This is a genomic window from Flagellimonas profundi (assembly GCF_017313275.1).
Taxonomy (GTDB): domain Bacteria; phylum Bacteroidota; class Bacteroidia; order Flavobacteriales; family Flavobacteriaceae; genus Flagellimonas; species Flagellimonas profundi.
Map to the genome: position 1 here is coordinate 881,826 of NZ_JAFLNM010000002.1, position 97,430 is coordinate 979,255.

At 42.0% G+C, this 97,430-nt stretch carries 82 protein-coding genes and 1 tRNA gene (1 of these 83 only partly in view); 65 read left to right on the plus strand and 18 right to left on the minus strand.

The window, feature by feature from the left end; translation table 11 throughout:
• From J0654_RS12905 to J0654_RS12920, 4 genes are all read right to left on the minus strand, one after another.
• Nucleotides 1-489 carry the 5' portion of an NIPSNAP family protein gene (locus tag J0654_RS12905; protein WP_207029498.1) on the minus strand. The gene continues 330 nt to the left of window position 1, outside the view, so only the first 489 of its 819 coding nucleotides appear in the window; it begins with the start codon at nucleotides 487-489; its stop codon lies beyond the left edge, outside the window.
• Nucleotides 490-578: 89 nt separating this feature from the next.
• Nucleotides 579-1,763 carry an MFS transporter gene (locus J0654_RS12910; protein ID WP_207029499.1) on the minus strand — a complete coding sequence of 395 codons (1,185 nt, stop codon included), beginning with the start codon at nucleotides 1,761-1,763 and terminating at the stop codon, nucleotides 579-581.
• 10 nt (nucleotides 1,764-1,773) lie between these two features.
• Nucleotides 1,774-4,608, minus strand: coding sequence for a DNA polymerase I (polA, locus tag J0654_RS12915; protein ID WP_207029500.1), 2,835 nt, complete (start codon nucleotides 4,606-4,608; stop codon nucleotides 1,774-1,776).
• Nucleotides 4,609-4,767: 159 nt separating this feature from the next.
• On the minus strand, nucleotides 4,768-5,769 hold the full coding sequence (locus J0654_RS12920) for an isoaspartyl peptidase/L-asparaginase family protein (RefSeq protein ID WP_207029501.1): 1,002 nt from the start codon (nucleotides 5,767-5,769) through the stop codon (nucleotides 4,768-4,770).
• A 40-nt stretch (nucleotides 5,770-5,809) separates the two neighbouring features.
• On the opposite strand from J0654_RS12920, the gene J0654_RS12925 reads away from it, so the two are divergent.
• On the plus strand, nucleotides 5,810-6,529 hold the full coding sequence (locus tag J0654_RS12925) for a copper homeostasis protein CutC (RefSeq protein WP_207029502.1): 720 nt from the start codon (nucleotides 5,810-5,812) through the stop codon (nucleotides 6,527-6,529).
• 54 nt (nucleotides 6,530-6,583) lie between these two features.
• On the plus strand, nucleotides 6,584-7,816 hold the full coding sequence (locus tag J0654_RS12930; protein WP_207029503.1) for a metallophosphoesterase: 1,233 nt from the start codon (nucleotides 6,584-6,586) through the stop codon (nucleotides 7,814-7,816).
• Nucleotides 7,817-7,898: 82 nt separating this feature from the next.
• On the opposite strand, the gene J0654_RS12935 is transcribed toward J0654_RS12930, so the two are convergent.
• Nucleotides 7,899-9,203: an OmpP1/FadL family transporter gene (locus J0654_RS12935; protein WP_207029504.1), complete on the minus strand. Its 1,305-nt coding sequence runs from the start codon at nucleotides 9,201-9,203 to the stop codon at nucleotides 7,899-7,901.
• Nucleotides 9,204-9,570: 367 nt separating this feature from the next.
• Between J0654_RS12935 and J0654_RS12940 the strand changes: the two genes are divergently transcribed.
• The gene (locus tag J0654_RS12940) at nucleotides 9,571-9,870 is read left to right on the plus strand and encodes a thioredoxin family protein (RefSeq protein ID WP_100817192.1); all 300 of its coding nucleotides are present in this window, start codon (nucleotides 9,571-9,573) and stop codon (nucleotides 9,868-9,870) included.
• Nucleotides 9,871-9,904: 34 nt separating this feature from the next.
• Here J0654_RS12940 and J0654_RS12945 read toward each other — a convergent pair whose 3' ends face one another.
• Nucleotides 9,905-13,246: a glycosyltransferase family 117 protein gene (locus J0654_RS12945; RefSeq protein ID WP_207029505.1), complete on the minus strand. Its 3,342-nt coding sequence runs from the start codon at nucleotides 13,244-13,246 to the stop codon at nucleotides 9,905-9,907.
• 170 nt (nucleotides 13,247-13,416) lie between these two features.
• Between J0654_RS12945 and J0654_RS12950 the strand changes: the two genes are divergently transcribed.
• The 6 genes from J0654_RS12950 (at nucleotide 13,417) to J0654_RS12975 (ending at nucleotide 20,042) form a co-directional block, all read left to right on the plus strand.
• Nucleotides 13,417-13,488, plus strand: a tRNA-Gln gene (locus tag J0654_RS12950).
• Between the two features lie 137 nt (nucleotides 13,489-13,625).
• Nucleotides 13,626-14,195: a TetR/AcrR family transcriptional regulator gene (locus J0654_RS12955; RefSeq protein WP_207029506.1), complete on the plus strand. Its 570-nt coding sequence runs from the start codon at nucleotides 13,626-13,628 to the stop codon at nucleotides 14,193-14,195.
• 57 nt (nucleotides 14,196-14,252) lie between these two features.
• Entirely contained in the window at nucleotides 14,253-15,587 is a 1,335-nt protein-coding gene (locus tag J0654_RS12960) for an NAD(P)-binding domain-containing protein (RefSeq protein WP_207029507.1), read from the plus strand.
• 55 nt (nucleotides 15,588-15,642) lie between these two features.
• Nucleotides 15,643-16,470, plus strand: coding sequence for an N-acyl homoserine lactonase family protein (locus J0654_RS12965; RefSeq protein ID WP_207029508.1), 828 nt, complete (start codon nucleotides 15,643-15,645; stop codon nucleotides 16,468-16,470).
• 72 nt (nucleotides 16,471-16,542) lie between these two features.
• On the plus strand, nucleotides 16,543-17,001 hold the full coding sequence (locus J0654_RS12970; protein WP_207029509.1) for a carboxymuconolactone decarboxylase family protein: 459 nt from the start codon (nucleotides 16,543-16,545) through the stop codon (nucleotides 16,999-17,001).
• A gap of 161 nt (nucleotides 17,002-17,162) precedes the next feature.
• On the plus strand, nucleotides 17,163-20,042 hold the full coding sequence (locus J0654_RS12975; protein WP_207029510.1) for a M61 family metallopeptidase: 2,880 nt from the start codon (nucleotides 17,163-17,165) through the stop codon (nucleotides 20,040-20,042).
• Between the two features lie 200 nt (nucleotides 20,043-20,242).
• Here J0654_RS12975 and J0654_RS12980 read toward each other — a convergent pair whose 3' ends face one another.
• The 3 genes from J0654_RS12980 to J0654_RS12990 all read right to left on the minus strand — a co-directional run bounded on the left by J0654_RS12980 (nucleotide 20,243) and on the right by J0654_RS12990 (nucleotide 23,184).
• Complete coding sequence (locus tag J0654_RS12980; RefSeq protein WP_207029511.1) at nucleotides 20,243-21,340, minus strand: heavy metal-binding domain-containing protein; 1,098 nt, start codon at nucleotides 21,338-21,340, stop codon at nucleotides 20,243-20,245.
• Nucleotides 21,341-21,393: 53 nt separating this feature from the next.
• Nucleotides 21,394-22,152 (minus strand): DJ-1/PfpI family protein, encoded by a 759-nt coding sequence (locus J0654_RS12985; RefSeq protein ID WP_207029512.1) that lies wholly within the window; start codon nucleotides 22,150-22,152, stop codon nucleotides 21,394-21,396.
• A gap of 78 nt (nucleotides 22,153-22,230) precedes the next feature.
• Entirely contained in the window at nucleotides 22,231-23,184 is a 954-nt protein-coding gene (locus J0654_RS12990; protein WP_207029513.1) for a GlxA family transcriptional regulator, read from the minus strand.
• A 211-nt stretch (nucleotides 23,185-23,395) separates the two neighbouring features.
• Between J0654_RS12990 and J0654_RS12995 the strand changes: the two genes are divergently transcribed.
• The 9 genes from J0654_RS12995 (at nucleotide 23,396) to J0654_RS13035 (ending at nucleotide 30,436) form a co-directional block, all read left to right on the plus strand.
• Nucleotides 23,396-24,289, plus strand: a complete 894-nt coding sequence (locus J0654_RS12995; protein WP_237685985.1) for a helix-turn-helix domain-containing protein — start codon at nucleotides 23,396-23,398, stop codon at nucleotides 24,287-24,289.
• Between the two features lie 91 nt (nucleotides 24,290-24,380).
• Nucleotides 24,381-24,788 (plus strand): DUF5367 family protein, encoded by a 408-nt coding sequence (locus J0654_RS13000; protein WP_207029514.1) that lies wholly within the window; start codon nucleotides 24,381-24,383, stop codon nucleotides 24,786-24,788.
• Between the two features lie 7 nt (nucleotides 24,789-24,795).
• A complete protein-coding gene (locus J0654_RS13005; protein ID WP_207029515.1) occupies nucleotides 24,796-25,311 on the plus strand; it encodes an anthrone oxygenase family protein in 516 nt (171 codons plus the stop codon).
• 2 nt (nucleotides 25,312-25,313) lie between these two features.
• Complete coding sequence (locus J0654_RS13010; RefSeq protein WP_207029516.1) at nucleotides 25,314-26,156, plus strand: Rossmann-fold NAD(P)-binding domain-containing protein; 843 nt, start codon at nucleotides 25,314-25,316, stop codon at nucleotides 26,154-26,156.
• Between the two features lie 179 nt (nucleotides 26,157-26,335).
• Nucleotides 26,336-26,728, plus strand: a complete 393-nt coding sequence (locus J0654_RS13015; protein WP_207029517.1) for a hypothetical protein — start codon at nucleotides 26,336-26,338, stop codon at nucleotides 26,726-26,728.
• Nucleotides 26,729-26,762: 34 nt separating this feature from the next.
• Nucleotides 26,763-27,701, plus strand: a complete 939-nt coding sequence (locus tag J0654_RS13020; RefSeq protein ID WP_207029518.1) for a TolB family protein — start codon at nucleotides 26,763-26,765, stop codon at nucleotides 27,699-27,701.
• 14 nt (nucleotides 27,702-27,715) lie between these two features.
• Nucleotides 27,716-28,168 carry a GNAT family N-acetyltransferase gene (locus J0654_RS13025; protein WP_207029519.1) on the plus strand — a complete coding sequence of 151 codons (453 nt, stop codon included), beginning with the start codon at nucleotides 27,716-27,718 and terminating at the stop codon, nucleotides 28,166-28,168.
• A 139-nt stretch (nucleotides 28,169-28,307) separates the two neighbouring features.
• Nucleotides 28,308-28,778 (plus strand): VOC family protein, encoded by a 471-nt coding sequence (locus J0654_RS13030; RefSeq protein ID WP_237685986.1) that lies wholly within the window; start codon nucleotides 28,308-28,310, stop codon nucleotides 28,776-28,778.
• A gap of 125 nt (nucleotides 28,779-28,903) precedes the next feature.
• Nucleotides 28,904-30,436: a carboxylesterase/lipase family protein gene (locus J0654_RS13035; RefSeq protein WP_207029520.1), complete on the plus strand. Its 1,533-nt coding sequence runs from the start codon at nucleotides 28,904-28,906 to the stop codon at nucleotides 30,434-30,436.
• A gap of 9 nt (nucleotides 30,437-30,445) precedes the next feature.
• Here J0654_RS13035 and J0654_RS13040 read toward each other — a convergent pair whose 3' ends face one another.
• Nucleotides 30,446-31,543 carry an adenylate/guanylate cyclase domain-containing protein gene (locus J0654_RS13040; protein WP_237685987.1) on the minus strand — a complete coding sequence of 366 codons (1,098 nt, stop codon included), beginning with the start codon at nucleotides 31,541-31,543 and terminating at the stop codon, nucleotides 30,446-30,448.
• A 217-nt stretch (nucleotides 31,544-31,760) separates the two neighbouring features.
• Entirely contained in the window at nucleotides 31,761-32,936 is a 1,176-nt protein-coding gene (locus J0654_RS13045) for a PKD domain-containing protein (RefSeq protein WP_207029521.1), read from the minus strand.
• 329 nt (nucleotides 32,937-33,265) lie between these two features.
• Here J0654_RS13045 and rimP point away from each other — a divergent pair, with 329 nt between their 5' ends.
• Genes rimP through infB form a run of 3 tightly spaced genes read left to right on the plus strand, consistent with a single transcriptional unit; the run spans nucleotide 33,266 to nucleotide 37,723 of the window.
• Nucleotides 33,266-33,727: a ribosome assembly cofactor RimP gene (rimP, locus tag J0654_RS13050; RefSeq protein ID WP_207029522.1), complete on the plus strand. Its 462-nt coding sequence runs from the start codon at nucleotides 33,266-33,268 to the stop codon at nucleotides 33,725-33,727.
• 12 nt (nucleotides 33,728-33,739) lie between these two features.
• Nucleotides 33,740-34,972, plus strand: a complete 1,233-nt coding sequence (gene nusA / locus J0654_RS13055) for a transcription termination factor NusA (RefSeq protein WP_207029523.1) — start codon at nucleotides 33,740-33,742, stop codon at nucleotides 34,970-34,972.
• 42 nt (nucleotides 34,973-35,014) lie between these two features.
• Nucleotides 35,015-37,723 carry a translation initiation factor IF-2 gene (infB, locus tag J0654_RS13060; RefSeq protein WP_207029524.1) on the plus strand — a complete coding sequence of 903 codons (2,709 nt, stop codon included), beginning with the start codon at nucleotides 35,015-35,017 and terminating at the stop codon, nucleotides 37,721-37,723.
• A 54-nt stretch (nucleotides 37,724-37,777) separates the two neighbouring features.
• On the opposite strand, the gene J0654_RS13065 is transcribed toward infB, so the two are convergent.
• Nucleotides 37,778-38,155, minus strand: a complete 378-nt coding sequence (locus J0654_RS13065) for an SPOR domain-containing protein (RefSeq protein ID WP_207029525.1) — start codon at nucleotides 38,153-38,155, stop codon at nucleotides 37,778-37,780.
• 235 nt (nucleotides 38,156-38,390) lie between these two features.
• Between J0654_RS13065 and J0654_RS13070 the strand changes: the two genes are divergently transcribed.
• The 21 genes from J0654_RS13070 to J0654_RS13170 all read left to right on the plus strand — a co-directional run bounded on the left by J0654_RS13070 (nucleotide 38,391) and on the right by J0654_RS13170 (nucleotide 68,797).
• Nucleotides 38,391-39,755, plus strand: coding sequence for a c-type cytochrome (locus J0654_RS13070; protein ID WP_207029526.1), 1,365 nt, complete (start codon nucleotides 38,391-38,393; stop codon nucleotides 39,753-39,755).
• A 32-nt stretch (nucleotides 39,756-39,787) separates the two neighbouring features.
• A complete protein-coding gene (locus J0654_RS13075; RefSeq protein ID WP_207029527.1) occupies nucleotides 39,788-42,910 on the plus strand; it encodes a TAT-variant-translocated molybdopterin oxidoreductase in 3,123 nt (1,040 codons plus the stop codon).
• A 33-nt stretch (nucleotides 42,911-42,943) separates the two neighbouring features.
• The gene (nrfD, locus tag J0654_RS13080) at nucleotides 42,944-44,662 is read left to right on the plus strand and encodes an NrfD/PsrC family molybdoenzyme membrane anchor subunit (protein WP_207029528.1); all 1,719 of its coding nucleotides are present in this window, start codon (nucleotides 42,944-42,946) and stop codon (nucleotides 44,660-44,662) included.
• Nucleotides 44,663-44,664: 2 nt separating this feature from the next.
• Nucleotides 44,665-45,192 (plus strand): DUF3341 domain-containing protein, encoded by a 528-nt coding sequence (locus J0654_RS13085; RefSeq protein WP_207029529.1) that lies wholly within the window; start codon nucleotides 44,665-44,667, stop codon nucleotides 45,190-45,192.
• 4 nt (nucleotides 45,193-45,196) lie between these two features.
• Nucleotides 45,197-45,766, plus strand: coding sequence for a c-type cytochrome (locus tag J0654_RS13090; protein WP_207029530.1), 570 nt, complete (start codon nucleotides 45,197-45,199; stop codon nucleotides 45,764-45,766).
• A gap of 17 nt (nucleotides 45,767-45,783) precedes the next feature.
• The gene (locus tag J0654_RS13095; protein ID WP_207029531.1) at nucleotides 45,784-47,118 is read left to right on the plus strand and encodes a quinol:cytochrome C oxidoreductase; all 1,335 of its coding nucleotides are present in this window, start codon (nucleotides 45,784-45,786) and stop codon (nucleotides 47,116-47,118) included.
• Between the two features lie 28 nt (nucleotides 47,119-47,146).
• Complete coding sequence (locus tag J0654_RS13100) at nucleotides 47,147-48,280, plus strand: cytochrome c oxidase subunit II (protein WP_207029532.1); 1,134 nt, start codon at nucleotides 47,147-47,149, stop codon at nucleotides 48,278-48,280.
• Nucleotides 48,281-48,317: 37 nt separating this feature from the next.
• On the plus strand, nucleotides 48,318-50,141 hold the full coding sequence (locus tag J0654_RS13105) for a cytochrome c oxidase subunit I (RefSeq protein ID WP_207029533.1): 1,824 nt from the start codon (nucleotides 48,318-48,320) through the stop codon (nucleotides 50,139-50,141).
• 118 nt (nucleotides 50,142-50,259) lie between these two features.
• A complete protein-coding gene (locus J0654_RS13110; RefSeq protein WP_207029534.1) occupies nucleotides 50,260-51,081 on the plus strand; it encodes a GIN domain-containing protein in 822 nt (273 codons plus the stop codon).
• Between the two features lie 63 nt (nucleotides 51,082-51,144).
• Complete coding sequence (gene ruvB / locus J0654_RS13115) at nucleotides 51,145-52,167, plus strand: Holliday junction branch migration DNA helicase RuvB (RefSeq protein ID WP_207029535.1); 1,023 nt, start codon at nucleotides 51,145-51,147, stop codon at nucleotides 52,165-52,167.
• A gap of 232 nt (nucleotides 52,168-52,399) precedes the next feature.
• Nucleotides 52,400-53,482, plus strand: a complete 1,083-nt coding sequence (locus tag J0654_RS13120; protein ID WP_237685988.1) for a c-type cytochrome — start codon at nucleotides 52,400-52,402, stop codon at nucleotides 53,480-53,482.
• Nucleotides 53,483-53,494: 12 nt separating this feature from the next.
• On the plus strand, nucleotides 53,495-54,178 hold the full coding sequence (locus tag J0654_RS13125) for a Tat (twin-arginine translocation) pathway signal sequence containing protein (RefSeq protein ID WP_207029536.1): 684 nt from the start codon (nucleotides 53,495-53,497) through the stop codon (nucleotides 54,176-54,178).
• A gap of 2 nt (nucleotides 54,179-54,180) precedes the next feature.
• Nucleotides 54,181-54,591 (plus strand): DsrE family protein, encoded by a 411-nt coding sequence (locus tag J0654_RS13130; protein WP_207029537.1) that lies wholly within the window; start codon nucleotides 54,181-54,183, stop codon nucleotides 54,589-54,591.
• 44 nt (nucleotides 54,592-54,635) lie between these two features.
• On the plus strand, nucleotides 54,636-55,556 hold the full coding sequence (queG, locus tag J0654_RS13135) for a tRNA epoxyqueuosine(34) reductase QueG (protein ID WP_207029538.1): 921 nt from the start codon (nucleotides 54,636-54,638) through the stop codon (nucleotides 55,554-55,556).
• A 178-nt stretch (nucleotides 55,557-55,734) separates the two neighbouring features.
• Complete coding sequence (locus J0654_RS13140; RefSeq protein WP_237685989.1) at nucleotides 55,735-57,012, plus strand: MFS transporter; 1,278 nt, start codon at nucleotides 55,735-55,737, stop codon at nucleotides 57,010-57,012.
• Nucleotides 57,013-57,136: 124 nt separating this feature from the next.
• The gene (locus J0654_RS13145) at nucleotides 57,137-59,434 is read left to right on the plus strand and encodes an NADP-dependent malic enzyme (protein WP_207029539.1); all 2,298 of its coding nucleotides are present in this window, start codon (nucleotides 57,137-57,139) and stop codon (nucleotides 59,432-59,434) included.
• A gap of 21 nt (nucleotides 59,435-59,455) precedes the next feature.
• Nucleotides 59,456-60,037: a Holliday junction branch migration protein RuvA gene (gene ruvA / locus J0654_RS13150; protein WP_207029540.1), complete on the plus strand. Its 582-nt coding sequence runs from the start codon at nucleotides 59,456-59,458 to the stop codon at nucleotides 60,035-60,037.
• Between the two features lie 5 nt (nucleotides 60,038-60,042).
• Complete coding sequence (gene sov, locus J0654_RS13155) at nucleotides 60,043-67,146, plus strand: T9SS outer membrane translocon Sov/SprA (RefSeq protein ID WP_207029541.1); 7,104 nt, start codon at nucleotides 60,043-60,045, stop codon at nucleotides 67,144-67,146.
• A gap of 103 nt (nucleotides 67,147-67,249) precedes the next feature.
• The gene (gene gcvH / locus J0654_RS13160) at nucleotides 67,250-67,630 is read left to right on the plus strand and encodes a glycine cleavage system protein GcvH (RefSeq protein WP_207029542.1); all 381 of its coding nucleotides are present in this window, start codon (nucleotides 67,250-67,252) and stop codon (nucleotides 67,628-67,630) included.
• A gap of 49 nt (nucleotides 67,631-67,679) precedes the next feature.
• Nucleotides 67,680-68,030, plus strand: coding sequence for a VanZ family protein (locus J0654_RS13165; RefSeq protein ID WP_207029543.1), 351 nt, complete (start codon nucleotides 67,680-67,682; stop codon nucleotides 68,028-68,030).
• Between the two features lie 62 nt (nucleotides 68,031-68,092).
• Nucleotides 68,093-68,797 carry an energy transducer TonB gene (locus tag J0654_RS13170; protein WP_207029544.1) on the plus strand — a complete coding sequence of 235 codons (705 nt, stop codon included), beginning with the start codon at nucleotides 68,093-68,095 and terminating at the stop codon, nucleotides 68,795-68,797.
• Between the two features lie 69 nt (nucleotides 68,798-68,866).
• On the opposite strand, the gene J0654_RS13175 is transcribed toward J0654_RS13170, so the two are convergent.
• On the minus strand, nucleotides 68,867-69,766 hold the full coding sequence (locus J0654_RS13175) for an MBL fold metallo-hydrolase (RefSeq protein ID WP_207029545.1): 900 nt from the start codon (nucleotides 69,764-69,766) through the stop codon (nucleotides 68,867-68,869).
• 117 nt (nucleotides 69,767-69,883) lie between these two features.
• On the opposite strand from J0654_RS13175, the gene cyoE reads away from it, so the two are divergent.
• From cyoE to tsaB, 17 genes are all read left to right on the plus strand, one after another.
• Entirely contained in the window at nucleotides 69,884-70,786 is a 903-nt protein-coding gene (gene cyoE / locus J0654_RS13180; protein ID WP_207029546.1) for a heme o synthase, read from the plus strand.
• A 2-nt stretch (nucleotides 70,787-70,788) separates the two neighbouring features.
• Nucleotides 70,789-71,370 carry a cytochrome c oxidase subunit 3 gene (locus J0654_RS13185; RefSeq protein ID WP_207029547.1) on the plus strand — a complete coding sequence of 194 codons (582 nt, stop codon included), beginning with the start codon at nucleotides 70,789-70,791 and terminating at the stop codon, nucleotides 71,368-71,370.
• 92 nt (nucleotides 71,371-71,462) lie between these two features.
• Entirely contained in the window at nucleotides 71,463-72,440 is a 978-nt protein-coding gene (locus J0654_RS13190; protein WP_207029548.1) for a cytochrome c oxidase subunit 3, read from the plus strand.
• A 16-nt stretch (nucleotides 72,441-72,456) separates the two neighbouring features.
• Nucleotides 72,457-72,840, plus strand: a complete 384-nt coding sequence (locus J0654_RS13195; protein WP_207029549.1) for a cytochrome C oxidase subunit IV family protein — start codon at nucleotides 72,457-72,459, stop codon at nucleotides 72,838-72,840.
• 73 nt (nucleotides 72,841-72,913) lie between these two features.
• Nucleotides 72,914-73,549, plus strand: coding sequence for a hypothetical protein (locus J0654_RS13200; RefSeq protein WP_207029550.1), 636 nt, complete (start codon nucleotides 72,914-72,916; stop codon nucleotides 73,547-73,549).
• The gene (locus J0654_RS13205; RefSeq protein WP_207029551.1) at nucleotides 73,527-74,270 is read left to right on the plus strand and encodes an SCO family protein; all 744 of its coding nucleotides are present in this window, start codon (nucleotides 73,527-73,529) and stop codon (nucleotides 74,268-74,270) included. Before J0654_RS13200 ends, J0654_RS13205 begins: the two co-directional genes overlap by 23 nt.
• Nucleotides 74,267-74,803 carry a DUF420 domain-containing protein gene (locus J0654_RS13210; RefSeq protein WP_207029552.1) on the plus strand — a complete coding sequence of 179 codons (537 nt, stop codon included), beginning with the start codon at nucleotides 74,267-74,269 and terminating at the stop codon, nucleotides 74,801-74,803. The genes J0654_RS13205 and J0654_RS13210 overlap by 4 nt, the downstream gene beginning before the upstream one ends.
• Before the next feature lie 6 nt (nucleotides 74,804-74,809).
• Nucleotides 74,810-75,022, plus strand: coding sequence for a hypothetical protein (locus J0654_RS13215; RefSeq protein ID WP_207029553.1), 213 nt, complete (start codon nucleotides 74,810-74,812; stop codon nucleotides 75,020-75,022).
• A 95-nt stretch (nucleotides 75,023-75,117) separates the two neighbouring features.
• Nucleotides 75,118-76,362: an ABC transporter permease gene (locus J0654_RS13220; RefSeq protein WP_207029554.1), complete on the plus strand. Its 1,245-nt coding sequence runs from the start codon at nucleotides 75,118-75,120 to the stop codon at nucleotides 76,360-76,362.
• Between the two features lie 11 nt (nucleotides 76,363-76,373).
• A complete protein-coding gene (locus J0654_RS13225; protein ID WP_207029555.1) occupies nucleotides 76,374-77,630 on the plus strand; it encodes an ABC transporter permease in 1,257 nt (418 codons plus the stop codon).
• A gap of 33 nt (nucleotides 77,631-77,663) precedes the next feature.
• On the plus strand, nucleotides 77,664-78,764 hold the full coding sequence (locus J0654_RS13230) for an efflux RND transporter periplasmic adaptor subunit (RefSeq protein WP_207029556.1): 1,101 nt from the start codon (nucleotides 77,664-77,666) through the stop codon (nucleotides 78,762-78,764).
• A 108-nt stretch (nucleotides 78,765-78,872) separates the two neighbouring features.
• Complete coding sequence (locus J0654_RS13235) at nucleotides 78,873-79,574, plus strand: ABC transporter ATP-binding protein (RefSeq protein ID WP_100817242.1); 702 nt, start codon at nucleotides 78,873-78,875, stop codon at nucleotides 79,572-79,574.
• The gene (locus J0654_RS13240; protein ID WP_207029557.1) at nucleotides 79,567-80,796 is read left to right on the plus strand and encodes an ABC transporter permease; all 1,230 of its coding nucleotides are present in this window, start codon (nucleotides 79,567-79,569) and stop codon (nucleotides 80,794-80,796) included. Before J0654_RS13235 ends, J0654_RS13240 begins: the two co-directional genes overlap by 8 nt.
• A gap of 59 nt (nucleotides 80,797-80,855) precedes the next feature.
• Nucleotides 80,856-82,055, plus strand: a complete 1,200-nt coding sequence (locus tag J0654_RS13245) for an ABC transporter permease (RefSeq protein WP_237685991.1) — start codon at nucleotides 80,856-80,858, stop codon at nucleotides 82,053-82,055.
• A 39-nt stretch (nucleotides 82,056-82,094) separates the two neighbouring features.
• Nucleotides 82,095-83,213: an efflux RND transporter periplasmic adaptor subunit gene (locus J0654_RS13250; RefSeq protein ID WP_207029559.1), complete on the plus strand. Its 1,119-nt coding sequence runs from the start codon at nucleotides 82,095-82,097 to the stop codon at nucleotides 83,211-83,213.
• Between the two features lie 42 nt (nucleotides 83,214-83,255).
• Complete coding sequence (locus J0654_RS13255) at nucleotides 83,256-84,605, plus strand: TolC family protein (protein ID WP_207029560.1); 1,350 nt, start codon at nucleotides 83,256-83,258, stop codon at nucleotides 84,603-84,605.
• A gap of 16 nt (nucleotides 84,606-84,621) precedes the next feature.
• Nucleotides 84,622-85,302 carry a tRNA (adenosine(37)-N6)-threonylcarbamoyltransferase complex dimerization subunit type 1 TsaB gene (gene tsaB, locus J0654_RS13260; protein WP_207029561.1) on the plus strand — a complete coding sequence of 227 codons (681 nt, stop codon included), beginning with the start codon at nucleotides 84,622-84,624 and terminating at the stop codon, nucleotides 85,300-85,302.
• Here tsaB and J0654_RS13265 read toward each other — a convergent pair.
• From J0654_RS13265 to J0654_RS13280, 4 genes are all read right to left on the minus strand, one after another.
• The gene (locus J0654_RS13265; RefSeq protein ID WP_207029562.1) at nucleotides 85,299-86,126 is read right to left on the minus strand and encodes a mechanosensitive ion channel family protein; all 828 of its coding nucleotides are present in this window, start codon (nucleotides 86,124-86,126) and stop codon (nucleotides 85,299-85,301) included. The two genes, tsaB and J0654_RS13265, sit on opposite strands and share 4 nt — an antisense overlap.
• Nucleotides 86,127-86,215: 89 nt before the next feature.
• Nucleotides 86,216-88,315, minus strand: a complete 2,100-nt coding sequence (locus tag J0654_RS13270) for a thioredoxin domain-containing protein (protein ID WP_207029563.1) — start codon at nucleotides 88,313-88,315, stop codon at nucleotides 86,216-86,218.
• A gap of 67 nt (nucleotides 88,316-88,382) precedes the next feature.
• Nucleotides 88,383-88,583, minus strand: a complete 201-nt coding sequence (locus J0654_RS13275; RefSeq protein WP_207029564.1) for a dodecin family protein — start codon at nucleotides 88,581-88,583, stop codon at nucleotides 88,383-88,385.
• 72 nt (nucleotides 88,584-88,655) lie between these two features.
• Nucleotides 88,656-89,552: a NifU family protein gene (locus J0654_RS13280; protein ID WP_207029565.1), complete on the minus strand. Its 897-nt coding sequence runs from the start codon at nucleotides 89,550-89,552 to the stop codon at nucleotides 88,656-88,658.
• A 124-nt stretch (nucleotides 89,553-89,676) separates the two neighbouring features.
• Between J0654_RS13280 and J0654_RS13285 the strand changes: the two genes are divergently transcribed.
• Nucleotides 89,677-90,672 carry a PorP/SprF family type IX secretion system membrane protein gene (locus J0654_RS13285; RefSeq protein ID WP_207029566.1) on the plus strand — a complete coding sequence of 332 codons (996 nt, stop codon included), beginning with the start codon at nucleotides 89,677-89,679 and terminating at the stop codon, nucleotides 90,670-90,672.
• A gap of 53 nt (nucleotides 90,673-90,725) precedes the next feature.
• On the opposite strand, the gene J0654_RS13290 is transcribed toward J0654_RS13285, so the two are convergent.
• On the minus strand, nucleotides 90,726-91,895 hold the full coding sequence (locus tag J0654_RS13290; protein WP_207029567.1) for a vWA domain-containing protein: 1,170 nt from the start codon (nucleotides 91,893-91,895) through the stop codon (nucleotides 90,726-90,728).
• A gap of 188 nt (nucleotides 91,896-92,083) precedes the next feature.
• Between J0654_RS13290 and J0654_RS13295 the strand changes: the two genes are divergently transcribed.
• The 5 genes from J0654_RS13295 to J0654_RS13315 all read left to right on the plus strand — a co-directional run.
• The gene (locus tag J0654_RS13295; RefSeq protein WP_207029568.1) at nucleotides 92,084-94,303 is read left to right on the plus strand and encodes a tetratricopeptide repeat-containing sensor histidine kinase; all 2,220 of its coding nucleotides are present in this window, start codon (nucleotides 92,084-92,086) and stop codon (nucleotides 94,301-94,303) included.
• Nucleotides 94,303-95,034 (plus strand): LytR/AlgR family response regulator transcription factor, encoded by a 732-nt coding sequence (locus J0654_RS13300; RefSeq protein WP_207029569.1) that lies wholly within the window; start codon nucleotides 94,303-94,305, stop codon nucleotides 95,032-95,034. Before J0654_RS13295 ends, J0654_RS13300 begins: the two co-directional genes overlap by 1 nt.
• A gap of 56 nt (nucleotides 95,035-95,090) precedes the next feature.
• Nucleotides 95,091-95,606 carry a gamma carbonic anhydrase family protein gene (locus J0654_RS13305; protein ID WP_207029570.1) on the plus strand — a complete coding sequence of 172 codons (516 nt, stop codon included), beginning with the start codon at nucleotides 95,091-95,093 and terminating at the stop codon, nucleotides 95,604-95,606.
• A 205-nt stretch (nucleotides 95,607-95,811) separates the two neighbouring features.
• Nucleotides 95,812-96,696 carry an ACP S-malonyltransferase gene (fabD, locus tag J0654_RS13310; protein WP_207029571.1) on the plus strand — a complete coding sequence of 295 codons (885 nt, stop codon included), beginning with the start codon at nucleotides 95,812-95,814 and terminating at the stop codon, nucleotides 96,694-96,696.
• 142 nt (nucleotides 96,697-96,838) lie between these two features.
• A partial coding sequence (locus J0654_RS13315; protein WP_207029572.1) for a hypothetical protein occupies nucleotides 96,839-97,430 on the plus strand: 592 nt, incomplete at its 3' end.

Consider the following 97,430-nt stretch of genomic DNA (forward strand, 5'->3'; position numbering starts at 1 on the left):
AGATCTTGGACCGTCCAAATTTGGAACCTTCATCATCGGCATATCGGTAAAGGCCTGCAATAGAATGGACTCAATATGATCGTAGGGCGGATTGTCATAATTCGCATCGATATATGCACTCCCTGCGGCAGTATAGGTCTCGTCTTCCAGGAGTTTACTGTCCAAATCCTGGAACTGTTCCAAACTTTCAAAAGGCAGTAAAACAAAGGTTTTTTGGATGGTATCGTTTTCATTGGTACGAAATTTAAATACTCCTACTTGGTCGATGCCCTGTTTTTTTACGGCGGGCATAAATGCATTTTTTAGGTAGTTGTCCACCGTAGCCACTTGTTCATCGGAACTAAAGGAGTAGATTTTAAGTTGGTAAAATTCCCGTCCTTCTTCTGCAGTTTCTGGAGTTTCAGGTGTTTCTTTGGTCTCGGGGTTTGGATTGCCGCAGCTTGCCATGGCAATTGCAATCAACAGCGATAGTAGTTTGATGGTTTTCATTTTGTGTGGTTGAATTTGATGTGGGTTATTAACGTTGATTCAAAAGTAATGATTCAAGATAGGGATTTATTTGGTGATAGTTAGGTCGACTATTTGGCCTTCGATGCGCTGTCTTTTGAAATCAGGGCAATCAAACCCAAAATAGGCCCCAGTGCCAAAATCATATAAACCATATTGGAATCTGTCCAAGTCCTCATTTCATTGAGCAATTGAATACTGACAATGGTGATGGCAAACCCAATACAGTTCACAATAGTGAGTGCAGTTCCCTTTATTTCGGCCGATGCATTCTGTGCCACCAAGGTTGAAAATAGGGGAGAATCCGCAATAACCACCATACCCCAAAATATGAGGAAAGCAACAAATAGCACTTCGGATTCCTGAGCAAATAGTAAAGGGGAAATCATACAGCAAATACCGGAAAGCAATAAGACGATAAATGCGACCCGCTTGGTTCCCATGAGCTGTGCCAAATACCCTCCCAATACGCAAGCTAAACCGCCAATGCCTATGATCAAGAACGATAACAAAGGGATATTGAAGGTAATGGTTGGATGTAGTAACGTATATGTGGTTAACATGATGGGAACAAAGGCCCAAAAGGTGTAGAGTTCCCACATATGGCCAAAATAGCCAAAGGCTGCAGAACGAAAACTGCCATTCCGGAACACTTTAAAAAAAGCTGATAATTCTATTTTTTGACTTGGTTTTCGGTAGGGGCCATCGGGTACCAAACTTACCATAAGTGTACCGCCCAAAACAGCCAAGCATGAGGTGGCCACCAATACCATTTTCCAAGGAAAGGCATGGGTCATGTTTTTTAATAAATGGGGAAACGCTGTGCCGACTACTAAAGCGCCGACCAAAAAGCCCAGGGATTTGCCCAATCCTTTTTCGAAATAATCTGCAGCAATCTTCATGCCTACGGGGTAGATGCCAGCAAGGAAAAATCCTGTAAAAAAACGAAAGCTGAGTATGCTGCCCAAGCCGTTGCCTTCCCAGATGACTCCTAAATTGAACAGTCCTCCCAGTAAGGCACAAACCAAAAATACCTTGGATGGAGAAAAACGGTCTGCAATGGATAAAATGGCAAAGACCAAGGTACCGATAATAAAACCAAACTGAACCGCCGAAGTCAAATGCCCTACGGCACTTTCACTTAGTCCGAAAGTGGCCACCAAGTCGGGCATTACGCCATTGCCCGCAAACCAAAGTGATGTACAGCAAAACTGGGACAACACGATGATAGGGAGTATGATTTTTGAGGGCTTCATTAAGGATTCTCTAATGCGCCTCCAACCAGTTCTCGCCAATGCCTACTTCCACATCCAAGGGTACGGATAGTTTGTAGGCGTGTTCCATTTCGGATTTAATGAGTTTCTTCATCTCTTCCAGTTCAGGTTTGTAGCAATCAAACACTAATTCATCATGCACCTGTAACAACATTTTGGTCTTGTACTTGCCTTCGGAAAGTTTTTTATGGATGTTGATCATCGCAATTTTGATGATATCCGCAGCGCTACCTTGAATGGGAGCATTTACCGCGTTTCGTTCTGCTGCACCGCGCACCACTTGGTTGCCCGCATTAATATCTTTTAGATATCTCCTACGGCCCAACACTGTTTGCACATATCCATGTTCACGTGCAAAATCCACCTGATCACTGATGTAATTGCGCAATTTTGGATAGGTTTTGTAATAGGTGTCTATAAGTTCCTTGGCCTCGGTACGGCTCAAATCCGTTTGGTTGCTCAAACCAAAGGCCGACACCCCATAAATAATCCCAAAGTTTACTGTTTTTGCATTGCTACGCTGTTCACGGGTCACTTCGTCAATGGGTACGTTAAATACTTTGGATGCCGTGGAAGCGTGAATATCTTCTCCATTTTTAAAAGCAGAGATCATGGTGTCCTCTTCGCTCAAGGCAGCGATAATCCGTAATTCTATTTGGGAGTAATCCGCAGCCATCAACACATAGTTTTCATCCCGTGGAATAAAAGCCTTTCGCACTTGTCGTCCCCGCTCCGTGCGGATGGGAATATTTTGTAAGTTCGGGTTATTGCTGCTCAAACGCCCCGTAGCGGCAACGGTTTGCATATAATCGGTATGTACCCGCCCTGTTTTTTCCTGTACCTCGTTGGGCAATGCATCCACATACGTACTTTTTAGTTTGGCCAAGCCGCGGTAGTCCAGCACATTTTGAATGATTTCGTGGTCCTTTGCTAAGTACGAGAGCACATCTTCCGAGGTGGAAAATTGACCTGTTTTGGTCTTTTTTGGTTTGTCCACCAGCTTCAGTTTGCCAAAAAGAATTTCGCCCAACTGTTTTGGGGATGCAATGTTGAACTCTTCTCCCGCTTCTTCATAAATTTTCTGTTCCAGTTCTTTGATATCCTTGTCCAATTGCTCCGAAAGGCTATTCAAAAACTCCTTATCCAGATTGATACCTTCCAGTTCCATATCCGCCAAAACCCGTAGCAATGGAATTTCAATCTCATCAAACAACTTATCGGTATGGGCCTCTTTGAGCTCTGGTGTGAATTTTAGACCCAACTGAAAAGTGATATCGGCATCCTCCACGGCATATTCCGTTTGTTTTTCCAAAGGAACCTCGCGCATACTGAGCTGGTTCTTACCTTTTTTGCCAATAAGCTCGGTAATGGAAATAGGGGTATAGTTGAGGTAGGTCTCGGACAGGACGTCCATATTGTGGCGCATGTCAGGGTTAATGAGGTAGTGGGCCAGCATGGTATCGAACAATTTGCCCTTGACCTCTACGCCGTAGTTTTGCATTACCTTGATGTCGTACTTAAGGTTTTGCCCCACCTTTTCAATGTCCTCGGATTCAAAAAATGGACGCAATTTTTCGATCAACGGTTTGGCATCGTTCTCATTATCGGGGAAGGGCACGTAAAACCCTTTGCCGGGTGACCAGCTAAAAGCAATTCCCACCAATTCAGCTTCCAATGGATTGAGGGAAGTAGTCTCGGTATCAAAACAGACAGAAGGTTGTTTCATCAGCATTTCCAAAAAGAGTTCCATCCCCATGCCATCTTGCACATTCTGATAAAAATGGGGCACATCACCAATGGTCATTCGGCTGTTTACATCCTTGATAGTGGCACCGGCTTCCGAAGGATCTCCACCAAACAAGGTAAACTGACCGCTGCCGGCAACCTTTGCTTCTTCTTTGGCCGTTTTGGTATTCGTAACTTGGGTGCTTGCTTCCGCTTCGCCCGTGAATATTTTAATGAATTGGTCCTTTAGTCTGCGGAATTCGAGTTCCTCAAAGATTTCTTGGACTTTTTCGGCATCGGGCGGACACATTTCGTAATCCTCTGCATGGAATTGTACATCGCAATCGGTCTTGATCTCTGCCAATTTTCTGGATAATCTTCCCAGTTCTGCATTATCCTCGACTTTCTCCTTCATTTTGCCTTTGAGCTGGTCGGTATTCGCCAATAGTCCTTCCATGGAATCGAACTGATCGATGAATTTTTTGGCCGTTTTGTCGCCGACGCCGGGAAGTCCTGGAATATTGTCGCTGGCATCCCCCATCATTCCCAAATAATCGATTACCTGCTCGGGTCGCTTTACGCCAAAGCGTTTTTGTACTTCGGGGATGCCCCAAATCTCGATGCCATTCCCCATTCGCGCAGGACGGTACATAAAAATGTTCTCGCTCACCAATTGGCCAAAATCTTTGTCGGGCGTTACCATAAACACCTTGTAATTTTCCTTCTCGGCCTGTTTGGCCAAGGTGCCGATAAGGTCATCGGCCTCATAGCCCTCCAATTCCACTACGGGAATTTTCATGGCTTCCAAAATTTGTTGAATGTAGGGAACGGCAATACGAATGGCATCCGGTGTTTCGTCTCGATTGGCTTTGTAGTCCTCGAACATTTCTGTACGCTCTACACTACCTCCCTTATCAAAGGCAACGGCCAAATGGTCGGGCTGCTCACGTTTGATCACATCAAAAAGGGAATTCACAAATCCCATAATGGCGGAGGTGTCCATTCCCTTGGAGTTGATTCTTGGGTTTTTGATGAGGGCGTAGTAGCCACGAAAAATAAGCGCGTAGGCGTCTAAAAGAAAGAGTCTTTTTTGTTCGGACATTTTATTTGGTTAAGAATGTTCAATAAACAATTAGCAGTACCCAAAAAGGGTAGGGGATTAAAAGTACGAATTGCGGTTTAAAAGATGTCAGATATCAGATATAAGATTTCAGTAGTCTTCATTTTTGAATCTAACAGCGAAGCATTCTAAATCCCATCTCTATTCATAAAAACTGACCACTTCTCGATTTTCGTGCCCATTGTCGGAATATTCCCGATAGGTGAATCCCGGGTGCACACAGTAACCGCCAGTTTCCCCATTTTTATTAATGGCCAAGAACCCAATTTGGAAATCTTTTCGACCTTCGTTTTTTTTCATGATACGTTTTACGCCCTCCTCACAGGCTTCCTGTGGACTTTTTCCCTGTCGCATCAATTCCACGATCAAAAAACTGCCTACCGTACGGATCACTTCCTCGCCGACCCCCGTGGCGGTGGCACCGCCCACTTCGTTGTCGATAAACAGTCCAGCGCCAATAATGGGGGAGTCACCAACGCGCCCTGCTACTTTGTAGGCCATGCCGCTAGTGGTGCAAGCTCCTGCAATGTCGCCATTATCATCAATGGCAAGCATACCAATGGTGTCATGGTTTTCTATGTTGATGGTCGTCTCATATTTGGAGGTTTTTAACCATTCTTCGTATTGTTTTCGTGTGCTTTCGGTCAACAGGTCTTCCTTTTTAAAGCCTTGTTCGTAGGCGAATTTTTCGGCACCCTTGCCCGCCAAGATAATGTGCGGAGTTTCTTTCATCACCTTTCGGGCCACGGAAACAGGATGCACAATATTCTGCATGCAGACCACGGAACCACAATTACCATCCTTATCCATAATGCAGGCGTCCAAGGTTACGTTTCCATCACGATCGGGGCGGCCGCCCTTGCCCACGGTCTCGTTGGTTTCATCGGCTTCCTCGACCATAACGCCTTGTTCCACGGCATCCAGGGCATTACCTCCAGATTTTAGGACCTCCCATGCTTTTTCAGAAGCATTGAAAAAGTTCCAAGTGCAGACCACGATCGGTTTTATGGGGTCAGGGGTTGGAATTGTTGCTGCTGGGACAGTTTCGGACTTTGGTTCTGTTTTACAGGCGACCAATGTGGAAGCGGAAACCAGTCCTGCGGCGGACAGACTGGAATTTTTCAGGAATTTGCGTCGTTCCATGGGTTGGTATGTTTACTTTTAAGGGTTATAAATATACGATATGCTGGTAGAAGTTTGTGCCAATTCTTTGGAATCGGCAAGGAATGCGGAGAGGGCAGGAGCGGATAGGATTGAACTTTGTTCGGAGCTTGGCGTGGGGGGCATTACCCCATCTGCTGGATTGATTCAATTGGTTAAAAAGGAACTTACAATTCCTATTCATGTTTTGGTTCGTCCAAGGGGCGGGCATTTCACCTATTCGGATGCTGAATTTGAAGTAATGAAAGCCGATATTTTGGCGTGCAAGGCATTAGGGGTGCATGGCATTGTTTCTGGAATTTTGATGGAAGATTTTTCCGTGGATGTTGAAAGAACAAAGGCCTTGGTGGAATTGGCAATACCAATGCATTTTACATTTCATCGGGCGTTTGATTGGGTTTCGGAACCTTTGGAAGCCATCAAGCAGCTTGAAGCAGTTGGGGTTCAGACCATTCTAACCTCTGGTGGAGAACCATCGGCAGAAAAAGGAATCAAAAATTTAGGTGCTTGGCAACAAGAAACATCGATCGCCATTATGGCCGGGGGAGGAGTATCGCTCAAGAATGCATTGAAATTCAAGGATATCGGTTTGCGCGCTATTCACGGTTCGGGCACCTCATTTGGGAATGAACTGAATCTGGAAGGGAAAATCAGTATGAATTCCAGTAAACATTTGGTTGAGAACAAGGTTGCTATTTCGAATTTAGATACGCTTGCTTCTATGGTCAAAGCCGTTAAATAAAATTTAAATACGCTGTTTAATAGCAGATTAGCACTAATTTTGTAAAAAAATTGTATGTCCCGATTTATCATTTTGGCAATCCTCTATGTGGTGCTCGCCGTTTATGGCTTTCAAGCGTTCCGTACACTGTTCAAGAGTCCGTTAATGCAATGGGCCTACATTGTACTGTTTTTGGCCGCCTTGATTTTTTTGACCATAAAAGTAATGACCTACGACCCCGGTGATGGGTTTAAGGGTACCGCAGCGATTGCAGGAACCATTTTTGCGGCTTTCTTTTTGTTGGCAATGGTGTTGGGCTTTTTTCTTTTGTTGGAAGATGTTATCCGCGTAGTAGGTTATGGATACAACAAGATTGTTGGGGTTTCCGATGTAGATACAGGTTATTTTCCTTCGCGAAGAAAGTTCATTAGTGGTATTGCCCTTGGTTTGGCGGCTTTGCCTTTTGGTGCCCTGCTGTACGGAATGTACCGCGGAAAATATAATTATCAAGTATTGAAGTACGAGTTGGAATTTGATGACCTACCCGACGCTTTCCATAATTATCAGATAACGCAGATTTCCGATGTGCACAGTGGTAGTTTTGATGATTACCAAAAAGTGGAGTACGGGGTTAATCTGGTCAATGAACAAAAAAGCGATGTGATCTTCTTTACGGGTGACATTGTAAACAATCGCTCTACTGAACTGGAACCCTGGAAAGAGGTTTTTTCCCGCTTGGACGCCAAGGACGGGGTATTCTCCATTTTGGGCAACCACGATTATGGGGATTATGCTGTTTGGGATACCGAGGAAGAAAAAGCACAGAACTTGGAGGACTTAAAGACCATGCAAAAGGACATGGGCTTTGATCTATTATTGAATTCCAATCGATATTTGGAAAAAGATGGCGAAAAGATCGCTTTGGTCGGGGTCGAAAACTGGGGCCGCGGTGGATTTAAGAAAGCAGGTGACCTAGAAAAAGCCAAAGAAGGCGTTTCCAAAGAAGATTTTAAAATATTGTTGAGCCACGATCCTTCACACTGGGAAGATGTGGTGATCCATGATGATTACCATTTTCATTTGACCTTGAGCGGACATACCCACGGTATGCAATTTGGTGTCGAAATCCCTGGTTGGGTAAAGTGGAGCCCCGTAAAATGGCGCTACAAATATTGGGCAGGCATTTATAAAGAAATGGAGCAATTTATTAATGTAAACAGAGGGTTTGGATTTATAGGTTACCCAGGCCGTTTTGGTATTTGGCCAGAGATTTCGGTGATTACCTTGAAGAAAAGGGGACTGGCTTAGACCGAACTTTAACAAAACAAAAAGGCACTGATCAATTTCAGTGCCTTTTTTAGTTTAAGTTGGTTATGTTGCTAATTATCTTTTAAAGTTTTAATGATGCCCCTATGCCTATCATAGAGGTGGTCATGTCATAAGATACTTCACTACCCGGAATTGCTCCATAAGGTGGGGAGTTCTGAATAAACTGTGGGTTCAATACTGGGCCCGAAGTGGCATCGCCACTTGAACCATAATGGTAAAGTACGTCTAATTGGAACCTATCGCTCACCTCATAACTTAGCCCAACTTGAAACGCATTTTTAATAATTGCCGTTGCAGGTATATTAAAGAACGCCACGTCGCTATTGATAGGATTGGAGCTGTAGGTGTATCCAAAGCGTAAAGGAAGTTTGTTGATTCCCTTATATTGAATCCCTGCAGAGATAATAGTGATATTTTCCCATCCGAACCCGGCCACAGAGCCTGTTTGTGTCCAACCCACTGAAGAGAAACCATCTGTGTTTTCATAATCCACAGTTCTGTAATCAAGAGCAAGGTCTATGGTTCCTAATGAGTACCCTAAACCAACGGAGAAAATGGAGGGATAGTCCATAGTGAAGTTATTGGTGCTAGTAGAACCGTCCAAATAGGTGTTTTCCAATTCAAACTCCCCGAAATTTTGTTCTGTTTTATAGGAAACCCCGGCTTTAAACCCAGATTTTGAGTTATAAAACAATCCAAGTTGTCCACCAAAACCAAATGCGGAAGCCTTATCGGTTGAAGGGTAACCAGCTTGGTTTGGGTTTGCGGTAGGGTTGGGCATCAATTCTAAACCGGAATAATTAAATGTGGGTTGTATCCCTAATGAAAGTTCATCAGTAATTTCATAGGCCCAAGCAAATCCAATTTGCAAAAGCATATAGTCGGATTCAATCCTGCCAAATCCACCATTGGCCTGGGGCATGTTTATAGGATTGGACATATTTTCAGGGAAAGTGACGCCAAATCCACTAATACCAAAGACAGATGCACCAAAGGTGTGTTTGCTGTCGGGCTTGCTCCATACAGCTGCAAGTGCTGGTAGTGGGGAAATTCCACGGTCATCCTCGGTAGTTCCACTATAAAAGTTGCCCGTGGGCTGTCCTTCATTATCGAATTCAGGAACGGTAGAACTTAGTTCTGGAGAGGAAAAGAAGAGTCCAACATCCAATTTGATAATGTCCTCATCGAATGCGGAAATGGTTGCAGGGTTCCAATGCAATGCCCCGGAGATATCCACAGGCTGTGCAGTTGCCGCACCTCCCATTGACATATTTACCGAGCCAACACCTTGCATAATGTGTCCGGCCTGCGAAAATGTGACTGTGGTCATGAAAAGAGCACCAAGTGTAAAAAGAATATTTTTCATTTGTTGAGGTTTTACACAGTAAGTGGCTGAATAATAAGTTAATGGTCAGTCAATTGCTGTAAAGTTATTTCTGGTATAAACCTATAAACTACGTAGACTAAAAGTAATGATAAATGTCATAAATCCGATGAACTACATAATACTCTGGCAATTAACCGTTAAGCAAGGATTAAATTCAATTTTTAAAACAGAATATGATCTTTGGTATTTAGAAGGAAGCCTAATAATATTTTGGGTTTTTTGATAGGGTGAGGTTGATTGGTTTTGAAGAACCGAGTATATAATTCATTATAGGTAAGTGTAAGTAACATACTGGGTGTAAAACATTCACATTTTTTCTTACTTTTGACTGTAAACCTTAGAATACATGTCCAAATTTGGTGAACTCATAGATTTACAAGTTCCAGTATTGTTAGATTTTTATGCAGAATGGAACGAGCAATCCACTTCCATGCATCCTGTATTGAGTGATGTGGCCGCAGCCCTTGGTGATAAGGGAAAGGTGATAAAAATTGATGTGGACAAGAACAAGGAACTTTCACAGGCACTTCGTATCAAGGGATTGCCAACTTTAATGATCTACAAAAAAGGAGAGATGGTATGGCGCCAAAGTGGTGAGCAAGATGCCAATACGCTCATAGGGATCCTAAATGAATATATCCAATAATAAAAAAAGCGAGGTTTTAGCCTCGCTTTTTTTATTACTGTTCTTCATCCGGAATTATAGACTCCGGTATGCTATCCGTTGTTTCCAGTGGTATTGTTGAATCTCCCATGTCCGGATCCATTGGCATTGGTTCGTCCAGTACCTCTTCTCCATCGTCCACAAACTGCGAGAACATATCTATATATTCATTAAAAATAATGGTCTCGGATTCTGCTAGCTGTTTGTCCTCGTTATCGATAAGGATATCAATGTTTCTTCGGTACGCCTGCATATCGGATAGGATGTCGTCAATTTTATCGTATTGCTCGTCCAGAGGGATGTTGGCGTAATATTCCAGATGTTCTTGATATACTTTTTTGAGTTTTTCGAACAGTTCTCGGGCCTTTTCAGTTTCACCTACTTTGTAATACCCATCTACAAAAGGTTCAACAAAAGCATAGTAGCCATAATGGTCTACCGGCATATTGTCCATGGCGATGTTGATTACATCCTTGGCCTTGTCAATTTTATTTTCCTCAATAAGCGTTTCCATTAAACGGGCCAAATTGCTTCGGAACGATAGGCCTTGTGAACGTGTTTGTGGGTCATGATAAATTTTATCACTACCGGAGTTGCCCCAATCCCAGTCTTTCACGATATCGTACATCAAATCTGAATCAATACGACCCATTTCAAAGGAGTTTCGGTTCGGGGTTTTTATGGGCACCAATTTGTACACCAGACCATCCAGCTGAAGGTAATCCTTCATCCAAATATATTCGGCACTATCAAAGCTTCCTCCAGAAAAATAGATGGGACGTTTCCAATCGTTGTTGGCAATAAGGTCCAGCATCAATATCCTGTTTTTGGGAAGTGCGCTTTGTGGCAGGTCAATATCGATATAATCCACAATCAAGGCAGAATCCTTTTCTTTTACCAGACCACTTTCCAGTACATTCTTTTTGTTAACGGGAATCCTGATTTTATTGGTGGGATAGTACACAATATCCAAGGTGCTTTCCGAATATTGATTCAGATCGGCTCCTTGGCTACTTAAAATGTGTCTGAATTTTGTTTGGGGTTTATCGCTCCCGATCCAGTTCATGAAATCCTTGATGTTCCAACGATTGTCCGTAATCCCCCTGTAGTACACAGCATCCCTTGTTCCATAACTATACTTGTCGTGGGTAAGTTGGGAGGGGATCGCATCGCTCTCGTAGGCTTTGCGCTTCATTTGGTCTATATACCAATCGGTGGCAAAAAGACTCGTATTGACTACGCGAACATCGGTTCTATATTTTTCGATTTCTTGAGCATACCAAATAGGGAATGTATCGTTATCTCCAATGGTAAAGAGTATGGCTCCTGCATCTTCTTGGCACGAGTCGAGATAAGCTTTTGCGGTGGATGGTGCAGTATACCTATTGGAACGGTCGTGATCGTCCCAATTCTGATATCCCATCAAAAGAGGAACGGCCAACAAACATAATGTTGTGATGGCAGGCGCAGCAATTTTGGCCGAAATCAATTTTTTAAATTCTTCAAATAGCCCATAAACACCGATTCCTATCCAAATACAGAAAACGTAGAAGGATCCCACCAAGGAATAATCCCTTTCCCGGGGTTGGAAGATGTATGGGTTCGTATAAAATTGAATGGCAAGTCCCGTGAACATGAAAAACACGAACAGCACCCAAAACTGTTTTGGGTTTTTGGATATCTGAAAGACAATCCCTAGAATCCCCAAAAGCAGTGGTAAGAAGAAATAGGTGTTGCGGCCTTTGTTGTTTTTCCAATCACTGGGGAGGTTTTCCTGACTGCCCAGTCGAATGCTATCAATAAAATTGATACCACTTAGCCAATTGCCATTTTCATCATAACGACCTTGGACATCATTCTGTTTTCCGACAAAATTCCACATGAAGTAACGCATGTACATGTAACTGAACTGGAAATCGAACAAATATTCCAGGTTTTGTCCCAATGTTGGAGGCTCCACTTCAATGTATTCCCCGAACTCGCGCAAAAAGCGAATGTACTGCTCACTATCCAATTCACCTTGGGAGTAAGCTGTCTTAAATTGATTTACAGCTTCGCGAAGTTCGTTGTTGGAGATATATTCTGATTTAATCCGGAAATCCAACGCTCCGAAATAGCGCATATAGTTTTCGGCATGCTGATCGCTCCACATTCTGGGTAAAATGCCCACGTGTTTTTCGTTGGGACCTGGAATAGCCCCTTTGTAATGGTTTACGATGACATATTTCCCCAATTCCAAATCCTTCTCATATTTGGGGCTGTCGTCCCTGTCTTCTCCGGCAGGAGCAAAGGTATCCGAATAATACGCTCCGTATACGGGACTGTCCACACCCGGATATTGTTCCCTGTTGTAGTATGCCAGTAGGGCCCTTGCGTCGGCAGGATTATTTTCGTTAACTACGGTTTTTGCATTAGCTCTTATCGGAAGCATCAACCAAGAGGAGAAGCCAAGAATAAGGAACATGAGGCAGAGAACAATAATGTTCAAATTGTAGTAATTGTTTTTTCGGGTATATCTCAGTCCAAAATAAAAAGCAGCTATAAAAAGGAGCCCCATAATAATGGAACCCGAGTTGAAAGGAAGTCCAATTTCGTTGATAAAGAATACCTCGCTCCAACCAAACAACTCCAACACATAGGTCAAAGAAAATTTATAAACCAATATAAGAACTGCCACTACCGCTATATTGGCGAGCAGAAAATTCTTTACCGTAGTGGTTTTATATTTTTTAAAGTAATAGAGCAGCCCGATGGATGGAATGGCCAAAAATCCCATAAACTGGATTCCGAAGGTTAGTCCGATTACAAAACAGATGAGCATAAGCCAACGATGCCCTCTGGGGTCGCCCAAATTGTCTGTCCATTTTAAACCCAACCATAGCAATAGAGCCATAATTAAACTGGCCATGGCATATACTTCGGTTTCCACGGCATTGAACCAAAAACTATCGGAAAAAGTAAAGGCCAACGCTCCAACAAGACCACTTCCCAATATGGCAATAGCCTTACTATTTGATAAATCACCTTTTTTGGAAACCATTTTTCCTACCAGATTGGTAATGGTCCAAAAGGTGAACAAAACGGCAAATGCACTTGAAACTATGGATACCGCATTGACCATGAGCGCTATTTTGGTTTCGTCACCAAAGGCGAACATGGCGAAAAAAGCACCTATCATTTGAAGCAATGGAGCTCCTGGAGGGTGTCCTACTTGCAATTTTGCCGAGGTGGAAATATACTCCCCTGCATCCCAAAAACTTCCTGTGGGTTCAACGGTCAGGGCATAAACTATAAACGCGATGGCGAAGGAAACCCACCCGAGGATGGTGTCCCATTTTTTGAAGTCTTTTGCAAACATAGAGTTGGTTGTTAACCGAATTGTGGCGAATTTAGTAAATATAGAACAGAAGCCTAACGCTTTTTGGAAAACCTTTAACACCCGTTATAAAGAAAAATAGCATGTATTCTTGCCAAAAATATTTGTTGAAACCAAACTTTGTTTTAAATTTGCACGCTCAAATAAGGCACTGACCCATGGTGTAATTGGCAACACAGCTGGTTTTGGTCCAGTCGTTCTAGGTTCGAGTCCTAGTGGGTCAACTTAAAGCCCTTCTAAGTCGTTTGATTTGGAAGGGTTTTTTATTGGGCTTAATTCCTATCCAAATGGGATGATTTAAATGAAATTAAAAAAATTTGCATATATTTGTACTAAATGAACTGAAATAGTACATATAATTATGAATGTTCGAACTAGGGTATTGCGTGTCGCCAAAGAAAGGTTTCTAAAGTATGGTTTCTATAAGGTTTCCATGGATAGTTTGGTTAAGGAACTTAGGACTAGCAAGAGTAGCCTCTACAATCATTTTGACTCCAAAGAAGAATTGGTCAAGGCGGTCATGGAGAGTTTGAACAATGAAATAAATGCTAAACTAGAAGAAATTTTAGATGACGATCAAAATAGCTTTAAAGGAAAGCTAGACGCTATTTCTGATTTCACTAGAAATTTATTGTTGAATGTCAGTGAGGAATTTTTAAAAGATTTAGAAATAAACACACCTGATATCTGGGATGAATATCAAAAGAACAGAATAGAACGAATCAACAAATATTATCGAAGGCTTTTTCAAATTGGAATTGACGAAGGTATTGTCAAGAGTGATGTGAATCTGGATGTAATTATCGCAATCTATTTCAATCTTATGGAGTTGCCCTTAAAGAATAGATATATCGATCTTTTGAACATGAACAGTCAAGACATTTATACTGAGGTAACGAATGTTTTTCTTAATGGTATCATGGTAGACTAAATTTTTTTTAAACCAATAGTACTCAAAAAACCATTTTAGTACACAAAATAAAAAAACATGAACGCTTTTAATACTGAAACAATAAATCCCACGACTCAAGATTTACCCGTAGCTATAATTGGAGGAGGTCCAGTTGGTCTAGCGGCAGCGGCTCATTTAAAAAATTGCGGCCAAAATTTTGTTCTCTTCGAATCTGCAGAGGAAGTCGGGGCCAATATTCTATCGTGGGGGCATGTGCCTTTGTTTTCACCATGGGAATACAATATCGATAAAGTGGCCGAAAAACTTTTAAGAGCAGAGCATGTGGAAATACCAAACAAAGAACTTGTCCCCAGCGGAAATGAAATTGTCCATCAATATTTAAAACCACTTGCAAAATTAAAAGGAATAAAAGAGAACATCCATTTAAACTCCAAAGTTTTGGCCATTGGCAGAACAGGACTGGATAAAACAAAAACCCTTGGTAGGGAAAAATTGCCTTTTTCCATTCAGGTAAAAGAAAATGGTCAATTTAAAACATATTCGGCAAGAGGGGTAATAGATGCTTCAGGTACATGGCACAACCCCAACCCCATAGGTTCTGGGGGAATATTTGCTGTTGGTGAACTTGAGAACCGCAAACTCATCCATTATGGAATGCCAGACGTTAAAGGCAAGGCACGAGAAACATTCGCTAACAAATCCATCTTGGTTGTTGGGGGAGGACATTCGGCCATTGGGTCCATATTGGCTCTGAACTCAATCTCCAAAGAATTTCCAAATACCAAGATTCATTGGATCCTGAGAAAGGAAAGAGTCGAAGATGTTTATGGTGGTCAAGAGGCCGATGAATTTAAATCCAGGGGAGCTTTGGGCATTGCCATAGAGAGGCTCGTCAATACTGGTGCCGTGGAAGTCCACACACCGGTTTACATCAACGAAATAAGGAAAACAATAAATGGATTGCTCATCAGGGGCACTAAACAAGAAGAATTATTCCTATTGGGTGGAATTGATGAAATAATCAGTTGTACTGGCACACGACCTGATTTTGACTTTTTAAGGGAAGTCAGATTTGAGTCCGATGCATTTTTGGAATGTGTTCCGGCATTAACCGATTTGATCGATCCCAATATTCATAGTTGTGGAACGGTTCGCCCCCATGGTGAGTCAGAACTAAGGCAAAAGGAAAAAGATTTTTACATCGTGGGCATGAAAAGTTACGGTAGGGCCCCCACCTTTTTAATGGCAACAGGATACGAACAGGTAAGGTCGATTGTCGCCCATATAAACGGGGATTATGAAAGCGCAAAAAAGGTAGAGTTACATCTACCCGAAACTGGAGTCTGTAGCTCTGGGTTGATGGAAAAGACAAATAAAGAGGCCAAGTGCGACACCAGTTGCGGAGGCTAGAAATGGTGTCCGAAGAAAGAGCCCAAATAGTATTGAAAATATAAAGATGTAGGTGATGAAAATAGCAAGAATACAAACAGGGAAAGTTAGAATCAAAGAAAGTCAAATAAGCAGGACCAACGGAATCACCCCTCCAATGGCCAAAGTCTTGTTCAGTAAAAAATGGGCCGATTGGGTTCCGATCTATGCATGGGTGATTGAACATGAAGAAGGTTTTATAGTCGTTGACACGGGCGAAACCTATAAAACAAGTGTAAAAGGATATCTTCCGAAATGGCACCCTTATTACGCATTGGCCGTAGATTTTGATGTAAAGCCAGAAGATGAAATTGGTCCACAATTGTTAAAAATGGGAATTGACCCCAAAAAAGATGTAAATAAGGTAGTATTAACGCATTTACATACAGACCATGCCGGAGGCTTACATCATTTTCCCAATGCTGATATCCTTATTGAAAGGAAAGAGTTTAAAAATGCATCCGGATTAAAAGGTATCCTGGCAGGATATTTACCCCATAGATGGCCCAAATGGCTTGATCCAATACTCATAGACCTACCGGATAAACCTTATTTTTCATTTGATAAGAGTATGCCCGTTACCAAGGACGGCAAGGTAATGATCGTTGCTACTCCTGGACATGTGGCCAATCATATTTCCGTGATAGTAGAAATAGATGGGATATATTATTTCTTGGCGGGGGACACTTCCTACACCCAAGAAAATCTGCTCAATAAGGTGCCTGATGGAATAGGTACTGTTGAGAGTATTGGAACCCTTGAAAACATACTGGCATTTTCAAGAGAAAATCCAACTATCTATTTGCCTTCACATGACCCATTGATCCCGGAAAGAATAGAACATGAACAAGTGGTTCAATGGTAAAAAATGGTGCCGGGCCACAGATTAAAACAATTAAAGGAATAGCAATAATTATAAACTTCAAAAACAAATATTATGGAACGAATTACCTATTATGATATTCCAAAAGGAATGTTCGAAAATTTAATGACGACGGAAGATTTTATCAATCAATCCCCTTTAGGGATTAAGCTGTTGGAACTGATAAGATTGCGGGTTGCCCAAAAAAACGGTTGTGCTTATTGTGTGGATATGCACCACAAGGAACTAAAACACCTAGGAGAGACTGATCTGAGACTTTCTTCCTTATGCGTATGGAAAGAGACCCCATATTTCACCGAAAAAGAAGAGGCAGCGCTCAACCTGACCGATGCACTTACCAAGATGAGCAGAGATCCTTTGCCCGAAGCAACATTTGATGCATTGACCCCGCATTTTAGCAAGGAAGAGATTTGCTATTTAACGTTGGCGATTTCCCAAATAAATACATGGACCCGCTTGATGAAAACCTTCAGGTTTGTTCCTGGAAATTATCAAGTAAAAGAAACGGTCTAAAAGCATTCCAATTATCCAATTAATTGGAAACACAGTTTACACTGGTCGAAATCTAATGTTTTGTGGTTTTTAGGGAAGGAGGATACCTCAAGGTTTTGTATTCCCTTCCCTTTAATGCATGAATTGGATGAACCATGTTGGACTAATAATAATTGAACAAAATGAAAAATGTAATTCCCCCTTTCTTTGTCCTATTTGTCATTTGGACATTGAGTGCTTTTCGTGTAAGTGGACAAGAAAATGTGGAACCCAAAATAGTGGCCTCCATAGATTTGACCATGGTGGCAAAGGATAAAGTTCCCGTCACTATTGACCCCGATAGCCTTGATGTTGATTTGGTTATTTATAGGTTGCCCAAGGTTATTCAAGGAACCTATGCTATTGGAGACTATGGTAGATTTGTTGAACAGTTTAAGGCTTTTGATTATAAGGGCAACGAACTATTGGCCTTACCCATAGATGCCAATTCCTGGAAAATCCACAACGCACAAAACCTGGATAAGATTCAGTATTGGGTAAACGATACTTTTGATATGGAAAGGTCGGGCATTCCAAATATTCCGCTTTCACCATCCGGCACAAACATTGAACCAGGTAATTATGTATTGAATCTTCATGCTTTTGTGGGTTATTTCGATTCGCTCAAAAACAGTCCCTATGAACTGGACATAACAACCCCGGTTGATTTTAAATATACGTCAGCCCTAAAATGTTCGACCAAGGAACTCTCAGTTGATGGAGAAAAAAGAACCTTAAAATATATCGCCCCGCGCTATTTTGACCTTACGGACAATCCCATGATGTTTGGCGATTTGGATATCGAAAAGTTTAAAGTAGGTAATATAAAATTTGAATTGGGTGTTTATTCTCCCAATAAGAGGTATTCAGCCAAGAGCGTCAAAAAGAGCTTGTTGCAAATGCTGAGGGCCCAAGTAACCTATCTCGGAAATTTCAAAGGTGCCAAAAACTACAGCATCATAGTGTACTTGTCAGATGGTAAGGAGGATTCCCCAAAAGGATTTGGTGGATTGGAACACAATACATCCACAGTGATCGTAATGCCTGAATACTGGGAAGAAACAAAGCTTTATAACATCATGTTCGATATGATGGCGCACGAGTTTTTTCATATCGTGACACCCATGACAATTCATTCTGAGGACATTCATTATTTTGATTATAGTAATCCCACATTTTCAAAACATCTATGGTTATATGAAGGTGTTACCGAATATTTTTCCAAACTGTTCAAAGTTGATCAGCACCTAGTCTCGGAGGAGGGTTTTTATGATGAAATGGCCTATAAGATCAATGATTCAAAAAAATTTAATGATTCTTTGAGTTTCACCACCATGAGTGAGAACATTTTAACTGAAAAATTTAAAGTCAACTACCCCAATGTATATAGAAAGGGAGCACTGATTGCAATGTGTTTGGATATCCTGATGCGGGAAGAAAGCAATGGGAAAAGAAGTTTATTGTCGTTGATAAAAGAGCTGTCTGAAAAATATGGCAAAAATAACCCGTTCATGGACGATGAATTGATTGGGGATATCACAGAGATGACCTATCCTTCTATCGGTTCATTTATGCAAAAACATGTGGTGGGTTCCCAACCGATAAACTATCAAGAATATTTGGTTAAGGTTGGATTGATCATTCAAGACGGACACATTATATCAGTCGATAATCCAGAACCCTTCAAGTTACGTTTAAGAAATGTATGGTTGAACAAGAACACGGTAAAAACCACTTTAATTGAAAATGTCAACGTCATACCAATGAACGAGGAGATTGTTCTTGAACATCAGGATGTTTTGATTGAGAACGGTAAGATAGTGGACATCCGAGTAACCGACACAATCAACCCTAGAACCCCTGTTGATTTGCTGATTGATGGAACAGATAAATATTTGATACCCGGACTTTCAGAGATGCACTATCATTGGAGAAACAATGATCGGGATATAGAAACCGAGTTCAAACTATTATTGGTCAATGGAGTTACCACGGCAAGAAACATGGGCGAATATGATGGGCAGGACCATATTGCAATTCGGGAAAAAATAAAAATGGGGCAATTGTTAGGTCCAAACTACTATACCACTGGACCCTACTTGCAAGCCGATAAGCTACAGACTATTGAAGATGCCATAAAGGAGGTTCATCAGCATAAGGACAGCGGTTACGATTTTATTAAAATTGGTGATGGAAGGGAAATTGCCAAAGAAGTTTATCTAAACTTGTTGGAAGAGGCACAAAGGTTCAACATTCCTGTTATCGGGCATGCACAACATAATTTACCATTGGAGTTCTCATTAAGGATGAAATCCATTGAACACGTAGAGGAGTTCATTTATATTTTTAATACCTCAGAAGATTTCACTTATTTAAACCATGATTTGGATTTTCTAAATGCTGCTGCAAGACAGATCAAGGATAGCGGAGTTTATGTGGCTCCCACTTTAGTGATTTTCGAAATGATCACCCAGTATCTTGATGAAGAAAAGTTCACAGAATTAAAAGCAAATGACTTGGCCAAGTATCTTCCAGAAAAGGATGCTATGTATTGGTTGTCTGATGAAAATCATTACCGCGCAGATTTTGCCAATGGCAAGGATAGAATTGATTTGGGAATGGACCCATTGGAATTTTTCGAAAGTTATTATGAATGGATGAAGGTATTCACCAAAATATTGTCTAATCATGATGTACCCATGCTATCAGGGAGTGATACCTTTGGGATGGTGATTCCGGGATTTTCATTGCATAATGAATTCGAATTTCTACAAGAAGTTGGATTGACACCCTACGGAATATTAAAATCAAGCACAATTGTTCCGGCTAGATATTTAGATGTTTTAGCTTCTGAAGGAACAATTTCTGAGGGAAAAAATGCAAATCTGGTTTTGTTGAATAAAAATCCACTCGAAGATATCGGAAATACAAAATCAATTGAAGGGGTTATGCTCAAAGGTACCTGGTTTAGCAGAGATAAGCTGGATACCATGTTGTTGGAAGTTGAGATGTCCAATGATTGATTTCAATTAAGGTTGAATTGACAATCCCTGCAAATACAAATTTGCAGGGATTGTTTTTTGGCTTATACTTTGCTTAATACATATGCAGGTAAAGCAGGAAAAGTATTCGTCCCTACCTATCCGGCAAAACATTGATCTGCGAACCTTTTATTTTGGACGGTTGATAAACCTTTCTTCTGGATGGCATTGTTTAAAAATGATTAATCGCCCAAAGAATAGAGGTATTCCGCCGCCGCAGCACTCATTTTCTTGTACTCATGCCCAACGCCGGGGACCACATGAAGCTTCCATTGGAAATCAGTCTGAAGGGAATCGGCAAGTTTTTTGGAAAAATTGTAAAAATAGTGTCCTCGTTCCAATCGGTGATGTCCTTGCAAGTTCGCCGTAGGCGATAGTAATAAAGTGCCTCCTGTTTCTGAAGCATTGTCCTTTTCCCCAAGAAAAACCACCAGTTTGTTATTGAAGGATTTTCTTAGGCTCTTTGTGTTCATAGGGCTTTCGCCTAACCCAAAAAATAGTGGATGCTCCAAATCCGGTAGGGTATAGAACCCTGAATTTCCTGCAAGAATTCTATTTGCCTTTGATTCTGGATGGAAAATGGCAAATCGATGAAGGATTTGCCCTCCGGCCGAATGTCCAAATACATCATAAGTTTTGGCAAGGGACCCTGTCGCTTTAACTGCAGCGTTAAAAATATGGTCCATGTCGTCGAAAATCCAAAACTCACTATTTGGGACCGTTTTATATTGAAGCAATGACTCGTCGAGGCGAACTTGGTTAGTGCCTTTTACGGGTGTAGCGATTTCCATAATATTTATGTCGGTCAATACTCCTCCAAGATGGTATTGGTCAAATCCGAAGGTAGGCTCTGGATATATTGGAGCTAAAACCAATACATTGTGTTTTTCAGAAGCTCTTATCCAAGCATCACGGTAATCGTCACCATTGCGACCCGACCCTGGAATTACAATCAAAATCTTGGATTCTGGATCAAAATTTTTGGGCATGTGATAGAATACGTAAATGTCTTTTGGACCGCTTTCTGTTTTCACTTGCATGGGAAATGATCCTGACCCTTGGTGCAATGTCAATTTGTCTATGGAAAAGTCTTCATCTGCAATTGGGACCAAGGCCATGTTGCAATGAGGACATTTTCCCTCGTGGTCGAAAACTTCCTTATCGCAGCTAAGATCGCAGGGTACGCATTGATATTGCGTAACATCCATTGTTTTCTTTGATTCTTTACAGGACCAAAATGATACAATCAAAAGACCGAGGTATAGCAAATATGTTTTCATAATGTATGTTTTTGTTTAAATTTTAAAAAAGAAGAATGTTCTTGGGATAGTCTTCAATGCTTCAGGATAAGCCCTGAGTCCCGATCCCAACATTGATACTCTGTATATTCCAAAACCTGTTGTACTACATCTTTCCCCATCCATTTTTCCACCAAGTACAAGGCTCCGTCAATACCGGCCGAAACACCAGCTGTAGAGAAAATGGTACCGTCGTCCACAAATCTTGTATTATCCAGAACCGTTGCATTACTGACTTTTTTCCTGAGTTGTGGCACTGCATCATGAAAGGTGGTTACGGTTTTACCATCCAACAGACCCGATTCGGCCAAGAAGAAGGCTCCAGTGCAAATTGAAACAAATTGTTCTGTTTCCGGGGATATTTTCTTTATCCAATCTGTAATTTTTGCGTTTTCAGATGCTCTTCTCCCATTTCCACCAAGGAATACTACAATGTCGGCTTTCGGAGCATTTTCTATGGTGTAGGTGGGGGTTAGGGTAAGTACTCCTTGACTGGTTACCGGCTGGTCGGTGATTCCTACTGTAAATACGTTCATTCCGGCAATGGTAAATATTTCCAACGGTGCAGCAAGATCTAGAATCTCGATTCCTTCATGTAGAAATACCGCGACTCGTAGTTGCTTTTTTGGGGTGGGGTTCATTTTTAAATTACTTGTTTGACAGATTGATGGTGATTGTATTGGGGAATACATCGTATCTGATTCACCTCCCTTGGCTTCCAATGGAGGAATCATGGCAACCATTAATAAAACAACGATACTTTTTAACCTGTTTGACATTACTTTGGACTTCATACTTAAATCATGTAGTTTGATTACAGGTACAAATAACTTGAAAAGCTAATGTCAAGAAAAGGACACAATCCCTTGGTATTAGGACAGAATGTCCGAAGGGAGTTGATTTCGATGTTTTTTGAGTAAATTTCTTAGATGCTCTTCGCTTTTTAGACCGCATTGCCGTGTAACGGAGGAGAAAACCAAGCCTTTTTTTAGTAGTTGATAGGCATATTCAACTCTAAGACGGTCAATGTAGGCACCTATGGTAATACCTGTGACCTTTTTGAACCTACGTGTAAGGTTTCGGGGACTGGTAATTGCAATTTCGGCCAATTCTGGAATTCGCAACGAAGTATCCAAATTTTCAGAAATATATTGTTGCACTTTGTGAACCCTATCATCAATATGATTTCGGTAATCCATAAATACAGATAACTGGGGATCAGATGGTCCACGACGAAGATAGAGGACGCACTCTCTGGCCACCTCGGCCGCCAAGGCACTATCATATCGTTTTTCCACAAGATGTAGGGATAGATCTATCCCAGAGCTAATGCCTGCACTGGTAATCAGGTTGCCGTTTGAAACAAAAAAATGGTCCGTTTCCAGTTTACCATAGGGAAAGGCTTTGCGAAAATAATCGTGATAACGCCAATGTGTGGTATATGATGAATCGTTCAACAATCCTGCAACACCTAAAAAATAGGCCCCGGTACAAATAGAACATAAGCACACCTTATTGCGATATTGAAGCACCAACCAATCATAAAAAGCGCCATACGTGTCTCGGTTGTATTTCTCCATCTGTTCCATTTGTGCACCAGGTAAGATAATGATGTCATTTTCCTTAGGAGAGGTATCTTGCCAGGAACGTAATCCCCCGAATTTTATCCCTGCACTGGAATGTACCGATTCCACGTTCTCAATTCCTGCATATGTCAATTCAAACTCGGCTCCAAGGGTCTTTGCTTCATAAAACACCTGGGCAGGACCGGTTAGGTCCAAAGGGTGGACCCCACTAGGTACAATAATAAAAATGGTTGTTTCCAATAATTTAGATGTAATCAAATTTCTCTCAGGAAAAAGTAAAGCAGGATTTTTACATGGATTTCCGTTTTTCCATATCAAAGCTAGCCTTTCGAGACTGAACTTACGTTTATTGTGAAAATAAGAAAAGTAATATCATTTTGAAAAAGTATACAATCTGTGAGACAAGGAGTAAAGGAGTAAAGATGCGCAAATTATTTTAACGATGATGTTTATGGCAGGTTGTTTATCTTTAAAGGATTTTATCTTTGTTATGACCCGCGACTTTATTGATATCAACGATTTCACCATATTGGTAGAGGAAGCTACGAGCACAAATGTAGTTGTGGATGCCTGTTACTTTGATGAACCCGTAGTTGCCGTTGCTTTTTATGGATCTGGCAATGTAGACCTAAACGTAAAATACGGTAGTAAAACCAAAGCTTTCAATTATACCAAAGGATTGGCACTTTCATTTTATGCCGATTCCAATGTTGAGTTCGAGCATACCGTTTCGCCGAAAAAGCCCCTTCGGTGTGTCCTTATTGCAACCGCTTTGAGAAACTTGGAAAATCTCCCCAATGAAGAAGGTGAAATTTTTTCATCCTTATTGAATGAATTGGTAAATCCTTCGGATCACTATGTTGAAGGACCAAAATTTTTTATGACCCCCGATATGGATCGGATTGTGGATTCGGTTTTTAACATGCAATACCACGGTAAAACCAAAATGATGTTCTTCCGTAGCCAAATGACGGCCTTGCTGTCCCATTTTTTCGGACAATTGGCCACTTTGCAAACTGAGAAAATCAATACCGCGGAACGGGATAAGTTGTACAGGGCCAAGGAAATTTTGATCGATAATCTGGATAATCCTCCTTCACTGTCCGAGCTGTCGCGCAAAATAGGCCTGAATAGCTATAGCCTTAAAAAGAATTTCAAAGAACTTTTTGGGGTGCCGGTATTCAAGTACCTACAGAACGAACGTTTGAAAACTGCCCATGAACTTATCAGTAGCCAAGAAGCAACCGTACAGGAAGCGGCATGGCATGTAGGTTATGATAGTTTGAGTTCCTTTTCCAATGCCTTCGAGAAAAAATTTGGTTACCGTCCCAGCCAAATCAAGTAAACTCCCTTTCCAACAAATCATACTCCTTTTGGAATAAATAAAGGCCTGACTGTCAGTGTAGTTTTGTCCTGTAATCTAAAAAACAGGAAAAATGAAGACAGTAAAAGCTTTGGCAATTGGAACCTTGGTTTGGACTCTTGGAGTTTCTGCCTTTTCGGCCATATACATGTTGCCGATTATGGAAGACCGCTATTTGCAGGCCAATATAGGATTGGCATTGGTTGTCCCTCCTTTGGTATGGTTGGGAGCATGGATGTATTATAAAAAAGAGAAGTCCCCTCAGGGATTTGTTCTGGGATTGTTGATGTTATTGTCCAGTGCCACATTGGATGCCTTGATCACTGTTCCCATGTTGATTATCCCCTATGGTGGGAGCTATGCGAGCTTTTTTGGTTCCACCGATTTCTGGTTGATAGCATTGGAATTTGTCGCTTTTGCTACCCTCTATTGGTATGTAAGGGTCCGTCCGAAACAAGTAAAATCCATAAACCGATTATAAGACTGCTATGGAATTCTCTATAAACACAATCACAACGATCAGCACCATCTTGCTCACAGGTTTAACCGCAGGACTCTGCTTTACTTGGGCCAATGCCATAACACCGGGAATAGGTCGTTTGGATGATCTTGGATACTTACAATCCTTTCAAGAAATGAACAGGGCCATTATCAACCCGCTTTTTTTGGTGGTGTTTTTTGGGCCGTTTTTAGCCCACATTGCCAACATATATCTCAACAGACAACAGCCCAACCCGGTTTTTTGGATGCTTTTTGCAGCAGGGATACTATTTGTGGCTGGAGTTGTGGTGATTACCATATTTGGTAACGTGCCCCTAAATGAAATGCTGGAAAGTACCGATTTAGAGAACTCTTCCCCAGATCAGTTGAAGGCTCTGCGAAACAGTTTTGAGAACAAATGGAACAGACTACATCTGATAAGGACCATTACCTCGGCACTATCATTTTTGCTGCTGATCCTTACCCTTTTACAAAATCAAATCAATTCAAATATAAATTTATAATCATGAGAAAAGACAATTTTTTAATCATCGGAGGAACCGGTAAAACAGGACGTAAGGTTGTTGAAAGTTTGGAATTCCTCAACCAAAACGTAAGAATAGGTTCAAGGTCCTCAGAACCAGCATTTGACTGGAGCAATGAGGATACATGGGAGAACGCTCTTGAGGGAGTTGACAAAATGTACATCACCTATCAGCCCGATCTAGCAGTGCCCAGAGCATTACAATCCATTGAACAACTTATCCGTTTGGCAAAGAAAAGGAACTTGAAAAAGGTGGTGCTACTTTCCGGGAAGGGTGAACGGGAAGCAGAACTTTGTGAGCAGGTGGTCATTCACTCAGGATTGGATTATACCATTGTACGTGCCAGTTGGTTCAGTCAAAACTTTAGTGAAAGTTTCTTTTTGGAACCCATCCAACAAGGATTTGTTGCATTGCCACAAGCTGAGGTGCAAGTGCCTTATGTGGACACTGGTGACATTGCCGATGTGGTAGTGGAAGCGCTGCTTCATGATGAGCATAATGGGAATATTTATCAGCTTACCGGGCCAACGACTTTGTCCTTTAAAGAAGCCATTGCGGAAATTGCCAACGCCACAAACAGGGATATAGCTTTTGCTCCGATTTCCATTGAAGAATATGTGGTGGCCATGAAAGAACATGATGTGCCAGCGGACTTTGTCTGGTTGATCGAATATTTGTTCACCGAAGTGTTAGGGAATCCTATGGTTTCAGAAACCACCAACGATATAGAAAAAGTACTCAAACGCAAGCCGAAGAGTTTCTTGGAGTACGTGAAGGAAACTGCAAAAACAAGTGTTTGGGATAGAGCGGTGCAAACCGTTTAGCGAATGTTATTGACCAAACTCCACTTTGCATAATAACCAAGGTCAATTTTAATTAGGAGGCATAAGTATAATTTTGTCACATTTTCAAGAAACGCACAAAAAACAGTAAAGCATGAATACCTTTAAAATTGACCTTTCCCTGTTTTACAGATAAAATTGAAATAATAATCAATCATAAAATGAACAAATATATCATCACCTTCTGCATTGTGCTGTATGCCGTTGCGGTCCCGTTTTTGGAAATAAACAACACCCACGTGTTCAATCCGGATTGGACGCCCCATGTGCGAATCCATGAAGTCTGGCAATTGATCACGAACTCTGGAATTGGGTTATTTTGTCTATGGCTGGTCTGGGTTAAAAAGGAAATAAAAATCAGTGCGATGGCAAGTATGTTTATTACCGGGGGATTTCTAGTGGCCTATATTTTGAAGGACTTATATGGCGGATCCATGAAATATTTGGACGGGAGTGAGAAAACACTTTTCGGAACCAATATTGGAGTTTTGGGATTTGGACTTGCATTTGTGCTACTATTGCTCACTACATTAAAGAAGGAAAAGCGGCAATAATTTTTAATTTTATCAATCATCAATCAAAAAAACAATGAAACAAACACAATATTTTATCATTTTACCTTTATTGGCCTTCTTGATTTCATCCTGTCAGGAAAGTGAAAAATCAAGTCTTACATTGCTGAGCGATCATATCCCAAAGGATAAGCCATTGGTTTTTGGTCCTGGAGTTGTTTCCATAAAAGAAGCGAAGGATTTTGCCATTACGTTCTCCCCAGAAATGGACGAAATGTATTTTACGCGAAGAAAACCCGAAGAGGACAATGAAATTTATGCCATGAAATTAACTGATGGCGAGTGGTCTAAACCGAAATCAGCATTTTTTACTGCAACCGAAGGATGGGACTTTGAGCCCCATATCAACCCTAAAGGTGATAAACTATATTTTGGAAGTTTAAGGCCCCTTAACGATACAATTGGATCAACAGGGTTACATCAATGGTACAGTAAAAAAACCGTCAACGGTTGGAGTAAGCCAAAACCATTGGAAAAGCCATTTGTAGATAGGTCTGTAATAATGTACTTAACATCTTCAGAGAACGGCAATTTATATTTTACCACTGGAGAAAAAGGCGACAAACCAGAAGATTGGGTTATTTATAATTCAATTAGGGAAGATGGTCAATATAAAAGCATCAAAAGAATGGAGGGGGAAATAAACGCTTCGGGCAAATTAATAGCTCATTCATTTATTGCACCGGACGAAAGTTATTTGATCTATGATTTTGAACATGAATCAGGGTACGGGGAAAGTGATTTATACATCAGTTTCAATAAAGATGGTGCGTGGTCAAAACCTTTTAATCTGGGACCTGAAATAAACACTGATCAAACTGAAATGACGGCCAGTGTTTCTCCGGATGGCAAGTATTTGTTCTTTCATAGGGGAATAGATGATGATGGGGATATTTATTGGGTGGATTTCAGGCCCATAAAAGAAAAAATAGAGAAGAACATTGGCGCAAACTAACAACTGTTAAGGTCATGGAATTTAGAAAAGCAACCTCTGAAGATGTGCCGACCATTGTTAAAATGATTGCAGACGACGCTTTGGGGAGTAAGCGGGAAAACTATACCATCCCATTGCCCAAAAAATATTATGATGCCTTTGAGCGCATAGATTCGGACCACAACCAAGAACTGATAGTTATTGAAAACGAAAACGGTCAGGTCATTGCTGTTTTTCAAATGACATTCATTCCTTATTTGACCTACCAAGGTGGTATTCGGGCCCAGATTGAAGGGGTTCGCGTCCATAAAGATCATCGTGGTCTTGGCATCGGTAAAAAAGTCTTTGAGTGGGCCATCCGAAGAGCAAAGGAACGAAACGCCCATTTACTCCAATTGACCACCGATAAAAAACGCCCCGATGCTATCCGTTTTTATGAGTCCCTAGGGTTTAAGGCTACCCATGAGGGCATGAAGATGCATTTCTAAGTCCAAATCAGCTTTTCTTAAAGAAGATTAAGATTTTGATTCTTCATCTTGCATATGTTTGCCAAGGGAAGGGGCGGTGCAATTTATTGCTTCCCAAACTAAAACATAACTGGATAAGGAATCCAAAAGAATAATTCAAATGAGACTGAACACCATAGTATTGGCCACGTTACTTTTTTTAAGCCTTTCATGTCGGGAGAGAGAAGGTAAACCCCTTCAAGAAGGCATGACTTTGCGCTTGGAGCTATTCACCTCCGATATGAAAAAATCAGTTGGTTTTTATACAGAAATCCTTGGTTTTGAAATGGAAGGGGAACAAATAAACAATGCTTATCAACCAGTAAAAAGAGGACACGTTGTTTTGGGAATTGGCCCCTTGAACAAACTTTCCAAAGACCATCATTTTAATCCCGGTGTTCAACCTGTTCAAAATGGATATGGAGTGGAAATCGTGTTGGAAGTGGATAGTGTTGCAGCAGTTTATGAAAAGGTAAATTCAAGTGGATATCCCATTCATGATCCTTTAAAAATACAACCTTGGGGTCTTACCGATTTTCGTTTGGTCGACCCCAACGGTTATTATTTGAGAATTACTTCCAGACCGGAATAAAGGTCCCAAACATAGTTGTTGATGTGCATTACTGAATAAAGATGTATTCTTCTTGTAGTCCGAGATTTTTTAAAAAACATTATCTTTTCGGAAATAAGCATTTTTAAAAACAATACTGCAACTTCATGAAAAAAACCATCCTTCTTCTTTACGTAATAAGTATTTGTTTGGGTTGTGCCCAAAATAATGTGGAAAACCAAAATGTTGTAGCAACCCAAAACGGAAAAGTGGAAGGATACACCGATGGTGAAATTCAAATTTTTAAAGGAATACCATTTGCGCAGCCACCTGTTGGTGAACTTCGGTGGAAATCGCCGCAACCCGTTAAAGATTGGGAGGGTGTAAAGGAATGTATGGAGTTTGGTCCGAGCCCTATCCAAAATACCCCAGAACCTTTTTTGTGCTGGACCGAGGAATTTATAGCCAAACCCGAACCATTGAGCGAAGATTGCTTGTATTTAAATGTTTGGACCCCCGCGCAAAAAAAGGATGAAAAGCTGCCTGTGTTCGTTTGGATCTATGGAGGCGGCTTAAGTTCGGGCAGCGCCAATTGCGATATTTATGATGGAAAACAAATGGCGGAACAAGGAGTGGTTTTTGTAAGCTTGAATTATAGGGTTGGAGTGCTTGGTTTTATGGCACATCCAGAATTAAGCGAGGAATCCGGTCATAATGCATCGGGCAATTATGGTTTTATGGATCAATTGCAAGGCTTAAAGTGGATACAGGAAAACATTGCTGCATTTGGAGGGGACCCGAACAATGTGACCATCGCGGGGCAGTCGGCAGGTTCTTTTAGCGTTAATGCCCAAATCACATCGCCTTTGGCGAGTGGATATTTTGATAAGGCCATTTGTCAGAGTGGAGGCATTTTAGGAGGGCGTTTAATGCAGGATTTAAATACGGCTGAAGGACAAGGTGTCAAGTTTATGGAATCTGCCAACGTGTCTTCCATTGATGAATTAAGGGAGGTGCCAGCAACAAAATTGCAAGAGCTGAGCAATAATCCTGACGTGGGAAGATTCGGGGTGGTGCTCGATGATTATTTTTTACCGAAGGATTTATCCGGACACTTTAAAGAAGGAAACCACAATCAGGTCAGTGTAATGACAGGTTGGGTAACAGGAGATTCCAACCTTTTGCCAACGGGAGAAGTGACCAAGGAAAGCTTTAGCTCAATGGTCCAAGAACGTTTTGGTCCGGATGCGGATGAGTTTTTAAAAATGTTCCCCGCCAAAACCGATCAAGAGGCACTTCAATCCCAACAAAAAATGAACCTCTTAAGTTTTGCAGGAGTATCTTCTTATCTGCTCGCCGAATATATGGATAAAGAAGTATGGCTCTATGAATTCACCCATGTGCCAACCGATAAACCTGGTTTTCCAAACTATGGGGCATTCCATACGTCGGAGGTGCCGTTTGCGCTGCATACTCTTGACCAATGGAAACGACCATGGCAGACCGAAGAGCGCAAACTTGAGGACCAAATGTCCGCCTATTGGGTGAATTTTGCCAAGAATGGTAACCCGAATGGTCAAGGATTACCGGAATGGCCAAGTTATAATAATGGTGGAGGGGAACTTTTGACGATTGATACGGACGCCATGGAAATGAACACCAAATATTCGGAGGAATTCCAATTTTTATCACAAGATTAAAGCATTCACTTAAACTAATTGAGCTGCAAAGAGCTCCACAGGTTTTTTTCTGCCTTCGAGCTCCATGTTCCCCAAAGATTTTAGTCGTAGACCATCTGGTTTCAATTGTTCTGCCAATTCTTCAGAAATGATGATTTCCTGTTGTAATGGCTTGCAGAGTTGCTGGATACGTGCAGTAACGTTCAAAACGTCTCCAGTAAAAAAGATTTCTTTCTTCAGGGCTCCTATTTCTCCGGTGGTTACCTGCCCCAAATGTAATCCTGCCCTAAATGAGGGTACTACTCCATATGTTTCTTCAAAATAGTTGCGTTTCTTTTGTAGACTTTGCTTCATTGCATAAAAACAACGGATACAGTTATGGTATTGTAGGCCATCATCTTTTTTCCAGGTAACCACAATTTCATCGCCAACATACTGGTATACTTCACCTTTATACTGAATAATGGCACTTGACAATTGGTTGTAGTAGTCGCTCAAAAAGCGAAAATATTTTTTGTGGCCCATTTGTTCCGCGAACGAGGTTGAGGATTTCATGTCCAAAAACATAAAAACACGGGACTCCTCTTTAGGTTGATGGTATTTGCCCGAAAAAAAGTTGAGCAATACGTTTTGGCCCAAATGCTCGCTGATACCTGAATAGATCAGCGAAACAAAAATGCTAAAGGTTAACGAAACCATGGTGCTCAAAAATGTGGGACTCACGATATAGTTCGAAAATTTATACCAGACTTTGGCATCCATAATAGGGGAACTAAGCTCAATACTTGCAGCGATCGGAAAAGTCACAAGATTGATGACCAGCATAAATAATAGATAAAACGCCATTTTATACAGGATTTTTTTCCAAAAAGCCTTGCGCTTAAATCGTTTGCCCAACCAAAGTACTTCCACGGCGCCCATTGCAATGCCCACTAAAAAAACAGCTAGGGAGGCGAACAGAAAGATGTTCCAGGTTACGGTGATGTCCGTTTCCGGTCGCTGATTCTGATACTCCGTAGCCATGGACTCAATGAGAAGGATGAACCAGCTTAGCACCAACCAAATAATACCGAAAGGTAAAATGCGCTTTACATGATAAAGAAACTTTGGACTTGATAAAAAGGTCATGCAGTAAAGGTAGCGTGAATTTGGTTTTTAAAGGTGTGTTTGATTATCAATATATTACGATGGCGAAAATCAACTGTACGCAGGAATTTACCGTTCCATCGACCATAGATGACCTTACAATAATGTCGGATAGCCAGGGTTTGTTCTAAAAGCAGATGGTCGGTAATTTTAAAAAACAAGCAAACCAAAATCAACTAGGTACCATCGTTGGTCCGTTTTAGTTTTGATTTACGCGAAAAGTGATTTTTCGGTTTGTAATAACGGTTCCGGTTTGTATGGTTAAGGTTACTTCGTCGGAAGTCGTAGGACTGCAGGAATTAGTGGAGTTGGACAGGAGTACACGGTAGATATTCCCACTTTTACTTGGGTCGGGTGAAATTACCGTTAGATTGGAAGTTTGGGACCCCGAGTATTCACTGCCGTCGGCGATAGAAGAAAAAATGCTGCCCCCATCGGTACTTACTTGCCATTGATAGGTATCCGCACCTGTGGCTGTAACTGAAAAATTGCCATTGTTGCCCGATGCCACGGCTTGGTCGGTTGGTTGTAAAACTATGGTTGGCGAAGAATTTACGGTAACATCCACGCTGTCTGTGTTGGAGACGCTGCCATCCGAAATGGTCACCGAAAAGGTATAAGAGCCAGCGGATAAATTGGTCACCACAGGATTTTCATCAGTGGAACTAAAAGTGTAGCCAACTGGTCCTGCCGTTGCTGTCCAATTGTATGTTGCTCCAGATGACCCAGCACCAGAGGGATTGCTGTACAGGTTCAATGTTTCATTATCACAAATAGGACTATTGGATGAAGCAGAAACAGAAATGGATCCCCCGGAGTCATTTAAATCATCGAAACTGTAGTCTGTGCCGGCACCACCATTACATGTTGAATAGACAGTAGAACCAATAATCAAACGTTTCGCGGAATTACAGGGATTATCGGTGGCCAATGTCCCTCCGGAATCGATAACAAATGCTGCTCCGGAAGGGAGAGAAAAGCTAACGTTCGAAGTCCATTCGGCCAATCCACCATCTGCTATTGTGATCAATTGTGTTTGTAGACTGGAGGTGCTGCCTATGTAAAAATTATCGGTACTTCCAGAACCATCCCCAACGGTAAGCGAATTTACTGCATTTGGGATATTGGAAGAAATGGTAACGCTGTACCCACCTTGAATGTAAACATCGTTGGTCCCAACCAATTGCCCAGGATAACTCGTAGCTGCTATCCAGCTTGAGCCATTATATACTTGCCAAATTGATACATTGGTCCAATTGCCCGAGGAAACAGAGCGATAATCGCCTAAAGATTGGGCGCTTAGCCTTTCTGAGGCGATTACAGCCACTCCAAAGACAAACAGCATTTTAAAAGTATTTCCCAAAGAGAATTTCATAAGCAATTGATTGGATTTGATTCATCCTAACAGAATCGTCAAATTTTAAAATATCGTGGAAAAATAGAATAAACACGGAGCGATTGGAAAAGATTGTTGTGTAATTGATTATTTTGTCTGTCAAATCCGTTGAGAACAAGAATCAATTCAAAAAGTGACCCACATAAACACCCAATTCGGTGTAAATAATTGAAAAATAGTTTTTAACACGTTTTTTGTGTTCGGTTGGGTTGCAAAAACACTATTATTTATCGTATATTTGCAAAACTGAACGGATATAAAAGTATTCATGAGGGGACTTTGAGTCCCCTCTTTTATTACTGGTTTTTATGTTGAAGGATAAAGTGGAATCATTGTTGAACAAGGCATTGGAGGAATACTCTTCCTTGTTCCTGGTTGATTTTACCGTTGGTGGAGACAACAGTATTAAAGTGGTGTTGGATGGAGATCAGGGTGTTAGCTTGCAGGACTGTATGAATGTCAGTAGGGCAATAGAACACAATTTAGACCGGGAAGAGGAGGATTTTTCCTTGGAGGTGACATCTGCGGGTGCCACTTCGCCATTACGGTTGCCGCGTCAGTACAATAAAAATATTGGAAGAAAATTACAGGTCAAGACCAGTTCAGAGCAATTTGAAGGAACACTGGTGGAAACCTCGACAAATAGCATTACCTTGGAGTGGAAGGCCCGGGAGCCTAAACCAGTGGGTAAAGGAAAAGTCACAGTGCAGAAAAAGCAGGAAATTGCCTTTTCTGATATTCAAGAGGCAAAAGTTAAATTAAAATTTTAATTGTAGTAGAAAATGGAAAACCTAGCGCTCATCGAATCCTTTTCGGAGTTTAAGGACGATAAGTTTATTGACAGGGTGACCCTTATGGCGATTTTGGAAGAAGTATTCCGGAGTGCGCTCAAGAAAAAATTTGGTTCTGACGACAATTTTGATATTATTATCAACCCGGACAAAGGGGATTTGGAAATTTGGAGAAACCGTGTCGTTGTCGAAGATGGTGAGGTAGAAGAACCTAATGAAGAGATATCCTTGTCCGAGGCTAGAAAAATCGAGCCCGATTTTGAAGTTGGGGAAGATGTTTCGGAAGAGGTGAAATTGGTCGACCTTGGTAGGAGGGCAATTTTGGCTTTGCGCCAGAATTTGATTTCCAAGATCCATGAGCACGACAATACTACCATCTACAAGCAATTCAAAGACTTGGAAGGGGAGATTTATACCGCTGAGGTACATCACATCAGACATCGTGCGGTTATTTTGTTGGATGATGAAGGAAATGAGATCATTCTTCCAAAAGAAAAACAAATACCGTCCGACTTTTTCCGTAAAGGCGACAATGTTCGTGGAATTATAGAAAGTGTTGAACTTAAAGGGAACAAGCCTGCCATTATCATGTCCAGGACCTCCCCCAAATTCTTGGAGCAATTGTTCTTCCAGGAAATTCCAGAAGTGTTCGATGGTCTGATCACCATAAAAAAAGCAGTTCGTATTCCAGGAGAAAAAGCAAAGGTTGCCGTGGATTCCTATGATGATAGAATTGATCCCGTTGGTGCCTGTGTGGGTATGAAAGGATCTCGTATCCATGGAATCGTACGTGAATTGGGCAATGAAAACATTGATGTGATCAACTGGACGAACAATCCACAATTGATGGTGACCCGTGCATTGAGTCCTGCAAGAGTGTCATCTGTCAAATTGAACGATGAGAAAAAAACAGCTCAAGTATACCTAAAGCCAGAGGAGGTTTCCAAGGCTATCGGTAGAGGTGGGCACAACATTCGTTTGGCCGGTCAATTGACTGGTTACGAAATAGATGTGTTCCGTGAAGGCGTCGAAGAAGATGTGGAGTTGACCGAGTTTTCCGATGAAATCGAAAGCTGGGTTATTGAAGAATTCAAGAAGATTGGATTGGATACCGCACGTAGCGTTTTGGAACAAGATGTAAAGGATTTGGTAAAACGAACCGATCTAGAAGAAGAAACTATCCAAGAGGTCGTTCGCATCCTCAAGGAAGAATTTGAAGATTAGGCTTATATTAGCAGCGAAAATTTAGGGCAAGTAAAATTATTTATGGCAGAAAATCCAACAATACGACTTAACAAAGTTCTCAGAGAATTGAACATTTCACTGGATAGGGCAGTCGATTACCTGGCCTCGGAAGGGCATGAGGTAGAGGCACGTCCTACCACCAAAATATCCAATGAAGTGTATCAAGTTCTGTTGGATGAATTCCAAACGGATAAGAGTAAAAAGGTCGCTTCCAAGGAAGTTGGTGAAGAAAAGCGCAAGGAGAAGGAAGCTATACGCATCCGAATGGAAAAAGAACAGGAGGAGCGCAGGTTGGCCAAAGAGAAGAAGGAGGCAGAGCAGCAAGTGGTAAAAGCCAAAGCTGAGCTTTCCGGACCCAAAACCGTGGGTAAGATAGATTTGGATAAAAAATCCGAACAACCGAAAGAGGAAGAGCCAAAGAAAGAGGAAGCTCCAAAAGCCGAGCCAGCAAAAGCCAAGGAAGAAAAGCCGAAAGCTCCCGAAAAGGAAAAGGCCGAAAAGAAAGAAGCAGCAGAGTCCAAAGAAGAGGTCTCTGAAAGCAAAGAAGGCTCCGAGGATACTGAGACAGGTACCATAAAGACGAAGTACCAAAAACTTTCAGGTCCTAAAATTACGGGAGATAAAATCGATCTTTCGCAGTTCAAAAAACCAGCCAAGAAGAAAAAAGAGGATAGTCAAAAATCCAAAGGAGGTTCATCTGATGGAGGGGAGCGTAAAAAACGTAGAAGAAGAATAGTAAAGAACGGTCCTCAATCAGGAGGTGGCCGTAACAATAGAGGGGGTTCTGGCAGAAAGGGACAGCGTTCATCCGCACCAAAAGTTGAGCCTACCGAAGAAGAAGTACAAAAACAGGTAAGGGAAACCCTTGAAAAACTTCAAGGTAAATCCAGTAAAGGTAGAGGAGCCAAATATCGAAGGGAGAAAAGAGATCAACATCGTCAGCAAACGGAGAAAGATCTTGAACAACAGGAGTTGGAAAGCAAAATCCTTAAGGTGACCGAGTTCGTTACAGTAAACGAACTGGCAACCATGATGAATGTTTCCTCCACACAGATTATTTCTGCTTGTATGTCCCTAGGTATCATGGTAACCATGAACCAGCGCCTGGACGCTGAAACGCTTTCCATTGTAGCCGATGAATTTGGTTACGAAGTTGAATTCGTTACCGCAGAAATCGAGGAGACCATAGAGGAGGTTGAGGATGCCCCGGAAGATTTAAAGCCTCGTGCACCGATTGTAACTGTTATGGGGCACGTTGACCACGGTAAAACGTCCTTACTGGATTATGTTCGTCAAGAGAATGTGATCGCAGGCGAGAGTGGTGGAATCACCCAGCACATTGGAGCTTATGGTGTTTCCCTCGAAGATGGACAGAGAATCACATTCTTGGATACTCCCGGTCACGAAGCGTTTACCGCAATGAGAGCCCGTGGTGCCCAAGTAACGGATATCGCTATAATCGTAATTGCCGCGGACGATGACATTATGCCTCAAACAAAAGAGGCCATTAGTCATGCGCAAGCAGCAGGAGTTCCCATTGTGTTTGCTATCAACAAAGTTGATAAGCCAACAGCGAACCCAGATAAGATCAAAGAAGGCTTGGCCAGCATGAATTTGTTGGTGGAAGATTGGGGAGGAAAGGTTCAATCCCAAGATATTTCTGCAAAAACAGGGCAAGGAGTTCAAGAACTTCTTGAAAAAGTGTTGCTGGAAGCAGAATTGTTGGAGCTTAAGGCAAATCCTAACAGACTGGCTTCAGGAACGGTTGTAGAGGCATTTTTGGATAAAGGTAGAGGATATGTTGCGACAATTTTGGTCCAAGCTGGTACCTTGAAAATCGGAGATTATGTATTGGCCGGAACTTGCAGTGGTAAGGTCAAGGCGATGCAAGATGAGAGAGGGAACAATATAGAAAATGCCGGACCGTCGACACCAATCTCTATTTTGGGATTGGACGGAGCGCCACAAGCTGGTGATAGGTTCAATGTATTGGAAGATGAACGAGAGGCAAAACAGATTGCCGCCAAGCGTTCACAGTTACAACGTGAGCAATCCGTTAGAACGCAACGTCATATTACACTTGATGAAATTGGACGAAGAATCGCGTTGGGCGACTTCCAGGAGCTTAACATCATACTTAAAGGTGATGTGGATGGTTCTGTGGAGGCACTGACGGATTCGTTCCAGAAACTTTCTACGGATGAGATTCAGGTGAACATCATCCATAAAGGTGTTGGCGCCATTACAGAATCCGATGTATTGTTGGCAAGTGCCTCCGATGCGATTATCATAGGGTTTAACGTAAGGCCAATGGGCAACGCTAGGTCAATTGCGGATAAAGAAGAAATCGATATCAGAACCTACTCCATTATATACGATGCCATCAACGACCTGAAAGATGCAATGGAAGGAATGTTGTCTCCGGAGATGAAAGAAGAAGTTACCGGTAATGCGGAAATCAGGGAGACCTTTAAGATTTCCAAAATTGGAACCATTGCAGGTTGTATGGTGACCAGTGGAAAAATATTTAGAAACTCACGCATCAGATTGATTAGGGATGGTGTAGTTATCTATACTGGGGAATTGGCCTCCTTGAAACGTTTCAAAGACGATGTTAAGGAAGTTTCCAAAGGATACGACTGTGGTCTTCAAATTAAAAATTACAACGATATTAAAGAGGGCGATATAGTTGAAGCCTTCCAAGAAGTTGCGGTTAAGAAAAAGCTGTAACAGGAAATAAAAGTTGATCAATAAGAAAAAATCCCGCTGGCTGGCGGGATTTTTTTATGACTTAGATTTTTTCTCTTCTGGTTTCAATAACATGGCGTCCGGATATTTTTTGCGAACCTCCAAATATTTTCTTTCAGCTTCCAATTTGGTTCTGAACCTTCCGAGCCTAACGCGGTAAGTAGGGGATTCAAACTCTATTTTGGAGTACCAGTCTGGAAAATCGATTTCAACTTGGTCCAAAAGCTCTTGGGCCCTATTGTAGTTGCCAAAACCAACCTGAATTTGATAATATCCTGTATTTTCATGAGCCTTGGTGTAAAGCTTCACCAACTCGTTGATTTTTGGGTCTTGTTGAATCGTCACCTGTCCTTCCTGGGCCAAAACTTGAGTTGTTAAACCGAGTAAAATTATGCTAAATACAGCCGTTTTCATGATATTTACGTGTTGTATGATTTATGCTTACTGCAAATGTAGATTATTAAAGATTAACCAAGTCGAGCATAAGTTATTTAGAATCTTTATAAATTATGTGTTATGAATACCTTAAGATTTTAAAAAATGACTGTATGTCTTACTTTTGTTGCCATTCTTGGTAGGGTGAAAGGCTATTGCTCTCATACTCAATAGAAAGAACCATGCCAAAGATTTCGATAGAAATTTCACGAATATGAAAAAGGTTTTATACCGCCATCTATTTTCTAAAGTATTAGGTTTAACTCTCCTATTATTCTCCACATCTTTTTATGCGCAGGAAGAAGCCGAGGCTACAACCGACGCTGCTGCTGAGCAAACAGCTGAGGCTGTTGGGGGAGACCCGGTTAAAGGAAAACAACTGTTTAATCAGAACTGTGCCGCATGTCATGCCTTGGACAGGAAAATGACGGGGCCTGCATTGGCCAATGTGGAAACTAGATTGGCCGAGGATGAAGGGTTGGATAAAGAATGGATTTATGCATGGGTGAAAAACAGTCCTGGTGTAATTTCCTCAGGTGATGCTTATGCAAACAAAATTTACGATGAGTACAATCAGGCGGCGATGACGCCTTTTCCAACATTGTCCAATCAGGATATTGATGATATTTTGGCCTACACGGCTGCTCCGCCTCCGGCACCGGCTGCCACGACAGCTGCTACTCCTGCTGGTGAGTCCACCGGTTCAAGTTCTGGGATTTCCAATGAGATGATCCTTGGGGCCTTAGCCTTGGTGTTCGGCCTTTTGGTCATTATGTTGATCTTGGTGAACAAGACTTTGCGCAGAATTGCCGAAGCCAATGGGGTGGTATTGGAAAAAGAAAAAGAAAAGCGTTTGCCTATTTGGAAGGCTTTTGCTCAAAATCAGTTCTTGGTTTTGGTGAGTGTGGTTTTCTTGTTGTTGGCCAGTGCATATTTTGCTTACGGATATTTAATGCAGGTTGGTGTTGATCAAGGTTACGCTCCTGTTCAGCCGATTCATTTTTCACATAAGATTCACGCTGGAGACAATAATGTTGACTGTAAATACTGTCACTCTTCTGCAAGGGTTTCCAAAACTTCAGGGATTCCTTCTTTGAATGTTTGTATGAACTGTCATAAGTCCATTTATGAGTACGCAGGTAATCCGGAGGGGCCATCTGCCGAAGACTTGGCCAACGGATACACCAATGACTTCTATACAGGAGAAATCAAAAAATTGTACAAGGCCGTTGGATGGGACGAGGAAAATCAAAGCTATACTGGTGAGACACAACCAGTAGAGTGGGTTAGGATTCATAACCTTCCTGATTTTGCTTATTTCAACCACTCACAGCACGTATCTGTTGCTGGTGTTGAGTGTCAAACATGTCACGGTCCGGTGGAAGAAATGGAAATCATGTATCAGCATGCTCCTTTGACCATGGGATGGTGTATCAATTGCCACCGTGAAACCAATGTTAAGGTTCAAGGCAATGAATACTATGAGGCAATTCATGAGGAGTTGTCCAAAAAGTATGGTGTTGAGGAATTGACTGCCGCAATGATGGGTGGTCTGGAATGTGGAAAGTGTCACTATTAAGAATTAAAAGAAGATAATCTCAGATATATCGTATGGCATCAAACAAAAAATATTGGAAAAGTGAAGCGGAGTTGAATCCGAACGATTCCATTGTTGAGGCGCTAAGAAACAACGAGTTTACAGAAGAGATTCCCGTTGATGAATTTTTGGGCGACAAGGAAAACTTGTCATCCTCGAACACATCCCGTAGGGATTTCTTGAAATATGTAGGTTTCAGTACTGCGGCAGCTACGGTTGCGGCGTGCGAAGGCCCGGTTCACAAATCTATTCCATATGTAGTTCAGCCGGACAATATTGTTCCCGGCGTTGCCAACTATTATGCAACTACCATTGCCGATGGTTTTGATTTTGCCAGCATTTTGGTGAAGACCAGGGAAGGAAGGCCTATCAAAATTGAGAACAATACCGATGCAAAAGTAAATGGCGGAGCCAATGCGAGAGTTCAGGCTTCCGTATTGACTTTGTATGATAGCAAAAGGGTTCAAGGGCCTATGGCCAACGGAGAGCCTGTGGAGTGGAAGGTATTGGATGCCACTGTTAAAGCAAAGTTGAATGCTTTGAAAGGTTCCAACAAACAAGTGGTGTTGTTGACCCAGACTTATGCTAGTCCGTCTACCACGAAATTGATATCTGAGTTTAAGGCGGCTTATGGAGACAATGTGAACCATGTGGTTTACGATGCCATTTCCGAGGATGCCGCATTAAATGCATACAGTAAGGCTTACGGAGAACGTGCCTTGGCCGATTACGATTTTGAGAAAGCGGAGCTGATTGTTTCTTTCGGTGCCGACTTTCTTGGTGACTGGCAAGGTGGTGGATATGATTCAGGTTATGCCAAGGGACGTGTTCCCAAGAATGGAAAAATGTCCAGACACGTACAGCTGGAGTCCAATATGTCCTTGACCGGTGCCAATGCCGATAAGAGATACCCGATGACCCCTACCCAACAAAAGATTGCCCTTGCCAAATTGTACGGCAAATTAAACGGCAGTAGTGTTGGTGGAGGTACATCCGATGTCGATGAAGCCGTTGATAGGGTAGCTGCTGAAATCAAAAAGGCAGGTAGCAAAGCAGTCGTTGTAAGTGGTCTTAACGATGAAAACGCACAAACAGTGGTTTTGGCCATCAATAAATTGTTGGCCAGTGAGGCATTTGATCCAGAAAAGCCAAAATATGTACGCCAAGGAGATGCTGCAAAAGTAAGTAAGTTGATAGCAGACATGAACGCAGGTCGAGTTGGAGCCTTGATCATGGATGGTGTTAACCCAGCTTATACATTGCCAAATGCCGAGGAATTCCTTTCTGGACTCGAGCAAGTGGATGTGTCGGTGGACTTTGCCTATACCAATGATGAAACTGCCCAAGCCTCTAACTATGTTGCGGCTGCTTCTCATTACTTGGAGTCTTGGGGTGATGCCCAATTTAAAAAAGGAGAATACAGCTTGATGCAGCCCGCTATTCGAGAGTTGTTTGATACAAAACAGTTTCAAACAGCGCTTTTAACGTGGATGGGCGTCGAGAAAACATATTACGAATACATCAAAGAAACCTGGAGTGCGGATATACTTCAAGGTGGTTCTTGGAACAAAGCATTGCAAGATGGTGTGTATGTGGCACCTGCAATGATGGTTGAAGATGGCGAAGCAACTACCACTCAGGTAGATTCGGAGGAAGAGCAGCCAGAAATTGTTCCGATCGCATCCGCAGTACGTTCTTTGGTGAATGCGACTAGCTCGGGTACTGAATTGGTACTGTACTCTAAAGTTGGTATGGGAGATGGTCGTCAGGCCAACAACCCATGGTTGCAAGAGTTTCCTGATCCAATTTCCAGAGTATCTTGGGATAACTACGTAACGGTTTCCAAAGCGGATGCAGAGTCTTGGGGACTTGAAAATACAATCGAAGCCGATGGTGGGGTTAATGGTAGCTACGTAAAATTGACCGTTGATGGTAAGGTATTGGAAAATGTGCCGGTTATCATTCAACCAGGTCAGGCAGTAGGTACTGTAGGTCTGTCTTTCGGTTATGGAAAAAAAGCTGGAATGCAGGAGGAGATGGCCACTGGGGTCAATGCCTATACTTTGTATAGCAACTTCTCCGATGTGCAATCCGTAACCGTTGAGAAATTGGGCGGAGAACACGAGTTTGCTTGTATCCAGTCACATAAAACATTAATGGGTAGGGGGGATATCATCAAGGAAACTACCTTGGAAATCTTCAATACCAAAGACCATGAAGAGTGGAATCCAATGCCTCATGTGTCTTTGAATCACAATGAAATACCAGTGACTTCACCAGATGCCGACCTTTGGGAGGAATTTGACAGAAGCATTGGGCATCATTTTAACCTGTCCATCGATTTGAATGCTTGTACCGGTTGCGGTGCTTGTGTTATCGCATGTCATGCAGAGAACAACGTTCCTGTTGTAGGAAAACGTGAAATGCGTCGTTCAAGGGATATGCACTGGTTGCGTATTGATAGATACTATTCTTCCGAAGAGACTTTTGAAGAGGATAACGAGAAGAAAGAAGAAATGGAAGGTCTTTGGGGGGATAAAGGTTCCCTTGGAGGTTTCAGGGAGATGGAAGACCCATCTGCGAACCCACAAGTAGCCTTTCAGCCTGTAATGTGTCAACACTGTAACCATGCGCCTTGTGAGACCGTTTGTCCTGTAGCTGCTACATCTCACAGTAGACAGGGTCAAAACCACATGGCTTACAACAGATGTGTGGGTACTAGATATTGTGCCAATAACTGTCCGTATAAAGTTCGTAGGTTCAACTGGTTCTTGTACAGTAACAACGACGAGTTTGACTTTAATATGAACAACGACTTGGGTAAAATGGTGATTAACCCAGATGTTAATGTGCGTTCAAGAGGTGTTATGGAGAAATGCTCTATGTGTATCCAAATGACTCAAAAAACTATTTTGGATGCCAAGAGAGATGGAAGGGTCATCAAGGATGGTGAGTTCCAAACCGCTTGTTCTGCAGCTTGTAGCAGTGGGGCTATGGTGTTTGGTGACATCAATGATCATGACAGTAAAGTGGCGGAGTTGAAAGAGGATGATAGAATGTACCATTTGTTGGAGCATGTAGGCACTAAACCAAACGTGTTCTATCATGTAAAAGTTAGAAACACCAACGAGGCTTAATCAATAAAAAAAGAAGTAACTAGAAGATAAATTATGGCGTCGCATTACGAAGCACCTATTCGAAAGCCCTTAGTGGTCGGAGACAAAGGATACCACGATGTAACAGTGGACATTGCCCGTCCGGTTGAGGGAAAGGCCAATAAACAATGGTGGATTGTATTTTCCATTGCATTAGTGGCATTCCTCTGGGGTCTAGGATGTATCATTTATACCGTTTCCACAGGTATCGGGGTTTGGGGTCTTAACCGAACCGTTAACTGGGCCTGGGATATCACCAACTTTGTATGGTGGGTAGGTATTGGTCACGCAGGTACACTGATTTCAGCTGTACTCTTGCTTTTCCGTCAAAAATGGAGAATGGCGATCAACCGTTCTGCTGAGGCGATGACCATTTTCTCGGTAGTACAGGCAGGTTTGTTCCCAATTATTCACATGGGTCGTCCATGGTTGGGTTACTGGGTACTTCCAATCCCTAACCAATTTGGTTCTCTTTGGGTGAACTTCAACTCACCTTTGCTTTGGGACGTATTTGCGATTTCAACCTATCTATCCGTGTCATTGGTTTTCTGGTGGACAGGTCTTTTGCCTGACTTCGCCATGATCCGTGATAGGGCCGTAAAACCTTTCCAAAAGAAAATATACAGCATTCTAAGTTTTGGATGGACAGGAAGGGCAAAGGATTGGCAACGATTTGAGGAAGTTTCTTTGGTACTGGCCGGTTTGGCTACACCTTTGGTGCTTTCTGTACACACCATCGTATCTTTTGACTTTGCTACCTCGGTAATTCCTGGATGGCACACTACCATTTTCCCACCATACTTTGTTGCTGGTGCGATTTTCTCTGGATTTGCCATGGTGAACACACTTTTGATCATTATGCGTAAGGTGTGTAGCTTGGAAGCTTATATTACTGTACAGCATATCGAATTGATGAACATTGTAATCATGATTACTGGTTCTATCGTTGGATGTGCCTATATCACCGAGTTGTTTATTGCATGGTACTCTGGAGTTGAGTATGAACAATATGCTTTCTTGAACAGGGCTACTGGTCCTTACTGGTGGGCATACTGGTCCATGATGACCTGTAACGTGTTCTCACCACAATTTATGTGGTTCAAGAAATTGCGTACCAGTATCATGTTCTCCTTCTTTATTTCTATCGTGGTGAACATAGGAATGTGGTTCGAGCGTTTCGTTATTATCGTTACCTCATTGCATAGGGATTACTTGCCATCTTCTTGGACAATGTTCTCCCCAACTTTTGTTGATATCGGAATATTTGTGGGAACCATAGGATTCTTCTTCGTATTGTTCCTGTTGTATTCCAGAACATTCCCGGTAATTGCACAGGCAGAAGTGAAATCCATTTTGAAAGCTTCTGGTGAGAAATACAAAAAATTGAGGGAAGCTGGTAAACCATTGTACGAAATGCCTGAGGCAAAAGGTGAAACCAAGGTGGAAGAGGCTCCAAAAGTCGATGCAAGTCATGAGCATGTGTCCACGTTGCTGGAAGCAATTGGAACTTTTGATGCCGAAACGGAAACTGCTGACGATTTGAAAAAAGTCAAGGGTATTGGTCCTCAAATGGAACAGGCCCTGAACCAGATAGGTATTTATACGTTTGCTCAGGTGAGCAGAATGACCGAAAAAGAATACGACTTGTTGGATTCTATCACAGGTTCTTTCCCAGGAAGGGCACAACGTGATGATTGGGCAGGTCAGGCTAAAAAATTAAACGAAGAAAAATAATTATGGCATCAAAAGTTATACAAGCACTTTACAACGATGACGATGTGTTGATGCATGCTGTAAAAAAGGTTAGGGCAGAGCACCACCATATTGAAGAGGTGTACACTCCGTTCCCCGTTCACGGTCTCGATAAGGCAATGGGCTTAGCGGATACCCGAATAGCTATCACCTCCTTCCTTTATGGATGTTTGGGGTTAACGGTTGCCATAGTTATGATGAATTATATCATGATTGAGGATTGGCCACAGGATATTGGTGGTAAACCAAGTTTTAGTTATTTGGAAAATATGCCGGCCTTTGTTCCTATTATGTTCGAGCTAACGGTTTTCTTCGCAGCTCACTTGATGGTTATTACCTTCTACCTAAGAAGTAGAATGTGGCCTTTCAAGAAAGCCGAAAACCCGGATAAACGTACTACCGACGACCATTTTTTGATGGAGTTAGGTGTGCATGATAACGAAAATGAACTTGCCGATTTGTTGTGGGAAACAGGTGCGGTAGAAGTAAAAGTTACAGAAAAGGAGTCTTAATAATATGAAACAATTAGGTAAAATAAGTGTTGTTTTGGTCTTAATGATATTCGCTGCCTCTTGCGCGGATAAGAACAGTCCAAACTACCAATTCATGCCAAACATGTACGAACCTGTAGGATATGAGGCCTATCAAGGTGTGGACAATGGGTTGTTCCCAGATGGAACGGAAGCCTTGTTGCCCCCGGAAGGGACCATAAACAGAGGATACATGCCCTATGAGTTCGAAAACACTCCGGAAGGTAAAGAATTAGCAAGAATGAACACCAGCCCTTTGGATTCGTTGAACCAAGAGGAAAACCTGGCAAAAGGAGCCGAACTTTACGGAATTTACTGTGCCATATGCCATGGTTCTAAAGGAGATGGTCAAGGGAATCTTGTGAAGAGAGAAAAAATATTGGGTGTTCCCAGCTATGACGATGCAGCTAGAAACATTACTGTAGGAACTACCTACCACACGATTTATTATGGTTTGAACTCTATGGGGTCTTATGCCTCCCAGTTTGCCAATGAAAAAGAAATGTGGCAAGTATCCGAATATGTGATGAAATTAAAGGAAGACCTAACAAAATAATAGGATAAGAATAAACTATGTATACCTTTTCAAACAAACTTAGAATAGGATCTTTCATAGCCATGGGGCTTGGAGTTATTTTCTTGGCAATTGGTTTTTTGTCAGCTCCATCGACAGTGGAAGAAGCCAAGGCCATGGTGGCAGCACATGACGATGGTCATGGTGGAGGGCATGCAGAAGCGGCCGAAACTCATGGCGAAGAACAGGGTCACGGTACAGAAGCTGCGCATGGTGAAGAGCACGATGCATCCCATGACACACATTTGTTGCACCAATTACAGAATAGACCTTGGTCCGCACTTTACGTAGCCGCATTCTTTTTCTTTATGATTGCTTTGGGCGTGTTGGCATTTTATGCCGTACAACGTGCTGCCCAAGCTGGTTGGTCCCCCTTATTGTTTAGAGTAATGGAAGGGATTACCGCTTACTTGGTCCCAGGAGGGATTATTGTATTTGTGATTTTATTGCTGTCCACGTTGCATATGAACCATATGTTTGTTTGGATGGATGCTGAAACTGTAGCACATGACGAATTATTGCAAGGAAAAGCAGGTTATTTAAATCCAACTTTCTTTTTGATCAGGGCAGCCATATTCTTGGGCGGATGGATTTTCTATCGTCAATACTCTAGAAAATTGTCTTTGGCACAAGACGAGTCCGACGACAACAGTAATTTTGTCAAAAACTTTAGATGGTCAGCAGCCTTCTTGGTGTTTTATTTGATTTCTGAATCCATGATGTCTTGGGATTGGATAATGAGCTTGGACCCACACTGGTTCAGTACACTATTTGGATGGTATGTATTCGCTAGCATGTTTGTTTCTGGTATTACCGTGATTGCCATGGTTACCGTATACTTGAAGTCAAAAGGATATTTGGAGCAAGTCAATGACAGCCACGTTCACGATTTGGCCAAGTTCATGTTCGGTATTAGTATATTCTGGACTTATCTGTGGTTCTCACAGTTTATGTTGATATGGTATGCCGATATTCCAGAAGAGGTAACGTATTATATAGCGCGTTTTCAAGATTATAAATTACCATTCTTTGGTATGTTGGTCATGAACTTTGTTTTCCCATTGTTGGTACTTATGAACAGTGATTATAAAAGGGTGAACTGGTTTGTTATTATGACCGGAATTGTGGTTCTTTTAGGCCACTATTTGGATATATTTAATATGGTGATGCCTGCAACGGTTGGTGATCAATGGTACATTGGCTTACCAGAGATTGGTGGTATTTTATTCTTTGGAGGTTTATTTGTGTTCTGGGTGTTTACTGCTTTGACAAAAGCCCCATTACAACCCAAAAGAAACCCATTTATTGAGGAAAGTAGACATTTTCATTATTAATACGATTTAAGTCTTAGATAGATAAACGATGACTGCATTTTTAACATTAGCTGTTTTAGTATTAGTTGCGATTGCGATTTGGCAGATGACCAAGATTTTTGAATTGTCGCAAACTAAAACAGAAAAGGCTGAGATAGCGAACGATTCCGACAACAAGAACAATGGTTACCTTTTATTTATGTTCTTGATCTTCATTTATGGAATCACGATTTTCAGTTTTGCGAAATATGGTAAGACCTTATTGCCGGAAGCCGCATCCGAACATGGTGGTGAATACGACCAGTTGATGTTGGTTTCCATGGGAATTATATTCTTTGTGCAAACCGTGACCCAGGCACTCTTACATTACTTCGGTTACAAGTACAGAGGCCAAAAAGGAAGAAAAGCATTGTTTTTTGCAGATAATGACAGGTTGGAATTTATCTGGACGATTATCCCTGTAATAGTATTGGCAGGTTTGATCCTTTGGGGATTGTATACTTGGACCAATATCATGGATGTCAACGAAGACGATGACCCATTGGTGGTCGAACTTTACGCACAACAATTTAACTGGACGGCAAGATATGGTGGAGAGGATAATGTATTAGGTGATGCCAATGTTAGGTTAATCGATATCGGCAACGCCAATGTACTTGGTTTGGATGAGTCAGACCCCAATTCTGAAGATGATATCATTGTTAAGGAATTGCATTTGCCTGTCGGTAGAAAAATAAACTTTAAAATGAGGTCCCAAGATGTATTGCACTCCGCATACATGCCCCACTTTAGAGCCCAGATGAACTGTGTTCCTGGAATGATTACTCAGTTTTCCTTTACTCCAACAGTTACAACCGAGGAAATGCGCCTGAATCCGGATGTTGTAGATAAAGTAAAGCGGACCAATGCCCTTAGGGCCGAGTGGGCAGCAGAAGGAAGACCTAATTCGGAACCATGGGAGTTTGATTACATTTTGTTGTGCAATAAAATATGCGGAAAATCACACTATAATATGCAGATGAAGATTATAGTGGAAACCGAAGAAGAGTTCAATAAATGGCTTGCTGAACAAAAATCCTTCAAAGAAACCGTTATGATTGATGAAACGGCAGAGGAAGAGCAAGCATTCAACACGGAAGATGGTGTTGATATTGAAGCAGAAGAAATAGCTTCGGAAGAATAACAAACAATAAGAATAACGAAAAAAAATTAATTGGAATATGTCTGAAGTAGCCCATGTAAGTCACGATGATCACCACGATGATCATGGACATCACCATAAGGAAACTTTCATCACAAAATATATTTTCAGTCAGGACCATAAGATGATAGCCAAGCAATATCTGATCACTGGTCTGATTATGGGATTCATAGGTATAGCCATGTCATTGCTATTTAGAATGCAATTGGCTTGGCCGGGCGAATCCTTTGCGATTTTTGAAACCGTATTGGGCAAGTGGGCACCAGATGGGGTAATGGATGCCGACATCTATCTGGCTTTGGTTACCATTCATGGTACCCTCATGGTTTTCTTTGTTTTAACTGCAGGACTGAGTGGTACTTTTAGTAACCTATTGATTCCATTGCAAATTGGGGCCAGGGATATGGCCTCTGGATTCTTGAACATGGTTTCTTATTGGTTGTTTTTCATTTCATCGGCCATAATGGTGAGCAGTTTGTTTGTTGAAGCAGGACCAGCGGCCGCCGGATGGACTATTTATCCACCATTGAGTGCATTGCCGATGGCGCAGCCAGGTTCTGGTTTGGGTATGACCCTTTGGTTGGTATCCATGGCCATATTTATCGCTTCTTCTTTGTTAGGGTCTTTGAACTACATTGTTACAGTAATCAACCTTAGAACAAAAGGAATGTCCATGACACGTTTGCCATTGACCATCTGGGCGTTCTTTGTTACGGCAATTATTGGGGTAATTTCTTTCCCGGTATTGCTTTCAGCGGCTTTGTTGTTGATCATGGATAGAAGTTTTGGAACATCATTCTTCTTATCGGATATCTTTATTCAAGGTGAAGTGCTACATTATCAAGGAGGTTCCCCAGTATTGTACGAGCACCTATTCTGGTTCTTGGGCCACCCCGAGGTATATATCGTATTGTTGCCGGCTTTGGGTATTACATCCGAGGTAATGTCAACAAACGCAAGGAAACCGATTTTTGGATATAGGGCGATGGTGGCATCTATTCTAGCCATTGCGTTTCTATCTACAATTGTATGGGGTCACCACATGTTCGTATCCGGTATGAACCCGTTCTTGGGATCTGTATTTACCTTTACAACACTATTGATCGCCATCCCGTCAGCGGTAAAGGCATTTAACTATATCACTACACTCTGGAAAGGTAACCTGCAGCTAAACCCGGCTATGTTGTTCTCCATTGGTTTGGTATCAACATTCATTACAGGAGGTCTTACAGGAATCATTTTGGGGGATAGTACCCTGGATATCAACGTTCACGATACATACTTCGTTGTTGCGCACTTCCACTTGGTAATGGGAATTTCAGCACTTTACGGACTTTTTGCCGGGGTTTACCACTGGTTCCCGAAAATGTTCCAAGGACGTATGATGAACAAGAACTTGGGTTATGTACACTTCTGGATAACCGCAGTCTGTGCTTACGGAGTATTCTTCCCAATGCACTTTGTGGGAATGGCAGGGGTGCCACGTCGTTACTATGAGAACACGGCGTTCCCAATGTTCGATGAGTTGACGAACGTTCAGGTATTGATGACCGTATTTGCAATTATTGCAGGTTTGGCGCAGCTGATATTCGTTTACAACTTCATTTCAAGTATCTTCTACGGTAAAAGAGGACCTGTAAACCCATGGGGTTCCAATACATTGGAATGGACAACTCCACAAAAGCACATGCACGGAAACTGGCCTGGAGCAATTCCACATGTTTACCGTTGGGCCTACGATTACAGTAAAACTTACGAGAATGGTGAGTATATTATTGCAGGACAGGATTTTGTTCCGCAAAACGTTCCGCTTCAAGAAAACGAAGAAGAACTCAACCATTAAAAATATTTTTATATTAGTGAAAGAGCCCGTCCAATTGGATGGGCTTTTTTAGTTGGAATAGATTTTGAAATCAATTGTATATCTTTAAAAAGCATTTCCCCCCGCAAAAGAGAACATCATGAAAAAGTTGCTTATCCTATTATTTATACTATCCCCGATAGTATCCAATGCCCAACGTAAGCCAAAAATCAAGGGAAGCCGTATAGTAACACAGGTGAGCGAAGAACTCCCGCCTTTCAATGCAATTGTACTCAACGACGATCTCGAAATTAACCTTGATAGGTCCTTCGGCCCCGGGTATCACATTACTGCTGATGATAATTTGATAGATATCTTAAAATTTGAGGTCGAAGACGGTACTTTGGTCATTAGTTCCTACTATGATATTACCGCCAAAAAGGAATTGGAAATTACCGTCAATTATACCGAACTTAGAGCCATTACCTTAAAAAGCGGTAGCATTACCTCTAAAAGTGTTATTGAAACCGATGAATTGTTCGTGGATGGATTTAACAATACCAAGATGGATTTAAAGGCAAATGCTGCTGTGATGGATATCAATTTGGAAGATAACAGCAGTGGTGATTTTCATGTAGAGGTTGATTCTTTGAACATAAATTTGAATAAAAGGACCCAGGCCTATGTATACGCCCAAATAAATACAGGTTTGTTGGATTTGGATGGAAATTCCTCTTTGACCATGGAGGGGACATCGGATAGACTACAAGTCAATATGTTGGATCATGCCAAATATAAGGGTGAGGGTATGCAGGTGAGTTCATGTCAACTTCATATTACTGGAAATGCCAATGCGAGGGTATATGCATTCAACGATATCGAAATCGCTGCAACTGGAGGTGCCGGGATTTATTTATACGGTACACCCCATATTACCATCAAGGAATTTCTGGATACTGCACAACTTATTAAAAAGGAGTAATATTTGTTTGGCACCAATACTTGGTTTCCAGTAGCGGGGCTTTTCGATTATATTTGTTGAACCATGAACGAAAACTTAGATCCATCAGCCGAGAATTTCTCTCCTGAAGAGCTCGATGTAGAAAGAGCCTTGCGCCCCATCAGTTTTGACGACTTTACCGGGCAGGAACAAGTGCTGGAAAACCTGAAGGTCTTTGTGCAAGCAGCTAACTTAAGGGGGGAAGCCTTAGATCATACCCTTTTTCACGGACCTCCAGGTTTGGGTAAAACTACCTTGGCCCATATTTTGGCCAATGAACTTGGAGTAAATATAAAAGTTACATCCGGCCCTGTACTGGATAAACCCGGGGATTTAGCTGGATTGTTGACCAATCTGGAAGAGCGTGATGTACTTTTTATTGATGAGATACATAGGCTGAGTCCCATAGTCGAAGAGTATCTGTACTCTGCTATGGAGGACTATAAAATTGATATTATGATAGAGACGGGCCCCAATGCCCGTACCGTACAAATAAACCTAAGTCCGTTTACACTGGTAGGTGCAACCACTAGGTCCGGTCTGCTCACGGCACCCATGCGTGCCAGATTTGGTATTCAGAGTCGATTGGAATATTACCATACCGAACTATTGTCTACAATTGTGGAGCGCAGTGCAGATATTCTTCAAGTGCCCATCACCAACGATGCAGCTATAGAAATTGCTGGACGCAGTAGGGGTACGCCTAGGATATGTAATGCCCTTTTGCGCAGGGTACGGGATTTTGCACAGATCAAGGGAACTGGAAATATTGACCTTGAAATTTCTCAATTTGGACTTAAAGCCTTGAATGTGGATGCCCATGGCCTGGACGAAATGGATAACAAAATCTTAAGCACCATTATAGATAAATTCAAAGGAGGCCCTGTGGGTATAACCACCTTGGCGACTGCCGTATCTGAAAGTGCCGAGACCATTGAAGAGGTTTATGAACCATTCTTGATTCAGCAAGGTTTTATAATGCGCACCCCAAGGGGAAGGGAAGTAACCGAACTTGCTTACAAACATTTGGGCAGGGTAAAAGGAGGAACACAAGGAGGACTTTTCTAATTCTTATAGTTCAATTTTTCTGCTTTTACCACCAAACATATATTCCAATAATTAAATACTTTTTTGTATATTGATATATTATTTTGGTTTACAGAGGGTTGTAAGTTTACGATTTTTGTGGGAAACTCATCCGCAATCATAGACTCCATAAATTCAAGATTTTACTCCCAAATTTTACCCAAAAGGAATTTATTTCCTTTCGGAAACTTTTCTATTAATACTTATTGAAATCATGGGGGATAACCTTAAAAACTCAGGAACATCCGAAATGGATGATGTCCAGCTTGTGACTGGTCAAATACGTAAATTGGTTATGTATATTGGAATTTTTTCAGCATTGATGATCGTAATTGCCTTTGGTATTATGATGACGCGCTTCGGATTTAATTTTGGCAATGTCGACAAAGGGTTTGCCTCAATTCCGGATGGAGTGTACTACATGGATTACAATGTGGGCAACTTACCTTTGACCGAAAAAAACATACTTGTAAAAAAAGGATTTGACATTTTCAGAAATACACCATTGCACATTGGTCCTAAACAAAAGGATTCAACACAGATATATGCGGGCAACAACCTTGCCTGTGCAAGTTGTCATTTAGATGGAGGGACCAAGCCCTATGCGGCACCGCTGATTGGAGTGGTCAAAAGATTTCCACAGTTTAGAGGACGTGAGAATAAAATCGGAACGATCCAGGAAAGAATCAATGGATGTATGGAGCGCAGTATGAACGGAAAAAAATTACCGGAAAACAGCGATGCCATGGAAGCCATGGTGGCTTATATGGATTGGTTGGGCCGTGCTGCGCCATCAAATGGAAAAATAGAAGGACAAGGGTTTTTAAAAGTAGATCTCCCGGAAAGAGCGGTTGATTTGGCCCATGGGGAAAATGTATATGAAAAACATTGCGTAATCTGTCATGGCGCCGATGGGCAAGGCCAGCGTTTACCACAAAACGACTTATATCTTTACCCACCACTCTGGGGAAACGATTCTTATAACAACGGAGCTGGTATGACACGTGTGATCACAGCTGCCCAATTTATCAAAGGAAACATGCCTTTTGGTGTCACCTTTGATAACCCTACACTTACCGATGAAGAGGCTTACGACGTAGCAGGCTACATCAACCAAAAATTAAGACCAACAAAGTCTAACAGAGAAAAAGACTTCCCCGACCTGGTTAAAAAACCAGTTTCTACCCCCTACGGTCCATATGCGGACCCATTCTCTCCCGAACAGCACCAATTAGGTCCGTTCCAACCTATTATGGATTACTACCAAAAGGAACATCAACTGCGTAAAACCAAATAAACAAACGTGACAATGAGAACAACAGAGACAACATCAAGACGAAATTTTATGGGAGCTATGATGCTGGGTGCCACTGCATCCACATTATCGGCTTTCACAAATCCTGTATTCGCGGGAATGACCGATTTTACCGATTCAGAAATGAACGATGCTGAATCTTGGATGAAAACAATCAAGGGAAAACACAGGGTGGTATACGATGGATCTTACCCACATCATGGGTTCCCAATAATTTGGAACTGGGCCTACTATTTGTCCAACAACGAGATGGGCTCACCGGATGATGAAGTTACGGCAATGACCGTTTTAAGGCACGATGCCATACCATTTGCCCTTCATTCCGACCTTTGGAAAAAATATCCTTTGGGCGAAATGTTCCATGTAAAAACAGCCGATGGCGCTATATATGACAGAAATCCATATTACGAACCACAAGAAGGAGATTTTCCTATGCCGGTAATTCAAGGTATTAAGGATATGATGGGACGTGGAGCCATGTTCTGTGTTTGTAACCTTGCTTTGCAAGTATATAGCGGTGCAGCCGCCCAACAAATGGGAAAAGATGCAGGTGAAGTCTATGAAGAATGGAAAGAAGCCGTATTGCCCGGAATCCAAATCGTGCCTTCTGGTGTATGGGCCTTGGGAAGAGCCCAAGAAGAAGGTTGCGGATACATTTTCGCGGGAAATACCATTTAAACATGAAAAACCTCATCTTAAGTTTACTGTTATTGGTGTCAGGATTGACATTGGCACAGAGCGAACCCATCAAAGTAGTATTTGATGTAACCAGCAGTAATCCCGATGTGCATAGGACCGCTGCCAAACATTTAAGATTAATGGCGGAGGCTTATCCAGAATCGGAATTTGAACTGGTGGTCTACAGCGGAGCAATAAAAATGGTGGACAGAAAATCATCTGCTGCCGGGGAAACTTTGGAAGAAGTGGTTAAAAGGGATAATGTTTCCGTAGTAGTTTGTGCACAGACCATGAAAAGGCACAACATGGAAATGGGAGATCTTATTCCCGGAATAGGATCTGTCCCCGACGGTATTTTTGAAATTGTGAAGCTCCAAAAACAAGGATGGGGCTATATCAAGGAAGTGAATTGAGAAGCATTTTTCAAATACTGATTTATATAGATTAACTTTAAGGCGTGAATGCCGAAGAACATACACAGTTGATAAAAACCGAGGCCAAGCGTCTCGGTTTTTTGTCATGTGGTATCTCCAAAGCCGAATTTTTGGAAGAGGAAGCTCCCCGTTTGGAAAAGTGGCTTAACCAAAACATGCATGGGGAAATGCAGTACATGGAAAACCATTTTGATAAGCGCCTGGATCCCACAAAATTGGTGGAAGGCTCAAAGTCGGTAATATCACTCTTGTTGAATTACTTCCCCTCTGAAGAACAAAACCAAGATTCCTATAAGATTTCCAAATACGCCTATGGAATGGATTATCACTTTGTGATAAAGGACAAGCTCAAAAGCTTGCTCCATTTTATTCAAGAGGAAATCGGCGAGGTTCACGGAAGGGCTTTTGTGGACTCTGCCCCTGTGTTGGATAAGGCCTGGGCTGCGAAAAGTGGTCTGGGATGGATTGGGAAGCACAGTAATTTGCTTACCCAACAAGTGGGGTCCTATTACTTTATTGCGGAGCTGATCGTGGATCTGGAGCTGAAATATGATACTCCCGTTACAGACCACTGCGGTACATGTACGGCTTGTATCGATGCCTGTCCCACCGATGCCATTGTGCAACCTTATGTGGTGGACGGCAGTAAATGTATTTCCTACCTTACCATAGAATTAAAAAATGAGATTCCATCTGAATTTGAAGGAAAATTGGACGATTGGATGTTTGGCTGCGATGTTTGCCAGGATGTTTGTCCATGGAATCGATTTTCAAAACCTCACAAGGAACCCTTGTTCAATCCAAATCCAGAACTATTGTCATTTAGCAAAAAAGACTGGGAGGAAATCACAGAAGATGTCTTTAAGAAAATTTTCAAAAAGTCAGCGGTAAAACGAACAAAACTATCCGGTCTAAAACGGAATATTGATTTTTTGAAAAAATAGAGTGTGTCTTGTTTGCTCAAAACTGGTTTTATGGGTTTAGCTCAAAAAGAAAAAACACTATATTGAGCAATATTCTTGAGATATTCCTATTTTTCCAAGGATTATATTGATGACTAGCTAAACAGATAAGATGATTAAAATCAAAAAACCCAAATTAAGCTTTTGGCAAATTTTTAATATGAATGTTGGATTCCTTGGGATTCAATATAGTTTTGGCCTACAACAAAGTGCCATAAACCCAATTTTTCTTTTTTTGGGTGCCAAGGAGGAGATATTGCCCATCTTAAATATAGCAGGCCCCATAACCGGGTTGATAGTGCAGCCCATAATCGGTGCCATATCGGATAAAACTTGGTCTCCTCGTTGGGGAAGGCGAAAACCCTTCTTTTTGATTGGGGCGCTATTGGGAAGTTTATGTTTGTTTGCATTTCCCTTAAGTCCTGCTTTATGGTTTGCAGTAGGTTTGCTTTGGATTTTGGATGTTGGGAACAACATGGCCATGGAACCCTACAGGGCATTTGTGGGCGATAAATTACCCGAGTCACAGTTCAGTATCGGATATCAGATGCAAAGTCTTTTTGTAGGCGCAGGTATCCTGTTGGCCAATGCCTCCATATTTTTGTTTCAGGACTGGTTCGGAGGTGGAAAGGAAATTGAAGGGACAGTTCCCAAATGGTTATACTATTCCTTTTTTATAGGGTCTTTTCTTTCCATCGTCACCATTTTATGGTCGGTTCTAAAAACCCCTGAAATACCACCAACAGATGAAGAGTTGGCCGAGATCAACAAGCACAAGGCATTACCGTTTATGGAACGGTTTAAGGTACCTTTTGTGGAAATCATCCATGCGGTAAAGGAAATGCCAAAGTTCATGTGGAAGTTATCAGGAGTTTACCTGTTTCAGTGGTATGCCCTTTTTGTATACTGGCAATACATAACCCCCTTGTTCAGGGTGTCTTTGGGTTATGATACTTCCGAGGCAGCTGCCCAAGCTGCAAAAATGAGTACGACCTATAATATTGTCACTGCAGTAGTGGCATTGGTTTTGGTTCCATTGACCATGCGATTTGGAGGAAAAAAAATATATGCACTAAGTCTTTTCGGTACTGCAATAGCGCTATTTTCAATCCCATATATTCAAGATCCTGTTTATGTGTTGTTCCCCATGGTGCTTTTCGGAATCGGATGGGCAGCCATGATGGGAATACCGTACAGCATGGTCTCGAAAATCGTACCTCAAGAGAGAAGAGGCGTGTATATGGGAATATTGAATATGATGATCGTAATTCCAATGGGAATCGAAACATTGACTTTTGGTCCCATCTTTAAAAACCTTCTTGGTGCCAACTCAGTGAATGCCATGTTGTTTGCAGCCGTATTTTTCGTTATTGCTGCTGTTTTGGCCATGCGTCTCAATGTATCAAAAGCGAAGGAAGAATATCCATTGGACGCTTGATCAGTTTAACTGAGGTTACATTGGGCGTAAACATTTTTGGTTTTTATTTTAGTAGAAATTGATTCTTCGGATTTTCCGATAAAAGCTTGGAATACCCTAACTTTACCAATTCATTTTCGACGATATGAGCAAGGAAAAGCAGAGGCGCGAAGCGTTACTATACCACGCAAAGCCACAACCAGGAAAAATAAAGATTGTACCAACAAAACCTTATTCTACACAGAGGGATTTGGCATTGGCGTATTCTCCCGGGGTTGCGGAGCCCTGTCTGGAAATCGAAAAGAACAAGGACGATGTATATAAATACACTGCAAAAGGGAATATTGTCGCGGTAATTTCCAATGGAACAGCGGTTTTGGGCCTAGGTAACATTGGTCCGGAAGCTTCAAAGCCTGTGATGGAAGGAAAAAGCCTTTTGTTTAAGATTTTTGCTGATATCGATGGAATAGATGTGGAACTGGACACCACAGATGTTGATCGTTTTATTGAAACCGTTAAGACAATCGCTCCGACCTTTGGGGGAATCAATTTAGAGGACATTAAAGCTCCTGAAGCCTTTGAGATTGAACGTAGGTTAAAAGAAGAACTCGATATTCCCGTAATGCACGATGATCAGCACGGGACCGCAATCATCTCTGCGGCTGCTTTGTTGAATGCACTGGAAATTGCAGATAAAAAAATCGAGGAGGTCAAAATTGTTGTGAGTGGCGCTGGGGCCGCTGCAGTTTCATGTACACGGCTCTATAAATCTTTTGGGGCCAAGGCCGAAAATATCGTTATGTTGGATAGCAAAGGTGTTATCCGTAGCGATCGGGACAACCTTACTTCACAAAAGGAGGAATTTGCGACCGACAGAAAAATAGATACCTTGGAGGAAGCCATGAAAGATGCGGACGTGTTTATTGGGCTTTCCATTGCCAATATCGTATCTCCTGAAATGCTTAATTCCATGGCAGCGAAACCCATTGTGTTCGCCATGGCCAACCCTGATCCTGAAATTGAATATGATTTGGCCTGTAAAACAAGGAAGGACATTATTATGGCCACCGGTCGTTCCGATCACCCGAATCAGGTAAACAATGTGTTGGGCTTTCCATTTATTTTCAGGGGAGCATTGGATGTAAGGGCAACAAAAATCAACGAGGAGATGAAAAAAGCTGCTGTAAGAGCTTTGGCCGATCTAACCCGTGAGCCCGTACCTGAACAAGTGAATATTGCTTACGATGCCACAAGGCTAACATTTGGCAGGAATTATATCATCCCAAAACCGTTTGACCCCCGCTTGATCACCAAGATACCGCCTGCTGTTGCTAAAGCGGCTATGGAAAGCGGTGTCGCTCGTTTGCCAATTCAAGACTGGGAGAAATATGAAGAAGAGCTTTACCAAAGGTCTGGAAACGATAACAAGGTTGTTAGACTACTGCATAACAGGGCCAAAGTCAACCCAAAGCGAATTGTTTTTGCTGAAGCCGAGTTGCTGGACGTGATGAAAGCAGCACAAATCGTACACGATGAAGGTATTGCCATACCTATATTGTTGGGGAACAAAGCAATTATTGAGAGTTTAAAAAAGGAACTCGAATTTGATGCCGAAGTCCCCATCATTGACCCCCGTTCCGACGAATTTAAGGAGATGAGGACGGCCTATGCTTTAAAGTTATGGGAGCTTAGAAAAAGAAAAGGGGAAACAAAATACAGTGCAAGGGTGAACATGGGCAAGCGCAACTATTTTGGTGCAATGATGCTCAAAGAAGGGGATGCCGATGGAATGATATCCGGTTATTCCAGGGCTTACCCAAAAGTGCTAAGACCTGTATTTGAAGTGCTGGGAAGGGCCAAAAATGTTCAGAATGCCAGCACGGTAAATATTATGATCACGGATAGGGGGCCATTGTTTTTGGCAGATACTTCCATTAACATCGACCCCGATGCGGAGGAGCTTGCCGAGATTGCCCAAATGACGGCCAACGTTGCCAAAACCTTTGGTTTTAACCCGGTAATGGCCCTATTGTCCTATGCGAACTTTGGGTCGTCGGGCCATCCACATGCTAAAAAAGTACGGGAAGCGGTGAAGATTTTACATGAAAGAAACCCTGATTTGGTCGTTGATGGAGAAATTCAGACAGACTTCGCTCTTGATCCAGAGATGAGCAATAAAAACTTCCCTTTTTCCAAAATTTCGGGTAAAAAGGTCAACACCTTGGTTTTTCCGAATCTGGAATCCGCCAATATCACTTATAAATTGTTGAAAGGCCTGAACAATGCTGATTCCATTGGGCCTATAATGGTCGGTCTTACCCGTGCGGCCCACATTTTACAGTTGGGAGCCAGTGTGGACGAAATGGTGAATATGGCCGCAGTCGCCGTGATCGATGCCCAAGAACGAGAGAAAAGGAGAAAAGCAAAAATACAAGGGGAATAATCCCGACCAAACCAACTACATATGATTACCCATTTAAGAGGAAAATTGGTAGAAAAAAATCCAACTTATGCCATTGTGGAATGTAATGGGGTGGGTTATTTTCTAAATATATCACTGCACACGTTTTCCTTACTTCCAGATGAGGAAAGCATATTTATTTATACCGATTTATTGGTCAAAGAAGACTCCCATACCCTATTCGGATTTGCCGATCGGGCGGAGCGCGAAGTATTCCGTTTACTGATATCGGTTTCAGGGGTAGGAGCGAGCACGGCACGTACGATGTTGTCCTCTTTGTCCCCAACCGATGTTAGGGATGCCATAGCCAATGGCGATGTGCCTATAATCCAGTCTGTAAAAGGGATTGGGGCCAAAACGGCCCAGCGTGTAATCTTGGATCTTAAGGACAAGATTTTAAAAGTCTATGACATGGGCGAAGTTTCACAACAATCAAACAATACAAATAAAGAAGAAGCGTTATCTGCATTAGAGGTTCTTGGTTTTACCAGAAAGCAATCCGAAAAGGTGGTGGACAAGGTACTTTCCCAAGACACTTCGTTAAGCGTAGAGAACATTATTAAACAGGCGCTGAAAAATTTGTAACAAGTTTGAAAAGAGGGGCAAAACCAATACTTAAACCAACTCGTTTTAAGTACATTTTCTTTGTTGTTTGTTTGCTGTCCATATCCAACCTAATGGCTCAGGAAACCAACGAACAGGCTCAAGATTCCGTAAAAACAGGGATTGAGCTGGGTCGTCTCATCATGGAAAACCCCGATAGTATTGTTGCAAAATATACCTACGACCCCAAGACCAATACATACGTTTATACAGAAAGCATAGGGGACTTCAATGTAAACTATCCTGTAATCCTCACCCCAGAACAATACTATGATCTGGTAGAAAAGGAGCAGATGAAATCCTACTTTAAGCAAAAGGCAGATGCCTACGCTGGGAAAAAGGAAGGAAGTGAGGAAGCACGACGAAATCTTTTGCCCAATTTTTATGTGAACAGCAACTTTTTTGAGACCATTTTTGGCGGAAATACCATTGAGGTAATCCCGCAAGGGTCCGTGGCCATGGATTTGGGCGTGTTGTGGCAAAAAAATGACAACCCCGCGTTGTCGCCCAGGAACAGAACCAATCTTTCTTTTGATTTTGACCAGCGAATCAGTTTGAGTTTGCTGGGGAAAGTTGGCGAGCGTCTTCAGGTTACCGCGAATTATGATACCGAAGCTACTTTTGATTTCCAGAACTTGGTGAAGTTGGATTATACACCGACAGAAGACGATATCCTTCAAAAAATAGAAGTGGGTAATGTGAGCATGCCGCTCAATAGCTCCTTGATTACGGGTGCCCAGAGTTTATTTGGTGTAAAAACACAGCTTCAGTTTGGGAAAACCACGGTGACCGCGGTCTTTTCCGAGCAACGTTCGCAAAACAATACCGTAGTTGCCCAAGGGGGTGGTACCGTAAACGAGTTTTCCTTAACGGCTTTGGATTACGATGAGGACAGGCACTTTTTCTTGGCACATTATTTCCGTGATAATTATGATCGTGCACTTGAGTTCTATCCATTCATACAGACCAAGGTACAGATTACCCGTTTGGAAGTTTGGGTAACCAACCGAAACCAACAAACACAAAACGTTAGGAACGTAGTGGCCATCCAGGATTTGGGTGAAGGTATTTCGGATAATACCCGTATTGGTGTCAACAATGGCGACCCAGCTAATTTTTTTAATGCCCAAGCTGCTGCAACGGGACTGCCTCAGAACGGTGCCAATGCCTACGACCCCAATCAAATTGGAAGCGGGGCGCTAACACAGTCCATTCGCGACATTGCAACGGTGGAATCCGGGTTCAATATTCCAGGATATAACGTAAATCAAGGTTTTGATTATGCTATTTTGGAGAACGCAAGAAAATTGGAGCCGGGGCGTGATTATGAGTTCGATTCCCAATTGGGATACATTTCTTTGAGCCAAAGTCTGAGCAATGACGAGGTATTGGGTGTTGCTTTCCAATACACCTATGACGGACAGGTGTTCCAAGTGGGAGAATTTGCCAATGGAGGGGTGGATGCCACAACTATTCCACCAAACTCCAACTTGATAGAGAACAATGCATTGGTTTTAAAGTTACTGAAGAGTAATATCACCAATGTCCAAGATCCTATTTGGGATCTGATGATGAAAAATATCTATTCCACGGGAGCTTATCAACTGAATCAAGAAGACTTTAAATTAAACATTTTATATTCCGATCCTACCCCAAGAAACTACATCACACCAGTGGATCCCAATGCAGGTTGGCCTACAGGATTACAGGATCAGATTTTATTGAGCGTATTTAATCTGGACAGGCTTAACACTTACAACGATGTACAGCCAGGAGGGGATGGATTTTTTGATTATGTAGAAGGGATTACCGTAGATTCCCAATCAGGGCGTATTATTTTCACCAAGGTGGAACCATTCGGGGAATATCTTTTCGAACGATTGGGTGGTGGCGTTTATGATGTGGACAACGACCAAGGGTACAATCCAAACCAGAGAAAGTATGTATTCCGTAACATGTACGCCAAAACCAAAGCTGCTTCGTTACAGGACGCCGAAAAAAACAGATTCCAGATAAAAGGACAGTATACCTCACAATCCAATAACGGTATCCCGATCGGTGCCTTTAATGTACCACAGGGTTCGGTGACCGTGACCGCTGGTGGAAGACAGTTGCAAGAAGGTATTGACTATACGGTGAACTATCAGGCAGGTACGGTTCAGCTTCTCGACCCAAGTTTGGAAGCATCCAATACACCCATCAATATTTCTGTGGAGAACAATGCGGTCTTTGGCCAGCAGACCAGACGCTTTGCAGGGGTGAACGTAGAGCACAAGTTCAACGATAAGTTTGTTCTGGGGGGAACCTTGCTGAATTTGAACGAGCGACCGCTGACACAAAAATCAAATTACGGGATTGAGCCCGTCAACAATACCATTTTTGGACTGAACGGAAATTTCAGTACCGAAATACCCTTCTTGACAAGATTGGCCAATAAGTTGCCAAATATCGATACTGACGTACCTTCCAACCTGTCCTTGCGTGGTGAAGTGGCCTTCTTGAGGCCTAATTCGCCCAAAAATGCAGACTTTAGGGGAGAAACCACCACCTATCTGGATGATTTTGAAGGCGCACAGGCATTGATTGATATACGATCATCATTGGGATGGACCTTGGCTAGTCCCCCTGTTGAATTTTTGAACGATAGAACTGGAATCGATGTCGGTTACGAACGTGCAAAAATGGCGTGGTACACCATCGACCCCATTTTTTACACTAATCAAAGACCTTCTGGAATGTCGGACAACGATATTTCTTTGAACTCCACCCGTAGGGTTTTTATTGATGAGGTATTTACCGAAACCGATATTGCCCAGGGACAAACGCAGGTTCAAAGTACCTTGGATATTGTTTATTATCCAAATGAGAAAGGACCGTACAATGCCAACCCAAGTTTTGAATCGGAAACGTCGGATAACAAGTGGGGTGGAATTATGAGGCCTTTGAGCAGTACCAACTTTGAGCAGTCCAACGTGGAATTTGTCCAATTTTGGGTCTTGGACCCCTACATTGATGGCGAAACAACGGACGCCAACGCTGGGGAGCTAGTGCTGAATTTGGGAAATATTTCCGAGGACATCCTAAAGGATGGTCGTAAGCAATACGAAAATGGATTGCCGGCTAGCACCAACAATGAAGTGCCAAGGGAAACCATTTGGGGTCAAGTACCTTCGACCCAGTCTTTAGTGTATGCTTTTGATGCGGATGAGACCAATCGATCGGCCCAAGATGTTGGATTGGACGGGTACGGTGATGCTGAGGAAGCCACAATTTACAATGGTCCTGCAGAAGACCCTGCTTTGGACAATTATCAATATTACCTGAACCGAGAAGGTGGAATCTTGGAGCGTTATTTTGATTTCAACAATACACAGGGAAACTCACCGGTAGAAGTGACCAATACCAATAGAGGTTCCACTACTTTACCGGATGTTGAGGATATTGACAGGGATTTGACCATGAATACGGTGAACAGTTATTACGAATACCGCATCCAGATAAAGCCAAACACTACTATTGATGATCAATATGTCACCGATATCCGCGAAGGGCAAACACCAACATTGCCCAATGGCACACAATTGAACCGCAGATGGATCCAGTATAAAATTCCATTGAGTGATTTTACCGATGCCGTAGGTGGAATCTCGGATTTTAGGTCGATCAGTTTCATGCGGATGTACCTTACCGGGTTTTCGGACGATGTTGTACTTCGATTTGCAACCTTGGATTTGGTGCGTGGCGATTGGAGGACTTACACCAAGTCTTTGCAGCCCAATGTGGACAACGACCCTTCGGACGATGCTACCGTGACCGATGTGAATACCGTGAACATTGAAGAAAACTACGGAAGACAGCCCATACCTTATGTATTGCCCCCTGGAGTAGTACGTGAGCAGCTGAACAATAACAACACGATTATTCGTCAAAATGAGCAGTCCCTGTCTTTTGTGGTAGAGAATTTGGAGTCTCAGGACGCTCGAGGGGTATTCAAGAATGTAAATATCGATGTGCGTCAGTACAAGCGTTTGAAAATGTTCATGCACGCCGAAAAAATATTCAATACCGATTACTCTGATAGCGATACACCATTGGTTGGATTCCTACGGATTGGTACCGATTTCTCCGAAAATTTCTATCAGATTGAGCTGCCGCTTCAATTTACTTCGTTTGGAGCTTCATCCGCAGAAGAGATTTGGCCCGATGTCAACGAAATAGATGTGGCATTGAACGATCTGAACAAAGTAAAATCCCAAGGGATATCCAATCAGACTTTGGATGAAATAAATTACTATGAAATTGTGGACGGCGAGGCCGTGCTTGTTGATGAATTTGCTCCTCGAACCGTGGGAAGGGTTCGAATAGGAATAAGAGGTAATCCATCTTTGGGAAGTATTCGCGGCATGATGGTAGGTATCAAAAACATTGATGATATTCCAGCTCGGGGTGAAGTTTGGTTCAATGAGCTCCGCTTGGCAGGTCTGGAAAACAATGGTGGTTGGGCCGCAACCGCTGCCTTGGATGCCAACATGGCCGATTTTGCCAACGTAACCGCTACAGGAAGCAGAAGTACATCGGGCTTTGGCAGTATTGACCAAACACCAACAGAGCGTGCCTTGGAAGACGCCATCTCCTACGATGTGGTCACGAATGTGAACGTGGGACAATTGTTCCCGAAAAAGTGGAACCTTCAGCTACCGTTCAATTACGGAATTTCCGAAACGTTGATCACACCCGAGTTCGACCCCGTTTATGACGACTTAAGGTTGGATGATAGGATTGCCGCAGCAGCAACGCAAGAAGAGGCAGAAGCTATTAAAGAACAGGCAGAGGATTACACAAAACGTACCAGCATTAACCTGATCGGGGTTAGAAAAAATAGGGGAGAGGAAGCCGAAGAGAATTTCTTCGATGTGGAAAACTTTACCTTTAATTATTCCTATAACGAAACCGACCACCGGGACTTCGAGGTTGCAGAGCTTCGTGATCAAAACGTGTCTACAGGATTTGTGTACAATCACAACTTTAGGCCCGCTCCCGTGGCGCCATTTGCTAAAAAGGACTCCATGCTTACGGGAAAATATTGGCAATGGCTGAAGGATTTGAACTTTAACGCACTACCCACAAGTTTATCGGTAAACGCGAATTATAACCGTTCCTTTAATCAGCAAAGATATCGGGATGTACTGGAGCCAGGTGTGGATGCTTTGGAATTGCCTTTGTTGCAACAGCGAAACTATCTTTTTAACTGGCAATATGCCCTCAATTATAGTTTGACAAAATCCCTACGGTTGAATCTGACCGCCTCCAACAACAATATTGTCCGTAATTATTTCAATGTGGACGATGATCGCGATTCCGGAATCAACCAGGCCTTGGATTTGTGGGATGGCTTTTTTGATATTGGTGAACCGAACAGGCATTCACAGCAAATGCAGTTGAACTACGAATTACCGTTCAGCAAGATTCCATTCCTCAATTTTATTAATGCCCAATATACCTACACCAGTAATTTTGATTGGCAACGTGGGGGCGATGCGCTCCTCGAAGTAGCGGGGGAAAACATCAATACGGTCCAGAACGCAAGTACCCATAACTTGACGGCCAATATGAGCATGCAGCGTTTTTATGACTTTTTGGGTCTAAAAAAACGTGATGGAAAAGTAACTGCAAACCAAGCTGCAATTAGAAGGGATAAGGCGGGCAACCCTGCCAATCGTGAAGAAACCAACGGTCCGCGAAAAACAAGCAAAGGTTTCAATACTTTGGTGGATATCCTGACCATGGTAAAAAGGGTCAATGTAAATTATAGCGAAAATCGAGGTACGGTATTGCCGGGTTATACACAATCTATCGGATTCATCGGTACTACTCGCCCTACTTTGGGCTTTGTTTTCGGTAGTCAGGCAGATGTAAGGTTCGAGGCCGCACGTAGAGGATGGCTCACGGATTATCCCGAGTACAGCAATCAGTTCATGCAGAACACTAACAAGCAACTCAACATTACCGCTACGGCACAGCCGACCCAAGACTTGACCATAGACTTGAACGCCGATAGAAATTATATGAGTTCGCTGCAAGAAAGCTATAGTCCGGAAGAATGGATGAACGGCCAAGATGGACTGATCAACGAGATGGGGAACTTTAGTATCTCCACTATGATGATAGGAACTGTATTTAACAAAAGTGACGAGTTTGATTCCGAAACCTTTGAGCAATTCAAACAAAACAGGATTACGATTGCCAACAGACTGGTATCCGATAGGGGAGAAAGTCCAGGTACCTTGGATGAGGACGGTTTCCCGGAACGGTATGGTAAAACACAGCAAGAAGTATTGCTCCCAGCCTTCTTTGCGGCATATACCGGACAGGATGTGGATAGGGTGAACATGGATGCTTTCCGTGAAATCCCGATTCCGAACTGGAACATAAAGTACACAGGTTTGATGAAGAACAGATGGTTCAAAAAGAAATTCAAGCGTTTCTCGTTGAGCCATGGATATCGTGCCGCCTACAGTGTAAACTCGTTCCAGACCAATTTGGAGCGACAGAATACCACATTTGACACGGAAAATGGGGATTTGTTGCCCAAAACATTGATCAATAATGTGGTTTTGACAGATGAGTTCAGTCCCTTGATGCGCGTGGATTTTGAAATGCAGAATTCCTTCAGCTTTTTGGCCGAGGTGCGGACCAGCAGAACCTTGTCCTTGAGTTTTGACAACAATTTATTGACGGAGATCAATGGTAACGAATATACCGTGGGGTTGGGGTACCGCTTTAAAGATGTGAAATTTGTAACGAATATCGGAGGTGAGAAAACTCGTTTAAAGGGAGACTTGAACCTGAAGGCCGACCTGTCACTTCGAGATAACATTACCATAATCAGAAACTTGGATATCGATAATAATCAAATCACTTCTGGACAGAGATTGATGTCCATAAAGTTCACCGCCGACTATGCGCTGAGCAAAAGTTTGAACGCCCTGTTCTTCTACGATCACTCTTTCTCGGAGTTCGCGGTTTCTACGGCATTTCCGCAGACTACCATCAATACGGGCTTTACGTTGCGATACAACTTTGGAAACTAAGATTGGCATTTTTTATGCTTACCTTTATTTTGTCGTAAAGTTTCTTTGAAAAACTTTCCGCAATCCGTTACATTTGCCCATCGACTAATTCAAACAAAAAGTAATGAATATACCATCAGAATTAAAGTACACAAAGGACCATGAGTGGGTCAAGATAGATGGAGATACCGCGACCGTAGGTATTACGGATTTCGCCCAAAGCGAGCTAGGGGATATCGTTTACGTTGAAGTGGAGACTTTGGACGAAACATTGGATAAGGAAGAAGTTTTTGGAACCGTTGAGGCCGTAAAAACCGTTTCCGATCTGTTCCTGCCGTTGAGCGGGGAGATCGTTGAGTTCAATGAAGCGTTGGAGGACGAGCCAGAAAAAGTAAACTCCGACCCTTATGGCGATGGATGGATGGTGAAAATAAAATTGAGCGAACCTTCCGAAGTGGAGGATTTAATGAGTGCCGACGACTACAAGGCATTGATAGGTGCTTAAAAAAAATATATATACCTTATTGTTTGTAAGCTGGGTAGTTGTCATCACAATGCTCAGCTTATTTTCTTTCTCGGGCATGAATTTGGATACGGGAAGCCTGAATATCCCTTATGCCGATAAAATCACCCATTTTATATTTTATCTGACATTCGCTTTTGTGGGGTGTCTAAGTTTACGGGAAAGAACAACGGGAAACCTTGGTTTGCACAAAACCTTGATTATTGTTTTGTTTTTCGCTATATTATATGGTATACTTATTGAGGTATTACAATACACGATCACAACCGATAGAATGGCCGAATGGGGCGATGTTTTGGCAAATACTCTAGGAGCATTTGCAGGAATAGGACTGATTCGGTGGGTTTTTTCTAAGAAAAACCCGTTAAAATGGAAATTTTAATTGTTTATTTAACCAATTAATAATTAAATTAGCAAACACTAAATTTAGAAAAGGAGAAAAGGATGGAACCAAAAAAGAACCCGAAAGCAGATGTAGGAAGAAACAGCGCACTATATTTCGTTATAGGATTGGCTGCTGTTTTGGCATTGGTCTACGGAGCCATGGAGTGGAAAAAATATGACAAGGTAAATGATTATGACATTTCTATGAATGTTGAAGATCAGTTGGACGAAGAAGTACCAATGACGGAGCAGATTAAGACTCCACCACCACCACCGCCACCTGCTGCCCCCGAAGTAATCGAGGTTGTAGAAGATGAGGAAGAAGTGGAAGAGACTGTAATCGAGTCTACTGAAACTAGCCAAGAGGAAGAGGTGATCGAAATCGAGGAAGTTGAAGTGGAAGAGGTAGAAGAGGACATTAGTGTACCTTTTGCTGTTATCGAGGATGTGCCGGTATTCCCAGGTTGTGAAGGAGCGAGTGATAAAAAAGCCTGTTTCCAGGAAATGATGCAGAAACACATTCGTAAAAACTTCCGTTACCCAGAAATTGCCCAAGAAATGGGAGTTCAAGGTAGGGTAAGTGTAATTTTCGTAATCCAGAAGGATGGAAGTATCGGAAACATTAGAATGCGTGGACCAGATAAGAACTTGGAAGCTGAGGCAATGAGAATCATCCAAAAATTGCCTAAAATGACTCCTGGAAAGCAAAGAGGTAGACCAGTAAAGGTTCCTTTCAGTATTCCTATTACATTTAAGCTTCAGTAAGAAGATATATATTATTCCTGTCGAGGCAGGAATGAGAAAAGCCCTGATGGAAACGTCAGGGCTTTTTTTTTACTCGTTAATAGAAGAGGTGAGGCTGAGGTATATGGTTTCCCGTATCCTTTCAGGATTGATATACCCATTTCCATAAGAAGCATCATATTTGGAAGTTAGCTCATTGTTGCCCTTTACTTCTTCCAAGGATTTTCCTGCAGTTATTTCCTTTTGGATGGTTTGCTTAACGTCTTCCAGGACCTTTATATAGTTTTCCAATTCCGACTTGTTCGACGGCTTGCCATGCCCAGGGATGATTTTAGTGTCTGAATCGATTACCATTAAGGCCTTTTTGTGGGCCTCGATATACCCATTGATACTTCCTCCGCTGTTCAAGTCGATATAGGGATATCGGCCCGAGAAATAAGTGTCTCCCATGTGCAATACATTTTCATTGACAAAATAGATCATGGTATCCCCATCGGTATGGGCATTGTGTACATGAAAAAGCATCACCGTTTCCTTGCCATCATGAAAGGTCAGGTCTTCGGAAAAAGTGATTTCTGGTAATGATTTTTCAAAATCCTTTTGATTCATCTCGTTGGTGGATACCTTCTCCTTTCCATTTACATTTAGGCGTTTTCTAACATTGTCCTGGGCCACTAAAATGGTATTATCAGTATTGAAGTTGACATTTCCGCCTGTATGGTCACCGTGCATATGGGTATTTACAAGGTAGGTGATGGGCTTATCGGTAAGGGTTTCGATGGTTTCTTTGATTTTTGTGCTAAGCGGAGCAAATTGGTCATCGATCATAAAAACTTTATCCTGTCCCACATAAATACCAATGTTCCCACCTCTTCCCGTAAGCATAAATGTATTTTGAGTTAAGGTGTCAATTGTTATGTTGATTTTATCATCTTGGGCATGTGCTGCCCATATGGATGTAAGGAGTATCAAACTTAAGATGTTGCGCATAATGTTTTGTTTTGGTTTTTTGTTAAAGTAGTTCATTATCAAAAATAATACAAAGACCGTCAATAGGTTGGAAATGAGAATCGGTGGCGTTATCTTTGCCAGCCAATAAAGATGTGGATGAAATCTGCCGTAGGTTCCGTAAAAAACAATACTCTTTCCTTACTACTTACTGATTTTAAGGAGATAACCAAGGCCAAGTTGGCCGTTAGCGTGGTGTTCTCCTCCATTGCCGGGTATTTTCTTGGGGCCTACCAAATTAACGTGGTATCCTTGCTGCTATTGATGTTTGGAGGTTATTGCATGGTGGGGGCGTCAAACGCATACAATCAAATTATAGAAAAAGACCTGGACGCTTTAATGAAGCGGACCCGGAACAGACCGATTCCCTCGGGAAGGATGTCGGTAAAAACCGCGTTGATCATTGCAGTAACACTAACGGTACTAGGGGTGTTGTCCCTATTGGCACTTAGTCCTAAGACTGCCATGTTCGGGGCCATCTCAATATTTTTGTACACCAGTGTTTACACGCCCCTAAAAACAAAGTCCCCTTTATCGGTTTTTGTTGGGGCTTTTCCAGGGGCGATACCTTTTATGTTAGGTTGGGTAGCCGCAACAGATGATTTTGGAATAGAGCCCGGAACCTTATTTATGATTCAATTTTTTTGGCAGTTTCCCCATTTTTGGGCCCTGGGTTGGATGTTGGATGAAGATTACAAGCAAGCGGGCTTTAAAATGTTGCCTACAGGAAAAAAAGATAAAGGGACCGCAATTCAGATTATCCTGTATACCATTTGGATGATTGTAATTTCGATTATTCCCGTGTTCGGGTTTACGGGGCGTTTGCATTTGTCCATTCCTGCAGCAGTAATTGTATTGCTATCCGGTCTGGCAATGTTGTTTTTTGCCGTCAAATTATATGAAAACAGGGACAATCCATCAGCGCGAAAGTTGATGTTGGCCAGTGTTACCTATATATCATTGATTCAAATAGTATACGTAATAGATAAGTTTATAAGCTAAAAATGGATTTAACCCAAGGAACAGTAGAGGAAAAGAACAGAAGGGCAAAAAAAATGATGCTCTGGTTTGGCATTGTGAGTTTGATCATGGGCTTTGCCGGTTGGACCAGTGCCTATATTGTTAGTAGCAAGCGAGAAGATTGGGTAAGCGATTTGGAATTGCCAAGCGCATTCTTTATCAGTACCGCTATGATTATTTTGAGCAGTGTCACCTATTTGATCGCAAAACGATCAGTGGCCAAGAACAATCAAAAAATGGGGACTATATTTTTGTTGGTCACCTTGGCGCTCGGCATCACCTTTATATCATTGCAATTCGTTGGATTCTCCCAAATGTTGGAGAATGGATATTATTTTACCGGCCCCACTAGTAATATAAAAATGTCCTATGTATTTTTGATTGCAGCTGTGCATATCGCCCACGTAGTGGCAGGTTTGATATCCCTTTTGGTGGTGTTGGTGAGACAGCTTGGAAATAAATATACACCGGAGAACATGTTGGGCATGGAACTGGGAGCCACTTTTTGGCATTTCCTGGATTTTCTTTGGGTATATCTAATTCTATTTATGTATTTCGTGAAATAAAATTTGATTGAAGCAGTTTTCATTCAACTTTGTCTTTTACAATACATCAAAAAATGTAAATTTGTGAAAGTTTTAATAAAACGACCTTTTTTATGGATGCAACGGTAAGTACCGGTACAGAAGACAGCGTTTGGGGTGGTGGAAATAGACCTCTTGGCGCTAGCTATGGAAAAATGATGATGTGGTTTTTTATCATGTCGGATGCCTTGACCTTTTCCGGGTTTTTGGTAGCCTATGGTTTCTCAAGATTTAAGTTCATAGAACTTTGGCCTATAGCCGATGAAGTGTTTACCCACTTTCCGTTCTTGCACGGTGTTGAAGCACCCATGTATTATGTGGCATTTATGACCTTTATTTTGATCATGTCCTCTGTAACCATGGTGTTGGCAGTGGATGCAGGTCATAAAATGAAGCAGAAAAGTGTTATCCTTTATATGTTCCTTACCGTTATCGGTGGTGCCATCTTCGTTGGCTCACAGGCGTGGGAATGGGCAACTTTTATAAAAGGTGATTACGGAGCGGTCGAGACAAACTCAGGTAGGATTCTTCAGTTTGTAAATGCCGAAACAGGTAAAAGGGCCGCTTTGGCCGACTTTGCGGAAACCTTGCCGGAAGAAAGGGTGAAACACCAAGCTAGTGAAGGTATTTGGTTCGAATCGGAAGGATACAAAACGTCTTATTCGTTGAACGAGGTTGTTGAAGGTTTTAAGGCAACACCGAATATTCTTATCCGTACCGAACAATTGAACGAAGAAGGTGAGAAGACCCTTTTGGACAGAAAACAGTCCTTGGCGAAAATTTTGGAAGCCAATCAAGTAGTTGAGGGAGCAAACCTAGTACACAACGAATACGGGCATCGATTGTTTGCCGATTTCTTTTTCTTTATCACAGGGTTTCACGGATTCCACGTATTCTCTGGGGTAGTGATCAACATCATTATATTCTTCAATGTGATTTTGGGTACTTACGAACGTAGAGGTCACTATGAAATGGTGGAAAAAGTTGGACTGTACTGGCACTTTGTGGATTTGGTATGGGTATTCGTATTTACATTCTTTTATTTGGTATAAAAAACATTGATTATAAATGGCACACGAACATAAACTAGAGATTTTTAGAGGGCTTTTAAAATTCAAGTCGAATACCCAGAAGATTTGGGGAGTACTTATATTCCTTTCTATAGTAACCACTGTAGAGGTTGCTTTGGGTATTGTTAAGCCAAGGGCTTTAACCCACAGTCATCTTTTAGGCATGAAACTGCTTAACTGGATTTTCATCATCTTAACCTTGGTCAAGGCCTATTATATTGCATGGGACTTTATGCACTTAAGGGATGAAAAGACTTCCTTGAGAAGAGTGATTGTATGGACCCCGGTATTCTTGATTTGCTACTTGATATTCATCTTGCTTTTTGAAGCGGATTATATTCACAATGTATATAGGGATGGGTTCATAACCTGGAACTTCTAACCATAAAGCATTTAACAAATTTAAAAGACGGTTTTCCAACCGTCTTTTTTTATTTTTGTAGGGTTAAAAAACTATGAAAAAGAAAATCGTATTAGGAGTCCTTTTTATCCTCCCGGTGGTGGTGTATTTATTTTTTGCATCGGGGGTAAATAATTTTGGACGCTTGCCCACCCTTACCGAGAATGTATTGGAAGTTTCCGATATAGACCCCAATGTGCAATTCAAAAACAAGATTACCATTTTGGGATTTTTGGGAAATAATGTGGAGGCGATGCAAGGGAATGCCTTCAACCTTAACCAAAAAATATATAAAAGATTTGGGGAATTCAACGATTTTCAAATGATTATGGTCGTTCCGGAAGGAAATGAGCAGCAAGTGGATGAGTTAAAAAGTGAATTGGGCAAACTATCCAATGTAGACAAATGGCAATTTGCCTTTGGTACCGATGATCAAATCGAAACGTTGTTTAAATCATTACAAACCAATCTTGAATTGGATGAGGAACTTTCCACCCCAAATGTATTTATAGTTGATAGGGACCTAAGCCTACGAGGGCGTACCGATGACGAGGATGAAGGGGTCAAATATGGTTATGATACCTCTTCCGTAGCAGAACTGAACAATAAAATGGTGGACGATGTCAAAATTATCTTGGCAGAGTATCGTCTGGCACTAAAAAAGAACAATGCCAACAGGAGCGAACAATAAGAAAAAGTATACCTACATCTGGGTATCCGCAATTATTTTGATTTTTGGAATTTTTGCGGTTTACGAAATTACAAAGCGTGTAAAAGGTGGCACCATTGTGGAAAACGACCGAATGAGCGTTAGTTCTAAAAACACCAAAGTGGGTTTTGTGGTCAACCAAGGAGAAAAGCGTAAAGTGCCCGACTTTTCGTTTTATGATCAAGACAGTGTTTTGGTCACTAATAAGGATTATTTGGGTAAAGTCTACGTGGTCGAGTTTTTCTTCACTACGTGCCCCACCATATGTCCCATAATGACCAAAAATCTGGTAGAACTGCAAGATACTTTTGAAGATGATCCTGATTTTGGCGTGGCATCTTTCACCATCAACCCACGATATGATACTCCATCCGTATTAACGGAATATGCGGAGAAATATGGAATTACGGACAAAGACTGGCATTTGATGACAGGCGACCATGAGAAAATATATGAATTGGCACAGCAAGGTTTTTACATCTTTGCCAGTGAGGACCAGGATGCTCCAGGGGGATTTGAGCATTCAGGTATGTTCGCGTTGGTTGACAAAAATGGGTATATTCGTTCGCGTGAAGATGATTTTGGTAATCCGCTGATATACTATCGTGGAACAATAACCGAGGAGCAAGGGGTGAATTCTGATGGAGAGACACAGCAGATCACCATTTTAAAGGAGGATATTAAAAAATTATTGGCAGAATGACCGAGGAAGTTACATTAAAAGAAAAACGGTTCAATAGGTTAATAACCGTAATTTCCATTGCAATACCTTTAGTGGTTGCCCTATTGTTTGGTTATAAGATTCCAAACGCCAAACCACTATCTTTTTTGCCGCCCATTTATGCGGGAATCAACGGTTTGACTGCAGTTTTATTGATTGCTGCCTTTATCGCCATTAAAAATGGTCGACAACGCATTCACCAAAGGTTGATGACAACCAATATTATACTCTCGGCATTATTTTTAGTAATGTACGTTGCCTATCACATGACATCGGAAACCACTGTTTTTGGAGGAGAGGGCGCCATCAAGTTTGTTTATTACTTTATTTTGATGACGCATATTGTGTTGTCCATTTCGGTGATTCCTTTGGTATTGATCACGTATTCAAAGGTATATTTGGACGATTTTGAAAGTCATAGGCAATGGGCCAAGTATACCTTTCCCATTTGGTTGTACGTGGCCATAACAGGCGTTTTGGTCTACATTATGATTTCACCGTATTATCAATATTAACTTTCCATGAAAACAAGATTTCTGATCATACTTATTGTTTTGTTGGTAATTCCAACGGTGTCAGAGGCCCAATGTGCCATGTGCCGCGCAGTGGTCGAAAGCGAGTCAGGTGGAAAAACTGCCGAAGCCATTAATAATGGAATTGTTTATCTAATGGCTGTACCATATGTTCTTGTAGCGGGTCTATTTTACTTCATTTATAGAAAAATGAGAGGCTAAACCTGTCTTTTTTACTTCAAACTGTAACATTTAGCGGATTTAATTGTCTTACTAGTGAACGCTTGCGTCACTCATCAATCAAAAATCGCTAACCCATGTTCGACCTGGAACGGTGGCAAGAAATATTTGACACCATAAGAAAGAACAAACTCCGCACCTTTTTAACCGGGCTTTCCGTGGCCTCGGGTATTTTTATTTTGGTAATTCTTTTAGGTTTTGGTCAAGGTATGCGCAATGGTATTGAGCATGAGTTCGAGCAAGATGCCTCTACCAGTGTTTGGGTTTGGCCTGGCGTAACTTCCAAAGAATACAAAGGATTAAATCCTGGGCGACGCATTCAACTTGTAAACGAAAACTATACTAAAGCGAGCACCATCTTCAATGACGATATTGAATATGGTTCCGCGAGGATATTTGTACGTGGTGTTAGTGTAAATTATGGAAAGGAGGCTCTTATTTATGGGGTTCAGGGCGTTGCTTCTGATTTTCAGTTTATAGAAAACGCCAAAATGATGGAGGGAAGATTTATCAATTACCAAGATGAAGCTTCCAATGGCAAGGTGGCTATTATCGGCAACAAAATAAAAAAGGATGTTTTTGGGGATGTCGATACCCCTATTGGTGAGTTTATAGATATCTCGGGAATCCCATTTAAGGTAATCGGTGTTTACAAAGAAATGGAAGATCGCGAAGAAGAGCGTATTTATATTCCCATTACAACTGCCCAAAGGACTTTTAATGGTGGCAATAGAGTGAATAATTTGTCCTTTACATTGCCTCCAGCTGAAAATTTTGATAAGGCCGTTGCCCAAGCGGTTGATTTTAAAAACGGACTTCGAGAATATTTACAGCAAACCCATACCATTGCTCCGGACGATACGGGGGCTATTGAGGTCTGGAGTGCAATGGAAGAGGCCAAGCGCTACTATGGTCTCACCAATAACATTAAACTGTTTTTCTGGTTCGTAGGTGTATGTACAATTATCGCCGGGGTGGTAGGGGTAAGCAATATTATGATGATCGTGGTCAAGGAACGCACCCGCGAAATAGGAATTAGAAAAGCCTTGGGCGCGAAACCATGGTCCATTATTGCCATGATACTTCACGAGGCCATTTTTGTTACCGCAATTTCTGGTTTTGGAGGATTGATATTCAGTATGGCCCTGTTGGAACTGGTCGGCCCTAATATAGAAGTGGATTACATTATGAATCCCTCCGTAAACTTCAATGTGGCCTTTTCCACTGTAATTGTTTTGATAGTCGCTGGGACCCTCGCTGGTTTTGTGCCAGCTTACCGAGCGGCAAAAGTTAAAGTAATCGAATCCCTGAGGGACGAATAAGCAAAGCTGATATGTTCAATAAAGATAGATGGCGGGAAATTATAGAGGTGCTCACAACCAATGTGTGGCGAACCATCTTTACGGCTTTTGGGGTTTGCTGGGGCATCTTTATCCTGATTGTATTGTTGGCCGCAGGAAAGGGGTTGGAGAATGGCATTAAACAGGATTTTGGGAATATTGCCACCAATACCATGTTTATGTGGACCAGGGCCACCACCAAAGGTTATGAAGGATTGCCCAAAGGGCGACGCTTTGAGTTTAAGATAGACGATGTAGACGCATTGCGGGATAATGTGCCCAATCTTCGATTTATTTCACCACGGAACCAACTGGGCGGATTTGGTGGCAACAACAATGTGGTTCGCGGAATCCGAACCGGAGCTTACAATGTATATGGGGATTATCCCGAAATCATCAACCAAGACCCTATGGCGGTGACCTCCGGACGCTTTTTGAACTACAACGATATTAAGGAAAAAAGAAAAGTGGCCATTATTGGTCAAGGGGTAAAAAATGATCTTTATGATAAAGATGAAGATGCGCTTGGAACCTATATCAAAATACAAGGAGTCAACTTCATGGTCATAGGAACCTACAAAAAGAATAGTAGCGGAGGAGGAGAAGAAGGCCAAAAGGAAATTTTTATCCCTTTCACCTCATTTTCCCAAGCCTTTAATAGGGGAGAAGATGTGGGGTGGATGGCCATTACAGCAAACGATGGCAGTTCCATTTCCCAGCTCAAGGACAAAATTGTGGATGTGATGAAGCAACGCCATAAAGTACATCCAGAAGATACTCGCGCAGTGGGCTATTTCGACCTCTATGAGCAATACAACCGTGTCGAAAGTCTTTTTGGAGCCTTAAAAGCGGTTGCTTATATCGTGGGTATTATGGTATTATTATCCGGAATTATAGGGGTGAGCAACATTATGCTCATCGTGGTAAAGGAACGTACCAAGGAAATTGGCATACGCAGGGCATTGGGAGAACAACCTTGGTCCATAAAAAAACAAATTTTGATGGAATCCATTTTCCTGACCCTGATCTCGGGGATGGTCGGTATCATATTCGGGTCCCTGGTCATTTTTGGGATCAATTCCCTGTTGGATAGTGTAGGGCCTGTGGATATGTTCATGAGTCCAAGTGTAAGCGTTGGAGTGGTGACAGGAGCCTTGACCATTTTAATGGTTTCGGGGCTACTGGCTGGGTTTATACCTGCACGGAGTGCCATACGCGTTAGGCCCATTGAAGCATTGCGAACAGAATAATAGGTAAGAATCAATCAATTAACAGAAATTAAAATGAAAAAATCGGTAACCATTGTCATCTTGTTGCTCATCGTAATAGTGTTCGGTGGCTCCATGTACTACTTGTATCAGAAAAATGCTGAGGACCCAGTGGTATATCAAACGGAAACCCCTTCCAAGCAGACCATTGTGAAAAAGGCAGTGGCCACGGGGAGTATTCTTCCTTTGGAAGAAGTATTGATCAAACCCAATATTTCGGGTGTGATCGAAGAGATTTATGTAGAAGGGGGAGATTATGTGAAGTCAGGAGACCTTTTGGCAAAAATAAAAGTAGTGCCTAACCTATCGGCCCTAAATGATGCCAGAAACGCCATTGATGAAGCTAAAATAAATCTGGACGATCAAAAACGTAATTATGAACGCCAATCCACACTTTTTGGAAAAGGGGTTATCCCTAAAACTGATTTGGAACGTGCACAGGTGTCCTACGATCAAGCAAAACAGGCCTATGCGGCAGCCAATAAAAGATATGATATTGTAAAAACGGGTACCACGAGTGGCTTGAGCAGTTCGGCCAATACCATGATCAAGGCCACAGTGAGCGGAATGGTGTTGGAAGTACCTGTTGAAGTCGGTAACCAGGTGATTGAGAGCAACACCTTTAACGAGGGTACCACAATCGCTGCCATTGCCGATGTGGACAAAATGATATTTGAAGGGAAGGTGGATGAATCCGAAGTGGGTAAAATAAAAGAAGATCTTCCGTTGGAGATAACCGTGGGGGCCATCGAAAATCGTGTTTTTGATGCTGTTCTGGATTATATCGCGCCCAAGGGAAAAGAGGAGAATGGCGCCATTCAATTTGAAATAAAGGGAACACTTAAAAAGAACGATACCGTATTTATAAGAGCAGGGCTTAGTGCCAACGCATCCATTATTTTAGCACGTGCAGATAGTGTTTTGGCAGTAAAAGAAGCTTTGGTGCAGTTTGATGATGATACCAAATCGCCCTTTGTTGAGGTAGAAACCGCCGATCAGCAGTTTGAGCGAAAAGAAGTGGAATTGGGTGTGAGTGATGGTATTTTTGTGGAGGTGAAGTCAGGCATAGCGGCCACTGACAAAGTTAAAGTATGGAACACATTGGCTGAGGAATAGCCGTTAACAAACCACCTTCGGAAAAAAAAGTAATATTTATTGTAACATTTTAACAACTTATATGTCTTACAAGCAGAAGTAAAAGTAAGATAGCTAACATCATCAATCATGATAGAAATCAAAGATCTTCATAAATCCTATAAAATGGGGAGTAATGTCCTTCATGTTTTAAAAGGGATAAATTTTAAAGTAGAAGAAGGCGAGCTGGTGGCCATTATGGGTTCTTCAGGGTCTGGAAAATCTACTTTGTTGAATATTTTGGGAATGTTGGACGGAGCAGATTCCGGTGAGTATACTTTAGATGGTGTACCGATTAAAAATTTGAGTGAAACCAAAGCTGCCCAATATAGAAACAAATTTTTGGGATTCATTTTTCAGTCTTTTAACCTGATCAATTATAAAAGTGCTTTGGAGAATGTTGCCCTTCCACTTTATTATCAGAAAGTACCTAGAAAAGAGCGCCAAGAAAAGGCCATGAAGTATTTGGAAAGAGTAGGCCTAAAACCATGGGCAGATCATTTACCAAGTGAGCTGTCCGGAGGTCAAAAGCAAAGGGTGGCTATTGCAAGGGCCATGGCTGCAGAACCAAAAGTGCTGCTGGCGGATGAACCGACCGGTGCATTGGACAGTACAACTTCCTATGAGGTAATGGACCTTATCCAAAAAATTAATGATGATGGCAATACAATTTTGGTGGTGACCCACGAAGAGGATATTGCCCACATGTGCAAACGAATAGTACACCTAAAGGATGGTATTATCGTGGAGGATAAAAAAATCGAACAAGTAAGAGCGGAACAGTATGTTTGATCGCGACGTTTGGCAGGAAATATTCAATACGCTGAAGACCAATAAGCTCAGAACCTTTTTAACGGGTTTCTCTGTGGGGTGGGCCATCTTTATTTTGGTAATGCTCCTTGCCTCTGTGAACGGCATGGAAAATGGTTTTTACAACCAGTTCAACGATGACGCTACCAACTCCATCTTTGTGCGTCCGGGAACAACATCCAAAGCCTATGGTGGTTTTGAAGAAGGCAGACGAATCCAATTGGAGAATGATGATGTGGAATATATCAAGCAAAGCTTTCCCGAGGATGTCGAGTATATAAGCGCAAGGTATTATGCCAACGCAACGGCAAGGTATAAGGATGAAACCGGTTCTTATTCCGTGCAAGCTGTACACCCCGACCATCAGGCCATAGAAAAAACATTGGTGGTTTCCGGTAGATATATCAATGAGGCCGATATTGTTAACAAAGCCAAAGTTGCGGTTATCGGAAGAAAAGTGGCTGAGGACCTTTTTAAGAATGAAGACCCCTTGGGCAAATTTGTGGAATTCAATGGATTGTCCTTTAGGGTCATCGGAATCTTTACGGATGATGGCGATGACAATGCCGAAAGAAGGATATATGCTCCCATAAGCACCTATCAACGGATTTATAAGAACACCAATGATATCAATATGATCGCTTTAACCTACAATCCAACCTATGACATTTCTACCTCATTGGAGTTTTCGAGTAGATTGGAGGACATCATGAAGCGTCGTCATAAAATTGACCCAGAAGATCAATCGGGCCTCTACATATTTAATTACGCAGAGGCTTATGACAACATCAGCAGTTTTACGGCTGTTTTGAAGGGGATTGGTATCGGTGTTGGGTTTTTAATACTCGTGGCGGGTATTGTGGGTATAGGTAATATCATGGTATTTACCATTAAGGAAAGAACCAAAGAAATTGGAATACGAAAAGCGCTGGGTGCAAGGCCTAGTCAAATTGTGAACTTAGTGCTGTTGGAGTCGGTTTTTATTACGGCAATTTCAGGTTTTGTGGGATTGTTGTTTGCCTGGATGATTTTGGCCGCCATAGGTCCCACGATTCAGACACCGGCTTTTAGCAATCCATCCGTAAGCCTTTCGGTAGTGGTTACCGCCACCATTGTTTTGGTAATTGCAGGAGTATTGGCAGGCCTGTTGCCCGCCATGAAAGCTGCAAATGTTAAACCCATTGTTGCACTAAGTGATAAATAGTTATGTGGTTATTTGATAAAGACTTGTGGATAGAAATTTTTCATACCCTGGGCAAGAATATGCTAAGGACCTTCTTGACCATGCTTGGAGTTATCTTCGCTATGATCATATTGGTACTGTTATTGGGTTCTGCCAATGGTATGAGCAATGGGTTCAATAAGCTTTTCGCTGGAACAGCTTCGAACAGCTTGTTTGTTTGGGGACAGTCAACCTCCGAACCTTACAAAGGTTTTGAGCGGGGAAGAAGAATCCGGTATAAACTTGAAGATGCGAACATCCTGAAAACACAGATTCCTGAAATCGAAGTGTTGGCCCCTCGAATTGAATTGGGGAACCATAGGGGAACTGTAACCGTTTACAGAAACGGACAAACAAGTGGCTCCGCTGTATATGGTGATTTTCCGGAAATAGACAATATCACCAAAAAGAAGTTGGTGGAAGGTAGGTTTTTGAACCAAACCGACATTGAAGGTTCAAAAAAAGTTTGTGTCATCGGGGAGGAAACGTATAAACTCCTATTCGATAAAGGAGAAAAAGCCATAGGACAGGACATTCGTATCAATGGTATTTATTTCTCGGTCGTGGGGATTTATAAACCGAACAACAACATCAATATTGATGGAGAAAATGCGGTTTTTATACCCTTTACCACGTTCCAAAAAGCATTTAATTCTGGAGATAGAATGGGTTGGATGGCCATAGCTGTGGAAGAAAGCACTCCGGTACCGGTCGTTGAAAAACAAATAAAGGACATTTTAAAGGTCAAATACGATATCCATCCAGATGACGAACGTGCCATTGGTAGCTTCGATTTGTCCGAAATATTCAACAATATCACTGCGTTTACAACGGTTCTAAAAGGATTTTCATTTTTCGTTGGAATCTTTACCCTATTGGCGGGTGTAATCGCGATCAGTAATATCCTTTTGATTACTGTAAAAGAACGTACGCAGGAAATCGGGGTAAGAAGGGCCCTAGGGGCAACACCCAAGATAGTGAAGCGTCAGATTGTTGTGGAAGCCATAGTATTAACGGCATTTGCCGGTTTGGTAGGTTTTGCCATTGCAGTTGGGATATTGTCCATTTTAAATGCCATGTTTGGCAGTGGGGATAATTTTCCTTTTGTAAAACCAATGATCAGTGTGCCGCAGTTTGTCATATCATTTATTTTAATGGTAGGGCTGAGCGTGCTCATCGGATTGTTGCCGGCCAACCGAGCTGTAAGAATAAAACCCATAGATGCATTAAGAGAAGAATAATCATCAATACAATTAAATAACGAAATCAAATAAACAAGAATGAACAAGTATGTAAAATACGGATTGATAGGGGTAGTGGTCATTGGTATTTTGGCCGCTGTAGTCTACTTTTTAAAGCAGAACAGTACTCCTGTAGAGCTGTATAAAACCGAAACAGCAGAACGAAAGGACATCGTAAATAAGGTAATCGTTACCGGAAAGGTTATTCCTGAGGATGAGATCAATATCAAACCTCAAATTTCCGGTATCATTGATAAGATCCTTTTGGAAGAGGGTGTAAGAGTACAATCTGGAGACCTTATTGCCGTAATCAAGGTAGTTCCCAATGAACAATCCTTGAACCAGGCGGCAGGTAGGGTTCGAAATGCCGAATTGGCGCTGAGCAATGCCAAATTGGAGTACGATAGAAATAAAACCTTGTTTGATAAAGGGGTGATTTCGAACCAGGACTTCAATAATTTGAAGCTGACCTATGAGCAGGCCATGCAAGAATTAAAAAATGCACAGGCTGATTATCAGATCATTAGAAAAGGTTCTGCCGGAGGTTCGGCAAGTGCCAACACCAATATTAGGGCCACTGTTTCCGGAACTATTCTGGAGATTCCTGTTAAAGAGGGAGATCAGGTCATTCAAAGTAACAACTTTAACGAAGGTACAACTATTGCGACCATCGCCGATATGAACAAGATGATCTTTGAAGGAGAAGTGGACGAGGCTGAAGTAGGTAAACTGCATGTCGGTATGCCATTGGAAATCAGTCTGGGCGCACTGGAAGAGCAAAAGTTCGATGCAAAACTTAAGTTCATTGCACCTAAAGGTGTAGAAGAGGAAGGTGCGGTTCAGTTTAAGATCGAGGGTGATCTGGATGTAAAAGATGGTGATAGCACATCTTACGTAAGAGCAGGTTACAGTGCCAACGCATCCATAGTTTTGGAAGAGAAAAAAGATGTACTGTCCATTAAAGAAGCTTTGCTTCAGTTTGACAAGGAGACAGAAAAACCATATGTGGAAGTGCAGACCGGCGAAAATGAATTTGAGCGCAGGGACCTTGAATTGGGTGTCAGTGATGGTATAGATGTAGAAATCGTTTCAGGCATTGGAGAAGAGGATAAGATCAAAGTTTGGAACAAGCTTGAGAAGAAATCTGACGAAGGTTAATCGATGCTCGCAATCATTTTTAAAACCAAAATCAAAAAACGAATGAAAAATAGCATAACGATAGTACTACTGTTGTTCGCCGTTACCTTTTCGAGTGCGCAAGTACGCAAATGGACCCTTGAGGAATGCGTGGCGTATGCAGTGGAAAACAATTTGACCGTAGAACAATTTGAACTGGATCTGGAGAATGCCAAAATCGATAAATCAGATGCCCTGGGAAATCTTCTTCCCAGCTTGAACGGGTCTACATCGGCCTCAAGTAATACGGGTTTCTCCATTAATCCAACGAACAACTTGCCCACCAATAGCACCGCTTTCAACGTGAATGCCGGGTTAAGTTCCAACGTAACCCTTTTTGACGGGTTAAGGAATATCAACCGCTTGAACAGGGCAAAAATGAGTGCAATAGCCAATCAATACCGTTTGGACAACCTAAAGGACGATATCAGGTTGAACGTCGCCAATGCCTATTTGCAAGTGGTTTCCAATAAAGAGCAGCTTAAAACCTTTAAGGCGCAATATGCAGTTACGGAACAAGACCTTATCAGAACCAAGGAATTGGTGGAGTCGGGGGTTGTTCCCAGAGGGGACCTTTTGGAAATTGAGGCTACTGCTGCCAATCAAGAACAGCAAATAATCAACGGCGAGAGCTTAGTTGTTATTTCCAGGGTGAATTTGGCACAATTGCTACAGATAACCGATTATCAGAACTTTGATATAGCGGAAGAAGAGTTCGATATTCCACCTTCCGATATTTTGGACAATTCTCCTAAAGTGATTTTTGACAAGGCATTGGGCTTTAGAAATGACATCAAGTTCTCTGAAACCAATGTTGAAGTGGCCGAGCAAGATCTTAAGATTGCCAAAGGGGCTTACTTGCCAACGTTGTCCGGGTTTTTCCAGTACGGTACACGGTATTCTGATGTAACCCAGATACCTGATGGAAACGGTGTTCCTTACACTCCTAATTTTACCGATCAGCTTTGGATTTTTGATGGTATTAGTTACGGTGCACAATTAAGCGTTCCCATTTTTAACGGATGGAGCACACGCAACAATGTAAAACGTTCAAAAATCAGCTTGGAGAAAGCAAGATTACAGTTGGAACAGGATAAACTGGATTTGGAAAACGCTATACAACAGGCTTATGTAGATGTGGGTACTTTCGAGAAAGCCTATGTTGCAGCCGAAAAAACGTTGGAAGCGAGGCGTTTGTCCTATGAATATGCCAAGGAGCGTTACGATGTTGGTTTAATGAACGCCTTTGATTTTAGTCAAGCACAAGCTAGACTGGAAAATGCCCAAGCGGATGTAATCAGGACCAAGTACAACTACATTTTCCGATTGAAAATTTTGGAATTCTATTTTGGTATACCCATTGCATTAAACTAGTATCTTTGTGGCCGCTATGGCCATAATATTAAATCTAGAAACTGCGACTACCAATTGCTCTGTGAGCATTTCAAATGACGACAAAGTTGTTGTCCTACAAGAGAACAATGCAGCGAACTATTCACATTCCGAGCAATTACACGTATTTATAAAAGAAGCCTTGAAAGAGGCTTCTTTGTCATTTTCAGACTTAGATGCCGTTGCCATTAGTAAAGGCCCAGGGTCCTATACAGGACTCCGAATTGGAGTGTCTGCGGCAAAAGGATTGTGTTTTTCTTTGGATTTGCCTTTGATTTCCATTCCAACTTTGCAAAGCATGGCGCATCAAGTGCAATTGGAACCAGGGGAAATGGTAATTCCTGTTCTGGATGCCAGACGTATGGAAGTATACTCTTGCGTTTATGATAACAACTACCAAGAAATACGCGAAACCCGCGCAGAAGTTATCAATGAAGCATCTTTTGCTGATTATGTTTCTGGCAAAAAAGTTTACGTTTTAGGGAGTGGTGCAGAAAAATGTAGGGGTGCCTTGCAACACCCCAACTTTGTTTTTAACGATTCTGTTGTTCCCTCTTCAAAACAGATGGCTTCAATTGCTTTCGAGAAATTTAAGTCCAATCAATTTGAGGATGTGGCCTATTTTGAACCTTACTACCTCAAGGACTTTGTACTTCAGCAAAAAAAGAAGAAGAATTAATCTTCCATAGCTTTGTGCATAACCCGTTGTGGGAAAGGAATCTCGATTCCAGCGGCATCAAAGCGTAATTTTGTTTGCTCGATCACATAAAAGTGTGCTGGCCAAAATACATCGTTATTGGCCCAAAAACGCAAGGTGAGGTTTACGGAACTGTCCCCCAATTCACCTACATATACTTCAGGTGCAGGTTCTGTGTTGATATTAGGGTTTTCGGCACAGATCTTTAAAAGAATTTCTTTAGCCTCTTTAATGTTTGACCCGTATCCGATACCAACATCGATTTTATCCCTACGGGTATTTTCCATATTATAGTTGATGATGTTTCCGTTGGACAATTGTCCATTAGGAATTATGGCAATTTGGTTGCCGAACGTACTCAGTTTTGTATTGAAGATGGAAATTTCCTTTACGGTTCCGTCCACGCCTTGGGCAGAAATAAAATCCCCCAATTTAAAGGGCTTGAAAATCAAAATCAGAACACCACCTGCAAAATTGGCCAAGGAGCCCTGTAGCGCCAATCCAATGGCAAGACCGGCAGCACCTACTATGGCCACCAAAGATGAGGTCTTGACACCCAGCTGCGTAATCACCAAAACAAACAATAAAGCTTTTAGGGTAATGCTGATAAAACTTTGTAAAAAGGATTCCAAAGTTTCATCGTAGTCCTTTTTCTTGAAAAAACGACGCACCATTTTATTGATGAATGAAATGACCCAAAGACCGACAAAAAATATGACAATGGCCGTAATAAGACTTGGTACTATGCCAATCGCCCATTCAACTGCTTGGTCCAAGTAATCTTGATAATTTTCTAGTTCTTCCATAATGGTTTTTTAGTTTAAATAGCAACGTAGTTAATATTCAAATGAAATAAAAGAAAAGGTTTTTAAACAAATGTTAATGTTAAAGCCGTCTATAACTGCTCCAAAGCCTTTTCTGCACTGGTCACAGGGAGTTTGCATGCTCCCTCGATACAGACATAAGTTAAGGTTTTTCCAGGTACTGTCCTGTTTTTCAGTAGTTCCAGGTCACCGTCTTTTGCGGCCCCGACCAAAATGCTGTTGGGAACGTATGCCTTTGCCAGCTCTTGCCCCATGGATTTGAAATTTTCACCAAGCACTGCGATTTCATAAAAATTTTGGTTTTGGAACAGTGCCAAATGCAGCCAGTTGGAAAATCCTTGCGCTCTTTTATCAAAATCCTTTTGAACGTTTTTCAGCATTTGTTTGGATACATCACCATAGGTTTTGTCCGGATAAATCTTATGCATTTTGAACAAGTTGATGGCCATCATGGAATTCGAGGAAGAAATCACATTATCATCGATTTCAATGGTCCTTCGAATCAAGGAACGGTCTTTATCGGAGGTGTAAAAGAACATACCGGATTCTTTATCCTGAAAATGTTTTATGGCATAGTCAAGTAGATGTTTGGACAAATTCAGCCATTTTTCATCAAAAGTAACTTCATATAGTGAGAGGTATGCATCGATTACGGTTGCATAATCGTCCAAAAAGGCATTGATGGTACTCTTACCTTCCTTGTGATTTCTGTAAAGAGAATAATCTTCCCGGATCATTTCCCGTTGGATGAATGCTGCATTCTTCAGGGCGAGGTCCAAATATGCTTCTTGGCCCAAATATCGATAGGCATCCACAAGTCCTTTGAGCATCAATCCGTTCCAGGACGTCAATATTTTATCATCCAGTCTTGGTCTTGGACGTTTGTTCCTTTCCTTTTTGAGCAGCGTCAGGTCTGTGTTTATTTTAGATTTTAACTCGGGAACGGTGATTTGAAATTTTTCAGCAATGTCTTCATCGGATTTGTCCCGTATAAGTACATAATTGCCATCTTCCCAATGTCCATAGGAATTGATGTTGAAATATTCTTGGAACATTTCATAATCATTGCCCAATAGTTGTGCAAGTTCCTCTTTTGTCCAAACATAATAGGCACCCTCTTCAAGTTTTCCATTTTCGTCCAAACTATCTGCATCCAAAGAGGAGTAAAAACCACCGCTTTGGTCCAGAAGCTCCTCTTTTACAAAAGCCACAGTCTCATTAACGACATCCTTGTACAGGTCATTTTTTGTTACGGTATATGCCTTCGCATATAAACTTGTCAGCTGACCGTTATCGTACAACATTTTTTCGAAGTGGGGCACGTGCCATTTTACATCGACGGCGTATCGGGAAAACCCTCCACCGACATGGTCGTAAACGCCACCGTAGGCAATACGTGTAAGCGTAGTGTCCACAAACTCCATAATATCGGGTTTGTTGGTTGCGGTGGCATAATGCAATAAAAAATCCCAGTTATTGGGCATCATGAATTTTGGAGCACGCTTATGTCCTCCCAAAAACGTATCAAAATATTGTGTCCAATTGTGTACCGCGGCATCCAATTGTTCTAAAGAATAGAGTTCACTGTCCTTTTCGTTTTCCACGAGGTTGATGGCATGTAGCCCATTGGCCAAATCACTGGCATATTTGGTAACCCGCGGTTTGTCCTTTTTGTAAAGCTCGGCTAGTTGCTCGAGGGATTTTATCCAATTGTCCTTGGGAACGTAGGTAGCGCCCCAAAAAGGTCTCCCGTCCGGCAGGGCAACAATGTTAAGGGGCCACCCACCTTGTCCGGATATCATTTGTATGGCGTCCATATAGATTTGATCCACATCCGGTCGTTCCTCACGGTCAATTTTTATGTTTATGAAGTTATCGTTCATCAATTGGGCTACTTGCTCGTCCTCAAAACATTCCTTTTCCATAACATGGCACCAATGGCAAGCGGCATATCCAATGCTGATGAGAAGAAGCTTATCTTCCTTTTTGGCCCTCTCCAGCACCTCTGGATGCCATGCTTCCCAATTCACCGGATTATGGGCGTGTTGTAAAAGGTATGGGCTTGTCTCGTGGATTAGGGCATTGGTATGTTTTTGGCTCACTTCGTCGGATTTTTGTTTGCAACTTAGGGCTGCTGTTAAAACTAGTATGAAGAAAAGTACTTTTTTCATTACATCATTATGTTAAAGCATAAAAAAATGCGTCCGTTCGGGACGCATTCTCTTTTCTTCCATTGTATTACTGTACTTCAAAGGTAATTTTCACGTTTACCCTATAGTCATCAATTTTTCCATCTTTTACAGTGGCACTTTGCTCATTGATGTAGATGGAACGAATGTTTTTAACTGATTTTGAAGCTTGTTCCAACGCTTTGTTGGTCGCGTCTTCCCAACTTTTGTTGGAATTCGCCAATACTTCGATAACTTTTAAAACTGCCATGGTCAATGTATTTTTTTGATTCCCTAAAATTTAACGATTTTTGGTGGGAAAATGGCAGTAAAATCAAGTTAATTAACCGTTTAGGGCAACAACCTCTTTGATTTTTTCTCCCATCATGTTCTTTAGCATGGTTTCGATTCCGTTTTTCAAAGTAAAAGTAGAGGATGGGCAACCGCTGCAGGCACCTTGAAGGATTACGCTCACCGTTCCGCTTTCCTCTTCGTACGACTGGAAAAGAATGTTTCCTCCATCACCTGCCACCGCCGGTTTTACATATTCTTCCAAAATGTCTATGATTTGGAGCGATGTGTCATCGTAATCCGTGCCAGCTTTATTTTGCTCTACGGTTTCCTTACTTTTTTGAATGGCTTCCGCCGTCACAACATCTTTGCCATCGGCCAGGTAATCCCTAATAAATTCGCGGAGTTGCATATTGATTTCTTCCCAATCGGCTACTTCATATTTGGTAACGGAAACATAGTTTTCGTCCATAAATACCTCCTTTACAAAAGGAAGGTGGAATAGTTCCATCGCTAAAGGCGACTCTTTTGCCTCATCGATGTTCTTGAACTCGTAGGTGCTGGGCACAATTTTTTTGTTGGATACGAACTTCATTACCGCAGGGTTGGGTGTTACCTCGGCGTAAACTGTAATGGGTTGCTTCTTTTTTACATCCTCTTCGTTTACCACGGGCTCCCCTGCATTGAGGTACTCCACCAGTTGTTGGGCCACTTCGTCCTTCACATCTTCCCATTCTACAATGTCGAACCTTTCCAAAGCCACAAAATTGCTTGCAATGTAAACGGTCTTTACAAACGGAAGGTAGAAAAGTTGTTGGGCCAGAGGCGAATTTTTGGCCTCGTCTATATTTTTATATTCGTAGTTGCCCTTTACCAAAAAATGGTTGGCTTCCAATTTAATGATCTTGGGATTGTTGGTCGGGACTATCGTGATATTGTACTCTTTCATCTTGAATATTTGATGCAAAAATACCAATAGTTCAGATGCGCAGCAAAATATTATAATATTGTATGCGGCTTTCCGTTATCTTATTGTTTTATTGTAGTGAACAACCATTAGCCCCATCCGTCACATGAGACGCATCTTAACCTCGATTATTATAACCCTGTTTTTTGGAAGTATGGCCAAGGCACAGGAGGGAATCCCAGTGTATTTTGACTACTTGGCGGACAATTATTATTTGGTCTATCCATCCATGGCAGGTATTGCAGAGGGCACCAAAATTCGTCTAACGGCCAGGAAACAATGGTTTAATGTGGACGAGGCACCGAGCTTGCAAACATTGAATATAAATTCCAGGGTAGGTGAGCGCAGTGGAATAGGGGGCATACTGTTTAACGATTCCAATGGTTACCATTCGCAAACGGGCTTCAAAGCTACCTATGCGCACCATCTTCAATTAGGGGGCGATTTTAGGACGCTCAACCAGTTGTCTTTTGGTTTAAGTGCAGGCGTTATTTTGAGTAGCTTGGACGAAACAGAATTTAGATCCGTAATTCCAGACCCTGTGGTAACGGGGGTAAAAAACACTACCAGTTATTTTAACATGGATCTTGGTGTTTCTTACAACTTGTTCGAATTCTATGCCCATGCTGCCGTTCTTAATATTTTGGGTACTGGGCGAGACCTGTACACAGCTGCTGAGTTCGATAACTTAAGGAGGTACTTGTTCTCCGTAGGATATGTTTTTGGCAGGGAAACAAGAATAGAGCCGTCCATTTTGTTTCAGATGACGGACTTTACCAAAGAGAAGACCGTGGACCTGAACGCCAAGGTATACCGCGATGTGAGTTTTGGAACAGTATGGGCAGGGCTGTCCTACCGTCGCAGTTTTGATGGGGCACAATTTCAAACCAATGGTCAATTTGGTGAGCAACGACTACAATTGTTTACACCGATTATTGGGGTTAATGTGAACAGGTTTATGTTCTCTTATAATTACTCTTATCAATCGGGCGATATTCGTTTTGATAATGGTGGTTTTCATCAGATTACCTTGGGTTACGAATTTGGACAGAGCGACCAAGGAAAACGATATGATTGCTATTGTCCTGCGGCCAATAATTAAAATGGCCCACCGATGTCGATGGACCATTTAGAATCAGCCGTTCAACATTAGTACTAATCCCAAGTGAAATTTTTCCGGGAAGCCTGAGCCTTTATGGCCGAAAGCATCGCATTTTCAAGCTCTCCTATTTCCTCTTTTTGATGCTCGGCAATATAAACTTCACGTTTGGCATTGAGTTCCTGTATCTTTTTTTGGATTTCTTCCCGTTCCGTTTTCTTTTGTTTGATGTAGGTCATAATCTCACCTTCGGATTTTCCTTGGAGTTCTTTCGGTAGGTCTGTGTCCTTTAATTCTGAGATGACGACTTCGTCAGCCTCTGCCGCATCCACCAAGTCCCATTGTGAATTTTTGTACAACCTTGAACTTTTGCTCACAGCTCGTTTAACCGCTACGGCTTCTTCTAGATTTGCTGCATTCGCATCCTGGGCATATTGTAGTTCTTTTTTTCGCATGCCCATGGAACCATAGGAAATATAGGTGTTGTTTAATTTTGAATTCAGCCGGATGATAATGTCATCATACGGAGTGTTGATATGGATCACTTGCCTATTGTGGTCAATGGCCATGTACTCGCCACCAGTGAGCATGGCGCCTTTTTTCCACAAAGTGGAAATACCCTGCTCATAATTACCGCAAAAAATCGTATTTACGATAATATCCTTTTCCTTGGCATTGGTCGCTGCATCCCTGAAATCCAGTTTTCCTTGAGTAAAAGGTTCGTTGCCGGCAATAAAGATCATTTTAAGGTCATCCGCGTTTTTACCCCAATCCAATTGTTTTAACGAAGTGTGGATTACTTGTCCACAATATTCCTCGCCTCCGTTGGTGGTCAGTGAAAAAAGCTTTTCCGAGATTTCATCCAAGTCGTTGCTGAACCCCAAAACCTGTCTTATGTAACCTTCTCGGGACGAAAGATTGTCGTTTCCGTACTCGTAAAGGGCAATTTGAAGGGATGGTCGCACATTGGTGCCGCATTTGGCATGGGTAAACTCGTTCACAATGTCCCATAATTGTGCCTTGGCCTGATTGATGAGTCCATCCATGCTGTTGCTGGTATCCAACAACAAGGCAATCTTAACATATTGTTCTTTGGTCTTTTTGCTGGCATATGGGGTAATTAATGTAGCTTTTTCTTTGGTATGGGCCTTAAGGTTACAGCCATAGGAAGAAGCGGTCATAAACAACAAAAGTGCTGAGCTCAGTATGTATTTAATATGTTTCATGATGCAATAATTTTTAATGTTGAGGTAAATCTATCGGCATCTTTCAGTAAAAAAAATCAAGAATGAGTGAAAGGATGGTTAAAATGAGCAACTGATACCTGCAACTTCGTAATCCGGGAAAATCAGCATGTTTTTTCGTGAAAATCAATAACAGGTCATTTTTTAAAATAGTATGTTTACCTATAGTTATGGTAAAAAAGGCGTACATAGTAGTATTGTTGCTGTTAACGTCCCTAGGTGCATTGGCGCAAGTTGGAAATGCCAGGGTAGAAATGGAAATAAAGGGTTCCGTGAAGGGAATGGAGAGCCGTGCACCCATTTCCGGAGTACAGGTTACCACAGATAAGGGCGCATATACCACAACCAATGCCTTAGGGGAATTTAAAATAAAGGCGTCGATAGGAGACCTATTGATTTTTGAAGGCACCGAGCTGGAAACCGTGCATTATCGAATTAAATCAGCTGAAGATGTGGATGTGCTCGTAAAGGGTTATGGAGGTGCTGTTTCTTCCCGTAAGCAAAAGCGCGAAGTACCCCCATCCAGAAATAGTTTGATGGACCATCAGCGCTTTTTGGATTCGGCCAATTTTTATAAAAAGACCGATTTCGAGAAAAGCATCGATTTTATTGCCCAATCCATGGAATCTCTCGGCAACTCCGGTAACAAAAGGGAGCTATCCTCTTCTTTAAGAGCACTTGGAGAAATTTATATGTTTCACAAGCAGTACGATTTGGCCATCACCAACTTTAAGGATGCCTTGGCTGCACAAAAGTCCAGCAAAACCGAGTTGTTGTTGGGTCAGGCGTATGTGTTGAATGGTGATCATGAAAGTGCAATAGCTATTTTGGAACCTTTGGTAGCAGTTAAAAACATGGTTCCCTATCAACGGATAGAACTTTATGAAGCTTTAGGGGACGCCAATAAAGGGCTCTCAAACCTAAAACAGGCCCAGGAGTATTATCAAGAAGGACTTCTTATTGCAGAAAAAAATCAAATCCCTCCAAAGGAGATCGATCTGAGTTCGAAAATAGCAGATGTATTTGCCAGTGAGGACAGAGTGATCGAGGCCGAAGGTTTTTATCGAAACTCTTTGGACCTTTCTAAAAAAGTAGCGCCGGAAAGAATGATCCAGGAAAGTGAAAAAGTGGCGGATTTTTACAATCAAAAAAGTCGATACAATGATGAAATCCAACTGCGCAAAAGAAACCTGAATGAGCTGAATTCGCTTGCAAGACCGGGTGTGGCTTCTGTGGACCAAGGAATTTCACTAACGAGGGATACCATTACCTCACAGCGCATCAACTATAAAATAGCCAATGCCTATATTGCCCAAGATAAGTTGGACGAGGCCATTCCTTACCTCGAAAAAAGTATTGTGGAGGCCGACAAGGATGATGATTTGGTGGTGCAAAAGGATGCGACACGAAAATTATCCGAAGTGTACAAGTATAAAGGTGATTATACCAAGGCTTTGGAATCTTATCAGGATTACGTAGCAGTCGTGGATAGCCTTTATGTACAAAAGGAACAGGAAATATCGAGGGCCGCCCGCTTTAATCGAGAAATCGCAAACACACAGAACCGAATCTCGAGTTTGGAACAAGAAAGAGAACTCAGTCAAAGTAAATATAGCTTGGCGGTAACCGAACAGCAGTTGTACGAGGAGACCAGCAAGCGCCAAAAATGGATCATTTATTCGTTGATATTTGGAATTGCCTCACTGGCACTCACGGCATTTTTGTACTACCGAAGCAACAAACAGCAAAAATTGGCGAACAACCTCTTGGCCTTGAAATCGCTACGTACACAGATGAATCCCCATTTTATTTTTAACGCGCTCAACTCCGTGAACAATTACATCGCCAAAAGCGATGAACGAAGTGCCAACCGTTTTTTAAGCGAGTTCTCGGTGCTTATGCGCAGTGTACTGGAGAATTCCGAAGAGGATTTTATCCCTTTGGCGAAAGAATTGGAGTTGTTGGAACTTTACGTGAAACTGGAACATTCCCGCTTCTCCGAAAAGTTTGATTATGAAATTGAGGTGGATAAAAAAATAGAGATTGATGCTTTCCAAATTCCACCGATGTTACTTCAGCCGTATATCGAGAACGCCATTTGGCATGGCTTGCGTTACAAGGATGAGAAAGGATTTTTAAAAATTAAAGTAAGGCAGCTTACTGAAGATATGCTCGAAATCTGTATTGAGGACAATGGTATTGGAAGAAAAAAATCGACTGCCTTAAAGACTGCCAATCAGAAAAAACAGAAGTCCAAGGGAATGGGTAACATTCAAAAACGAATCCGAATTTTGAACGACATGTACAAAAATAGGGTGGAAGTATCCATTTCAGATTTAAATAACGACCAAACGGGTACGCGGGTGTCCCTAAAACTCAAAAAACAATAATGGAACTCAAAGCGGTCATTGTGGAAGATGAAGCCAATAGCAGGGAAATCCTTAGGAACTACTTGGCGAAATACTGTGAAAATATCACCTTGCTTGGCGAGGGCGCCACTATTGAAGAAGGTTTGGTTCAAATCAAAAAACATCATCCCGACCTGGTCTTTTTGGACGTGGAAATGCCATTTGGCAATGCGTTTGATCTGTTGGACCAAATTCCAGATCGTACTTTTGAGACCATTTTCGTCACGGCTTATAATCAGTATGCCATGGATGCGCTAAACCATCATGCTGCTTATTATTTGATGAAGCCCATCAATATTGATGAATTGATCAAGGCAGTGGAATATGTAAGGGCCATTAAGGAAAAGGAAAATGCCTTGGAAGGACAAGTGTTGCAGGCCCGACCTGTTCGGGCAGAGGGTAAAATAACATTGCCTCAGCAAGATGGTTTTCAAGTGTTGGATGTGTCCGATATCTATTTTTGCAAAGCAGATGACAACTACACCGAAATCTATCTCGAAAAGAAAAAAATCGTGGTGAGCAAAACACTAAAGTATTTTGAAGAGGCCTTACAGTCCTATTCTTTTGCTCGAATCCATAAATCGTATTTGGTAAACGTGACCGAAGTGGTAAAATATAAAAAAGGAAAAGGAGGCAGTGTGGTACTTTCCAACGGCAAGGAACTTTCCGTGTCCGCATCCAAAAAAGCCGATCTATTGTCGTATTTTCAATAAATTGTACCATCGACCAAGGTCGAATACCCTTTAATAAAAATTCAAAATTCATTTCAATGATTATTAAACCCGTAAGAGGTAAATCCCCCGAAATTGGAAAAGATTGTTTTATCGCCGAGAATGCTGTTATTGTAGGTGAAGTTAGCATGGGTGATCAATGTAGTATTTGGTTCAATGCAGTGATCAGGGGAGATGTCCATTTTATAAAAATGGGCAATAAGGTAAATGTACAAGATGGGGCCGTTATACATTGCACCTACAAAAAATCTTCGACCACCATAGGAAATAATGTATCCATTGGGCACAATGCCATTGTGCATGGATGTACCATTAAAGACAATGTTTTGGTAGGAATGGGAAGCATAATTATGGATGATTGCGTTGTGGAAAGCAATTCCATTATAGCTGCTGGAGCGGTTGTGACCGCTGGAACAAAGGTTGAGGCGGGAAGTGTTTATGCAGGAATGCCCGCAAAAAAAATAAAGGATATCAGCCCGGAGCTTTCCAAAGGCGAAATAGATAGGATTGCCAATAATTACGTAAAATATTCCAGTTGGTTCAAGGAAGATTAGGTACTGAAAGGGTTGAGGTGTATTAGTCGACCAATCCAATCATCCAAAAGTCTGATCATCCAAAAATCCAACAATCCAGAATCCAATAGTCCAATCATCCAAAAATCCAATCATCCAACAATCGAGAAATCCAACAATCCAACCACCCCAAAAGCTATCGAAGAATATTCCCTATTTTTGTCCCACTCAAAAAAACTCGACAACTATGAACGCATATATTTTTCCTGGACAAGGAGCGCAATTTGTAGGTATGGGCTTGGACCTTTACGAGAACCATTCCGAAGCGCAAGAACTCTTTGAAAAAGCCAATGAGATATTGGGTTTTTCCATTACGGATATTATGTTCGAAGGAACAGCTGATGATCTTAAACAGACCAAGGTGACCCAACCGGCCATCTTTTTGCATTCCGTGATTTTGAGCAAGGTATTGGGGGATACTTTTAAGCCAGATATGGTGGCAGGTCATTCCTTGGGTGAATTTTCCGCTCTGGTCGCCAACGGCACCCTGAATTTTGAAGACGGTTTAAAATTGGTTTCACAACGTGCTTTGGCCATGCAAAAGGCATGTGAGATTCAACCTAGCACCATGGCGGCAGTTTTAGGTTTGGAAGATGAAGTTGTAGAAAAGATTTGTAATGAAGTTGAAGGTATTGTAGTACCCGCTAACTACAACTGTCCCGGGCAGTTGGTGATCTCCGGAGAGGTGGATGCTGTAAACGTTGCCTGTGAAAAGATGAAAGAAGCCGGGGCCAGAAGGGCACTATTGTTGCCTGTTGGAGGTGCTTTTCATTCACCTTTAATGGAGCCAGCAAGGGAAGAATTGGCAGCAGCCATTGGATCTACGGAATTTAAAACACCAAGCTGTCCTATTTACCAAAATGTGACCACTACGGCCGTGTCCGATGCCGAGGAAATCAAAAAGAATTTGATATTGCAATTGACTGCTCCCGTAAAGTGGACGCAAAGCGTACAGCAAATGGTGAAAGATGGTGCCACATCCTTTGTGGAAGTAGGACCGGGCAAGGTGTTGCAAGGTTTGGTAAAGAAAATCCACCGTGAAGCTGAAACCAGTTCTGCCGAAGTTTCTTAAACAAGTAAAACAGTTTATCCGAATAAATAGAGATTTAAACTAATAGGCAAGGAACTTCCTTGCCTTTTTTGTAATATTGGTAGTTCCCAAATCACCGACCTACATTTAGCTTTAAAACAAACTGAAACTGATAGTATTGGTGATGTCGACTTTCTTTAAAAATCCCTCAAATCCACTGCGAAGCATAGCAGCTCGCAAAAATATTTTCTTTGTACTTTTTTTTCTGTTAGGGATTGGAATAGGGTTTGGCCAAAGTTTCACGATCGCGGAAGAGGGCGGGGCGACCGCCACTTCGGAGACGGGCACCACGGACACCTTCACGGTGGTTCTGGACACCCAGCCGACCACGGACGTTGTTTTCGATGTTTCCTCGGGCGACACCGGGGAGGGCACGGTGGACCAGGCACAGCTGACCTTCACCAACGGTAACTGGGACACTCCGCAGACGGTCACGGTCACTGGCGTTGACGATGCGGTTGCCGACGGTGCACAGACCTACGACATAACGATAAGCGTGAATGCCGCGAGCAGTGATGATGCCTTCGATTTGCTGGCGCCTCAAACGGTCTCGGTTGACAACGCGGACGATGATATAGCCGGGTTCACGATCGCGGAAGAGGGCGGGGCGACCGCCACTTCGGAGACGGGCACCACGGACACCTTCACGGTGGTTCTGGACACCCAGCCGACCACGGACGTTGTTTTCGATGTTTCCTCGGGCGACACCGGGGAGG

Excerpts from the sequence above, each read along its gene's own strand:
- J0654_RS13255 (WP_207029560.1), top strand. The coding sequence starts at position 83,256 with ATGAAAAATAGCATAACGATAGTACTACTGTTGTTCGCCGTTACCTTT.
- J0654_RS13130 (WP_207029537.1), top strand. The coding sequence starts at position 54,181 with ATGAAAAACCTCATCTTAAGTTTACTGTTATTGGTGTCAGGATTGACA.
- J0654_RS13120 (WP_237685988.1), top strand. The coding sequence starts at position 52,400 with ATGGGGGATAACCTTAAAAACTCAGGAACATCCGAAATGGATGATGTC.
- J0654_RS13230 (WP_207029556.1), top strand. The coding sequence starts at position 77,664 with ATGAAAAAATCGGTAACCATTGTCATCTTGTTGCTCATCGTAATAGTG.
- J0654_RS13170 (WP_207029544.1), top strand. The coding sequence starts at position 68,093 with ATGGAACCAAAAAAGAACCCGAAAGCAGATGTAGGAAGAAACAGCGCA.
- J0654_RS13245 (WP_237685991.1), top strand. The coding sequence starts at position 80,856 with ATGCTAAGGACCTTCTTGACCATGCTTGGAGTTATCTTCGCTATGATC.
- J0654_RS13290 (WP_207029567.1), bottom strand. The coding sequence starts at position 91,895 with ATGAAACATATTAAATACATACTGAGCTCAGCACTTTTGTTGTTTATG.
- J0654_RS13220 (WP_207029554.1), top strand. The coding sequence starts at position 75,118 with ATGTTCGACCTGGAACGGTGGCAAGAAATATTTGACACCATAAGAAAG.
- J0654_RS12920 (WP_207029501.1), bottom strand. The coding sequence starts at position 5,769 with ATGGAACGACGCAAATTCCTGAAAAATTCCAGTCTGTCCGCCGCAGGA.
- J0654_RS13265 (WP_207029562.1), bottom strand. The coding sequence starts at position 86,126 with ATGGAAGAACTAGAAAATTATCAAGATTACTTGGACCAAGCAGTTGAA.
- ruvB (WP_207029535.1), top strand. The coding sequence starts at position 51,145 with ATGAACGAAAACTTAGATCCATCAGCCGAGAATTTCTCTCCTGAAGAG.
- J0654_RS12940 (WP_100817192.1), top strand. The coding sequence starts at position 9,571 with ATGTCCAAATTTGGTGAACTCATAGATTTACAAGTTCCAGTATTGTTA.
- rimP (WP_207029522.1), top strand. The coding sequence starts at position 33,266 with ATGTTGAAGGATAAAGTGGAATCATTGTTGAACAAGGCATTGGAGGAA.
- J0654_RS12965 (WP_207029508.1), top strand. The coding sequence starts at position 15,643 with ATGAAAATAGCAAGAATACAAACAGGGAAAGTTAGAATCAAAGAAAGT.
- J0654_RS13240 (WP_207029557.1), top strand. The coding sequence starts at position 79,567 with ATGTTTGATCGCGACGTTTGGCAGGAAATATTCAATACGCTGAAGACC.
- J0654_RS13000 (WP_207029514.1), top strand. The coding sequence starts at position 24,381 with ATGAAGACAGTAAAAGCTTTGGCAATTGGAACCTTGGTTTGGACTCTT.
- tsaB (WP_207029561.1), top strand. The coding sequence starts at position 84,622 with ATGGCCATAATATTAAATCTAGAAACTGCGACTACCAATTGCTCTGTG.
- J0654_RS12910 (WP_207029499.1), bottom strand. The coding sequence starts at position 1,763 with ATGAAGCCCTCAAAAATCATACTCCCTATCATCGTGTTGTCCCAGTTT.
- J0654_RS12975 (WP_207029510.1), top strand. The coding sequence starts at position 17,163 with ATGAAAAATGTAATTCCCCCTTTCTTTGTCCTATTTGTCATTTGGACA.
- J0654_RS12930 (WP_207029503.1), top strand. The coding sequence starts at position 6,584 with ATGTCCCGATTTATCATTTTGGCAATCCTCTATGTGGTGCTCGCCGTT.
- J0654_RS13195 (WP_207029549.1), top strand. The coding sequence starts at position 72,457 with ATGGCACACGAACATAAACTAGAGATTTTTAGAGGGCTTTTAAAATTC.
- J0654_RS12935 (WP_207029504.1), bottom strand. The coding sequence starts at position 9,203 with ATGAAAAATATTCTTTTTACACTTGGTGCTCTTTTCATGACCACAGTC.
- J0654_RS13125 (WP_207029536.1), top strand. The coding sequence starts at position 53,495 with ATGAGAACAACAGAGACAACATCAAGACGAAATTTTATGGGAGCTATG.
- J0654_RS13275 (WP_207029564.1), bottom strand. The coding sequence starts at position 88,583 with ATGGCAGTTTTAAAAGTTATCGAAGTATTGGCGAATTCCAACAAAAGT.
- nusA (WP_207029523.1), top strand. The coding sequence starts at position 33,740 with ATGGAAAACCTAGCGCTCATCGAATCCTTTTCGGAGTTTAAGGACGAT.
- J0654_RS13205 (WP_207029551.1), top strand. The coding sequence starts at position 73,527 with ATGCCAACAGGAGCGAACAATAAGAAAAAGTATACCTACATCTGGGTA.
- J0654_RS13100 (WP_207029532.1), top strand. The coding sequence starts at position 47,147 with ATGACTGCATTTTTAACATTAGCTGTTTTAGTATTAGTTGCGATTGCG.
- J0654_RS13005 (WP_207029515.1), top strand. The coding sequence starts at position 24,796 with ATGGAATTCTCTATAAACACAATCACAACGATCAGCACCATCTTGCTC.
- J0654_RS13190 (WP_207029548.1), top strand. The coding sequence starts at position 71,463 with ATGGATGCAACGGTAAGTACCGGTACAGAAGACAGCGTTTGGGGTGGT.
- J0654_RS13235 (WP_100817242.1), top strand. The coding sequence starts at position 78,873 with ATGATAGAAATCAAAGATCTTCATAAATCCTATAAAATGGGGAGTAAT.
- J0654_RS13110 (WP_207029534.1), top strand. The coding sequence starts at position 50,260 with ATGAAAAAGTTGCTTATCCTATTATTTATACTATCCCCGATAGTATCC.
- J0654_RS13165 (WP_207029543.1), top strand. The coding sequence starts at position 67,680 with ATGCTCAGCTTATTTTCTTTCTCGGGCATGAATTTGGATACGGGAAGC.
- J0654_RS12945 (WP_207029505.1), bottom strand. The coding sequence starts at position 13,246 with ATGTTTGCAAAAGACTTCAAAAAATGGGACACCATCCTCGGGTGGGTT.
- gcvH (WP_207029542.1), top strand. The coding sequence starts at position 67,250 with ATGAATATACCATCAGAATTAAAGTACACAAAGGACCATGAGTGGGTC.
- J0654_RS13065 (WP_207029525.1), bottom strand. The coding sequence starts at position 38,155 with ATGAAAACGGCTGTATTTAGCATAATTTTACTCGGTTTAACAACTCAA.
- J0654_RS13025 (WP_207029519.1), top strand. The coding sequence starts at position 27,716 with ATGGAATTTAGAAAAGCAACCTCTGAAGATGTGCCGACCATTGTTAAA.
- J0654_RS13045 (WP_207029521.1), bottom strand. The coding sequence starts at position 32,936 with ATGAAATTCTCTTTGGGAAATACTTTTAAAATGCTGTTTGTCTTTGGA.
- J0654_RS13250 (WP_207029559.1), top strand. The coding sequence starts at position 82,095 with ATGAACAAGTATGTAAAATACGGATTGATAGGGGTAGTGGTCATTGGT.
- J0654_RS13140 (WP_237685989.1), top strand. The coding sequence starts at position 55,735 with ATGAATGTTGGATTCCTTGGGATTCAATATAGTTTTGGCCTACAACAA.
- J0654_RS12980 (WP_207029511.1), bottom strand. The coding sequence starts at position 21,340 with ATGAAAACATATTTGCTATACCTCGGTCTTTTGATTGTATCATTTTGG.
- J0654_RS13300 (WP_207029569.1), top strand. The coding sequence starts at position 94,303 with ATGGAACTCAAAGCGGTCATTGTGGAAGATGAAGCCAATAGCAGGGAA.
- J0654_RS13175 (WP_207029545.1), bottom strand. The coding sequence starts at position 69,766 with ATGCGCAACATCTTAAGTTTGATACTCCTTACATCCATATGGGCAGCA.
- J0654_RS13295 (WP_207029568.1), top strand. The coding sequence starts at position 92,084 with ATGGTAAAAAAGGCGTACATAGTAGTATTGTTGCTGTTAACGTCCCTA.
- J0654_RS12955 (WP_207029506.1), top strand. The coding sequence starts at position 13,626 with ATGAATGTTCGAACTAGGGTATTGCGTGTCGCCAAAGAAAGGTTTCTA.
- J0654_RS13020 (WP_207029518.1), top strand. The coding sequence starts at position 26,763 with ATGAAACAAACACAATATTTTATCATTTTACCTTTATTGGCCTTCTTG.
- ruvA (WP_207029540.1), top strand. The coding sequence starts at position 59,456 with ATGATTACCCATTTAAGAGGAAAATTGGTAGAAAAAAATCCAACTTAT.
- J0654_RS13285 (WP_207029566.1), top strand. The coding sequence starts at position 89,677 with ATGAGACGCATCTTAACCTCGATTATTATAACCCTGTTTTTTGGAAGT.
- J0654_RS13185 (WP_207029547.1), top strand. The coding sequence starts at position 70,789 with ATGGATTTAACCCAAGGAACAGTAGAGGAAAAGAACAGAAGGGCAAAA.
- fabD (WP_207029571.1), top strand. The coding sequence starts at position 95,812 with ATGAACGCATATATTTTTCCTGGACAAGGAGCGCAATTTGTAGGTATG.
- J0654_RS13215 (WP_207029553.1), top strand. The coding sequence starts at position 74,810 with ATGAAAACAAGATTTCTGATCATACTTATTGTTTTGTTGGTAATTCCA.
- J0654_RS13200 (WP_207029550.1), top strand. The coding sequence starts at position 72,914 with ATGAAAAAGAAAATCGTATTAGGAGTCCTTTTTATCCTCCCGGTGGTG.
- nrfD (WP_207029528.1), top strand. The coding sequence starts at position 42,944 with ATGGCGTCGCATTACGAAGCACCTATTCGAAAGCCCTTAGTGGTCGGA.
- J0654_RS13070 (WP_207029526.1), top strand. The coding sequence starts at position 38,391 with ATGAAAAAGGTTTTATACCGCCATCTATTTTCTAAAGTATTAGGTTTA.
- J0654_RS13030 (WP_237685986.1), top strand. The coding sequence starts at position 28,308 with ATGAGACTGAACACCATAGTATTGGCCACGTTACTTTTTTTAAGCCTT.
- J0654_RS13105 (WP_207029533.1), top strand. The coding sequence starts at position 48,318 with ATGTCTGAAGTAGCCCATGTAAGTCACGATGATCACCACGATGATCAT.
- cyoE (WP_207029546.1), top strand. The coding sequence starts at position 69,884 with ATGAAATCTGCCGTAGGTTCCGTAAAAAACAATACTCTTTCCTTACTA.
- J0654_RS13270 (WP_207029563.1), bottom strand. The coding sequence starts at position 88,315 with ATGAAAAAAGTACTTTTCTTCATACTAGTTTTAACAGCAGCCCTAAGT.
- J0654_RS13210 (WP_207029552.1), top strand. The coding sequence starts at position 74,267 with ATGACCGAGGAAGTTACATTAAAAGAAAAACGGTTCAATAGGTTAATA.
- J0654_RS13305 (WP_207029570.1), top strand. The coding sequence starts at position 95,091 with ATGATTATTAAACCCGTAAGAGGTAAATCCCCCGAAATTGGAAAAGAT.
- J0654_RS12960 (WP_207029507.1), top strand. The coding sequence starts at position 14,253 with ATGAACGCTTTTAATACTGAAACAATAAATCCCACGACTCAAGATTTA.
- J0654_RS13090 (WP_207029530.1), top strand. The coding sequence starts at position 45,197 with ATGAAACAATTAGGTAAAATAAGTGTTGTTTTGGTCTTAATGATATTC.
- J0654_RS13095 (WP_207029531.1), top strand. The coding sequence starts at position 45,784 with ATGTATACCTTTTCAAACAAACTTAGAATAGGATCTTTCATAGCCATG.
- J0654_RS12970 (WP_207029509.1), top strand. The coding sequence starts at position 16,543 with ATGGAACGAATTACCTATTATGATATTCCAAAAGGAATGTTCGAAAAT.
- J0654_RS13225 (WP_207029555.1), top strand. The coding sequence starts at position 76,374 with ATGTTCAATAAAGATAGATGGCGGGAAATTATAGAGGTGCTCACAACC.
- infB (WP_207029524.1), top strand. The coding sequence starts at position 35,015 with ATGGCAGAAAATCCAACAATACGACTTAACAAAGTTCTCAGAGAATTG.
- J0654_RS13035 (WP_207029520.1), top strand. The coding sequence starts at position 28,904 with ATGAAAAAAACCATCCTTCTTCTTTACGTAATAAGTATTTGTTTGGGT.
- polA (WP_207029500.1), bottom strand. The coding sequence starts at position 4,608 with ATGTCCGAACAAAAAAGACTCTTTCTTTTAGACGCCTACGCGCTTATT.
- J0654_RS13085 (WP_207029529.1), top strand. The coding sequence starts at position 44,665 with ATGGCATCAAAAGTTATACAAGCACTTTACAACGATGACGATGTGTTG.
- J0654_RS12925 (WP_207029502.1), top strand. The coding sequence starts at position 5,810 with ATGCTGGTAGAAGTTTGTGCCAATTCTTTGGAATCGGCAAGGAATGCG.
- J0654_RS13010 (WP_207029516.1), top strand. The coding sequence starts at position 25,314 with ATGAGAAAAGACAATTTTTTAATCATCGGAGGAACCGGTAAAACAGGA.
- J0654_RS12985 (WP_207029512.1), bottom strand. The coding sequence starts at position 22,152 with ATGAAGTCCAAAGTAATGTCAAACAGGTTAAAAAGTATCGTTGTTTTA.
- J0654_RS12995 (WP_237685985.1), top strand. The coding sequence starts at position 23,396 with ATGGCAGGTTGTTTATCTTTAAAGGATTTTATCTTTGTTATGACCCGC.
- J0654_RS13015 (WP_207029517.1), top strand. The coding sequence starts at position 26,336 with ATGAACAAATATATCATCACCTTCTGCATTGTGCTGTATGCCGTTGCG.
- J0654_RS13280 (WP_207029565.1), bottom strand. The coding sequence starts at position 89,552 with ATGAAAGAGTACAATATCACGATAGTCCCGACCAACAATCCCAAGATC.
- J0654_RS13145 (WP_207029539.1), top strand. The coding sequence starts at position 57,137 with ATGAGCAAGGAAAAGCAGAGGCGCGAAGCGTTACTATACCACGCAAAG.
- J0654_RS13040 (WP_237685987.1), bottom strand. The coding sequence starts at position 31,543 with ATGACCTTTTTATCAAGTCCAAAGTTTCTTTATCATGTAAAGCGCATT.
- J0654_RS13075 (WP_207029527.1), top strand. The coding sequence starts at position 39,788 with ATGGCATCAAACAAAAAATATTGGAAAAGTGAAGCGGAGTTGAATCCG.